Source organism: Streptomyces odontomachi (assembly GCF_024435355.1).
Taxonomy (GTDB): Bacteria; Actinomycetota; Actinomycetes; order Streptomycetales; family Streptomycetaceae; genus Streptomyces; species Streptomyces odontomachi.
In genome coordinates this window covers 1-114506 of the sequence record NZ_JAMJWG010000009.1, presented here as the reverse complement: position 1 = coordinate 114506, position 114506 = coordinate 1, and the positions used below count along the sequence as shown (strand labels likewise).

Annotated in this window: 106 protein-coding genes (1 of these 106 running past the window's edge); 57 read left to right on the top strand and 49 right to left on the bottom strand. The window is 71.0% G+C overall.

Annotated features, from left to right (window positions below):
* The 7 genes from NQO67_RS19895 to NQO67_RS19865 form a co-directional block, all read left to right on the top strand.
* A protein-coding gene (locus NQO67_RS19895; protein ID WP_255951418.1) for a M4 family metallopeptidase crosses the window boundary here: on the top strand, positions 1–865 show its 3' portion. The gene continues 788 nt to the left of window position 1, outside the view; only the last 865 of its 1653 coding nucleotides appear in the window; its start codon lies beyond the left edge, outside the window; it ends in the stop codon at positions 863–865.
* Between the two features lie 116 nt (positions 866–981).
* Complete coding sequence (soxR, locus tag NQO67_RS19890) at positions 982–1437, top strand: redox-sensitive transcriptional activator SoxR (RefSeq protein ID WP_255951417.1); 456 nt, start codon at positions 982–984, stop codon at positions 1435–1437.
* Between the two features lie 243 nt (positions 1438–1680).
* Positions 1681–2217 (top strand): hypothetical protein, encoded by a 537-nt coding sequence (locus NQO67_RS19885; RefSeq protein WP_255951416.1) that lies wholly within the window; start codon positions 1681–1683, stop codon positions 2215–2217.
* A gap of 157 nt (positions 2218–2374) precedes the next feature.
* Positions 2375–3784 (top strand): NAD(P)/FAD-dependent oxidoreductase, encoded by a 1410-nt coding sequence (locus tag NQO67_RS19880; RefSeq protein ID WP_255951415.1) that lies wholly within the window; start codon positions 2375–2377, stop codon positions 3782–3784.
* A 125-nt stretch (positions 3785–3909) separates the two neighbouring features.
* A complete protein-coding gene (gene nirB, locus NQO67_RS19875; protein ID WP_255951649.1) occupies positions 3910–6534 on the top strand; it encodes a nitrite reductase large subunit NirB in 2625 nt (874 codons plus the stop codon).
* On the top strand, positions 6531–6914 hold the full coding sequence (nirD, locus tag NQO67_RS19870; RefSeq protein WP_255951414.1) for a nitrite reductase small subunit NirD: 384 nt from the start codon (positions 6531–6533) through the stop codon (positions 6912–6914). Before nirB ends, nirD begins: the two co-directional genes overlap by 4 nt.
* A 141-nt stretch (positions 6915–7055) precedes the next feature.
* On the top strand, positions 7056–8003 hold the full coding sequence (locus NQO67_RS19865) for a fructosamine kinase family protein (RefSeq protein ID WP_255951413.1): 948 nt from the start codon (positions 7056–7058) through the stop codon (positions 8001–8003).
* A gap of 40 nt (positions 8004–8043) precedes the next feature.
* Here NQO67_RS19865 and NQO67_RS19860 read toward each other — a convergent pair whose 3' ends face one another.
* Positions 8044–8883, bottom strand: coding sequence for an alpha/beta fold hydrolase (locus NQO67_RS19860; protein WP_255951412.1), 840 nt, complete (start codon positions 8881–8883; stop codon positions 8044–8046).
* A 108-nt stretch (positions 8884–8991) separates the two neighbouring features.
* Positions 8992–9531 (bottom strand): MarR family winged helix-turn-helix transcriptional regulator, encoded by a 540-nt coding sequence (locus NQO67_RS19855; protein WP_255951411.1) that lies wholly within the window; start codon positions 9529–9531, stop codon positions 8992–8994.
* A gap of 155 nt (positions 9532–9686) precedes the next feature.
* Here NQO67_RS19855 and NQO67_RS19850 point away from each other — a divergent pair, with 155 nt between their 5' ends.
* The 3 genes from NQO67_RS19850 (at position 9687) to NQO67_RS19840 (ending at position 13078) form a co-directional block, all read left to right on the top strand.
* Positions 9687–10505 carry an SDR family NAD(P)-dependent oxidoreductase gene (locus NQO67_RS19850; RefSeq protein ID WP_255951410.1) on the top strand — a complete coding sequence of 273 codons (819 nt, stop codon included), beginning with the start codon at positions 9687–9689 and terminating at the stop codon, positions 10503–10505.
* Between the two features lie 225 nt (positions 10506–10730).
* Complete coding sequence (locus NQO67_RS19845; RefSeq protein ID WP_255951409.1) at positions 10731–11717, top strand: phosphotransferase family protein; 987 nt, start codon at positions 10731–10733, stop codon at positions 11715–11717.
* Positions 11714–13078 carry an MATE family efflux transporter gene (locus tag NQO67_RS19840; RefSeq protein ID WP_255951408.1) on the top strand — a complete coding sequence of 455 codons (1365 nt, stop codon included), beginning with the start codon at positions 11714–11716 and terminating at the stop codon, positions 13076–13078. Before NQO67_RS19845 ends, NQO67_RS19840 begins: the two co-directional genes overlap by 4 nt.
* On the opposite strand, the gene NQO67_RS19835 is transcribed toward NQO67_RS19840, so the two are convergent.
* The 5 genes from NQO67_RS19835 to ppdK all read right to left on the bottom strand — a co-directional run bounded on the left by NQO67_RS19835 (position 13059) and on the right by ppdK (position 20013).
* Complete coding sequence (locus NQO67_RS19835; protein ID WP_255951407.1) at positions 13059–13676, bottom strand: TetR family transcriptional regulator; 618 nt, start codon at positions 13674–13676, stop codon at positions 13059–13061. The two genes, NQO67_RS19840 and NQO67_RS19835, sit on opposite strands and share 20 nt — an antisense overlap.
* 57 nt (positions 13677–13733) lie before the next feature.
* Positions 13734–14732 carry a carbohydrate ABC transporter permease gene (locus NQO67_RS19830; protein WP_255951406.1) on the bottom strand — a complete coding sequence of 333 codons (999 nt, stop codon included), beginning with the start codon at positions 14730–14732 and terminating at the stop codon, positions 13734–13736.
* A gap of 5 nt (positions 14733–14737) precedes the next feature.
* On the bottom strand, positions 14738–15649 hold the full coding sequence (locus NQO67_RS19825; protein WP_255951405.1) for a carbohydrate ABC transporter permease: 912 nt from the start codon (positions 15647–15649) through the stop codon (positions 14738–14740).
* On the bottom strand, positions 15646–16908 hold the full coding sequence (locus NQO67_RS19820; RefSeq protein ID WP_255951404.1) for an ABC transporter substrate-binding protein: 1263 nt from the start codon (positions 16906–16908) through the stop codon (positions 15646–15648). The genes NQO67_RS19825 and NQO67_RS19820 overlap by 4 nt, the downstream gene beginning before the upstream one ends.
* Positions 16909–17286: 378 nt before the next feature.
* Positions 17287–20013: a pyruvate, phosphate dikinase gene (gene ppdK, locus NQO67_RS19815; protein ID WP_255951403.1), complete on the bottom strand. Its 2727-nt coding sequence runs from the start codon at positions 20011–20013 to the stop codon at positions 17287–17289.
* A gap of 599 nt (positions 20014–20612) precedes the next feature.
* On the opposite strand from ppdK, the gene NQO67_RS19810 reads away from it, so the two are divergent.
* Positions 20613–22016, top strand: coding sequence for a glycoside hydrolase family 6 protein (locus tag NQO67_RS19810; RefSeq protein ID WP_308295681.1), 1404 nt, complete (start codon positions 20613–20615; stop codon positions 22014–22016).
* A gap of 258 nt (positions 22017–22274) precedes the next feature.
* On the opposite strand, the gene dusB is transcribed toward NQO67_RS19810, so the two are convergent.
* A complete protein-coding gene (gene dusB / locus NQO67_RS19805; RefSeq protein ID WP_255951402.1) occupies positions 22275–23483 on the bottom strand; it encodes a tRNA dihydrouridine synthase DusB in 1209 nt (402 codons plus the stop codon).
* A 474-nt stretch (positions 23484–23957) separates the two neighbouring features.
* Between dusB and NQO67_RS19800 the strand changes: the two genes are divergently transcribed.
* Positions 23958–25412, top strand: coding sequence for an MFS transporter (locus NQO67_RS19800; protein ID WP_255951401.1), 1455 nt, complete (start codon positions 23958–23960; stop codon positions 25410–25412).
* A gap of 29 nt (positions 25413–25441) precedes the next feature.
* Entirely contained in the window at positions 25442–25960 is a 519-nt protein-coding gene (locus NQO67_RS19795) for a hypothetical protein (RefSeq protein WP_255951400.1), read from the top strand.
* A gap of 45 nt (positions 25961–26005) precedes the next feature.
* Here the strand turns inward: NQO67_RS19795 and NQO67_RS19790 are convergent, their stop codons facing one another.
* Positions 26006–26983 carry a helix-turn-helix transcriptional regulator gene (locus NQO67_RS19790; RefSeq protein WP_255951399.1) on the bottom strand — a complete coding sequence of 326 codons (978 nt, stop codon included), beginning with the start codon at positions 26981–26983 and terminating at the stop codon, positions 26006–26008.
* A 102-nt stretch (positions 26984–27085) separates the two neighbouring features.
* Here NQO67_RS19790 and NQO67_RS19785 point away from each other — a divergent pair, with 102 nt between their 5' ends.
* Positions 27086–28534, top strand: coding sequence for an MFS transporter (locus NQO67_RS19785; RefSeq protein WP_255951398.1), 1449 nt, complete (start codon positions 27086–27088; stop codon positions 28532–28534).
* Between the two features lie 154 nt (positions 28535–28688).
* Complete coding sequence (locus NQO67_RS19780) at positions 28689–28910, top strand: hypothetical protein (protein WP_255951397.1); 222 nt, start codon at positions 28689–28691, stop codon at positions 28908–28910.
* Positions 28911–29097: 187 nt separating this feature from the next.
* Here the strand turns inward: NQO67_RS19780 and NQO67_RS19775 are convergent, their stop codons facing one another.
* Together NQO67_RS19775 and NQO67_RS19770 are read right to left on the bottom strand one after the other, a co-directional pair.
* On the bottom strand, positions 29098–29703 hold the full coding sequence (locus NQO67_RS19775) for a TetR/AcrR family transcriptional regulator (RefSeq protein ID WP_374119039.1): 606 nt from the start codon (positions 29701–29703) through the stop codon (positions 29098–29100).
* Positions 29704–29721: 18 nt separating this feature from the next.
* Entirely contained in the window at positions 29722–30726 is a 1005-nt protein-coding gene (locus NQO67_RS19770; RefSeq protein WP_255951395.1) for an aldo/keto reductase, read from the bottom strand.
* Between the two features lie 199 nt (positions 30727–30925).
* Here NQO67_RS19770 and NQO67_RS19765 point away from each other — a divergent pair, with 199 nt between their 5' ends.
* Complete coding sequence (locus NQO67_RS19765) at positions 30926–32053, top strand: chitinase (RefSeq protein ID WP_255951394.1); 1128 nt, start codon at positions 30926–30928, stop codon at positions 32051–32053.
* Between the two features lie 78 nt (positions 32054–32131).
* Here NQO67_RS19765 and NQO67_RS19760 read toward each other — a convergent pair whose 3' ends face one another.
* From NQO67_RS19760 to NQO67_RS19750, 3 genes are all read right to left on the bottom strand, one after another.
* Complete coding sequence (locus NQO67_RS19760) at positions 32132–32737, bottom strand: hypothetical protein (RefSeq protein ID WP_255951393.1); 606 nt, start codon at positions 32735–32737, stop codon at positions 32132–32134.
* On the bottom strand, positions 32734–33327 hold the full coding sequence (locus NQO67_RS19755; protein WP_255951647.1) for an RNA polymerase sigma factor: 594 nt from the start codon (positions 33325–33327) through the stop codon (positions 32734–32736). The genes NQO67_RS19760 and NQO67_RS19755 overlap by 4 nt, the downstream gene beginning before the upstream one ends.
* 208 nt (positions 33328–33535) lie before the next feature.
* Entirely contained in the window at positions 33536–34918 is a 1383-nt protein-coding gene (locus NQO67_RS19750) for a glycine--tRNA ligase (protein ID WP_255951392.1), read from the bottom strand.
* A gap of 254 nt (positions 34919–35172) precedes the next feature.
* Here NQO67_RS19750 and NQO67_RS19745 point away from each other — a divergent pair, with 254 nt between their 5' ends.
* The 5 genes from NQO67_RS19745 (at position 35173) to NQO67_RS19725 (ending at position 39510) form a co-directional block, all read left to right on the top strand.
* Positions 35173–36219 (top strand): metal ABC transporter substrate-binding protein, encoded by a 1047-nt coding sequence (locus tag NQO67_RS19745; protein WP_255951391.1) that lies wholly within the window; start codon positions 35173–35175, stop codon positions 36217–36219.
* The gene (locus tag NQO67_RS19740; RefSeq protein WP_255951390.1) at positions 36216–37082 is read left to right on the top strand and encodes a metal ABC transporter ATP-binding protein; all 867 of its coding nucleotides are present in this window, start codon (positions 36216–36218) and stop codon (positions 37080–37082) included. The genes NQO67_RS19745 and NQO67_RS19740 overlap by 4 nt, the downstream gene beginning before the upstream one ends.
* Positions 37083–37087: 5 nt before the next feature.
* Positions 37088–38002, top strand: coding sequence for a metal ABC transporter permease (locus NQO67_RS19735; protein WP_255951389.1), 915 nt, complete (start codon positions 37088–37090; stop codon positions 38000–38002).
* A 63-nt stretch (positions 38003–38065) separates the two neighbouring features.
* Complete coding sequence (locus NQO67_RS19730; protein WP_308295680.1) at positions 38066–38467, top strand: Fur family transcriptional regulator; 402 nt, start codon at positions 38066–38068, stop codon at positions 38465–38467.
* 452 nt (positions 38468–38919) lie between these two features.
* Positions 38920–39510: an acetate uptake transporter gene (locus tag NQO67_RS19725; RefSeq protein WP_255951388.1), complete on the top strand. Its 591-nt coding sequence runs from the start codon at positions 38920–38922 to the stop codon at positions 39508–39510.
* A gap of 100 nt (positions 39511–39610) precedes the next feature.
* Here NQO67_RS19725 and NQO67_RS19720 read toward each other — a convergent pair whose 3' ends face one another.
* Together NQO67_RS19720 and recO are read right to left on the bottom strand one after the other, a co-directional pair.
* On the bottom strand, positions 39611–40447 hold the full coding sequence (locus tag NQO67_RS19720; RefSeq protein WP_255951387.1) for an isoprenyl transferase: 837 nt from the start codon (positions 40445–40447) through the stop codon (positions 39611–39613).
* A 53-nt stretch (positions 40448–40500) separates the two neighbouring features.
* The gene (gene recO / locus NQO67_RS19715; protein ID WP_255951386.1) at positions 40501–41250 is read right to left on the bottom strand and encodes a DNA repair protein RecO; all 750 of its coding nucleotides are present in this window, start codon (positions 41248–41250) and stop codon (positions 40501–40503) included.
* A gap of 311 nt (positions 41251–41561) precedes the next feature.
* Between recO and NQO67_RS19710 the strand changes: the two genes are divergently transcribed.
* The 5 genes from NQO67_RS19710 (at position 41562) to NQO67_RS19690 (ending at position 48353) form a co-directional block, all read left to right on the top strand.
* Positions 41562–43550, top strand: coding sequence for a B12-binding domain-containing radical SAM protein (locus NQO67_RS19710; protein WP_255951385.1), 1989 nt, complete (start codon positions 41562–41564; stop codon positions 43548–43550).
* Positions 43550–45172: a B12-binding domain-containing radical SAM protein gene (locus NQO67_RS19705; RefSeq protein ID WP_255951384.1), complete on the top strand. Its 1623-nt coding sequence runs from the start codon at positions 43550–43552 to the stop codon at positions 45170–45172. Before NQO67_RS19710 ends, NQO67_RS19705 begins: the two co-directional genes overlap by 1 nt.
* The gene (locus NQO67_RS19700) at positions 45165–45293 is read left to right on the top strand and encodes a hypothetical protein (RefSeq protein WP_255951383.1); all 129 of its coding nucleotides are present in this window, start codon (positions 45165–45167) and stop codon (positions 45291–45293) included. Before NQO67_RS19705 ends, NQO67_RS19700 begins: the two co-directional genes overlap by 8 nt.
* A gap of 117 nt (positions 45294–45410) precedes the next feature.
* Positions 45411–46655 carry an MFS transporter gene (locus NQO67_RS19695; protein ID WP_255951382.1) on the top strand — a complete coding sequence of 415 codons (1245 nt, stop codon included), beginning with the start codon at positions 45411–45413 and terminating at the stop codon, positions 46653–46655.
* A gap of 381 nt (positions 46656–47036) precedes the next feature.
* A complete protein-coding gene (locus NQO67_RS19690) occupies positions 47037–48353 on the top strand; it encodes a cation:proton antiporter domain-containing protein (RefSeq protein ID WP_255951381.1) in 1317 nt (438 codons plus the stop codon).
* Between the two features lie 101 nt (positions 48354–48454).
* Here NQO67_RS19690 and NQO67_RS19685 read toward each other — a convergent pair whose 3' ends face one another.
* On the bottom strand, positions 48455–48667 hold the full coding sequence (locus NQO67_RS19685; RefSeq protein WP_255951380.1) for a (4Fe-4S)-binding protein: 213 nt from the start codon (positions 48665–48667) through the stop codon (positions 48455–48457).
* An 18-nt stretch (positions 48668–48685) separates the two neighbouring features.
* Positions 48686–49912: a cytochrome P450 gene (locus NQO67_RS19680; protein WP_255951379.1), complete on the bottom strand. Its 1227-nt coding sequence runs from the start codon at positions 49910–49912 to the stop codon at positions 48686–48688.
* A 307-nt stretch (positions 49913–50219) separates the two neighbouring features.
* Between NQO67_RS19680 and NQO67_RS19675 the strand changes: the two genes are divergently transcribed.
* The gene (locus NQO67_RS19675) at positions 50220–50867 is read left to right on the top strand and encodes a TetR/AcrR family transcriptional regulator (RefSeq protein ID WP_255951378.1); all 648 of its coding nucleotides are present in this window, start codon (positions 50220–50222) and stop codon (positions 50865–50867) included.
* A 40-nt stretch (positions 50868–50907) separates the two neighbouring features.
* On the opposite strand, the gene NQO67_RS19670 is transcribed toward NQO67_RS19675, so the two are convergent.
* Entirely contained in the window at positions 50908–51669 is a 762-nt protein-coding gene (locus NQO67_RS19670; protein WP_255951377.1) for a sulfite exporter TauE/SafE family protein, read from the bottom strand.
* Between the two features lie 83 nt (positions 51670–51752).
* Between NQO67_RS19670 and NQO67_RS19665 the strand changes: the two genes are divergently transcribed.
* Positions 51753–52715: a LysR family transcriptional regulator gene (locus NQO67_RS19665; protein ID WP_255951376.1), complete on the top strand. Its 963-nt coding sequence runs from the start codon at positions 51753–51755 to the stop codon at positions 52713–52715.
* A gap of 112 nt (positions 52716–52827) precedes the next feature.
* Here NQO67_RS19665 and NQO67_RS19660 read toward each other — a convergent pair whose 3' ends face one another.
* Complete coding sequence (locus NQO67_RS19660; protein ID WP_255951375.1) at positions 52828–53571, bottom strand: SDR family oxidoreductase; 744 nt, start codon at positions 53569–53571, stop codon at positions 52828–52830.
* 206 nt (positions 53572–53777) lie between these two features.
* Between NQO67_RS19660 and NQO67_RS19655 the strand changes: the two genes are divergently transcribed.
* A complete protein-coding gene (locus NQO67_RS19655; protein ID WP_255951374.1) occupies positions 53778–54698 on the top strand; it encodes a LysR family transcriptional regulator in 921 nt (306 codons plus the stop codon).
* 45 nt (positions 54699–54743) lie between these two features.
* On the opposite strand, the gene NQO67_RS19650 is transcribed toward NQO67_RS19655, so the two are convergent.
* Entirely contained in the window at positions 54744–55091 is a 348-nt protein-coding gene (locus NQO67_RS19650; RefSeq protein ID WP_308295679.1) for a gluzincin family metallopeptidase, read from the bottom strand.
* Between the two features lie 165 nt (positions 55092–55256).
* Between NQO67_RS19650 and NQO67_RS19645 the strand changes: the two genes are divergently transcribed.
* On the top strand, positions 55257–55880 hold the full coding sequence (locus NQO67_RS19645; RefSeq protein ID WP_255951373.1) for a GNAT family N-acetyltransferase: 624 nt from the start codon (positions 55257–55259) through the stop codon (positions 55878–55880).
* A 46-nt stretch (positions 55881–55926) separates the two neighbouring features.
* On the opposite strand, the gene NQO67_RS19640 is transcribed toward NQO67_RS19645, so the two are convergent.
* From NQO67_RS19640 to NQO67_RS19630, 3 genes are all read right to left on the bottom strand, one after another.
* Positions 55927–56427 (bottom strand): GNAT family N-acetyltransferase, encoded by a 501-nt coding sequence (locus tag NQO67_RS19640; RefSeq protein ID WP_255951372.1) that lies wholly within the window; start codon positions 56425–56427, stop codon positions 55927–55929.
* A 116-nt stretch (positions 56428–56543) separates the two neighbouring features.
* The gene (locus tag NQO67_RS19635; RefSeq protein ID WP_255951371.1) at positions 56544–58127 is read right to left on the bottom strand and encodes a multicopper oxidase family protein; all 1584 of its coding nucleotides are present in this window, start codon (positions 58125–58127) and stop codon (positions 56544–56546) included.
* Positions 58124–58549, bottom strand: a complete 426-nt coding sequence (locus NQO67_RS19630) for a hypothetical protein (RefSeq protein WP_255951370.1) — start codon at positions 58547–58549, stop codon at positions 58124–58126. The genes NQO67_RS19635 and NQO67_RS19630 overlap by 4 nt, the downstream gene beginning before the upstream one ends.
* A gap of 68 nt (positions 58550–58617) precedes the next feature.
* Between NQO67_RS19630 and NQO67_RS19625 the strand changes: the two genes are divergently transcribed.
* Positions 58618–59064 carry a MarR family winged helix-turn-helix transcriptional regulator gene (locus NQO67_RS19625; RefSeq protein WP_255951369.1) on the top strand — a complete coding sequence of 149 codons (447 nt, stop codon included), beginning with the start codon at positions 58618–58620 and terminating at the stop codon, positions 59062–59064.
* Positions 59065–59079: 15 nt separating this feature from the next.
* On the opposite strand, the gene NQO67_RS19620 is transcribed toward NQO67_RS19625, so the two are convergent.
* On the bottom strand, positions 59080–59301 hold the full coding sequence (locus NQO67_RS19620; protein WP_255951368.1) for a hypothetical protein: 222 nt from the start codon (positions 59299–59301) through the stop codon (positions 59080–59082).
* Entirely contained in the window at positions 59298–59540 is a 243-nt protein-coding gene (locus NQO67_RS19615; protein ID WP_255951367.1) for a hypothetical protein, read from the bottom strand. Before NQO67_RS19615 ends, NQO67_RS19620 begins: the two co-directional genes overlap by 4 nt.
* Before the next feature lie 159 nt (positions 59541–59699).
* Between NQO67_RS19615 and NQO67_RS19610 the strand changes: the two genes are divergently transcribed.
* From NQO67_RS19610 to NQO67_RS19595, 4 genes are all read left to right on the top strand, one after another.
* On the top strand, positions 59700–60554 hold the full coding sequence (locus NQO67_RS19610) for a helix-turn-helix domain-containing protein (protein ID WP_255951366.1): 855 nt from the start codon (positions 59700–59702) through the stop codon (positions 60552–60554).
* Positions 60536–60898: a DUF397 domain-containing protein gene (locus NQO67_RS19605; RefSeq protein WP_255951365.1), complete on the top strand. Its 363-nt coding sequence runs from the start codon at positions 60536–60538 to the stop codon at positions 60896–60898. Before NQO67_RS19610 ends, NQO67_RS19605 begins: the two co-directional genes overlap by 19 nt.
* Before the next feature lie 94 nt (positions 60899–60992).
* On the top strand, positions 60993–61457 hold the full coding sequence (locus tag NQO67_RS19600) for an SRPBCC family protein (protein WP_255951364.1): 465 nt from the start codon (positions 60993–60995) through the stop codon (positions 61455–61457).
* 131 nt (positions 61458–61588) lie between these two features.
* A complete protein-coding gene (locus tag NQO67_RS19595) occupies positions 61589–62887 on the top strand; it encodes a hypothetical protein (protein WP_255951363.1) in 1299 nt (432 codons plus the stop codon).
* Positions 62888–62893: 6 nt separating this feature from the next.
* Here the strand turns inward: NQO67_RS19595 and NQO67_RS19590 are convergent, their stop codons facing one another.
* Positions 62894–63580 carry a maltokinase N-terminal cap-like domain-containing protein gene (locus NQO67_RS19590; RefSeq protein WP_255951362.1) on the bottom strand — a complete coding sequence of 229 codons (687 nt, stop codon included), beginning with the start codon at positions 63578–63580 and terminating at the stop codon, positions 62894–62896.
* A 94-nt stretch (positions 63581–63674) separates the two neighbouring features.
* Complete coding sequence (locus tag NQO67_RS19585; protein WP_255951361.1) at positions 63675–64817, bottom strand: epoxide hydrolase family protein; 1143 nt, start codon at positions 64815–64817, stop codon at positions 63675–63677.
* A gap of 233 nt (positions 64818–65050) precedes the next feature.
* Between NQO67_RS19585 and NQO67_RS19580 the strand changes: the two genes are divergently transcribed.
* Entirely contained in the window at positions 65051–65365 is a 315-nt protein-coding gene (locus tag NQO67_RS19580) for a hypothetical protein (RefSeq protein WP_255951360.1), read from the top strand.
* A gap of 51 nt (positions 65366–65416) precedes the next feature.
* On the opposite strand, the gene NQO67_RS19575 is transcribed toward NQO67_RS19580, so the two are convergent.
* Entirely contained in the window at positions 65417–67564 is a 2148-nt protein-coding gene (locus tag NQO67_RS19575; protein WP_255951359.1) for a hypothetical protein, read from the bottom strand.
* Between the two features lie 89 nt (positions 67565–67653).
* The gene (locus NQO67_RS19570) at positions 67654–69558 is read right to left on the bottom strand and encodes a beta-galactosidase (protein ID WP_255951358.1); all 1905 of its coding nucleotides are present in this window, start codon (positions 69556–69558) and stop codon (positions 67654–67656) included.
* 231 nt (positions 69559–69789) lie between these two features.
* Between NQO67_RS19570 and NQO67_RS19565 the strand changes: the two genes are divergently transcribed.
* Positions 69790–71703, top strand: coding sequence for a protein kinase domain-containing protein (locus tag NQO67_RS19565; RefSeq protein ID WP_255951357.1), 1914 nt, complete (start codon positions 69790–69792; stop codon positions 71701–71703).
* Between the two features lie 133 nt (positions 71704–71836).
* Here the strand turns inward: NQO67_RS19565 and NQO67_RS19560 are convergent, their stop codons facing one another.
* From NQO67_RS19560 to NQO67_RS19550, 3 genes are all read right to left on the bottom strand, one after another.
* Entirely contained in the window at positions 71837–72691 is an 855-nt protein-coding gene (locus NQO67_RS19560) for a CPBP family intramembrane glutamic endopeptidase (protein ID WP_255951356.1), read from the bottom strand.
* A gap of 159 nt (positions 72692–72850) precedes the next feature.
* A complete protein-coding gene (locus NQO67_RS19555; RefSeq protein WP_255951355.1) occupies positions 72851–72976 on the bottom strand; it encodes a hypothetical protein in 126 nt (41 codons plus the stop codon).
* Positions 72973–73698, bottom strand: coding sequence for a FadR/GntR family transcriptional regulator (locus NQO67_RS19550; RefSeq protein ID WP_255951645.1), 726 nt, complete (start codon positions 73696–73698; stop codon positions 72973–72975). Before NQO67_RS19550 ends, NQO67_RS19555 begins: the two co-directional genes overlap by 4 nt.
* A gap of 409 nt (positions 73699–74107) precedes the next feature.
* On the opposite strand from NQO67_RS19550, the gene NQO67_RS19545 reads away from it, so the two are divergent.
* From NQO67_RS19545 to NQO67_RS19530, 4 genes are all read left to right on the top strand, one after another.
* A complete protein-coding gene (locus NQO67_RS19545) occupies positions 74108–75739 on the top strand; it encodes an ABC transporter substrate-binding protein (RefSeq protein WP_255951354.1) in 1632 nt (543 codons plus the stop codon).
* 113 nt (positions 75740–75852) lie between these two features.
* A complete protein-coding gene (locus tag NQO67_RS19540) occupies positions 75853–76812 on the top strand; it encodes an ABC transporter permease (RefSeq protein WP_255951353.1) in 960 nt (319 codons plus the stop codon).
* Positions 76812–79112, top strand: coding sequence for a dipeptide/oligopeptide/nickel ABC transporter permease/ATP-binding protein (locus NQO67_RS19535; protein WP_255951352.1), 2301 nt, complete (start codon positions 76812–76814; stop codon positions 79110–79112). Before NQO67_RS19540 ends, NQO67_RS19535 begins: the two co-directional genes overlap by 1 nt.
* Before the next feature lie 101 nt (positions 79113–79213).
* Positions 79214–80221: an oligopeptide/dipeptide ABC transporter ATP-binding protein gene (locus NQO67_RS19530; protein ID WP_255951644.1), complete on the top strand. Its 1008-nt coding sequence runs from the start codon at positions 79214–79216 to the stop codon at positions 80219–80221.
* An 88-nt stretch (positions 80222–80309) separates the two neighbouring features.
* On the opposite strand, the gene NQO67_RS19525 is transcribed toward NQO67_RS19530, so the two are convergent.
* From NQO67_RS19525 to leuA, 6 genes are all read right to left on the bottom strand, one after another.
* Positions 80310–81806: an FAD-dependent monooxygenase gene (locus tag NQO67_RS19525; protein ID WP_255951351.1), complete on the bottom strand. Its 1497-nt coding sequence runs from the start codon at positions 81804–81806 to the stop codon at positions 80310–80312.
* Positions 81807–81815: 9 nt separating this feature from the next.
* A complete protein-coding gene (locus NQO67_RS19520; RefSeq protein WP_255951350.1) occupies positions 81816–82592 on the bottom strand; it encodes a VC0807 family protein in 777 nt (258 codons plus the stop codon).
* Positions 82589–83233, bottom strand: coding sequence for a TetR/AcrR family transcriptional regulator (locus NQO67_RS19515; protein WP_255951349.1), 645 nt, complete (start codon positions 83231–83233; stop codon positions 82589–82591). The genes NQO67_RS19520 and NQO67_RS19515 overlap by 4 nt, the downstream gene beginning before the upstream one ends.
* A 123-nt stretch (positions 83234–83356) precedes the next feature.
* Positions 83357–84571: a sialidase family protein gene (locus NQO67_RS19510; protein ID WP_255951348.1), complete on the bottom strand. Its 1215-nt coding sequence runs from the start codon at positions 84569–84571 to the stop codon at positions 83357–83359.
* Between the two features lie 417 nt (positions 84572–84988).
* Positions 84989–85711, bottom strand: a complete 723-nt coding sequence (locus tag NQO67_RS19505; RefSeq protein WP_255951347.1) for a TerB family tellurite resistance protein — start codon at positions 85709–85711, stop codon at positions 84989–84991.
* A 213-nt stretch (positions 85712–85924) separates the two neighbouring features.
* Positions 85925–87682: a 2-isopropylmalate synthase gene (gene leuA / locus NQO67_RS19500; protein ID WP_255951346.1), complete on the bottom strand. Its 1758-nt coding sequence runs from the start codon at positions 87680–87682 to the stop codon at positions 85925–85927.
* A gap of 428 nt (positions 87683–88110) precedes the next feature.
* Between leuA and NQO67_RS19495 the strand changes: the two genes are divergently transcribed.
* Both NQO67_RS19495 and NQO67_RS19490 read left to right on the top strand, forming a co-directional pair.
* On the top strand, positions 88111–89196 hold the full coding sequence (locus tag NQO67_RS19495; protein WP_255951345.1) for a M4 family metallopeptidase: 1086 nt from the start codon (positions 88111–88113) through the stop codon (positions 89194–89196).
* A 30-nt stretch (positions 89197–89226) separates the two neighbouring features.
* Positions 89227–89493: a protealysin inhibitor emfourin gene (locus tag NQO67_RS19490; RefSeq protein ID WP_255951344.1), complete on the top strand. Its 267-nt coding sequence runs from the start codon at positions 89227–89229 to the stop codon at positions 89491–89493.
* 54 nt (positions 89494–89547) lie between these two features.
* Here the strand turns inward: NQO67_RS19490 and NQO67_RS19485 are convergent, their stop codons facing one another.
* From NQO67_RS19485 to NQO67_RS19475, 3 genes are all read right to left on the bottom strand, one after another.
* Positions 89548–90618 carry a DUF4185 domain-containing protein gene (locus tag NQO67_RS19485; RefSeq protein WP_255951343.1) on the bottom strand — a complete coding sequence of 357 codons (1071 nt, stop codon included), beginning with the start codon at positions 90616–90618 and terminating at the stop codon, positions 89548–89550.
* A 250-nt stretch (positions 90619–90868) separates the two neighbouring features.
* Positions 90869–92527, bottom strand: a complete 1659-nt coding sequence (locus NQO67_RS19480; protein WP_255951342.1) for a fucose isomerase — start codon at positions 92525–92527, stop codon at positions 90869–90871.
* Between the two features lie 85 nt (positions 92528–92612).
* Positions 92613–94244 (bottom strand): FGGY-family carbohydrate kinase, encoded by a 1632-nt coding sequence (locus NQO67_RS19475; protein WP_255951341.1) that lies wholly within the window; start codon positions 94242–94244, stop codon positions 92613–92615.
* Positions 94245–94603: 359 nt separating this feature from the next.
* Between NQO67_RS19475 and NQO67_RS19470 the strand changes: the two genes are divergently transcribed.
* From NQO67_RS19470 to NQO67_RS19450, 5 genes are all read left to right on the top strand, one after another.
* Entirely contained in the window at positions 94604–95695 is a 1092-nt protein-coding gene (locus NQO67_RS19470; RefSeq protein ID WP_255951340.1) for a glycoside hydrolase family 172 protein, read from the top strand.
* A 150-nt stretch (positions 95696–95845) separates the two neighbouring features.
* The gene (locus tag NQO67_RS19465) at positions 95846–97255 is read left to right on the top strand and encodes an ABC transporter substrate-binding protein (protein WP_255951339.1); all 1410 of its coding nucleotides are present in this window, start codon (positions 95846–95848) and stop codon (positions 97253–97255) included.
* Complete coding sequence (locus tag NQO67_RS19460; protein WP_255951338.1) at positions 97252–98247, top strand: carbohydrate ABC transporter permease; 996 nt, start codon at positions 97252–97254, stop codon at positions 98245–98247. The genes NQO67_RS19465 and NQO67_RS19460 overlap by 4 nt, the downstream gene beginning before the upstream one ends.
* A complete protein-coding gene (locus NQO67_RS19455) occupies positions 98237–99136 on the top strand; it encodes a carbohydrate ABC transporter permease (RefSeq protein ID WP_255951337.1) in 900 nt (299 codons plus the stop codon). The genes NQO67_RS19460 and NQO67_RS19455 overlap by 11 nt, the downstream gene beginning before the upstream one ends.
* Positions 99137–99280: 144 nt before the next feature.
* Complete coding sequence (locus tag NQO67_RS19450; RefSeq protein WP_255951336.1) at positions 99281–99976, top strand: hypothetical protein; 696 nt, start codon at positions 99281–99283, stop codon at positions 99974–99976.
* A 48-nt stretch (positions 99977–100024) separates the two neighbouring features.
* Here the strand turns inward: NQO67_RS19450 and NQO67_RS19445 are convergent, their stop codons facing one another.
* The 3 genes from NQO67_RS19445 to NQO67_RS19435 all read right to left on the bottom strand — a co-directional run bounded on the left by NQO67_RS19445 (position 100025) and on the right by NQO67_RS19435 (position 102635).
* Positions 100025–101053 (bottom strand): LacI family DNA-binding transcriptional regulator, encoded by a 1029-nt coding sequence (locus tag NQO67_RS19445; protein ID WP_255951335.1) that lies wholly within the window; start codon positions 101051–101053, stop codon positions 100025–100027.
* A gap of 109 nt (positions 101054–101162) precedes the next feature.
* Positions 101163–101357 carry a hypothetical protein gene (locus NQO67_RS19440; RefSeq protein WP_255951334.1) on the bottom strand — a complete coding sequence of 65 codons (195 nt, stop codon included), beginning with the start codon at positions 101355–101357 and terminating at the stop codon, positions 101163–101165.
* A gap of 33 nt (positions 101358–101390) precedes the next feature.
* A complete protein-coding gene (locus NQO67_RS19435; protein WP_255951333.1) occupies positions 101391–102635 on the bottom strand; it encodes an RNA-guided endonuclease InsQ/TnpB family protein in 1245 nt (414 codons plus the stop codon).
* 70 nt (positions 102636–102705) lie between these two features.
* Between NQO67_RS19435 and NQO67_RS19430 the strand changes: the two genes are divergently transcribed.
* Positions 102706–102987 carry an Arc family DNA-binding protein gene (locus NQO67_RS19430; protein ID WP_255951332.1) on the top strand — a complete coding sequence of 94 codons (282 nt, stop codon included), beginning with the start codon at positions 102706–102708 and terminating at the stop codon, positions 102985–102987.
* A 40-nt stretch (positions 102988–103027) separates the two neighbouring features.
* On the top strand, positions 103028–103606 hold the full coding sequence (locus NQO67_RS19425) for a CYTH domain-containing protein (RefSeq protein WP_255951331.1): 579 nt from the start codon (positions 103028–103030) through the stop codon (positions 103604–103606).
* Between the two features lie 78 nt (positions 103607–103684).
* Here NQO67_RS19425 and NQO67_RS19420 read toward each other — a convergent pair whose 3' ends face one another.
* Positions 103685–104449, bottom strand: a complete 765-nt coding sequence (locus NQO67_RS19420) for a GntR family transcriptional regulator (protein ID WP_255951330.1) — start codon at positions 104447–104449, stop codon at positions 103685–103687.
* Positions 104450–104572: 123 nt separating this feature from the next.
* Between NQO67_RS19420 and NQO67_RS19415 the strand changes: the two genes are divergently transcribed.
* From NQO67_RS19415 to NQO67_RS19405, 3 genes are all read left to right on the top strand, one after another.
* On the top strand, positions 104573–105988 hold the full coding sequence (locus NQO67_RS19415) for an MFS transporter (RefSeq protein WP_255951329.1): 1416 nt from the start codon (positions 104573–104575) through the stop codon (positions 105986–105988).
* Positions 105989–106067: 79 nt separating this feature from the next.
* On the top strand, positions 106068–107276 hold the full coding sequence (gene manD, locus NQO67_RS19410) for a D-mannonate dehydratase ManD (protein ID WP_255951328.1): 1209 nt from the start codon (positions 106068–106070) through the stop codon (positions 107274–107276).
* Positions 107273–108673, top strand: coding sequence for a mannitol dehydrogenase family protein (locus NQO67_RS19405; protein WP_255951327.1), 1401 nt, complete (start codon positions 107273–107275; stop codon positions 108671–108673). Before manD ends, NQO67_RS19405 begins: the two co-directional genes overlap by 4 nt.
* A 211-nt stretch (positions 108674–108884) precedes the next feature.
* On the opposite strand, the gene NQO67_RS19400 is transcribed toward NQO67_RS19405, so the two are convergent.
* The gene (locus NQO67_RS19400; RefSeq protein WP_255951326.1) at positions 108885–109925 is read right to left on the bottom strand and encodes a GTPase Era; all 1041 of its coding nucleotides are present in this window, start codon (positions 109923–109925) and stop codon (positions 108885–108887) included.
* 327 nt (positions 109926–110252) lie between these two features.
* Between NQO67_RS19400 and NQO67_RS19395 the strand changes: the two genes are divergently transcribed.
* Positions 110253–111599, top strand: coding sequence for an ammonium transporter (locus tag NQO67_RS19395; protein WP_255951325.1), 1347 nt, complete (start codon positions 110253–110255; stop codon positions 111597–111599).
* Positions 111596–111934, top strand: a complete 339-nt coding sequence (locus tag NQO67_RS19390; RefSeq protein WP_255951324.1) for a P-II family nitrogen regulator — start codon at positions 111596–111598, stop codon at positions 111932–111934. Before NQO67_RS19395 ends, NQO67_RS19390 begins: the two co-directional genes overlap by 4 nt.
* Before the next feature lie 183 nt (positions 111935–112117).
* On the opposite strand, the gene NQO67_RS19385 is transcribed toward NQO67_RS19390, so the two are convergent.
* Together NQO67_RS19385 and NQO67_RS19380 are read right to left on the bottom strand one after the other, a co-directional pair.
* Entirely contained in the window at positions 112118–112636 is a 519-nt protein-coding gene (locus NQO67_RS19385) for a hypothetical protein (protein ID WP_255951323.1), read from the bottom strand.
* Positions 112637–112774: 138 nt separating this feature from the next.
* Complete coding sequence (locus tag NQO67_RS19380; protein ID WP_255951322.1) at positions 112775–113128, bottom strand: cytidine deaminase-like protein; 354 nt, start codon at positions 113126–113128, stop codon at positions 112775–112777.
* A 211-nt stretch (positions 113129–113339) separates the two neighbouring features.
* On the opposite strand from NQO67_RS19380, the gene NQO67_RS19375 reads away from it, so the two are divergent.
* Positions 113340–114035 (top strand): eCIS core domain-containing protein, encoded by a 696-nt coding sequence (locus tag NQO67_RS19375; protein ID WP_374119035.1) that lies wholly within the window; start codon positions 113340–113342, stop codon positions 114033–114035.
* Positions 114036–114044: 9 nt separating this feature from the next.
* Positions 114045–114506, top strand: a complete 462-nt coding sequence (locus NQO67_RS19370) for a hypothetical protein (protein ID WP_255951321.1) — start codon at positions 114045–114047, stop codon at positions 114504–114506.

The window sequence follows — 114506 nt, the reverse complement described above, 5'->3', positions numbered from 1 at the left end:
CGTCCGCGCCCCGGCCGACCTGTACACCGACGCCGACAACCACTGGGGCAGCGGCGACGAGTCCGATCGCGCGACCGCTGCCGTCGACGCCCAGTACGGCACCGACATGACGTGGGACTACTACAAGAACGTGCACGGCAGGAACGGCATAGCCGGCGACGGCAAGGGCTCGTTCAACCGGGTGCACTACGGCAACAAGTACAACAACGCCTTCTGGGACGACAACTGCTTCTGCATGACGTACGGGGACGGTGACGGCACCACGCTCGGCCCGCTGGTCGCGGTGGACGTCACCGGGCACGAGATGTCGCACGGCGTGACGGCGGCCACCGCCGGCCTCACGTACTCCGGCGAGTCCGGCGGGCTGAACGAGGCGACGTCCGACATCTTCGGCACCCTCGTCGAGTTCTACGCGAACAACTCCTCGGACCCGGGCGACTGGCTGATCGGCGAGAACATCGTCCGGGCCGGCCTCGGCTCCAAGGCGCTGCGGTTCATGGACCAGCCCTCCAAGGACGGCCAGTCGGCGGACTGCTGGAGCTCCGGCGTCGGCGACCTCGACGTGCACTACTCGTCCGGCGTCGCCAACCACTTCGCTTACCTGCTGGCCGAGGGCAGCGGCTCGAAGGTGGTGGGCGGCGTGCAGATGAACGGCACCACCTGCAACGACTCTTCGGTGACCGGCATCGGCCGGGACAAGCTGGGCGCGATCTGGTACCGCGCGCTGACGGTCTACATGACCTCGTCCACCGACTACGCCGGCGCCCGCAAGGCGACGCTGTCCGCGGCGAACGACCTCTACGGCGCGAACAGCACGGAGTCGAAGGCGGTCGCCGCTGCATGGTCGGCGGTCTCCGTCGACTAGCGTTCCTCTGATCGTCTTGGTGGCCGGGGCCCGCGGAGCAGGTCCCGGCCACCACCGCTCGGACCCTACTTGAACCATGGTTCAGGTCATGCGGTCGTCCGAGGTACCGTGCCCCCATGTCCTCGCACCTCGCCCCCCAGGCCAAAGAGCTCACCGTAGGAGAGCTGGCCGACCGCAGTGGTGTCGCCGCCTCGGCCCTGCGCTTCTACGAGCGCGAGGGCCTCATCAGCAGCCGCCGCACCTCGGGCAACCAGCGCCGCTACAGCCGCGACACGCTGCGCCGGGTCGCCTTCATCCGCACGTCGCAGCGGCTCGGCATTCCGCTGGCCGCCATCCGCGAGGCACTGGGACTGCTGCCGGAGGATCGCACGCCCACCCGCCAGGACTGGGCCCGGATCTCCGAGCGCTGGCGCGCCGACCTCGACGAACGCATCCGTACGCTGCAACGCCTGCGGGACGACCTGTCCGAGTGCATCGGCTGCGGCTGCCTCTCCCTGGACCGCTGTGCGCTGTCGAACCCGTACGACCGGCTGTCCACGCACGGCCCCGGACCGCGCCGGCTGATCGAATAGTCGCTGCCGGGGCCCCGCACCGCCCTTCCTCTCCCCCGCCCCGTCCGCTCCTCTCGACACTGACCTGCGACGACGCGGCTGTCACGGCATCAGGAACCGTTCGGCTGCGGTCCTTTTGGCCGTCTTGGACAGGCGTCGTGCGATGACCGGCAGTTATCTCGGTAGGGCAGGGACGTGACCGACCGTCACAGCGGTGCTTCAAGGGTGCCGCCGGCCTCGTCCTCGCAGGGAGGAGCGAGCTTCATGCGCACGGCTCACCTGGTGTCCGCTTCCGTCCTCGCCGCCGTCGCGAGCCTGGCCGCGGCACCGGCGCCCGCGTACGCCAGCGGGGGTGCCCGCAACCCGGACGCCCTGAAGGTCTCCCCGCTCACCGCCGCGCCCGGCGCCACCGTCACCGTGCACACCGCCGCATGCGGCTCGGGCAGCCTGGTCACCGGGGACGCGAGTGCGATCGGAGCCGGCGCGTTCCTGCTGGCCCCGGGGTCCGAGCGGGAGACCGCGGTCGGCAGCTTCCGGGTGCCCACGACCGTGCTCCCCGGCACCTACGAGATCGTCGCCACCTGCTCCCACGACCACCGGCGGGTGACCGCCGACCTCGCCGTGACCCCGGCCGCCGTCGAACGGCACGCGTACGCCGAAGTGGACCATGGTGCAACGGCGGACGGCGGCCTGCCCGGCCCCGTCTCCGCATCGACCGTGGGCGGTATCGCCGCCCTCGGTGCCGCCGCGGCCGGCGTCACCTGGCTGCTACAGCGCCGCGTACGGGGCACCGCGTACTAGAGCCCCGAAAGCCCTGTGTCCGCACCCCGTCTCCGCACCCCGTCGCCCCCGGGCCGCCCTCCCCTCACACCCCCACCGGCACCCCGCTGAGGGCAGCTTTCGACGGGGGTAACAAACGGGATCCGCTCGGGTAACACCCAGGACGCACGCTCAGGGCATGTCCTTGGAACCGTGTCCGCCCGCGTCGCACCCGCAGGCCGCCCCGAGCGCCGGCGGGGCCACCGGTGCCCTGGTGCCCGGCGTGCCACCGGGCCCCGTCGTGGTCGTCGGCGCCGGGCTCGCCGGTGCCCGGGTGGCCCAGCGGCTGGTGGACCGTGACGTCGTGCTCATCGGCGACGAGCCGCACGACCCGTACAACCGGGTGCTGCTCGCCGAGGTGCTCGCGGACCGTTACGGGCCCGAGGTGATCGCGCTGCCGCGGCCCGCCGGCGCGTTCCTGCGCACCCGCGCCACCCGTATCGACCGGGTCCGGCGTGCCGTGCACTGCGCGGACGGGACGGTGGTGCCGTACGGCACGCTGGTGCTCGCGACCGGTTCCAATCCGGTGCTGCCCCCGCTGCGCGGCCTGCTCGTGCCGGGTGCGGCGGAGCTGCCCGGCGGGGTGCACGCGTTCCGCACCATGGACGACTGCCTCGCGCTGTCGGCGGCGGTGCGGCCCGGTGTCCGTGCCGTCGTGGTGGGCGGTGGCCTGCTCGGCGTCTCCGCGGCCCGGGCGCTGGCCCAGCGGGGCGCCCAGGTGGTCCTCGCGCAGCAGGCCGAGCGACTGATGGAACGCCAGCTCGACCCGGCCGCCTCCCAGCTGGTGCACCGCCACCTGACCGCGCTCGGCGTGGAGGTGCACACCGCCTGCCGGGTGCGCGGCGTGGGCGTCACCGACGGCATCGTGCGCAGCGTCGAACTGGCCGACGGATACGTCCTCGGGACCGATCTGCTGGTGCTGGCCTGCGGGGTGCACCCGCGCACCGGGCTCGCCGCCGAAGCGGGGCTCGACGTGCAGCGCGGCATCGTCGTCGACGGCGAACTGCGCACCAGCGACCCCTGCATCCGGGCCATCGGGGACTGCGCGGAGCACGAAGGGCACCTCTACGGTCTGGCGACGCCCGCGCTCGACCAGGCCGACCTGCTCGCCCGCGCGCTCACCCCGCCGTACCCGCCGGTGGGTTACCGGGGCACCCGGGCGCTCACCCGGCTCACCCTGACCGGCGCTACCGGCCCTGCCGTGCGCCCGATGGTGCGCGCGGCGCACGGTGTGCCGGAAGCGTCCGGTGCGCCGGAGCCGCCCGGGCACGCGCTGCTCGAACTCGCCGCCTTCGGTGACCCCGACCCACGGCCCGGTGACGACGTCATACAGCTCGCCGACGCGACCCGCGGCACCTACCGCAAGGTGGTCGTCCGGGGTGACCGGCTGGTCGGCGGGGTGCTGCTGGGCGATCTCGGCACCGTGGGCGCGCTGGCCCGGGCGTGGGAGGTCGACGAGGAACTGCCGGACGACGACGGAGACGGCACCGAAGGCAGCGGCAACGGCGCCCCCCTGCTCCATCTGCTCACCCATGACGGAGGCTCCTGACCATGCCCACGGACACCCGCACCGACCTGGGCACCGGCCCGCACACCGCACCCGGCGCACCCGGCTCACCCGGCGCCCCCGAGCCGTCCGACGACCGGCCCCGTCTGGTCCTCGTCGGTCACGGCATGGTCGGGCAACGGTTCCTGGAGGCGCTGGCCGAGCGTGGGCTCACCGCCTCGCACCGCGTGACCGTGTTGTGCGAGGAACCGCGCCCGGCCTACGACCGCGTCCAGCTCACCTCGTACTTCTCCGGGCGTACCCCTGAGGACCTGTCCCTCACCGACCCCGGCTTCCTCGCGGAGCACGGCATCGAGTTGCTGCTCGGCGAACCGGCCGAGCACGTCGACCGCGCGGCGCGCACCGTCACCGCACGCTCCGGCCGGCTCGTGCCGTACGACACGCTGGTGCTGGCCACCGGCTCCTACCCGTTCGTGCCGCCGGTGCCGGGCAAGGACACCACCGGCTGCTTCGTCTACCGGACGATCGAGGACCTGCTCGCCATCGAGGAGTACGCGCGGCGGCACGCGACGACCGGCGCGGTGGTCGGCGGCGGGCTGCTCGGTCTCGAGGCGGCGGGGGCGCTCAAGGGTCTCGGGCTCGCCACGCACATCGTGGAGTTCGCGCCCCGGCTGATGCCCGTGCAGGTCGACGAGGCGGGCGGCGCCGAGCTGCGCCGCACCATCGAGGGCATGGGCCTGGTGGTGCACACCGGCACCGGCACGCAGGAGATCATCGCGGACGAGGCCGGCCGGGTGACGGGCATGGCGCTGTCGGACGGCAGCACGCTCGCCACCGACCTCGTGGTCTTCTCCGCCGGCGTGCGCCCCCAGGACGCGCTCGCCCGTGCCTGCGGCCTCGACGTCGGCGAGCGCGGCGGCATCACGGTCGACGGGCACTGTCGCACCGCCGGTGATCCGCGGATCTTCGCGATCGGCGAGTGCGCGCAGGCCGCCGACGGGCGGGTGTACGGCCTGGTGGCACCCGGCTACGAGATGGCCGAGGCGGCGGCCGCCGCGATCGCCGCCGACGCGGCCGATGCGCTGGGCGGCCTGATCGAGGCGACGGACGCCGCCGAGGAGGCCGACCGGCGGGAGTTCACCGGCGCGGACACCTCGACGAAGCTGAAGCTGCTGGGCGTGGACGTGGCGTCGTTCGGCGATGCGCACGGCGCCACCGACGGCGCGCTCGACGTCGTCTACGCCAACTCGCGCTCCGGCACCTACAAGAAGCTCGTCATCGCCTCCGACGGGACCCTGCTCGGCGGTGTGCTGGTCGGGGACGCGGACGCGTACGGGACGCTGCGCGCGATGACCGGCTCGGTGCCGCCGGTGCCCGCCGAGCGGCTGGTGCTGCCGGCCGGCCCGGACGGCGCCGGCGGGCCGGTGGCGATCGGGCCGACGTCGCTGCCCGACTCGGCGGTGATCTGCTCCTGCCACAACGTCTCCAAGGGCACCATCCGGGCTGCCGTCGCCGAACACGACTGCACCACCGTGCCCGAGGTGAAGAAGTGCACCAAGGCGGGCACCGGCTGCGGTAGCTGCGTGAAGGTGCTGGGCCAGCTGGTCACCGCCGAGTTGGAGGCGAGCGGCGTCGCGGTCGACAAGGGCCTGTGCGGCTGCTTCGGGCAGACCCGTGAGGAGCTGTACGAGACGGTACGGGCGGTGCGGGTCACCTCCTTCCAGGAGCTGCTGGACCGGTTCGGGCGGGACGCGGCGCGCGGCGGCGACGGCTGCGAGGTATGCAAGCCGGCGGTCGCCTCGATCATCGCCTCGCTCGCGCCGGTGCTGGGCGCCAGCGGCTACGTCCTGGACGGCGAGCAGGCCGCGTTGCAGGACACCAACGACCACTTCCTCGCCAACCTCCAGAAGAACGGCTCGTACTCGGTCGTGCCGCGCATCCCCGGTGGTGAGATCACTCCGGAGAAGCTGATCGTGATCGGCGAGGTGGCACGCGACTTCGGCCTCTACACCAAGATCACCGGCGGTCAGCGCATCGACCTGTTCGGTGCCCGCGTCGACCAGTTGCCGCTGATCTGGGCCCGGCTGGTCGACGCGGGTTTCGAGTCGGGGCACGCCTACGGCAAGGCGCTGCGGACCGTGAAGTCCTGCGTGGGCGAGACCTGGTGCCGGTACGGCGTGCAGGACTCGGTGCGGATGGCGATCGACCTGGAGCTGCGCTACCGCGGCCTGCGCTCCCCGCACAAGCTGAAGTCCGCGGTCTCGGGCTGCCAGCGGGAGTGCGCGGAGGCCCAGTCGAAGGACTTCGGCGTGATCGCCACGGCGAACGGCTGGAATCTCTACGTCGGTGGCAACGGCGGCGCGACCCCGCGCCACGCCGACCTGCTCGCCCAGGACCTGTCCGACGCGGAACTGGTGCGGCTGATCGACCGGTTCCTGATGTTCTACATCCGCACCGCCGACCGTCTGGAGCGCACCGCGACCTGGCTGGAGCGGATCGAAGGCGGTCTCGACCACGTGCGCGACGTGGTGGTGCACGACTCGCTGGGCATCTGCGACGAGCTGGAGGCGCTGATGGCTGCGCACGTCGCCAACTACCGCGACGAGTGGGCCGAGACGGTGAACGACCCGGAGCGCCTGGCCCGCTTCGTCTCCTTCGTGAACGCCCCGGAGGTGCCCGACCCCACGGTCAGGTTCATCCCGGAACGTGACCAGATCAAGCCGGACCTGCCGCTGCTGACCATCGGCACCCGTCCCGGCACCCCGTCCCTGGAAGGAACCAGCACGCCATGACGACCGCCCCGACCGTCCACCCCGCGCCGGCGACCGCACCCGCGCACCTCACCGGCACCGTCGAACTCCGCCTCCCCGGCGGCTGGCTCGCCGTCTGCGACGCGGAACTGCTCACCCCCGGCCGCGGCGTGGCGGCCCTGCTCCCGGACGGCGGCCAGGCAGCCGTCTTCCTCGACCGTGCCGGGCACCTGTACGCCGTCGACAACCACGATCCGTTCACCGGTGCCGCGGTGCTCTCCCGCGGCCTGCTCGGCTCCGCCTCGGGTGTCCCGTTCGTCGCCTCCCCGCTGCTCAAGCAGCGTTTCACGCTGACGGACGGGCGGTGCCTGGACGACGACGGGGTGTCCGTGCCGACGTTCAAGGTCCGGGTACGCGGCTGAGTGCTCGTTCCCGATGTCGCCGGGCAGAGGTCACTGAGCAGACGTCAGCGAGCCCGTCACGGGGGACGGGAGCCGGAGGAGTGAGCCGCCGCACCCGGCCCTGACTACCATGGTGCGTGACCGGCAGGGAGGGGCACGCCCGTGACAGACGCGACGTCCCTCCTGCTCGAACGGCTGCACACGGCCGGCCTGACCGACGTCGTCACGGTCGAGCCGGCCACCGGAGGCCTCGCCGCGACCGCGGGGCTCGCGCGCCGCGGTGACGGCAGCACGGTGTTCGTCAAGGCGTTCGACGAGCCGCCGTCGGACGACGCCTTCGCCGCGGAGGCCGAAGGGCTCACCGTGCTGCGCGAGACAGGCGCCGTCGCCACACCCGAGACCATCCTCGCGGACCGCGACCTGCTCGTGCTCTCCGTGCTACGGCCCCGCCCGGACACCGAGGCGTTCTGGGAGCGGCTCGCGCACGCGCTCGCCCACCTGCACACCACCACGCGGCACCCCCGGTTCGGGTGGCACCGGGACAACTGGCTGGGCCGTCGCCGGCAGGTCAACACCTGGGACGACGACGGGTTCGCGTTCTTCGCCCAGCACCGTCTGCTGCGCTGGCTGGGCGAACGTCGCGTCGAGGAGGCGCTGGACGCCGCGGACCGGGCGGCGCTGGAGCGGCTGTGCGACCGGCTGCCCGAGCTGCTGCCGGTCAGCCCCGCGTGCCTGACGCACGGCGACCTGTGGACGCAGAACGTCATGGCCACCCCCGGCGGGCGGCCCGCGCTGATCGACCCGGCCGTGTCGTACACGTGGGCCGAGGTCGACCTGGCCCATCTGTGGACGACGGCGCCGCCGCCCGAGGCGCACGTGTTCTTCGAGCGGTACGCCGAGCTGACCGGGCTCGACCGCGACTGGCGCGCACGGATGCCGATCCTCCAGCTGCGCCAGCACCTGGCCGTGATCGCCCAGTTCGACCCCGACTGGGGCGCCGCCGACCTCGTGCGCGCGACGCTCGCCCCGTTCCGGCAGCGGCCACCGGGACGCACCCGGTTCGAGTGCCCGACCGCCCAGGGAGCCCCGACCGGTAGCGGTCAGGTGTGAGGCAGGGAAGGAGCCGCACGCCGGGGCGGCGCCGACTGCCTCACTCCGCGTCGCTCAGGAACGCGAGCAGGGCCGTGGCGAGTTCGGCGGGCGCGTCCATCGGGGCCAGGTGGCCGGCGGCCGGCAGGGTGTGCAGCCGGGCGTCCGGGATACGGGCGGCGAGTTCGCGGCCCCGGTCCAGGGGAATCCAGTCGTCGCCCTCGCCCCAGCACACCAGCACGGGCAGGTCGATCGTGTCGTAGCGGTTCGCCATCTTGTCCGTGTACGCCTGGTCGCCGTTGCGTACCGCGATCTGGCGGTAGAACGCGGCCTGTCCGCCGGCGGCCAGCCAGGGCCGGGTCAGCGCTTCCAGGTCCGCCGGCCGCAGCCCGGGGCTGCTCGCCGAGCTGATGTACTCCCGTAGCAGGGCCGCGTGCATCCGCGGCGGCAGGGCTTCGAAGGCCTCGCCGTGCTCGCCCACCTGCCGGAAGAACGTGCTGCCCCACGGCGCCAGGGCCACCACGTCCACCAGGGCGAGCTGCCGGTAGGGCACCCCGTACAGCAGATGCGCGCCCAGTGCCACGGCCCCGCCGAAGTCATGGGCCACCACGAGCGGGCGGATCAGCCCCCAGTGGTCCAGCAGGCCGGTGAAGACGTCGACCTGCGCGGCCAGCGAGATGTCCTGCCGCTCCGACTTCTCCGACTGCCCGTAGCCGGGCATGTCCCAGACGTACACCGGGTGGCAGCCGGCCAGCGAGCGTGCCACCTCGCGCCAGACGTACGAGGAGAACGGCGTGCCGTGCAGCAGCACGACGGGGTCGCCGGGGCCGGAGCCGAAGCGGTCCCAGCGGACCGTGCCCGACGGGCTGTCGTAGGTGCGGGTCAACTGCCAGTTCGTCATGATGCGGTCCTTCGGTCCTCGTCTTCTGCCTGAGTGCCTGCGTCCCTGTGCCGCTGCGCCCCTGCGCACGCCGGTGACCGGGGCGGTCGTCCGTCGTCGGGTGCCCGGTCAGTCGGACGGTTCGGCGCCGCGGTCCTCGGCCGCGCCGACCGGACACGTCGAGCCCGCCGCACGGCAGCAGCCGCGGTCGCACAGCCGGCACATGTACTGGGCGTTGCCGACGTTCTCGTAGAGGCGTTCCAGCATCTTCGCGAGCAGCCGGGACAGTTCGCCCTGCTCGCCGTCGTCGAGGGCGGCGACGGCGTCGGCCAGCGGGCGGCTGCGCGCGGTGAGCAGCCGGCGCGCCGTGCGGCGGCCGGCAGCGGTCGGATGGACCGTCACCCAGTTCCGGCTGTACGGGTTGGGCTTGCGCTCCACCAGGCCGTCGGCCTGCAACGAGTCCACCATGCGGGCCGCCGCCGACTGGCTCAGGCCGACCCGGCGACCGAGCTCGGTCACGCTCACTCCCGGTTGGGCGGTCAGCGTCACCAGTGCCGCGGCGCCGCTGACGCTCAGTCCGGCCGCCTCGGTGGCTCCGCCGACCGTCAGGTCGGTGAGCACCAGCGCGGCGGCCCCCAGCAGGTTGGCCACTCGATCTGAATCATGCATGCTGCATACTAGCATGCACTGTACATGATTGGGCAAGGACGGTTTCCCCAACGGTTCACCGATGATTCGCCGATGAGGGATGATCTGCTCGTGCCGTCGCGCCAGCGGCCCGACCGCACCGGTCCCAGCCCCCACGAACCCCCTCCGGAGCCGAGATGCCCAACCCGCCAGCAGCCCCACAAGACCCATCCGGCGCCTTAGCTCCCGTCCCGACCGCCACCCGCTTCACCGGTAGGTCCGCCCTGGTCACCGGCGCGGGCGGGGGCCTCGGCCGCGTCGTGGCGCGCGGCCTGGCGGCCGAGGGGGCCCGGGTGGTGGTGGCCGGGCGGAACGAGGCCGCACTGGCCGAGACGGTGACGCTGATCGAGCAGGCCGGCGGCACGGCGCGCGCCGCGGTCACCGACGTGACCGTGGCCGCGGACGTCCGGGCCATGGTGGCGACCGCGGTGGCGCAGCACGGCCGGCTGGACGTGGCGGTGAACAGCGCCGGCGTGCTGGGCGGCCTGGGCCCCGTCGACCGCATCGACGAGCGCGAGTGGGAGCGGGTCCAGCGCACCAACGTCACCGGCGTGTGGCTGTGCATGAAGTACGAGATCGAGCGGATGCGCAGGGACGGCGGCGGTGCCGTGGTCAACCTCTCCTCCGCCTTCGGGGCACACGCCCGACGCCGCGGCCTCGCCGCCTACATCGCCTCCAAGGCCGCGGTCTCCGCACTGACCAGGACCGCAGCGCTCGATGTCATCGACGCCGGCATCCGCGTCAACGCGGTCAGCCCAGGGCCGGCCGAGACCCCCATGTCACTGGCGCCGGGCGAGAGCGAGGACGCTCGCACGGAGCGCATGAAGCACATGTCGCCGCTGGGCCGGCTCACCACGCCGGACGAGGTCGCCGCCGCGGTGCTGTACCTGGCGTCGGACGCCGCGGCGTCGGTCGTCGGGACCGACCTGGTGCTGGACGGGGGGATTTCGGCCTGAGGCACGGCCTGCGACGCGGCGAGCACCTCTCCGGGACCGGCCGGGTTCCCTGCCGGGCCGGTCCCGGGAGGCGTCCCGGCGTCTGGAGAGAATTTCGACCACGTGGTAAGTATTTGGTCGTGCACCCCAACCGAGCCCGGAGCACGGGCCCGTCGGCGTGACCGATGCCCGGCGGCGGCACACCGGCAGGCACCGGGAATCCCTCGATGACGTAAGGACAGGGCGTTGGAGAGCATCACCAAGAACAGGCAGTCGCCCACCACGCTCCAGGCCATGATCGAGCGCGCCTACGGAGCCGACCGCGTCCCCACCGGCGAGGGATGGGCGGACGAGCTGGGGCACGGCTGGTTCAACGTCGCCTACCGCATCCGGCTGCGCGACGGCGCCGAGGTCGTCCTGAAGGTCGCCCCACCGCCCGGTGTGGAGGTGATGACCTACGAACGCGGCGCCATGTCGATCGAGCTCACGACGCTGGACCTGATCCGCACGCAGACATCCGTGCCGGTCCCGGCCGTCGACTTCGCGGACCGCAGCCACGAGCTGTGCGACGCGGACTACTTCTTCATGCCGTACGTCGACGCCGACAACCTCGGCATCATCGCCGATCAGCTCCCCACCGCCGAGCGCGACGCCTACATGGCACAGCTCGGGGCGGCCAACCGGGAGCTGAACTCCATCCGCGGCAGCGGTTTCGGCCCCCTCGCCGGGCCGGGTGATCCGAGCTGGCGGCGGGTGTTCACCGGCATGGTCGAGGACGTCCTCGTCAACGGCGAACGGCGCAGCGTCGAGCTGGGCTGGGACTACGACGTCGTCCGCGCGGTCCTGGCCGAGCACGCCGCGTGCCTCGACGAGGTGACCGAACCGCGCCTGGTCGAGTGGGACCTGTGGGACGGCAACGTCATGGTCAGGGACGGCCGGATCGTCTGCATCATCGACCACGAGCGTGCCTTCTACGGCGACCCGCTGATCGAGGCCGGTTTCGCCGGCTCCCAGCTGGCCGCCTTCGGCGACGCCCGTGCCTTCATGCGCGGTTACGGACATCCCGAGCTGACCCCGACGCAAGTGGTGCGGCGCCGCCTGTACGGCCTCCACCTGGTCCTGATCATGGTGATCGAGACCGTCTACCGCGGGCACACCGACACCCGGCAGTACGACTGGGCCCGCAGCCGGCTCGACGAGGCCATGGCGCTGCTCGGACACCCCCGCCGGTGACGGCCGCCCGCACCACACGCACCACCGATCACACCGCCCGGCTGGGCGCCCAACCGGTCGGCCGGCTGCTGTGGCGGGCCTGTACCCAGACCACGGCAGCGGCCGGCGTGTACGGCTGCTACGCGCTGACCAACGCCTGGTTCGTGGGGCACGGCGTGGGCGACTCGGCGATGGCGGCGGTCAACCTGGCCGCCCCGCTGCTGCTGTTGCTCGGCGCGCTGTCGACCACGGTCGGCGCGGGCGGCGCGTCCCTGGTCTCCCGTGCCCTGGGCGCCTCAGACCGGCAGGCGGCGGCCCGGGCCGCGGGCAATGCCTTCACCCTGTTCTGGCTCTGCGCCGCCGCCACCACCGTCCTCGGCCTGACGTTCCTGGACCCGCTGCTGACGGTGCTCGGTGCCCGCGGCCCGCTGCACGCCAGCGCACGCCCCTACGCGGAGGTGCTGCTGTGCGGGGCACTCGTGTCGACCGGGTTCTCCAGCCTGGTGCGGGCCGAGGGCCGGATGGGCTTTTCGACGCTGCTGTGGCTGGTGCCGGTCAGCGTGCAGATCACCCTCGATCCGCTGCTGATCTTCGGGTTCGGCATGGGGATACGCGGCGCCGCGCTCGGCACCGTCGGCGGGCAGACGGTCTCCGCGGCGATGAGCCTGTGGTTCTTCTTCGGGCAACGGCAACGCCCGTACCGCATCGGGCTCGACGAGCTGCTGCCGCACGGTCCGACGGTGCGTGCCCTGCTCGGCGTCGGCCTGCCCTCGTTCCTGGCGGGAGCGGGCGTCACGCTGCTCGCCGTCCTCGTCAACGCCACCCTCGCGGCCACCGGCACCGCGACGGCCCTGGCCGCCTACGCCGTCTGCGCTCGCCTCCAGGTCTTCGTGATGATGCCGCACACCGGCATCAGCCAGGGCCTGCAACCCATCGTGGGCTACAACGCCGGCCGTAGCCTGACCGCCCGGGTGCTGCGCGCCCGCAACCTCGCCCTGCTCGGCTCCCTGCTGTACGGACTGCTCACGGCGGTGGCGCTCGCACTGCTGGCCGGCCCCCTGGTCGGGTTGTTCCTCAACGACCCCGACACCACCGCCACCGCACAACGCGCGCTGCGCGTCATCGCGCTCGGCCTGGGCGTGGCGGGACTCGCCCCGCTCGTGGCGGCCTACTTCCAGTCGCTGGGCCGCCCCGCACCCGCCTACCTGCTGTCCGTCGGCACGCTGCTGCTGATCAAGGTTCCCCTGATCGCGGGCCTCGGCCGGCTGGGCGCCGGCGGCGTCTGGGCGGGACTCGCCACCGGCGAACTGGCCACGGCCGCCGTCGCCCTCCTCCTGCTTTGGCGGCTGCGCCCGCCGTGGGCTACTCCAGGGGCTCCGTGAGGAGCTGCTGCACGAAGATCCGCAGTGCCGCGACCATGTCCACCTCGTCCGGGCTGGTCAGCCACTGCACCTGCAATCCGTCCATCAGCGCCACGAAGCCCACCGCAGCGGCCCGGGGGTCCACCCCGTCCCGCAGCCGCCCCTGCTCCGCCAACTCGAGCAGGGCACGGTGCACGTAGTCGCGCGTGTCGGCGTAGTGCCGGATGAAGTACCCGTGCGCCGGGTGCTCGTCGGCGCACGCCTCGGCCGCCAGGCGCACATACAGCTCGACCATCGCCGGATGACGCGCGTTGTGGTCGGCCAGGCCCAGCAGCAGCCGCAGCACCGCCATCGGCGAGGACGCCTCCGGCCCGATCCGTGCCGCGTCCTGCTCGTCACGCCGCTCCAGCACGGCGGCCAGCAGCGCCTCGCGGTCGGGGAAGTAGTAGAGCAGCCCGACATGGCTGAGCCCGGCCCGTTTCGCGATCTCCCGCAACGAGGCGCCGTCGTACCCGACGTCCGCGTACACCGCGGCCGCCGCCTCGACGATCTGCGCTCGGCGCGCACGCCCCTTCGCGTAACCCCGGGACGCGGACGCCTTGGCTCCACCAGCGGACATGCCCCCATCATCGCAGCGGCGGGCAACGCGCAGGCACCACCACCCGGCCCCGGCGGCTCAGTCGTCGATCCCGCTCCGCTCCACCCCCGCCACGATCCACCGTTGGAAGAACAGGAACACCACCAGCAGCGGCAGGATCGATACGGCAGCCGCGATGAACAGCTCGTGCAGCCGGATCACCTGGGCCGTGGTGAACGACGACAGCGCCACCTGCACCGTCCACGCGTCACGGCCCTGCCCGATGACCAGCGGCCACAGGAACGCGTTCCAGGCGCCGATGAACACGATGGTGCCGACGGCCGCGAAGACGGGCCGCGCGTTCGGCACCACGATCAGCCAGAACACCCGCCAGTAGTCGAGCCCGTCCACCTGCGCCGCGTCCTCCAGCTCGCGCGGGAACCCCAGGAAGTACTGGCGGAAGATGAAGCAGGCGAAGGCCGAGAACAGCGTCGGGATGATCAGACCGCGCAGGCTGGAGACCCATCCCAGCGTCGAGACCAGCACGAACGACGGCACGAAGGTGACCGCGGCCGGCACCATCATCGTGGCGATGATGGCGTAGAAGACCTTGTTCGCGTGCCGGTAGGGGATGCGGGCGAGACCGTAGCCCGCGAGTGAGGCCAGCAGCAGGGTGCCGACCGTGGTGAGGACGGCGATCAGCGCGGAGTTCAGCAGCGAGCGCGCGAACGGCACCGAGGTGTCCGAGAACAGCTCCGAGACGTTCGACCAGTGCAGGGTGCTCGGGAAGAACGTCCAGTTGGGCGAGGTGATGTCCGCCTCGCTGGCCAGGCCGTTGCGCACCAGCAGGTAGAACGGCACCAGGAAGACCACGGCCAGCGCGATCAGCAGCGCGAGACGCACCGCCCGGCCGGCCCGCACGAGCGCGTCGCCGGTGCCGAACGGGTCGGGGGGCGCCGCCCGGCCACCGCCGGACCGCGGCCGGGGCACCCGGCCGGCCGGCGTGCCTCGTCCGGTGCCCGCCCGGGTGGTGGGCGGCGCGGTGCCGCGGGCGCCGGCGTCCTCCCCTGCTCCCGGCTGGGCGTCGGAGGTCGTCATCGTCGTCAGTCCTCCTTCCTGCCGAGACCGAACCAGCGCGACTGCACGAGCGTCACCACCGCGATGATCAGTGCGAGGATGACCGCGCCCGCGCTGCCGTAGCCGAGGTTCTGCCCCTCCCCGAGAGCGGTGAAGTAGAGGTAGACCAGCGGCGGCCGGGCGTACGGCGGGTAACCGTGCGTCTGGGAGAGCAGGTTGTAGAACTCGTCGAACGCCTGGAACGCGTTGATGACCAGCAGCAGGACCACGGCGACCGACGTGGCCCGCAGCTGCGGGAAGGTGATGTTGCGGAAGACCTGCCACCCGGGGCGCGCCCCGTCCACCGCCGCGGCCTCGTACAGCACGGGGCTGATCCGTTGCAGCGCGGCGAGGAAGAGCACCATGTAGAAACCGGCCTGGAGCCAGAGCCGTACCGTGACGATGACCAGCCAGTACCACGGCGGGTCGGTCGTGGACAGCCAGGCGATCTGATCGCCGCCGAACCAGTCGAGCAGCGTGTTGGCGAGCCCGAACCGCACCCCGTTGAAGATCGACATCTTCCAGATCAACGCCGCGACCACATACGAGCAGGCCGCGGGCAGGAAGAACACCGACCGGAAGAACGCCTGGGCGCGCCTCAGCCGGTTGACCATCAGCGCAAGCCCGAGGGCGAGCGCGTACGTGGTGGGCACGATGAACGCCGAGAAGGCGATGAACGTCGTCAGACTGGAGGTGAAGGCGTCGTCGCTCAGCATCGACGTGTAGTTGTCGAACCCGACGAAGTGGTCGGGCGTGACGGTGTTGTGCGCGTCGAAGAAGCTGAGGTAGACGCTCCAGGCGAGCGGGACGTACGTGAAGAGGCCGAGGCCCAGCACGAACGGCCCGACGAAGATCCAGAACCAGAGGGTGGTGCGGCCCCGGGTGAGCAGGGCGGTCACTTGGTGACCCGCGCCAGTTCCGCGTTGACCTTCCGTACCACGCCCCTCAACTCGCTGTCCGGGTTCGCGCCGTCCTTGATGATGCGGCTGAGGGAGTCCTGGTAGGCGGAGCGGCTGGCGTCGGTCCACAGCAGCGGTGCATCGGGGAAGCCGTGGTCGGTGGCGTAGCGCACCGCGTCGGCCGCGGCGCCCTTCTTCAGCTTGTCGGCCTTCTTCGCCAGCGAGATGCGGGCCGGGATGTGGAAGCCGTAGGAGAGGGCGAAGTCGGTCTGGTCGGCGGTGTTGTCCACCCACAGCCACTTCACGAACGCCTTGGCGACGTCCTTGTGTTTGCTGCGGGCGCTGACGGCCGAACCGTAGGAGCCCACCGGCACGGCCGGGGCGCCGGACGTGCCGTCCTTCGGGAACGGCAGCACGCCGAAGTCGTCCCCGAGCTCCTTCTGCACCTGCGGGATCGCCCACAGGCCCGACCACTGCATGGCGGTCAGGCCCTGGATGAACGCGGACGGGTCCGACCAGTCGGCGGGCGCGCCCAGCAGCAGCGTGTCCTTCGCGTACAGCTGGCGGATCTTGCCGAGGGCGCGGGCGGCGGCCGGGTCGTCGAAGCCGACCTTGCCGTCCTTCGTGACGAACGTAAGGCCCGCGGCGTGCAGCGGGGTGCCGTTGAGCACGGCGGCGCCGCCGTCGTTGCCGAGGAAGAGCCCCTTGACCTTGTCCGAGGTCAGGGCCTGGGCGGCGTCGAGGAGTTCGTCGAGCGTCTCGGGCGGCCGGATGTTCTTGTCGGCCAGCATGCTCTTCCGGTAGAAGAGCAGCTGCATGTCGATGACCTGCGGAACGCCCCAGATCTTGTCCCGATAGATCTTGGGTTCGAGGACGCCGGGGTTGAAGTCGTCCTTGACGCCGTCGAGCAGCTCGGTGACGTCGACGACCTGGCCGCCCTGGATCATGTTGAGGTTCGGGCCGCCCTCGAAGACGTCGGGGCCCGAGTCGGTGAGCAGTGCGGCGGCGACCTGCTGGTCGTAGTTGCCGGGCCGCCACTGGACGCTGATGTTCGCCTTCTCGTACGAGGCCGCGTACCGCTTGACGGCGGCCTCGGTGCCCTGCTCCCCGTACTGGTGGTACCACTGCTGGAGCTTGACGCTGCTCTTGCCACCGGACGAGTCGTCCGAGCGTCCGGTGTCGGAACCGCAGGCGGCGAGCAGTCCGCTCCCTGCGGCGACCCCGGCCCCCGCGAGAAGCGTCCTCCTGCTGACGGTCATGCTGTTCCCCCTGCTGTGATCGGTAGTTGGGTTGTCCGTTTCCCCGTGGCCTGTTTTGGTGGTCGGTCAGTTGCCGGTCGCGGGGCTGGTGTTGCGTGAGCGCTACGATGATCCGTTCTGCACCGCACAACGATCAACCATGCCGCTCGATTACGACAGGGGTACTACAGCGAAATGTCACGATCATGACCTGCCGGGCCATGATCCGTCCGGTCGACGGGCCGGCAGAGCGCGATTCTTCTCGCACGGAGCCTGATGCGTTCTCGGTCACGGCCGGCGGGTGCACAGCACGGCGCCGCACGCACCGTTGAACGGCGCGTGCGGCGCACACGGGCTTACGGACTTCAGGGAGCCGTCAGGGTTGCCGCCCTCCGGCCCTCAGGCGGTCGCAGCGCAGGCCCTGGCCGCCTCCAGCCGGGCGACCGGGACGCGGAACGGCGAGCAGGAGACGTAGTCGAGACCCACTTCGTGGAAGAAGCGCACCGACTCGGGGTCGCCGCCGTGCTCGCCGCAGACGCCGAGCTTGAGGTCCGGCCGGGTGGCCCGGCCCGCGCTCGCCGCGTCGGCGACGAGCCGGCCGACGCCCTCGCGGTCGATGGTCTCGAAGGGCGACACCCCGAAGATGCCCTTCTCCAGGTAGGCGGTGAAGAAGCTCGCCTCGACGTCGTCCCGGCTGAAGCCCCACACGGTCTGCGTGAGGTCGTTCGTGCCGAACGAGAAGAACTCGGCGGCCTCGGCGATCTCCCCGGCGGTCAGCGCGGCACGCGGCAGCTCGATCATCGTGCCCAGCGCGAGCCCGAGGCTGGTCCCCGTCGCGCTCTCCACCTCGGCGATGACCCGGGACGCCTCGTCGCGGACGAGTTCCAGCTCCTGGACGGTGCCGACCAGCGGGATCATGATCTCGGCACGCGGATCGCCCTTGGCGGCGCTCCGCTCGGCCGCCGCCTCCGCGATCGCCCGTACCTGCATCGCGAACAGGCCGGGGATGACGAGCCCGAGCCGGACACCGCGCAGCCCGAGCATCGGGTTCTGCTCGTGCAGCCGGTGCACGGCCTGGAGCAGCCGCAGCTCGTTCTCGTGCGGGTCCTTGCGGGACTCGGCGAGCGCGACGCGTACCGAGAGCTCGGTGATGTCCGGCAGGAACTCGTGCAGCGGCGGGTCCAGCAGGCGCACGGTGACGGGCAGGCCGTCCATCGCCTCGAAGAGCTCCACGAAGTCCCGCTTCTGGAGCGGCAGCAGCTCCTTCAGGGCCTCGTCGCGCTCGGCGGGCGTGTCGGCGAGGATCAGCCGCTCGACGTACTGCCGCCGCTCGCCGAGGAACATGTGCTCGGTGCGGCACAGGCCGATGCCCTGGGCGCCGAACCGGCGGGCGCGCAGCGCGTCCTCGGCGTTGTCGGCGTTGGCCCGTACCCGCATGCGGCGTACCCGGTCGGCGTAGGCCATCATCCGGTGCACCGCGGTGACCAGCTCGTCCGCGTCGTCGGCGCCCGCGTGCATGCGGCCCTCGAAGTACTCCACGACCGGGGACGGCACGACCGGCACCTCGCCGACGTAGACCTTGCCGGTGGAGCCGTCGATGGAGACGACGTCGCCCTCCTCGACCACGACGGTGCCCTTGCCGTCCGCGCCCGGCGCGGTGAGCCGGCGCCGCTTGGTGTCGACCTCCAGGTCCTCGGCGCCGCACACGCACGTCTTGCCCATGCCGCGCGCGACGACGGCCGCGTGCGAGGTCTTGCCGCCGCGTGAGGTGAGGATGCCCTCGGCGGCGATCATGCCGTCCAGGTCGTCCGGGTTGGTCTCGCGGCGGATCAGGATCACCTTCTCGCCGGAGCGCGACCACTTGATCGCGGTGTACGAGTCGAAGACCGCCTTGCCCGAGGCGGCACCCGGTGACGCGGCGAGCCCACGGGCGATCCGCCGGACCCCTTCGGTGTGCTCGCCGTCCTTGAAGCGCGGGAACATCAGCTGCGCCAGCTGCCCGCCGGTGACCCGCTGCAACGCCTCGGCCTCGCTGATCAGGCCCTGGTCGACGAGCTGGGTGGCGATCCGGAAGGCGGCGGCAGCGGTGCGCTTGCCGACCCGGGTCTGGAGCATCCACAGCTTGCCGCGCTCGATGGTGAACTCGATGTCGCAGAGGTCCTTGTAGTGGTTCTCCAGGGTCTCCATGATCCGCAGCAGCTCGTCGTACGACGCCTTGTCGATCCGTTCCAGATCAGCGAGCGCCACGGTGTTGCGGATGCCGGCGACGACGTCCTCGCCCTGCGCGTTCGCCAGGTAGTCGCCGTAGACGCCCTGCTGGCCGCTGGCCGGGTCACGGGTGAAGGCGACGCCGGTGCCGGAGTCGTCGCCCATGTTGCCGAAGACCATGGAGCAGATGTTGACGGCGGTGCCGAGGTCGTGCGGGATGCGCTCCTGGCGCCGGTAGAGGCGGGCGCGGTCACCGTTCCAGGACGAGAAGACCGCCTTGACGGCGAGGTCCATCTGCTCGCGCGGGTCCTGCGGGAAGTCCTGGCCCGTCTCGCTTTTGACGATCTTCTTGTACCGCTTGACCAGGGTCTTCAGATGGGCGGCGGTCAGCTCGGTGTCGGTCTTGGCCTGCTGCTCGGCCCGCAGCTCGTCGAGCTCGTGCTCGAACAGCTCGCCGTCGATGCCCAGCACCGTCTTGCCGAACATCTGGATGAGCCGGCGGTAGGAGTCCCAGGCGAAGCGCTCGTCGCCGGCCTGTGCGGCCAGCCCGGCCACGGAGGTGTCGGAGAGGCCGATGTTCAGGACGGTGTCCATCATGCCGGGCATCGAGAACTTGGCGCCCGAGCGCACCGACACCAGCAGCGGGTCCGTGGGCGCGCCCAGCTTGCGGCCCATCGCCTGCTCCAGGTCGGCGAGGTGCGCACTCACCTCGTCGCGCAGCGGGTCCGGCACCTTCCCGCTCTCCAGGTAGACCTTGCACGCCTCGGTGGTGATGGTGAAGCCCGGTGGCACGGGGAGACCGAGGTTGGTCATCTCGGCGAGATTGGCGCCCTTGCCGCCGAGGAGGTCCTTGAGGTCCTTGTTGCCCTCCGTGAAGTCGTACACGTATTTCACGGCTCGGGTCCCATTTTTCGACACGGCTCTCGACTCCTGAAGTAAGCAGTGCGGACAGAGGTCCGCTCCGTTGAGGGCGGTGGTGGACGACAGGCGAGTGCGATGGCTGCCCTGACGGCGGGAACATACCCAGATCGAAGGCGCCTAGGTACGTCCACTTGTGCGTCGTACGGCCGTAACCACCCGTCCGCCACCGGATCGAAAGTCGCAGGGGCGGGTGGGCTCCGGGCCGGTCCGCGTTCACTTCTTGAAGGAGATAGGGATGTAGTGGCGGGTCAACCGCTCATGTGAGCGACTATAGCGGCATTTGTTTTCGCTTGCCGAAGATGAATGGGGTGGCACTCGGTGCCATCTTTTGGAGAGTTGCATGCGCGCAATGTGCCGCTCATGTGAGCGAAAACGGTCTACGAGTGGCGAGAATCACTCTCCCCGACGCCCCCATCCCGGACCCCGGTGTCACCATCCGGACAGCGGCACCGCTCGCTCGAGCCCACAGACGGCCGTCCGGCGTCTTCCCGGCACGACCGTACGCGCCTAGTCTGGGAGCGCTCCCACGTTCCGCGCTCCCACGTACTTCACGTCCGTACTCCGTTGCGTTCTCGCGCCGAAGGAGCCCACTTGCCATGTCGTCACTGTCGCCCCGTGCCGCCGAAGACCGACGCCTGAGACGCCCGGCTGGTCGCCGCGGCCGGATCGGGGCCGGTACCGCGGCCCTCGCCTGCGCCACCGCCCTGCTCACCGGCCTGACCGGACCGGCCGCCGCCGCACCGGCCACCTCCGACACGGCCGCAGCCCGCGTCGACAACCCGTACGTCGGCGCCGTCCCGTACGTGAACCCGGAGTGGTCCGCGCACGCTGCCGGGGAACCGGGCGGTGCGGCGGTGTCCGGCGAGCCCACCGCGGTCTGGCTGGACTCCATCGCCTCCATCAACGGCGAGGCCGGTGGCATGGGCCTGAAGGAGCACCTCGATACGGCGCTGGCACAGGGCGCCGGACTCGTCCAGCTGGTCCTGTACGACCTTCCGGGCCGGGACTGCGGGAGCCTCACGTCCGACGGCGAGCTGGGGCCCGATGAGATCGACCGCTACGAGGCCGAGTACATCGACCCGATCGCCGCCATCGTCAGCGATCCCGCCTACGCCGACCTGCGCATCGTCACCATCGTCGAGCCCGGGGCACTGGAGAGCCTGGTGCTCCACACCGGCTCTCGGGCAGCGGCCACACCCGAATGCGACACGATGAAGGCCAACGGCAACTACCTCAAGGGCATCGGCTACGCCCTCACGCACCTGGGCGCGCTGTCCCACGTCTACGCCTACCTGGACGCCGGGTACCACGGCTCGGTGGGCTGGGCCGACGACTCCGGACCGCTGGTCACCCTGCTCGGCCAGGCCGCTCAGGCGAACGGCGGCACCTTCGACGACGTGGCCGGGTTCATCGTGAACACCGCGGACTACGGCGTGCTGCACGAGGAGTACTTCACGGTCGACGACAAGGTGAACGGTGTATCGGTCATCCAGAGCCGGTGGGTGGACTGGAACCAGTTCGTCGACGAGCTGCCGTTCGCCCTGTCGCTGCGGCAGCGCGCCATCGCGGACGGTTTCAGCACCGGGACCGGCATCCTCGTCGACACCTCGCGCAACGGCTGGGGCGGCCCCAAGCGGCCGACCGGCCCCGGCCCGTCGACCGATGTGAACGCCTACGTCGACGGCGGCCGGCTGGACCGCAGGGTGTCCTACACGGCGTGGTGCAACCAGGACGGCGCGGGACTCGGCGAGCGCCCCACGGTCAGTCCGCAGTCCGGCATCGACGCGTACGTGTGGGCCAAGCCCCCGGGGGAGTCGGACGGGCCGGCGAACAACCCGGGCGCCGGATTGAGCAACGAGTGCGATCCGGACGGCAACCTCGGCCCCATCGGTGACACGAACCACCCCACGGGCGCGCTGCCCGGCGCACCGGGGTACGGCGAGTGGTTCCCGACGCAGTTCCGGCAGCTGCTGGCGAACGCGTGGCCGCCGGTCGATTGAGTGACCGGCGGCGCCGTAGGCGCCGTTCAGGGGCGCGGGGAACTGCGCGCGCAACCCACCACTGGGGGTACCTCCCACGCTCCCAAGGCAGTGGGGGACGGTGGTCCGGACACGACAGAAACAGCCCCACCCGGACGGTGACGACCCGACGGTCTCGTCGTGGCTGGTCGCGCAGTGCTCCGCGCCCCTGTCAGGCGCGCGGAGCGCGCCCCCTCGGAGCGGCGTCAGCGCCTCCGGAGACGTAGGCCCCCGGAGACGTCAGCCCCCGGAGACGTCCGACTCCGCGTCCGCGGCGAGGCCGGCGCAGTCGTAGGGGTCGGCGAGCCAGCCGTCCGGCAGCACCACGCGGTTCCGGCCTGAGCTACGGCCGCGCGGCCCGTCGGCGTCGCGCGGCCACGGCTGGTCCAGGTCGAGTGCGTCGAGGCCGGTGGCGAGGTCGGCGAGCGAGGCGACGGTCGCGAGCCGCCCCCGCATCTCGGAACCGACCGCGAACCCCTTCAGGTACCAGGCCACGTGCTTGCGGAAGTCGATGACACCCCGTGCCTCGTCGGCCAGCCACGCGCCGAGCAGCGTGGCGTGCCGCACCATCACCTCGGCGACCTCGCGCAACGTCGGTGTGGCGGGCGCCCCCGCCGCCGCCTCGGAACCGCTGGGCCCGCCGGAACCGCTGCCTTCGAAAGCGGTGACGAGGTCGCTGAACAGCCAGGGTCGGCCCAGGCAGCCGCGGCCCACCACGACGCCGTCGCAGCCCGTGGCGCGCATCATCCGCCGGGCGTCCGCCGCGCACCAGATGTCGCCGTTGCCGAGCACCGGGACCTCGGGGACGTGTTCCTTCAGGCGCGCGATGGCATCCCAGTCGGCGGTGCCGCCGTAGTGCTGTGCGGCGGTGCGGCCGTGCAGCGCGATGGCGGTCACGCCCTCCTCGACGGCGATACGGCCCGCGTCGAGGTAGGTGAGGTGGTCGTCGTCGATGCCCTTGCGCATCTTCATGGTGACCGGCAGGTCCCCGGCGCCGCGTACCGCCTCGCGCAGGATCGCGCGCAGCAGCGGCCGCTTGTAGGGCAGCGCGCTGCCGCCGCCCTTGCGGGTGACCTTCGGCACGGGACAGCCGAAGTTGAGGTCGATGTGGTCGGCGAGGTCCTCTTCCGCGATCATGCGGATGGCCTTGCCGACGGTGTCCGGGTCGACGCCGTACAGCTGGATCGAGCGGGGGCGCTCGGTGGCGTCGAAGTGGATCAGCCGCATGGTCTTGTCGTTCCGCTCGACCAGCGCGCGGGTGGTGATCATCTCGCTGACGAACAGCCCCTTGTGCACCCCGTCGGCGGCACCCTGCGGCCCGGCAGGCGCGGCGCCGCCCGGACCGCCACCGTTCGCGAACTCCCTGCACAGCGTGCGGAACGGGGCGTTGGTGATGCCCGCCATGGGGGCGAGCACGACGGGCGGCCAGACCGTGTGCGGGCCGATCATGAGGGCACCCGACGGTGCCGGGGACGCGGCTGCCGGGGCCCCCGGCGCCGGGGCTGCCGGAGGCGTTCCGGGCATGGCGGGGCTCCCGGACGTGACGGGCGTCGCGGGTGGTGTGGTCGTCATCGGGGGCGTCGTGGTCGACGTGGGCGTCGTGGACATCGTTCCCATTGTCGGTCATGGCGCACGGTCGTCTGCGCCGGCGGGTATCGGTCGGCTGCGGGGCGGGCACCGGTGGGGGCCTCGGAGCGACGAACGGGCGGCCCGAGCGGCGCGCGGACGGTCCCCCGTCGGCCCTGACAGGGCGTTCGCCGCCGCGGGGCCGGCCCAGGGGCGCCGGGGCGCCGGCCCAGGGACGAGCACGGGAACGAGCACGGGGACGGTCGTGGCGCAGCTGTCCAGTCACTTATCCGGTATCCAGTCGCTGGATGGCCGGACCGTGCATCCAAGGTCGTTAGTTAGGCGTACTATTGAAGGATGCCGGAGCTCAGCCATCGCCGACGTCTGCTGGTTCTTGCCATCTGCTGCATGAGCCTGCTGATCGTCAGCCTCGACAACACCGTACTCAATGTCGCCCTGCCCTCCCTCCAGCGTGATCTGCACGCCAGCGTGGCCGGGCTGCAATGGACGATCGACGCGTACACGCTGGTCATCGCGACGCTGCTGATGCTCGCCGGCTCGACCGCCGACCGGATCGGGCGGCGCCGGGTCTTCCAGACCGGCCTGGTCGTCTTCACCGTCGCCTCCCTGCTCTGCTCGCTCGCGGGCAGCCTGCCGCTGCTCGTCGCCTTCCGCATGCTCCAGGCCGTCGGGGGCTCGATGCTCAACCCGGTGGCGATGTCGATCATCACCAACACCTTCACCGACCCGCGCGAGCGGGCCCGCGCGATCGGCGTGTGGGGCGGCGTGGTGGGCATATCCATGGCGGCCGGACCGCTGATCGGCGGGCTGCTGGTGGACTCGGTCAGCTGGCGCGCCATCTTCTGGCTCAACCTCCCGGTGGGTCTGGCCGCGCTGCTGCTGACCATGCGCTACATCCCCGAGTCCCGCGCGCCGAAGGCCCGTCGCCCCGACCCGGTGGGACAGCTGCTGGTCATCGCGCTGTTCGGCTCGCTCACCTACGCGATCATCGCAGCGCCCGACGCGGGCCTCACCTCGCCGCGGATCATCACCTTCGCGCTGATCGCCGTCGCCGCGCTGGCCGGACTCATCGCGTACGAGCCGCGGCGCCCGGAGCCCCTGATCGATGTGCGGTTCTTCCGCAGTGCACCGTTCAGCGGAGCGACGGCGATAGCGGTCAGCGCCTTCGTCGCGCTCGGTGGCTTCCTCTTCCTGAGCACCCTCTACCTCCAGGGCGTACGGGGCATGAGCGCGCTGCACGCGGGCCTGTGGATGCTGCCGATGGCGGTGCTGACGCTCATCTGCGCGCCCCTGTCGGGCCGTCTGGTCAGCAGCCGCGGCCCGCGGTTCTCGCTGGTGTTCGCGGGCGTCACGTTGACCGTGGGCGGGGCGCTGTTCGCCGCCTTCGACATGGAGAAGTCCAACGTCACGCTCCTCGTCGGCTACGTGCTCTTCGGCCTCGGCTTCGGCTTCGTGAACGCGCCGATCACCAACACCGCGGTCTCCGGCATGCCACGCTCCCAGGCCGGAGTGGCCGCCGCCGTGGCCTCCACCAGCCGCCAGGTCGGCTCGACGCTCGGTGTCGCCGTGATCGGCGCGGTGCTGGCCTCCGGGGTGGACGGCGCCGCGTACCGCAGCACGTTCGTCGAGGCCAGCCGTCCCGCCTGGTGGATCATGACCGGCTGCGGCGCCCTCGTCCTCGTCGTCGGCGCGCTCACCAGCGGCCGTTGGGCCCAGGCCACCGCCCGGCGCACCGCCGAACGGCTGGAGGCTCCGGAGACGGTGCCGATGGAGGCGGCGACCCGGGGATGACGGTGCGCGGGGTGCCGGAGTCCACGGGCGTGCCTGCCCCGCGCGTGCCCGGCTTTCCCGCACTCCTCGGCGCCGCCCTGGCGGGCGACCGGGAGGCGGTCCTGACGCTCGCCCTGCTCTTCGAGCAGACCCGCCGCCCCGCGGCGGACCCGGACGAGTCCGTGCAGTCCCTGCTCGCCCCGGAGTACGCGGCCTGCCGGCTGACGGAGGACGAGTGGCACACCGCGGTCGACGCCCTGCTGCACCAGGTCGAGCAGGCCGGCGGCGCCACCGGGCCGTCGGTGGTGTGGGCGCTGAGCAAGACCTACGAGCCCCGGATCGTGCCCCCGCTCGCGACCCTGCTGGGCCGACTCCTCGCAGCCACCGATCCAGGGCCTCGGGAACTCGCCCACCAGACCCTGTTCGCCGTGCTCAACGTCGGCATGGGCTGCCACCGCGACCTGGCGCTGGACGCCGTCAGGGCGGCGGCGCGAAACGGTTCAGGCGCCGTCGCTGACACGGCACGCCGCTATCTGGCGCTGCACGGGCACCGGTTGCCCGGCGACTAGCCGAAACGGGAACCGGCCGCACGGGAAGCGACGGTGACCGTGCGCCTACTCCCCTGCCGCCGCCAGTTCTTGCAGCTTCTCCATCCGCTCCCGGGTCCGCTCGTCCACGGGCGTGTAGCTGACGAGGCGTGGGCCGTTGACCGGGCCGAGCCAGAGGTCGGTGTGGTCGACGTCGAGCAGGCCCACGTCGGCGTTGCGGAACTGCTTGCGCTTGCGGGCCCGCATGGCCACCACCTCGTGGCGCTCCCAGACCTCCCGGAACTCGGCCGACTCCCGCTTCAGCCGCCCCAGCAGCGTCTTCCAGGCGGGTTCGGCGAGGTGGTCGGCCATGGCGGTGCGGAACTTGGCGGCCATCCAGCGTGCCGTCTCGTCGAGCGAGACGAGCGACGCGCGCCACTGCGGGTGTGTGAAGCAGAGCAGCAGGCAGTTGCGGTCCTCGGGCGGCAGCGCGTCCAGGTCGCAGAAGAGCCGGCCGAACGTGCGGTTGTGGGCGAGGATGTCGTACCGCGCGTTCTGGATGGCGGCCGGGATCGGCTCCAGTTGGGCGAGGAGGAGGCGCACTGCGGGCGTGATGGGGGCACTGGAGGTGCCCGGTGCGGGGTCGACGGCGCCGGCCAGGGTGAACAGGTGGGCGCGCTCGGCGGCGTCCATCATCAGGGTGCGGGCGAGCGAGTCGAGCACCTGGGCGGAGACCTGGATGCCCCTGGCCTGTTCGAGCCACGTGTACCAGGTGACGCCGACCGCGGCGAGCTGGGCGACCTCCTCGCGGCGCAGGCCCGGGGTGCGGCGCCGGCTGCCGCGTGGCAGACCCACCTGCTCCGGGGCGATGCGTTCCCGCCGGCTGCGCAGGAAGCGGGCCAGTTCGGTGCGGCGGATCTCGGATTCGGCGGGTGGCGGGCGCCGAGCCGGGCCGAAGCCCTCCTTCGGGGTCCCGCCCCGGGCCGGGGCGCTCTCCTCCGTCGCCTCGGGGGACGGGACCGCCGTGGCTTCCCGAGCCGCCTGCTTCTCGGCCGTGCTGGACATACCCCCAGCGTGCCGCAGCGCCGAGGGTGTTTCCAGGTAGTGCTACTACCGGGATGAGAACGCTCTGGTACCAGGCTGCGCCCGGCTCAACCCTTACGTCACATGAGTGACACAGGAATCGACGAGACCGCTCGTGCGGCGGCCGGCACCACCGGTCCGCACGGCCCCTCGCCGGTGCTCGGCACCCCCGGCCTGGCGGCCGTGCTGCTCGGCGCCGCGTTGCCGCTGATCGACTTCTTCATCGTCAACGTCGCCCTGCCGACGATCGGCCACGACCTGGCTGCCGGCGAGGCCGTACTGGAGCTGGTGATCGCGGGGTACGGGGTCGCGTACGCGGTACTGCTGGTGCTCGGCGGCCGGCTCGGTGACCTGTTCGGGCGGCGGCGGCTCTTCCTCGGCGGCCTGACGGCCTTCGGCGTCACCTCGCTGGCCTGCGGACTCGCCCCCGACGCCGGGACGCTGGTGGCGGCCCGGGTCGCGCAGGGGGCCGCGGCGGCGCTGCTGTTGCCGCAGGTGCTGGCCACCATCCAGGCCGCGACGGCCGGACCACGGCGGGCTCGTGCCCTCGGCCTGTACGGCGCCGTGGGCGGGCTCTCCATGGTCGCCGGGCAGATACTCGGTGGTCTGCTGGTCGCCGTGGACTTCGCGGGCATCGGCTGGCGTGCGGTGTTCCTGGTGAACGTGCCCGTGGTGCTGGTCGGCCTGGGCGCGGCGGTGCGTTCGGTGCCGGAGACCCGTTCACCGCATCCGGAGCCGATCGACACGTCCGGGACGCTCCTGCTGGGCGCGGCCCTGCTGACCCTGCTGACCCCGCTGGCGGAGGGCCGTGCCGCGGGCTGGCCGCTGTGGACCTGGCTCTGCCTGGCCGTCTTCCCGTTCGCGGCCGTCGCCTTCTACCGCGTGGAGCTGCGTGCGGACCGGCGCGGGCGCACACCGCTGGTACCGCCGAGCCTGTTCGCGCTGGTCTCGCTCCGTCGCGGCCTGGCGCTGGTGCTGCCGTTCTCGATCGGCTTCAGCGGCTTCATGTTCGCCATCGCCATGGCACTCCAGCAGGGCGCACGACTCGGCCCGGTGGCTGCGGGTCTGACCCTGGCGCCGCTGGCGGTGGCCTACTTCCTGGTCTCCTTGGCAGGGCCGCGGCTGGTGACCCGGTACGGCACCCGGACGGTGACCGTGGGCACGCTGCTGCACGGTGCGGGGCTGGCGCTGCTGGCGCTCGCCACCTTTCGCGACTGGCCCGGCCTGGGCCCTGTCCCGCTGCTGCCCGGGATGCTGCTGGTCGGTGCAGGTCAGGCGCTCCAGTTCCCGCTCTTCTTCCGCATCGTCCTCTCCGAGGTGCCGCCGGCCCGGGGCGGCGTCGGCAGCGGCATCATGATCACCACGCACCAGTCGGCCCTCGCCCTCGGCGTCGCCACGCTGGGCTCCGGCTACCTCGGCCTCGTGCCGACCGTGGGGATGCGGGACGCGCTCGTCGCCGTCCTGCTCATGCAGCTGGCGCTGGTGGTGGTGACGGCCCTGCTGAGCCTGCGGCTGCCGCGGAGGGTCGATTGACGTCCTCGGGGTGCCGGGTGCTCCGCCGCGGAACGCCCCGGCCCGGGGACGTGAACGCACGGTGGAGAATCCACCGTCACCGCAGGGCGTGCGGCACACTCCTTGCCGCAGTGCGCCGGGCCCGGAATGCTGCGGCGCAGGGAGGAGAGCAGCGATGTCGGAGATGGATTCGAGCAGGGTCAGCCGTCAGGACGCGGACGGCCGCGAGCACACCGTGCGGGTACAGCACACGGGTGCCCGACGGGTCATCAGATGCGACACGTGCGGCTGGCACAAACCCGCGCAGTTCCTGCCGTGGCTGAAGGCGGAGGAACATCTCGCCGAGGCCCACCAGGCCACGGTGGATCCGACCCTCGCGTCGGGGGACGGGGCCTAGACCCATCCGGCACCCCGGCCGGAGCGAGCCGAACCCGAGCCGAACCCGAGTCGAACCGGCGTCGAACGGAGTCGAATCGGCATGAGCCGGGTCCGGGGCCGGCACGGGTCCGACCGGCACGAGCGGGCGGGGGCGGAGGCGGAGGGCGAGATGGGCTGCCGTGCCCCTCGTGCAGCTCGGGCGGGCCTCACCGTCCGCCCGGCACCAGCGCCCTGATCAGCAGTTCCGTCACCGCCGCGCACTCGTCGTCGATGTCCGGGTCGGTCCACTCGGGCGCATGGGCCGGGTTGTGGAAGCGGGCGCTCCCGTCGAGGATCGCTCGGGCGGTCACGGTGACGCCGCCCGGGAGCAGCGTGAACTCCCCCCGCGCGACACCCCGCTCGACGATCGTGGTGAGCTGGCCGACCAGTTCGGTGATATGGCCTGCGACGACCGTGCTGCTCTCCCCCAGCAGGACCAGGTACGTCTCGAACAGCTCGGGATCCGCGCCCGCCGCCCGCCGCTTCAGGTCGAACAGGGTGCCCAGCCAGTCCCGTAGCGTCTGGGTCGCCGATGGCTCCGTGCGGTCGACGATGCGTTGCATCTTGACCATGGTGCGGTCCAACCACCGCTTGGTGACCGCCTCCCGCAACTCCGCCTTGGTACCGAAGTGGCGGTAGACGCTGCCGTGGCTGACGCCGAGGGCGCGTGCCACGTCCACCACGGTCGCCTTGCTCGGGCCGTGCCGGCGCAGCACCTCCTCGGTGGCTTCGAGGATGCGCTCGGCGGTCAGCGGGGCGGAGGTCATGGGCAGACGGTACCCGGGCGTCGTTCAGCGCTCGCTGTCCAGGTGGGCCATCGCCGCGTCCGGGTACCGCTCGCCCCTGGCCGCCCCGGCGGGCACGGCGCTCTCGATGGCGGCGAGGTCCGCGTCGTCCAGCGTGACGTCGAGGGCGCCGAGCGACTCGGTCAGCCGCTCGCGGCGGCGGGCGCCGATGAGCGGCACGATGTCGTCACCGCGGGACATCACCCAGGCGATGGCGATCTGCGCGACAGTGACGCCCTTCTCCTCGGCGATCTTCTGCAAGGCGTCGACGAGGGTCAGGTTGTGCTCCAGGTTCTCCCCCTGGAAGCGCGGCGAGTGGGACCGGAAGTCATCAGCGGTGAGCTGCCTGTCGCGGGTGTAGTGGCCCGAGATCAGGCCGCGGGAGAGCACGCCGTAGGCGGTGATGCCGATACCGAGGTCGCGGGTGGTGGGCAGGATCGCCTGCTCGATGCCGCGCGAGATCAGCGAGTACTCGATCTGGAGATCGGCGACGGGAGCGGTGGCCGCCGCCCTGCGGATGGTCTCGACGCCGACCTCGGACAGGCCGATGTGCCGCACGTACCCGGCGTCGACCAGCTCGGAGATGGCTCCGACGGTCTCCTCGATCGGCACCTGGTCGTCGAGCCGGGCCGGGCGGTAGATGTCGATGTGGTCCACGCCGAGGCGCTGGAGGGTGTAGGCGGCGAAGTTCTTGACCGCGGCCGGCCTGGCGTCGTAGCCGACGAACTCGCCGTCGGGCTGCCGCATGCCACCGAACTTGACGCTGACCAGAGCCTGCTCCCGGCGGGCCGGCGGCGCGCTGCGCAGTGCCTCGCCTATCAGCATCTCGTTGTGGCCGGAGCCGTAGAAGTCGCCGGTGTCCAGCAGGGTGACGCCGGCTTCCAGCGCGGCGTGGATGGTCGCGATCGACTCGGCGCGGTCGGTCTCGCCGTACGCCCAGGACATTCCCATGCAGCCCAGTCCGAGGGCGGAGACCTGGGGTCCTGAGGTACCAAGTGACAAAGTGCGCATTCCGGATACTCCTCATGACAGGCGTGCGCTGACTCGCTACCTCTCCATGATGCCATACAGATGACAGATTTCAATATCTGTCATCTGACCGATGTCACCCCAAGACTCTTGCGATGGTCCAGACCTATTGACTAAAGGTCTGGACCACAGCACTGTCATGTCTAGGACATCCGCCCCTCTCCCCCGCCCGGAGGCCGACATGATCCGCCGCACCCCACGCCCGCTGACGAGAGCGACGAAGCCGACGGCACGGACGGCACCGACGGCACTGCGAGCGCGCCGGACGTCGCGCCTGTGGGGTGCGGTCGCGCTCGCGGCGGCCTGCCTCGCCCCGTTGTCGATCGGCAACGCACCCACCGCCTCCGCCGCCGACACCTGTGCCGTCAAGTCACGACCGGCCGGCAAGGTGCTCCAGGGCTACTGGGAGAACTGGGACGGCTCGTCCAACGGCGTGCACCCGCCCTTCGGTTGGACGCCGATCACCGACTCGGCCATCCCGGCACACGGCTACAACGTGCTGAACGCCGCCTTCCCCGTCATCAGGTCCGACGGCACCGCGCTGTGGGAGGACGGGATGGACTCGACGGTGAAGGTCGCGACTCCGGCCGAGATGTGCGCGGCCAAGGCCGCCGGGGAGACGATCCTGCTGTCCATCGGCGGCGCCGCGGCCGGCATCGACCTCAGCTCGGCCGCCGTGGCGGACCGGTTCGTGGCGACGATCGTGCCGATCCTTAAGCAGTACAACTTCGACGGCATCGACATCGACATCGAGACCGGCCTGACCGGCAGCGGCTCCATCACCTCGCTCTCGGCCTCCCAGGCGAACCTGATCCGCATCATCGACGGCGTCCTCGCCCAGATGCCGTCGAACTTCGGTCTGACGATGGCCCCGGAGACGGCCTACGTCACCGGCGGCAGCATCACGTACGGCTCGATCTGGGGCGCATACCTGCCGATCGTCAAGAAGTACGCGGACAACGGCCGGCTGTGGTGGCTGAACATGCAGTACTACAACGGCAGCATGTACGGCTGCTCCGCCGACTCGTACTCCGCGGGCACCGTCGAGGGCTTCGTCGCGCAGACCGACTGCCTGAACAAGGGCCTGGTGGTGCAGGGCACCACCGTCAAGGTGCCGTACGACAAGCAGGTGCCGGGCCTGCCCGCACAGTGGGGCGCCGGCGGCGGCTACATGGCGCCGAGCCTGGTCTCACAGGCCTGGCAGCACTACGGGAGCAGCCTGAAGGGCCTGATGACCTGGTCCCTCAACTGGGACGGGTCGAAGGGCTGGACCTTCGGGGACAACGTCAAGGGGTTGCAGGGACGTTGAGCGGGACGGGACAGCGAGCTTGAACGGGACAGGGGACCGGGTGCGGTGGCTGACGCCCCGTTCCCGGCCCCCGGCCCCTCAGTGCCCGCCGTGCGCGGGTACGCAGGTCATCGGCATGAATTCGATGAGTGCGATGTGCTTGCCGGTCACGTCCCTTTCGATCCATGTGGTGTCGCCCCGGTGGAGGACGATGACATCGGCGTGTTCACCGGAGTCGGTCCTGCGAACGGAATCGACCGCGCCCCCCACCATGGCCACACCGTTCCAGCGCCGGTGCTGCGGCTTCTGCGTCCAGGGCGTCCCGGAACCGTCCGTGGAGCGGCACGTGTAGGCGGTGGACGGGTCGTCGATGACGTCGATCCCGGCGTCGGTGAGCCTGGACTCCAGCGCCTTGAGCCTGTCGGGGGAGTCGATGGCCTTTCCCCCCTCCCTAAAGGTGATCTTCACGGCGCCGTCCTTCTGCACCTCGACCGCGTAGGCCGGGGCCGAGCCGCCACCGGGCAGGCCGACGGCCAGTACGGTGCCGATCGCCGCTGCCGCGGCCAGGCCGAGGCCGACCCGCACGGCGGTCCTGGGGCGGCGCACCGGACGGGCTCGGAATCGATCAGCGGGGAGTTCCCGTGCGGGACGCTCGGCCTCGTCCTTGAGCGCATCCCACAGACGGTCCTCAAAGGTCTCGTTCATGCCTTGCTCCCGATGAAGTCGAGGGGTGCGGCCGGGGATTCCCCGCCTGGTGCCGCAACGGCCTTGCGCAGCCTGGTGCGTGCGCGGTGCAGGGTGACGCGGGCCGCCACCGCGGTGATGCCGAGAGCGGTCGCCGCCTCGGTCACGGACAGCTCGTCGACCACGACGAGTTCCAGCACCGCCCGTTGCCGCTCGGAGAGTGCGGACATGGCGTCGAGCAGGACACGACCGTCGTTCTCGGCCACCAGCCGGTCCTCCAGCCGGGCGATGTCGTCCGAGCCCAGTAACCTGCGTCCGGCGACACGCGAGGTGAGCTCGTCGACCCGGTGCTTGCGCCGGTACTCGGCGGACACCACGTGGCGGGCGACTCCGAACAGCCAGGCCCGCTCGTTGCGCGCCGCCGAGCGATAGGCGTCGCCGGAGTCGACGACGGCGAGGAAGACATCGGCGACGACGTCGGCGACCGTGTGCGGATCGTCGAAACGGCGGGCCACGAAGCGGGTCACGTCGTCGACGTGCCGCCGGTAGAACCTCTCCAGGTCCTCGATATGTCGAGGGGACGCGGGATCACCTCGGTGACGTTTGGACATGCTCACGGATGCGGTCTCCAGACTTCTCACTGCCCTGCTGCCTACATCCCCTACGTGGGAATCGGGGCGCGAAGCGTTACAGGGCGGCGGAGCGGGAGGAAGCCGGGAACCACGCCCCTCGAGGGGCGCCTCGAACGCCGCGGGGGCGCGTCCGGTGCCGTGCGTCGTCCGCACGGTCACCGACGCGCCCCCACCGGGGCTCCACGGTTCAGCAGCCGAGCAGCCGCCCCGCCAGGTAACCCTCGATCTGGTCGAGCGAGATCCGCTCCTGCTTCATCGAGTCACGCTCGCGGACGGTGACCGCGTTGTCGTCGAGGGTGTCGAAGTCGACGGTGACGCAGTACGGCGTGCCGATCTCGTCCTGGCGGCGGTAGCGGCGGCCGATCGCGCCGGCGTCGTCGAACTCGATGTTCCAGTGCTGCCGCAGCGCCTGGGCGAGGCCCTTGGCCTTCGGGGACAGCTCCGGGTTGCGGGAGAGCGGGAGCACCGCGACCTTCACCGGGGCGAGCCGGTGGTCGAGCCGCAGCGAGACGCGCTTTTCCATCTTGCCCTTGGCGTTCGGCGCCTCGTCCTCCACGTAGGCGTCCAGCAGGAAGGCCAGCATGGTGCGGCCGACACCGGCGGCGGGCTCGATCACGTACGGGACCCAGCGCTCGCCGGCCTCCTGGTCGAAGTACGACAGGTCCTGGCCCGAGGCCTTGGAGTGCGCGCCCAGGTCGTAGTCGGTGCGGTTGGCGACGCCTTCCAGCTCGCCCCACTCACTGCCGCCGAACTGGAAGCGGTACTCGATGTCGGCGGTGCGCTTGGAGTAGTGGGAGAGCTTCTCCTGCGGGTGCTCGTACCACCGCATGTTCTCCTCGCGCAGGCCGAGGCCGGTGTACCAGGCCCAGCGCTGCTCCATCCAGTACTCGTGCCACTTCTCGTCCTCGCCCGGCTTGACGAAGAACTCCATCTCCATCTGCTCGAACTCGCGGGTGCGGAAGATGAAGTTGCCGGGCGTGATCTCGTTGCGGAACGACTTGCCCATCTGGGCGATGCCGAACGGGGGCTTGCGGCGCGAGGTCTGCTGCACCTGGGCGAAGTTGGTGAAGATGCCCTGTGCGGTCTCGGGGCGCAGATACGCGATCGAGCCGCTGTCCTGCGTCGGGCCGAGGTGGGTGGAGAGCAGCCCGGAGAACTGCTTGGGCTCGGTGAACTGGCCCTTGTTGCCGCAGTTCGGGCAGTTGACGTCGGCGAGGCCGTGCTCGGGGACGCGGCCGTGCTTGGCCTCGTACGCCTCCTCGAGGTGGTCCGCGCGGAACCGCTTGTGGCAGGCCGTGCACTCGGTGAGCGGGTCGGTGAAGGTGGCCACGTGGCCCGAGGCCTCCCAGACCTCGGTCGCCAGGATCACCGAGGAGTCGATGCCGACGACGTCCTCGCGTGAGGTGACCATGTAGCGCCACCACTGGCGCTTGATGTTCTCCTTGAACTCCGTGCCCAGCGGACCGTAGTCCCAGGCGGCGCGCTGACCACCGTAGATCTCACTGCACGGGTAGACGAAGCCACGGCGCTTGCTCAGGCTGACGATGGTGTCGATCTTGTCGGCGGCCACGGTGCTCTCTTCAGTACGACGGTGTTGGACGAAGGGGCGCGGAGCGCCTCGTTGTGGGGTGGAGGTCGGGCGGGTGTGAGGGGGCGGGCGCGGGTCCTCACGACTGGTCGAATGCTTCAGGTTACCGGCGCGCGGGGTGCCCGGATCAAATCGGTGGGGCCGAGTCCGCCACGGAGTCGGCGCCCGGGTCGCCCGCCCCGCCCGGAAGGGGAACCACCGGCTCTTATTGACAATGGTTTCCATCTTCATTGAAAATGAGTGTCATGAGCAGAAGACATTCCGGTCCGATATCCGCCGCCGCCTCCGCCCTCGCCGCCGCGACGGCCCTCGGCACGGTCGCCCTCACCGGTTGCTCCGTCTTCAGCACCACCACGAGCAGGGACGACGACGGCCCCAGCGGGCCCGGCGGGCGGCTGGCCGTGGTCGCGTCGTGCTATCCGATGGAGTTCCTGGCCGATCAGATCGGTGGGGACCGGGTGCGGGTCACGGAGCTGACCCGGCCCGGCCAGGAGCCGCACGACCTGGAGATCAGCGCCCGGCAGACCGCCCAGCTGGAGAAGTCCGACGTCGCCCTCTACCTCAAGGGCCTCCAGCCCTCCGTCGACGAGGCGATCCAGCAGTCCCCGATCCCGCGGAAGGTCGACGCCGCCACCCTGACCACCCTGGAGAAGCACGGCACCGAGGTCGGCGGGCACGCGGCCGCGCACGACCACGCACCGGGTGAGGAGAGTGGTGGCCTGGACCCGCACGTGTGGCTGGATCCGGTGCGCTACGCCCAGGTCGCCAGGGGCGTCGGCAAGGCCTTCGAGCAGGCCGACCCGGACCACGCCGCCACCTACCGCAAGAACACCGCCGCGCTGGTGAAGCGGCTCGACGCGCTGAACACCCGGTTCGCCGACGGGCTGCGCCACACCCGCGGCAAGGTCTTCCTCACCACCCACGCCGCCTTCGGCTACCTCGCCGAGCGCTACGGCCTCACCGAGGAGGCCATCAGCGGCCTGGACCCCGAGAGCGAGCCGAGCGCCGCCCGGGTCCGGGACCTGGAGCAACTGGCCGAGGCCGACGGGGTCACCACGGTCTTCTACGAAACCCTGGTCTCCGGCAGGACCGCGCGGACCATCGCCGACGACGCCCACCTCAGGACCGACGTCCTGGACCCCGTCGAGGGCATCACCGACCGTTCCCGCGGTCACGACTACGTCCAGGTCATGGACGCCAACCTCACGGCCCTGCGGAAGGCGCTCGGCGCACGGAGCACGGGCGCTGGTGCCGCAGCCGGGGCGGCGGGGGATGCCCGATGAACGCCGCCCCCGCGTCCGCCGCCTCTGCCTCCGCATCCGCACTCGCGCCACCCGTCGTCGCCCTGCGCCAGGTCACCGCCGACCTGGGCGGACGTCCCGTGCTGCGCGGCATCGACCTGACCGTCCGACGCGGCGAGGTCGTGGCGCTGCTCGGCGCGAACGGCTCCGGCAAGTCCACCACCGTCCGCACCCTCATCGGCCGGACGCCGGTGAGCGGCGGCACCGTCGAGTTGTTCGGTGTGCCGCAGCACCGCTTCGGCGCCTGGGGGCGGCTCGGCTACGTGCCGCAGCGCACCACAGCGGCAGGCGGGGTGCCGGCGACCGTCACCGAGGTGGTCACCGCCGGCCGGCTGGCCCGCGCCCGCTTCGGCGTGCTGCGCAGGGCGGACCGGGCGGCGGTGCACCGGGCCCTGGAGCTGGTCGGCCTGGCCGAGCGGGCGAAGGACCCGGTGGACGCGCTCTCCGGCGGCCAGCAGCAGCGGGTGCTGATCGCCCGGGCGCTGGCCGCCGAACCGGAGTTGCTGATCATGGACGAGCCGCTGGCCGGCGTCGACCTGGCCAGCCAGGAGCTGCTGGCCGGCACGCTGCGCCGGCTGATCGCGGACGGCACGTCCGTCCTGCTGGTGCTGCACGAGCTGGGCCCGCTGGAGCCCCTCATCGACCGCTGTGTCGTCCTGCGCGACGGCCGCGTGGTACTCGACGGTGCCGCCCCGCACCGCACGGACGGCCCGCACCCTGCCGACGGCTCACGCTCTGCCGACGCCACCGACACCGCCGACGGCCCGCCGCCCGAGCCCGGCACCGCACCGCCCTCCCCCGCAGCCGACCGCCCCGGCGGCGCCGACACCCCCGACAGGCCGTGATCACCATGGACATACTCGACTACGTCTTCATGCAGCGTGCCCTGCTCTGTGCCGTCCTGGTCGGTGTGACCGCGCCGGCCGTCGGCATCTACCTCGTGCAGCGCCGCCAGGCCCTGATGGGCGACGGCATCGGGCATGTCGCGATGACCGGCGTCGGGCTCGGCTTCCTGCTCTCCACCTCGCCGGTGTGGCTGGCCACCGCGGTGTCCGTGGTCGGCGCGATCGTCATGGAACTGATCCGCTGGTACGGCAGGACGCGCGGCGACATCGCGCTGGCGATGCTCTTCTACGGGGGCATGGCGGGCGGCGTGCTGCTCATCAACCTCGCGCCGGGCGGCTCCAGTGCCAACCTCGGTTCGTATCTGTTCGGCTCGCTCTCCACGGTCTCGCCGGGCGACGTGCGGGCGATCTGCCTGCTCTCCGCCTTCGTCGTCGCCGTGACGCTGGGGCTACGGCGGCAGCTGTTCGCCGTCTGCCACGACGAGGAGTTCGCGCGGGTCACCGGGCTGCCGGTGCGGGCGCTGAACCTGCTGATCGCCGTCACCGCTGCGGTGACCGTCACGGTCGCCATGCGGGTGGTCGGGCTGCTGCTGGTCAGCGCGCTGATGGTGGTACCGGTGGCGGCCGCCCAGCAACTCGGCCGCAGCTTCGCCGCGACCTTCGCGGTGGCGGTGGCGGTGGGCATCACGGTGACCCTCGGCGGCACCGTCACGTCGTTCTACGAGGACGTGCCGCCCGGTGCGACGATCGTGCTGCTGGCCATCGTCGTCTTCGCCGCCCTGACGGCGCTCGCCGCGCCGCTCGCCCGACGGCGGGCACGGGCGGCGGCCCGGTCCCTCGCTGCGGCGGCGGGCCCGGAGACGAAGCGTGTCCCCCGTGCACCGCGGGGCACCGTGACGCGTCCGGCACGGCGCGTGTGAGCGTCTGACGCCGGCGTGGTTCCGGCTGGCAGAATGGCGGCAGTGGCGTGTGAGGAGGACATCGTGGCAGCCCCGGTACGAGGCAGGTCGACCCGGCAGCGCACGGCCGTTGCGGCCGCCCTGGAGGACGTCGACGAGTTCCGCAGCGCCCAGGAGCTCCACGACATGCTCAAGCACAAGGGCGACTCGGTGGGCCTGACCACGGTCTACCGGACCCTTCAGTCACTGGCCGACGCGGGCGAGGTGGACGTGCTGCGCACCTCGGACGGTGAGGCGATGTACCGCCGGTGCTCCACCGGCACCCACCACCACCATCTGGTGTGCCGCACCTGCGGCAAGGCGGTCGAGATCGAGGGTCCAGCGGTGGAGACCTGGGCGGAGTCCGTCGCCGCCGAGCACGGGTACGTCGACGTGGCCCACACCCTGGAGATCATCGGCACCTGCGCGGAGTGCGCGCGGAAGTAGCCTGTGCCCGGCCCTGACGGGTGTGCCGGACGAGACACCTTCGTGGGTGTGTCCGGTTCACCGCCCACCACAGGTGTGTCGCTTTCGACGCCTTCGTGCGTGTGCCGGTCTCGACGTGCGCGGTGGACGCTTTCGATGGGTGCGCGGGCTTCTCGGTGGCTCCGCCCGGCCGGCCTTCACACGTGACACACGCAGCGCACTGCAGCGGTGCAACCCTCACGTGACCTGCGTACTCACGCCGGGACACACACCAAGCAAGTCCTGTTCAAGGCGGTATCAACTCGCCTCATGGTCACTATCCTGCTGAACGCGCAAGTGGACTGGACGGGTTCGCTTGACGGAACCGGCCGGCCCGCACCAACTGCACCGCCGCCCCCCTGCCCCGACGTGAGACCGACCAGGGCGCACCCCGGCACATGTCCCACGCGAGGCCCGCCGCGAGAGGACAGATCGTGCCCACAGCTCAATCGGACGCCCCCGCCCCCAGTGTCGCCGACCCGGGAGCGCTGGGACTCGCCGGCTTCGCCATGACCACCTTCGTGCTCAGCACCTTCAACGCCGGGTTGCTCAGCGAGTCGCTGGAGCAGGTGGTACTCCCGCTCGCCCTCTTCTACGGAGGACTGGCCCAGTTGCTGGCCGGTATGTGGGAGTTCCGGCGCGGCAACGCCTTCGCCGCCACCGCGTTCTCCTCTTTCGGCGCGTTCTGGCTGGCCTTCGCGTACTACGTCGCCAAGGTGGCGCCGCAGCTCGGCCCTGACGCGTACAAGGCCACCGGTCTTTTCCTGCTGGCCTGGACGATATTCACCGCCTACATGACGGTGGCCGCACTGCGCACCAACGGCGCGGTGCTCGGCGTCTTCGTGACGCTGACCATCACGTTCCTGCTGCTCACCATCGGTGCGTTCGCCGAGTCGACCGGCATTGACAAGGTCGGTGGCTGGTTCGGTCTGATCACCGCGGTGGTCGCCTGGTACGCCTCGTTCGCCACGGTCACCAACGCCACCTGGAAGCGGGAGGTCATCCCGACCTGGCCGCGGGCCTGAGTCACCCGACCCGGCCGGTCCGTGCCGCCTGTGCGGTACGGACCGGCGGCACGCGCGCGCAGGGGTTCCCCAGGCGGCCCGTTCCCGTCGGGAACCCGCGTCAGGAACGCTTCTCCCCTGCGGCGAGGTGGTCCTCGTTCGGGATCGCCCCGCCGAAACGACGGTCACGCGACGCGTACTCGAGGCATGCGCGCCACAGGTCGCGGCGGTCGAAGTCCGGCCACAGCACGTCCTGGAAGATCATCTCCGCGTAGCTGCTCTGCCAGATCAGATAGTTGGACGTGCGCTGCTCGCCGCTCGGACGCAGGAAGAGATCGACATCCGGCATGTCCGGATAGTACAGATATTTCTTCAGGGTCTTCTCATTGACCTTGGAAGGGTCGAGCCGGCCGGCCGCGACCTCCCGGGCGATGGCCTGGGCGGCGTCGGCGATCTCGGCGCGCCCGCCGTAGTTGACGCAGAAGTACAGCGTCATCGCGTCGTTCTGCTTCGTCTGCTCCTGCGCGACCTGGAGTTCCTGGACGACCGACTTCCACATCTTGGGCATCCGTCCCACCCAGCGGATGCGGATGCCCAGCTCGTCCATCTCGTCGCGGCGGCGGCGGATGACGTCGCGGTTGAAGTTCATCAGGAAGCGGACCTCGTCGGGGGACCGCTTCCAGTTCTCCGTGGAGAAGGCGTACAGGGAGAGGTTCTTGACGCCCATCTCCAGGCAGCCCTTGAGGACGTCGAGGACGACTCCCTCGCCGACCTTGTGCCCCTCGGTGCGCGGCAGGCCGCGCTCCTTCGCCCACCGGCCGTTGCCGTCCATGACGATCGCGACATGGCCGGGGACCAGCTCGCCCGGAATCTTCGGCGGACGTGCCCCCGACGGATGCGGCTCGGGGATCTTGTACTCGCGGCGGGACCGCCCAAGGATTCCGCGTCGAACTGCCATGGGGCCACTCTCCCGCTTCTCCGTGCTCTCCGACTGCCGAACGAATCGGCCGCTCAGGTCTTCTCCACATAGCGTAGTGACCTCAGGCCGCGCTCCAGGTGCCAGTGCAGATAGGCCGAGACCAGGCCGCTGCCCTCCCTGACGTGTCGCGCTTCGGCCGCGTCCGCCGTCTCCCAGTCGCCGGTGAGCAGCGCACCGAGCAGGTCGAGGGCCTGCGTCGAGGGCACGACGCTGCCGGGTACGCGGCAGTCGCCGCAGATGGAGCCGCCGGCGGCGACGGAGAAGAACCGGTGGGGGCCCGGCAGCCCGCATTTCGCACAGTCGCCGAAGCTGGGCGCGTATCCGTTCACGGCGAGGGAGCGCAGCAGGAACGCGTCGAGGACGAGGTGCGGGGCGTGCTCGCCGCGGGCGAGGGTGCGCAGCCCGCCGATGAGCAGCAGGTACTGCTGCACGGCCGGCTCCCCCTCGTGGTCGGTGAACCGCTCGGCGGTCTCCAGCATGGCGGTGCCGGCGGTGTAGCGGGCGTAGTCGGCGACGATGCCGCCACCGTACGGAGCGATGGTCTCACTCTGCGTGCACAGCGGCAGGCCGCGGCCGAGCAGGTCGCTGCCGCGGGCGAAGAACTGCACGTCGACGTGCGAGAACGGTTCGAGCCGGGCGCCGAACTTCGACTTGGTGCGGCGCACCCCGCGGGCGACGGCGCGCACCCGTCCGTGCCCGCGGGTCAGAAGCGTGATGATCCGGTCGGCCTCACCGAGCTTCTGCGTCCGCAGCACCACGCCGTCGTCGCGGAACAGACTCATACGGCCATTCTTCCTCACGGGTACGCGGGGGCACCCCGCGGCCCGGGTGCCCCGGCTCACCGAGGGCCCCTGGAGCGGTCACCGCCGGTGTCACGCACCTGCGCGAGTCGCCCCCGGGAGAGATCGCTTCCGTAATCTGGCTGAATATCGCTGATTCGATCGTGCTTGACGGCCGGGAATCGCGTTGCCGGGCCAGGCGTCGTGGCGCACACTGCGCAAAATGCGATCCCGCCAAGAGCAGAGCAAGCGTAGCCGCGTGCAGAACTGAAGATCGGCACTGTGTGCGAACAGGCCAGGGATGGAGAGCCATCGTGAAATGGTCATTGGTCTATCCACCGTTCGACGACAAGCGCGACCGATCGGCAAGCTACGTGGCTCCCCCTCTGGGCCTCCTCTCGATCGCCTCCTATCTCGAGGCGGAAGGCGACGAGGTGGTCATCGAGGATTTCGTGCTGAAGCTCAAGAGCGGAGAAATCCCGTCCGACTCGCGCATCTATGACGCGTGTACCGAGCGGATTCTGAGCACGAATCCCGACGTGGTCGGCTTCGGGACCCAGTGTTCCACCGGACCCACCTCGATCAACATCGCCCGGCGCATCAAGAAGATCAGGCCGGATGTGGCGGTCGTACTGGGTGGGCACGACGTCAGCTTCCTGGGCCCTCGGTACCTCAACGCGTTCCCGTTCGTCGACGCGGTCCTGGGCGGCGAGGCCGAGCTGACGGCGCCCAAACTCTCCCGAGCCCTGGGGGGATCCGGCGAGTGGAACGCGGTGCCGGGTCTCAGCTGGCGGGAAAGGGGGCAGGTCAGATGGCGAGGCGGCGAGGAGCGCGTTGGCGACCTGGACACATTGCTGCCGTTCGCCTACCACCTGGTTGATGGTCTGGAGACCTATTTCCGGTACAGCCAGGTTCCCACGATTCTGATCGACAGCGGTCGCGGGTGTGCGTTCAACTGCGAGTTCTGCCAGACCACCCTGTTGAACGGGCGGAAGGTGCGGTACCGAAACGTTGCCTCGATCATCCACGAGCTTCGTGGGTACCGCGAGCGATTCGGCACGTTCGAAGCGTATTTCGTGCATGATCTCTTCACGGCTCGGCGCGCGTTCGTCGAAGAGTTGTGTGAAGCGATGATCGACGCCGAACTCGACCTGCCGTGGCAGTGCCGGTGCCGGATCGACGAGGTCGACGAGAAGTTGCTTTCCCTCATGAACCGAGCCAGATGCCACAGGCTGCTCTACGGCATCGAATCCGGTTCGGAGGAAACGCTGGCGCGGATGAACAAGCGGCTACGCAGAGGCGTGGCCGAAGAGACCACCGAGCGCGTCCGCTGGACCGTGGAGAACGGCATTTTCCCGTCCCTGTCCATGGTCGTCGGTACGCCGGAGGAGACTCTCGCCGACCTGGAAGCAACGATGAACCTGGCGGCGCGGTTCCTCCAGATCGGCAGCGTCAACTCGTTCATCCAGTTGATGTCTCCGCTTCCGGGGACGGCTCTCGCCGAACGTCTGGCGGGTCGGTTCGAGTACCGCGGTGACGACGCTCCGACCGCTTTCTCCCAGGGCATCGAGTTCGAGGACGGGCGGCGGCTGGCAGAGGACGAGGAACTGGTCGCATCCCTTCCGGACATCTTCCAGTCGTTCCAGGTCGTCACGCCGGACCACGGGGACCTCGGGCTGTGCGTGGACGTCTCTCTCGGATACTGCAAGTTGCTCGAGGTGTACGGCTGGAGTTACGCCGGCCTGGTCGAGCGGCTCGGAACAGGCTATCTCGACCTGTTCATCCGGTTTCGCGATCACCTCGTGGAGCAGCGCCGTACCGGACGTCCCGGCCTGGTGGGGATCCGTGATGCGGAGATCTGGGATGGCTTCGTGGGCTTCGCCGACGAGATCCTGCGCGAGTGTGACGCACCGACACAGCTGTGGGACACCTTCCATTTCGAGCGGTTGGTGCACGAGATCTCGGTCGCTCCGCCGGTGGCCCCACCTGCCGAGGCACAGCCCCCCGGGCCCTTCCGACTTCACGACGCCGCCCGGCTGTTCCGGTCCACGAGTGGCCTTCCCTGGGAAGCAGGGCGCGCAGACGCCGGTCCCCAGGCCTTTCTCCTCTTCATGAGCCGGGACCGGCTGAAGATAGTGCGCCTCGACGAGAACCTGGCGAAGGCCTTTGAACTGCTCGGCCGGCTCGATGGCTGGTCGGGTGCTCGGGAACACCACTTCCAGCGCCTGGCACAGGTCCTCGCGCCCCTGTGGAACCTTGGAGTACTACAGCCGGTCACGCAACTCGCCACCGTGGGCGCGTAGTGTTCCGCGGCAGGATCGCCCTGGTCCAGCCTCCCCTCGCGGTCGGGGAGTCCTATCACCTCGCGGAGCCCGTCGGTCTGCTCATCGTCGGGGCGGCACTGCGTGCGGCCGGATTCGGGGATGTCCGCCTCCTGGATCTGGCACTGGAGTTCGCCGAAGGGTCACTTCCTCCCGGCGCTGACCTCATCGAGACCTCCGCTCGTCGGCTTGCCCATGTCGAAGCCGATTCCTACGGGTTCTCGGTGCAGTGCGTGGACCTTCCCCTCGTACTGCCGATCGCGCGTCGGCTGAAGGCGCTCCTTCCTGACACCCGGGTGATCCTGGGCGGGCACCAGGCATCGCTTCTCGGGAGCGAACTGGTCAAGCGGTTCGACTTCATCGACGAGGTGGTTCAGGGCTCAGGCGAGTCGTATGTGGGAGTTCCCCAGGATCACTGGATCGAGCCCGCCTATGACCTCGCACCGGATTTCAGCCGGTATGCCCGCGTGAGTCGCCTGCCGACCGGACTGGTCGAAGTTGGTCGCGGCTGCCCTTACAACTGCTCCTACTGCTCCATCCCCGCGGCCCTCGGCCGGAGGATGCGGCACAAGCCCGTCGAGCACATCGTCCGCGAGGTACGCCTGTTGCGTGAGCGCGGCTGCACCCACGTGCACTTCGTGCATGACACGCTCACGCTGAACCGTGACTTCGTCTCGTCCCTGCTGACCGCACTCGAGGCCCACTGCGGTGGGATCACCTGGTCGGGCATGACACGCGCCGACCTGGTGGACGCGGATCTGCTGAAGGCCATGGCACGTTCCGGCTGCCAGGGCATTCTCATCGGTCTCGATTCCGTGGACGACCTCTCGCTGTCGCTCATCGACAAGCGAGCCCACCGCTACCCCAGCCTGATCGACCTGGTGACCTGGCACGACGACGCGGACATCGCACCCACGTTCTACTTCCTGGTGGATCTCCCCGGTGACACCAGAGAATCGACGGAGAGATCACTGCGGCACGCAGCGCTGGCGTCGGTCATCGACCCGGGCTGTTGTCGCATACAGGGACTCCGTGTCGTACCCGGTACCCGCATGGCCGCACGCCGGGAACTCGATCTGACCATGGACACGGCGAGCCCCTACGCACAGTGGCTGGTGGCCACGGTGGGGACCAGCGGGGAGCCGTGGGATCTGATCGCCCGGCATCCAGACCTGTTCTCCACCTACTACAAGGCTGCCGGGCCGCTGGACCACCCGACGGCTTCGGCTTTGACCTGGCAGGGCACGAAGCTCTTCGAGTCCTTTCCGATGACCCTCGCCGCGCTGGCCGAACGCCGCGGCATTCTCGAACTTTTCGAGGCCCTCGGCAGGCGCGCCCCCGGCCGGACCCTCGCACGCCGGGTCGAGTCGGAGACGGCGGATTTCCTGGAGAGCCATTTCGCCGAACATGCGCCCGATCTAGTAGACGTCGTCAGATTCGAGTACTGGCTCCGCGCCGGCAAGGGCACCTTGCGTTCACGTGTTTCGCCCACCGCCGTCCGTGACGCGGTCTTGAATCGGCGGCCGCTGACCCCGGCGCTTTTCGGGGCACAGCGACTGTATCGGCACCGGACGCAGGAGGGAGGTGACAACGGGAATGGGTGAAGAGTCGACTCCGGAGAGCTTCGACAAGCAGTTGGACGCCCTGTTCGACGACCAGCAGGAGCTGGAGGTCGAGGAGATCGCAGTTGCCCCGCGCTCCAAGATGCGTGTCAACTGCGAGTAAGCAGCATGCCGCACCTGTGGGTAGTGGCATCGGCCAGGAGCCCCGAGGCATTCGGCAGGCGCCTCGGGGCTCCTCGGCTTTCCCCACTGCTGACATCGGCGGCGAACCTGGGAGTCCATGATGCTTTCCTGGCTGGTGCGTCGCGGCGTCGTGCCCGCAGCAGGCGCCCAACAGCTCCTCGCGGGCGTCACGCTCATCAATCGCCTGGGTAGTGGTCTGTTCATGACCAGCAGCGCGTTGTTCTTCACGCGCGCCATGGGCATGAGTGTGAGCCGTGTCGGCGTCGGACTGGGAACGGCAGCACTGGTAGGGCTGCTGGCCAGTGTTCCGGTGGGGCATATCGCCGATCGCCGGGGGGCACGCGAGACGTACGCGATCACGCTGGCCGCCGAAGGTTTGGCCATGGCCTCGCTGATCTTCGTTCACACATTCGTGGCGTTCGTCTTGGTGGTGTGCTGTGTCGAGCTGGCGGCGGCGGCCAGCGAGGCCACCCGAGGCCCTCTGGTGCGCGGCGTGGCCGGAGCTGAACCGGCAAGGTTCCGAGCTTATCTGCGGGCCGTCGTCAATTTCGCGGTCATGCTCGGGGCCGGCCTGGCGGCAGTGGCCATCCAGATGGACACCAGAGCAGCGTTCGTCGTGTTGATCATCGCCAATGCGGCAAGCTTCTTCGTTGCGGCTGCGCTGGTGCTGAAGTTGCCGCACCTGCCGCCCTGGCCGGCGCCTTTGCAGGGCGGGAGGTGGGTCGCCCTGGAGGATCGGCCTTATATCGCGGTCGTCGTGCTGAACACGGTCATGTCGATCCAGTACGGGATTCTGCTGTTCGCCCTGCCCCTGTGGATCGTGGGCCACACGGACGCACCACGATGGATGGTCGGAGCGTCCGTCGTGATGAACACCGTCATGGTGGTCTCACTCCAGGTGCGCGCCAGCCGGCACATTGCCAGCCCGCGTGCGGCGGGTGCGGCCATGCGACGGGCCGGCGGCGCCTTTCTGTGTGGTGCGCTGTTGATGGGGTTGGCCTCCCATGCGTCATGGCTTGCAGCGGTGTCGCTCGTCGTCGCCGGTGTCATCGTTCACTCGCTGGGTGAGATCTGGCACGGCTCGGCCGGTTACGAGCTGAGTTACGCCCTCGCCGCGCCTCATGCCCAGGGGCAGTACTCAGGCTTTTTCAACATGGGAAACGGCATTGCCAACGCCGTTGCGCCGCCCGTACTCGGCGCCCTGTGCATCAGTTGGGGGCTGCTCGGGTGGACCGTCGTCGGCCTGGTCCTGGCGTTGGTGGGACTGCTGTGTCCGGCCGTCGTGCTGTGGAGCGAGCGCGCCGGGGGCGAAGGGAAGATCGTGCTGGGCGAAACGCCGTAGCGCAGCCTGCCCCACCGGCGACGACGAGCCCGAACGAGCCCAGCTCATTCGCGACGCACTCAGAGAGTGACGGAACCGGACCGATCAACACGCATGCCACAGCGCGTTGTTGGGGCATCGTCCGCCACAACTTCACTTCTCCCGCGAATGGTTGCTCTATACACTGCGCTTGATCCGGCCATGCCGGATCTTCTCGTATCCCTGTCATCTACCGATACGAACAGCGAACGACGCACAGATCTGCGCCAGATACGGCGAGATGCCGTAGCGCCGGGGATGGCTCCGGGACTCGTCCTTGCGCCAGGCCGTCACTCGGGCGTTGTGCGCGCGCCGGCACCACGCACATGTTGATGCACCACCGGACCCGTTCCAGGAGCTCACTTGCCAAGTACTCAGCCCTTCGCGCTGCACAGCCTCGCTCCTCACACCGACCTGCAAACGGCCACGATGGCGGCCGGTGTCGCGATCGTCCTGCTGACCGGTCTGCTGCTCGGCTCTGCGGGGAGAAGATTTCGTCAGCCCGCGGTCATAGGCGAGATCCTCGCCGGAATCGTGCTCGGCCCCAGCGTCCTCGGCCAGCTGCCCGGGGACCTGACCCACAAACTGTTCCCGGACGATGTACGGCCGCTGCTGTCCGCGGTCTCCCAGATCGGCCTGCTGCTGTTCATGTTCATGATCGGCTGGGAGTTCGAGAAGCGGATCATACGCCCGCACCGCGGGATGGCCGCCGCCGTCTCGATCAGCTCCGTCGCGCTCGCCTTCGGGCTCGGCGTCCTGGTGGCCGTACTGCTCTACTCGCACCACAACGAGGTGGGCGGGAAGCACATCTCCTTCATCGCGTTCTCCACCTTCATGGGTGCGGCGATGTCGGTGACCGCCTTCCCGGTGCTGGCCCGGATCCTCTCCGACAACCGGATCACCCACACCCGGGTCGGCACCCTGGCGCTGGCCAGTGCCGCCGTGGACGACATCCTCGCCTGGTGCATGCTGGCCTACGTCTCCGCGCTGGTCACCTCCGGCGGTCCGGCGGACCTGATCCAGGTGCTGAGCCTGAGCGTGGTGTACGTGCTCGGCATGTTCTTCGTCGCCAAGCCCCTGCTGGGCCGGATGGTCGGCTGGTTCGCCGAGCGGCAGCAGTGGCGCAACCTGCTGGTGGTGCTGGCGGCCGGCACGTTCCTGTCCGCCTACCTGACCACCTGGATCGGCATCCACAGCATCTTCGGCGCGTTCATGTTCGGTCTCGTCATGCCGCGTGAGCCCGCCGCGCAGCTCACCGAGCAGATGCGCAAGCCGCTGAACCACGTCAGCATCGTGCTGTTGCCCGTGTTCTTCATCATCACGGGCCTCGGGGTCGACATCAGCGGTCTCGGCGGACGGCAGTGGCTGGAGCTGGCGGCCATCCTGGCGGTCGCCATCGCGGGCAAGATACTCGGGGCCATGGTGCCGGCCCGGCTGTTCGGCCTGAAGGGGCGCGAGTCCACCACGCTCGGCCTGCTGATGAACACCCGCGGCCTGACCGAGTTGATCATCCTCAACACCGCGGTACAACTCGGCGTCCTCGACGGTCAGATGTTCACCATGATGGTGATCATGGCGTTGGTCACCACCGCCCTGGCCGGCCCGCTGCTGCCGAAGGCGAGCGAGCTGATGGCGAGCACCACCGTCGACGTGCCGCTGCCCGAGCGCACGGCCAAGTAGGCCACCCGACGGTGATCGCACGGTGGACCATCGCCCTGGCGGTGGTCCACCGTCGCTCTGCGGCGGCCGCGATCGGTCGGGTGGGCGGGCAGAACGCCGTACTACTCCGCGGTGTCCGCGGTGTCCGCGATGATGGACAGGGCCCGGGACGGGCAGATGCCGACAGCCGTGCGGGCGTGGTCGGCGGCCCTGCCGTCGGGGTGCTCGGTCAGCAGCGTGACGATGCCGTCGTCGTCCTGGTCGAACACGTCGGGGTCGGTCAGGACGCACTGCCCGGAGCCGACGCAGACGTCCCTGTTCGCCGTGATCCGCATGGGGTGCTCCTTCGCTCCTCACCAGGTGACGGGCAGCCGGTAGACGCCGTAAAGGCCGGCGTCGGTCTTGAACGGCACGTCGTCGACGGGCACCGCGAGGCGCAGGGTGGGGATGCGGCGGAACAGCGTGTCGTACACGATCTGGAGTTCCATCCGGGCCAGGTTCTGGCCGAGGCACTGGTGCGGGCCGAAGCCGAACGCGACATGGTGACGGGCCCCGCGCTCGACGTCGAGGTCACCGGGGTTGGCGAACACCTCCGGGTCCCGGTCGGCCGACAGGCCGGAGACGACGACCCCGTCGCCCGCGTGGATGGTCACCCCGCCGATCCGCACGTCCTCGGTGGCCACGCGGGAGGTGACCAGGTCGGCGATGGAGAAGTAGCGCAGCAGTTCCTCCACGGCCATCGGCGTCTTGCCGGGGTCGTTCCTGATCAGGGCCAGCTGGTCCGGCCGGTCCAGCAGCCCGACCACGCCGAGGGAGATCATGTTCGCGGTGGTCTCGTGCCCGGCGATCAGCAGCAGGAAGGCCATGCTGACCAGGCTCTCGTGGTCCAGCGTGCCCTCCGCCTGCTGCCTGGCGATCTGCCGGCTGAACAGGTCGTCGCCGGGTTCGGACTCCTTGCGGGTCATCAGGTCGTCCATGTAGGCGCGCAGCTCGTCGAACGCCTGCTGGCGGACCTTCGACGGCAGGCTCCGGCGGATCGCCTTGGCGGTGCGGCTCTGGAAGAAGTCGTGGTCGGCGTACGGGGCGCCGAGCAGCTCGCAGATCACCAGCGACGGCACCGGCAACGACAGCGCCTGCACCAGGTCGACCGGGTGCTCCTCGGCGGCCAGCATCTCGTCGATGAAGCCGTCGACGATCTGCTGGATACGGGGCCGCATGGCGTTCAGCCGTTTCATGGTGAACTCGCCGATCACCGCGCGCCGCGCCGCGGAGTGCTCCGCACCGTCCATGCTGAGCATCGTCGGGGGTTGCGTACGGAACCGCTTCCGCGTCGCCGGATCAGGGTCGAAGACCGGGAAGCCGTCCCTACGCCGGTCGGAGGAGAACCGCCGGTCCGCCAGGATCGCCCGGCCCTCCTCGTGCCCGGACACCCACCACACCTCGTCACCGGCCGCCAGGCGGACCTTGGTGACCGGTGCCTGCTCACGCAGTCGCGCATACTCGTCCGGCGCCGCGAACGGGCACCCACGCTCTACCGGAAGCTCCGCTTCCACGAGCCCACCGGTGACGCTCTCCGCCATGAACGGCCTCCCAACACAGGGGATCTGAATGCGATTCGGCCTGAAAGCGAACATGAACTTGCGTTCATCATTTATCTGCCCTGCCATGCCACCAGCGAGAGCCGGCCGTGTCAAGGACGCCTCTGCTCAACTCCCAGTACATCCGGGGAGTTGACGTGCTTACGGTGGCCGATTCTCCGCTGTACCGAAATGCGTATTCACATTTTCGGACGTCAGGGGTGCGGGACCGCCGGCACGACTGGCACGAACAGGGCGAAGCGCCGCACGCCGCTACCAGGATCAGGCCACCCCCGGTAACGTCAGGTCCGTGACTTCGGGAAACGCATCGCTGGGTTTTCGTCCGCCGCAGCAGGCGCGGAGCCGGGCGGCGTTGCAGCGCATCCTGGTGGCGGCCGAGCAGGTGCTGGCCGCCACCGGGTTCGACGAGCTCACCATGGCCGCCGTCGCGGACCGCGCCGGCCTGTCGGTCGGCGCGATCTACCGCCGGTTCGAGGGCAAGGAACAACTGCTCAACGCGGTCAAGGACCGGCTGCTCACCCGCATGGAAGACGACATCACCACCGCGCTCGAAACCGTCGAGGGGGGCCTGCCGGAGGTCGTCGACGCGTTCACCCGGGCCCTGGCCGACGGCATGTCCGCCGGTGCCCATGTCATCCCCCACGTGGTCGGCAAGGCCCGCACCACCGAGTCGTCCGAGCGGTCCCGGCGGGCGCTGGAGCACATCGAGCGACTGTTCCTCGACGCGACCACCGCCCACCTCGGCGAGATCCGCCGTGCCGAACCGATGACCGCCCTGCTCGTCGCGTTCCGCACGATCATCGCCGGCTGCATCCACCGGACGGTCACGCTGCACGCCTGGCCCGACGGCATCTCCTGGAACCGCTGGGCCGAACAGGTCGCCGACATGGCCACGATGTATCTGACCAGCCCGGACCGCGGCGACCGTGCCGCGTAGCGGGGTCCCGGGTAGCGGCGGTCCGCGGGCCGGGGACCCGTCAGCCACGCAGGAAGTACAGCGCCGTCATGGTCGCCGCAGTGGTCAGGATGCCGCCCCGCAGCAGCCAGGAGGGGAGCCGGCGGGCGAGGTGGGCACCGGCGAAGCCCCCGGCCAGCGCGCCGACCAGCGTGCCGGTCAGGAGAAGCGGGGCGCTCAGGGCGTCCGAGGCGATGAGGAACAGCGCGGTCGCGCTGAGGTACATGGCCACGAGCTGCGCGATCCGCATCGGGTTGCTGGCCGCGATGTCGAGGCCGAGGCCGATGCTCCACACGGCCATCATCAGGATGCCTACGGCACCGCCGAAGTATCCGCCGTACACGCCGAGGACGAACTGGCCGATCAGGACGGCTCGGGAACTCATCCCGACCGAGCGGCCCAGCCGGGCGTTCAGCGCCTGGGAGATGCGCCGCCCCAGGGCGAGGATCAGCGTGGCGAAGGCGAGCAGCCACGGAGCCACGGCATCGAACGAGGCCGCCGGCAGCGCCAGCAGCAGGCCGGCGCCGACGCCACCGCCCAGCACGCTGGTCGTCGTCAGCGCCTTCGTGGAGGTCGGCCCGACCGGGGTGACGTCACGTCGGTACACCCACGCGCTGACCACGGCGCCGGGCACGAGCGCGATCCGCGACAGCGCGTTCGCGGTCACCGGTGGCAGGCCGAGCCCGATGAGGGCGGGCAGCGCCACGAACGAGCCACCGCCACCGATCGCGTTCAGCGCCCCGGCGCCGACACCGGCCAGGAGGGCAAAGATGAGCTGGTACACACGCCGAGCATCGCTCCGTGACCAGGGTGTTCACAATGCGTAAGGAATGTACCCAGCCTAAGGCTGGCACATAGGCTGAGGGAGTGCGCTATGACCTGGACGACCTGCGGCTCTTCCTCCACATCGTGACGGAGGGGTCGATCACGGCGGGCGCTCACCGGATGCATCTGAGCCTGCCTTCGGCCAGTGCGAGGGTGCGTTCCCTGGAGCGTCACGCCGGCGTGGCGCTGCTGATCCGCGGCCGGCGGGGCGTGCGGCCCACTCCGGCGGGGACGACGCTGGCCCGGCACGCACGGGACGTGCTCGCCCAGACCGCGCGGCTGGAGAGCGCCGTCGCGAGCTACACCCGGCCCCCGACGGCTCCGCTGACCCTGCTGGGCGGCAGTTCCGTGATGCACTGGCTGGTACCGCAGGCCCTGGTCTCGTTTCTCCGTGCGCACCCGGAAGTCGACGTCGCGGTGTCCGAGAGCCGCACCCCTCGGACCGTGCGGCTGCTCGCCGACGGCGCGGCGGACCTCGGTGTCGTCGTCGACGACGAGGTCGGCGACAGCGGGCTGCGCATGGAGCCGCTCGGCGACGACTCCCTCGTCGTGATCGGCCAGGCCGGCGGAATCCTCTCCGGACGGACCGCCCTGACGTACCGCGAGGTCGCCGAGCACCCTCTCGTCGGCCTGGACGCCGGCACCGCGTTGCGGCGCTGGATCGAGAAGCGCCTCGGACCGCACGCCCCGGTGGCGCGCCACCGCACCACCGTCGCCGACCTCAACCTCCTCATCGCGCTGGCCGCGGCCGGCGTCGGCCTTGCCGTGGTCCCGCGCCGCGCCATCGACCTCCACCACCCGCTCGACGTGTGCGAGCTGGCGGAACCCTGGGCACGCCGCCACCAGATGCTGGCCTGGGGCACCAAGGCCCGGACCTCGTCGACCGCCGTCGCGGCGCTCGCCGAACAGCTGCGGCACACGGCGCTGTCCGAGCCGCCCCCGCCCGGCGGACGCGGAGGTTCCGGCCGTCCGGGGCATTTCGCCGACGGCCGACCGAACGGCTGACCAGGGCGACCACGGGCGGCGTGCGTGCGTGCCCACGCCCGCCGCTGGAGCGCACCGCACGCCACGCCGGAGGTCGCGCCGGGCGCCCGGTCTCCCGACCGCCCGGCGCCGTTCACGCTCCGATTCCGCTGCCCCCGCCCACCGCGATGTCCTGCCCGGTGACGTAGCCGGCGGCGTCGGAGGCGAGGAAGGCGACGACCTCGGCGACTTCGCGTGCGGTGCCGAACCGCCCGAAGGGGACGCGGGTGGCGACGGACTCGGCGAACTGTTCGAGCATCTCGGGTGGCATGCCCGACTTGGCCCAGATCGGGGTCTCGATGGCGCCCGGGCTCACGGCGTTCACACGGATCCGGCGCGGTGCCAGTTCGACGGCCAGCGAGGGCACCATCGCCAGCAGGGCCCCTCTGCTGGCGGCCGTGACGCTGTTCCCTGCCAGGCCGCGGGTCACGCCGATGCCCACGGTGAAGATGACCGAGGCGCCCTCGGCGAGCAGCGGCAGGGTCTTCTGGAGGGTGAAGAACTGTCCCTTCGCGTTGATGTTGAACAGCTCGTCGAAGGTGGCTTCGTCGACCGCCTCGACGGGTGCCGGGCGGGTGATCCCGGCGTTCAGGAAGAGCGTGTCGAGCGACCCGAAGCGGGTGCGCACCTCGTCGGCGACGCGCTCGGCATCGGGCACGGAGCGTGCGTCCGCCTGGAAGACGACGACGTCGCCGGGGAGTTCTTTCCTGGCGATCTCAAGGGTCTCGGGGTTCTGGCCCGTGACCATCACCCGGTAGCCGCGCTCGTGCAGCAACTCGGCCGTTGCCTTGCCGATTCCGCTGGTTCCACCGGTGATCAGGGCGGCAGGTGCAGGCACGGGGGTACTCCGTTCAGTGGGTGAGGGAGCGGCGTCGAGCCGCTGACGCGATTGTGTGTCCCGGTCCCGTCGCTGATCCAATGAATGTTCCGCATCGGGTATGACGCTTCGCGTATGACCGCAGGCCGGCGGCCTTGCTCTCGCCGGCACCGGCGCACGGCGGCGGGGCAGGCGGGACTTCGGACTCACTCGTCTAGGCTCGGGGCATGCCCGACTCGCCGCTGACTCCGGTGGACCTCGATCTGCGACTGGTGCACGGTTTCACCGTCGTCGCCGAGTACCGCCATTTCGGCCGTGCGGCCGAAGTCCTCCGTACCACGCAGCCCTCCCTGAGCCGGCAGATCCGCAGCCTCGAAAAGCAGGTCGGCGCCCGGCTGCTCGACCGCTCGCCGCGCGGCACCGACCTCACCGAGGCGGGTGAGGTCTTCCTCCCGTTCGCCAGGGCCCTCCTGCGCTCCGCCGACCAGGCGATGGCGCGCACCCGTGCCGCCGCCGAACCCGGCCGGATCACGGTCGGGTACAGCACGAACCTCATCGTCACCCCGGCCGTGAGCGAGCTGCGCCGTCGTCACCCCGAAGCGGACGTGCGCACCCTGCACCTGGCGTTCGACCGGCCGCGTCCCGCCCTGCTCGACCGTCGGGTGGACGCGATGCTGACGCGGATGCCCCTGAACGCCGCCGGCCTGCACGTGATCGACCTGTACCGCGAGCCGCGAGCGCTCATGATGTCGGTCGGCCACCGCCTGGCCGACCGGGAGTTCGTCACCCTCGACGACTTCGTCGACGAGCCCCTGCCGCAGGGGCCCGATCCGCACTGCAACGCCTTCTGGCGCATCGACCCCCGGCCCGACGGAAGCCCGGCACCCGAAGGGCCGTTCGTCGAGGACATCGAGGACAAGATCGAACTCATCGCCTCCGGGCAGGCCGTGGCGATCATCCCGGCCGGCGAGCACGTCAACCGGCTGCGCCCCGGGTTGAAGGCCGTCGCCCTGCACGGCGTCGAGCCCACCAGGGTGGTACTCGCCACCCGCGCCGACGACCGCAACACCCTGGTGGCCGCCTTCCGAAGGCTCGCCGAAACCCATCTCGCGGCCCCGCCGCCCGAACGCCAGCCGGCTCCGGCCTAGACGAGTAAGTCCGAACGGCGGCAGCCGGTCCGCCGAATGGCAGGTTCAGCGAATGCGGTGTCGCTCCCAGAACGGGGTCAGGTCCACGTCCGTCACGGACTGGGCGGCCGCCTTGAACCCGGCGGTGGTGGAGACGCCGTACCAGTGGTCGCGTGCGTACGTCTTGAGCAGGTGGGCCATGGTGCCGGTCCCGAGAGTGGACTCCAGGTCCGCCAGGGCACAGGGACCGGCCGTGTAGATGAGGTGGTACTCGTTGCCGTGCTCGGCCCAGTAGGACATGGAGTCGGTGAGCGCGGCGTCGTCGCTCGGCCAGTAGACGTCCGACCAGCAGTCCGTCATGTCCCAGCCGTAGAAGCGTGGTGCATTGGCGTACTGCGCGAAGCAACGCGGCATCGAGCGACCGCACGGTCTCCGACGTGTGCCGGTACCTGCTGCACCTGTACGAGATCCCGGCAGGTCCCGACCCCGCCCGCCGCACCGGCCGGCTGCTGCCGCAGACTGAGTCCCCCCGCGGGGAGGGACACGTGCGAGCGACACGGAAAGCGACATGGAGGGGTCATGGACGGCGGCACTCTGCACCCGATCGGTGAACCGGCTCAGACCCGGCTCACCGTGGCCGCCACACCGTCGGCCCCCGCTCTCCGCCTCCGCCCGTGGCGACTGGCAGACACCGCCGTGCTGGTCGAGTCGTACCGGGACGACGCTCTGCGCCGCTGGACGGACGCCGTCATCGACGACGAGGCGAGTGCCGCACGGTGGGTCCAGGGCCAGCAACGGGGCTGGGAAACGGGTGACCGCTTCGGATTCGCCATCGTGCAGCCCCAGAGCCCGGACCGCGACGAGCGCATCCTGGGGCATGTGGTCCTCAAACGCCGCGTCCCTGGCGCTCCTTCCGCTTCCGCCGAGGTCGGCTACTGGACCGCGGCCCACGCGCGCGGCCGGGGAGTGGCCGCGCGCGCCTTGCAGACGGTGACGGACTGGGCCTTCGCCTCCTTCGCCGATGACGGGCTGACGCGACTGGAACTGGTGCACCAGGAGGACAATGTGGCGTCGTGCCGTGTCGCCCAGAAGTGCGGTTACGAGATGATGGGGATCCTGCCTGCGGCACCACCCGCCTATCCCCTCGACGGTCACGTGCATGTGCGGGAACACGGACACGGAAGCCGAGGAGGTCGTCCATGAGACTGGCCGAATCCGCCTCTTCGGCCCTCCGGGTGCCGTCGCCCGTCTACGGCTGGGGCACCAGGTCGTGCTCGTACCAGGTGCCGGCCTTACCACCGACGTCGACCGGGTCGGCCGGGCCCACCGCAACGAACCCGGCCTTGGTCAGCACCCGTTGCGACGCGACGTTGTCGCGGGAGGTGGCCGCCCGCAGCGTGCGCAGCCCGTACCGCACGGCCGCCAGCCGGCACAGCTCCCGGACGGTCGCGGTCGCCACACCACGACCGGCGACGTGCTGCGCCACCCGGTAGCCGAGCCGAGCGGTGCCGTCCTCGAGGTCGTACAGGTTGAACCGGCCCAGAACCGAGCCGTCCTTGGCAACGAGCACGTGGAAGGCGCAGACACCGGCCTCCTGCTCGGCCAGCGAGGCGCTGTACCGGTCGGCGAACTCCTCGAAGAACCCGTCACCACGATCCGAGATCGAGGCGGCGAAGTACGCGCGGTTCGCCCGCTCGAAGGCCAGCACCGCAGGGGCATCGTCAGCACGCAACCGCTTCAGCTCGGGCACGGCACCGACTCTATACAGCCGGCGCGCCGAGGCCATCTGCGTTTTCGCCCCCGCCGGAGAGCCCCCACCGGAGAGCCCCCGACGGACCGCTCCGGGCGGCAGTCGGGTACGCACGTTCACTCCGCCACGAAGTCGGCCATCATGGCCATGTCCTCGTGTTCGAGGTTGTGGCAGTGCAGCATGAACCGGCCCGGGTAGTCGGTGAAGCGGGTGACGATCTCCATCGACTCGGCGGGGCGCAGGTCCACGGTGTCCTTCCAGCCCGCGTCGTGGGGGCCGGGTGAGCGGCCGTTGCGTGCGGCTACCTGGAAGTGGTCGAGGTGCAGGTGGACGGGGTGGTGGAAGTCGGTGACGAACCGCCATCGCTCGGTGGTGCCGAGCCGGACGGTGGCCAGGGGCCTGCCGGGCTCGTAGGGGCTCCCGTTGATGGTCCAACCGGTGGACGCCCGCCGCTGGAAGTGGAACGTGCGGGTCACCGAGGCCCGCTGCGGCGCCGGAGCGGGTATCGCGGAGAGCCGGTCGGGTATGCGTGAGTCGTCGGCCGGCGGCCGGGCGGCGGCGAGGTCGAAGCGCATGACGTGCGCCGTGCTGCCGCTGCCCAGCCCGTTGACCAGGTGAACGCGGGTGCCGGGCCGGTAGCGGGAGAAGTCGACGACCACGTCGAAGCGTTCGGCCGGGGCGATGTCGAGGGTGTCGTGGGCGAGTGGCCTTTCCAGCAGGCCACCGTCGCTTCCGATCTGCACAAGTCCGCCGCCACCCGGCGGTGGCGGGTCGAGTGCCAGCCGGTAGCGGCGGGCGTTGGACGCGTTGAGCAGGCGGAGCCGGTACCGCAGGCGCTGGGTCGTCAGCGTGGGCCAGGGTGCCCCGTTGACGAGGATGACGTCGCCGAGGACGCCGTCCATGTAGGGGGCGGTGACACCGGGTGTGTGTTGGGCCGCGTCCAGGGCGGGGTAGCGGAAGGACCCGTCTGCGGCGAAGGCCCGGTCGGTGATCATCAAGGGGATGTCCTGTTCGCCGCGGGGCAGCGGCAGTGCCTGTTCCTCGTCGTCGTGGACGAGGTGGAAGCCGGCGAGGCCGTGCCAGACGTTCGCCCCGGTGAAGCCCATGCGGTGGTCGTGGTACCAGAGGGTGGCGGCCCGCTGGTGCATCGGATACGTGTAGGTCCGCTCGGCCGTGGCGTCGCCTCGCGGGTCGGCCGCCTCGGACATGCCCGGCATGTTCGGCATGCCGTCGGCGGCGGAGGCCGTGCCGCCGCGCGGCAGGATCAGCGCGGTGGGGTAGCCGTCGCTGCCGTGCGGGGTGTGGCCGCCGTGCAGGTGGACGACGGTCGGGTGCGGCAGTTCGTTGCGGTGCCGTACCACCGTCCTGCGGCCGGAACGGGAGACCAGGGTGGGCCCGGGGAAGGTGCCGCCGTACGTCCAGGCGGTGGTCTCGAGCCCGGGAAGGATCCGCAGGCGGGCCGTCTGCTGGGTGATCTCGTACACGTCCGCCGTACTGCCGGAGTGCGTGGGCGCGAGCACCTGCGGAACGGGCAGCGGCACCGCGTAGGGCTGCGGCAGGGCGGTCCGGCTGCCGAGCAGCAGTCCGGGCTGGCCCGGCGTCAGCGACCTTCCGGCCATGGCCCATCCGCCCACGGTGAGCGCACCGCCGCCCACGGCGGCAGCGGCGAGCAGGCGGCGTCTGGCGATGCGCCCGGTCATACCCGCTCCCCGGGAGCATTGTCCAGGTCTGCTGCCGGGCGCCAGGCCCAGACGAGCATGAGGAACGTGCACGCGATGATCGTCACGCCCAGCGGGATGTGCACGGCGAGCACGCGCCCATAACCCATGGAGATCTGTCCCGCCTCGGCGCCGAAGAGCGCGACACCGGCCAGGATCGGCCAGCTCGGCCCGCCGCCGGGTCGCCACAGCAGCAGTGCGGCGACGACCTGGGCCACCGCGGTCAGCCCGGTGGCCGTGGCGTTGAGGGCGTGCAGGTCGAGGGCTTGGTAGTGACCGGACAGGAAACTGCCGGCCAGCACCGCCTGCCCGAGTGCGAGAGCGGCCTCGCAGGTCACCACGGTCCGAAAGAGCACCAAGGTCCAGGGCCGCGCCATCACGTGCGGCATGAGCAAGTTAGGCATGAGCAAGATAGTGCCATACGAGATTAACTCAGAAGAACCTATCTCGGCTTGCCCTATGATGGCGCCCGATGAAGCCGCCCGACTCCCCCTCCCCCACCCTCGGCACCGGTCCCGCACGCATCGGCCCGCTGCTGCGCCTCGCCCAACGCCGTGCCGCGCGCACGTTCACCGAGGCCCTGCGCCCCCTGGGCATCGAGGGCAGGCACTACGGCGTCCTGCTCAACCTCGGCACACACGGGCCGCTCAGCCAGCGAGAACTCATCGATCTCACCGGCAGCGACAAGTCCGCCATGGTGCGCACGATCGACGACCTGGAGACTCGCGGTCTGGCCGTACGGCGCCCTTCCCCCGTCGACCGGCGCGCCCACGCGGTGGAGATGACCGACAAGGGCAGGGCGGTGTTCACCGACGCCGCACGCATCAGCGACGAGGTGGCCGCCCGGCTCTTCGACCGCATGGAAGAGGACGACCAGGAGCTGCTGTGCGCACTCCTGGAACGCTTCGTCACCGACTGACCCGGCGACCGAGGTTCACGGAACCTCTCCGCGGCTGCGGGCGTTGACGTGCGCGTTGGTGGCACGCAGCCGTTCGGCCTGCGTCGCCTCGCGAACGGTCTCCGGGACGCAGTCCCATTCCCGGCCGCCGCCGATGGGACGCAGCTGGACGTATCCGCCGTCCAGACCCACGACCTGGCCGACACGACCCGACGACGTGTCGAACCCGTAGCTGCCCATGGGGAGGCTCGGTTTCATGCGGTGCCGCCCGCCGTCCGGTCCTCTTCCGCACCGTTCTCCTCCGCCTGCGGCGACAGGGCCCGCACGAGGCGCTGGGCCGTCTCCGGTGTGCAGCGGCCCAGCTCCACCAGCGGGGTCGGCCGCTCCCGCACGAGCGTCACCGGGTCCAGGCCCAGTGACGGCAAGGTAATTCCCGCTTGCGCCAGCGCGGTGCGCAATTCCTGAACCGTGTTTTCCGCTTCCGCCACGGCATCCATGAATGGTTGCCCCGGTCGCCTATTCGATGCTGAAACCGACCTCACCGCACGCCCTTTCGTATTACTTATTCGTTCGGCTTATCCATGATGACGTGGCGTGCTTACACTCGGGAAGCGTTCTCGTCATGCAACGGGCATGCTGAGAGAAGGAGTTGAGCCATGGCCAACAATTCCCACCCCAACTTCACCGGTTCCCGACAGGCCGCCTGGGAGTTCTTCGGCGCGGAACTCAAGCGGCAGCGGGAGGAGGCGGGGTTCACGCAGGTGGAGTTAGGGGCGCGCGTCTTCGTGTCCGGCGCGTACATCGGCCAGTTCGAACAGGCGATCCGGAAGCCGCAGGTGGACATCGCCGATCGGATCGACGAGGTGCTGCAAACCGATGGTTTTTTCGGGAGGCTGTGCCGGAAGCTGATCGACGGCTCACGGTACGCAAAATACTTTGCTGCTGCGGCCGAGCTTGAGGCCATCGCCACGAAGATCTGCGACTTCGCCCCGGCTGTCGTTCCTGGGCTGCTTCAGACGCCCACCTATGCGCGTGCACTTGTCCGCGCGGAGAATCCGTTCGCGACGGAAGAGTTCGTCGAAGAGACGGTTCGGGCTCGCATCGACCGCAGTCATATTCTGAAGAGCACCACAAGGCCCTCGTACTGGGTGATCATGCACGAATGTGTACTGCGCATCCCTGTTGGAGGTCCCCTTGTCATGGCCGAGCAATTGCAGCACGTCATAGCCCTTATTCGTTCGCAGGCCGCGCTGGTGCAGGTGCTGCCGTTCGCAGCGGGTGCGCATGCCGCCATGGGCAAGATGATGTGGCTCATGGAATTCGAGGAAGCGCCACCAACTGCCTATACCGAGGCGGTGTATTCAGGGAACCTGTTGGATGATCCGGCCGTGGTGAGGCGGGTCCAGGAGTTCTACGATCTCCTCAGGGCCGCTGCGTTGTCACCCGAGGCGTCCCTGGCACTGATCGAGTCGGCAGCAGAGGACCACAAACGATGCGCGAGTACGGACTGAGCACCGCACAGTGGCGCAAGAGCACCTACAGTGACGGTAGCGGCGGGGCCTGCCTGGAGGTCGCCCACGACTTCCCCGGCGCCGCCCGCTGGCGCAAGAGCACCTACAGCAACGGCGAAGGCGGTAGCTGCGTAGAAGTCGGCCACGACTTCCCCGGCGCCGCCCGCTGGCGCAAAAGCACCTACAGCGACGGCAACGGCGGCAGTTGCCTAGAAGTAGCCGACAACTACCCCGGCATAGTCCCCGTCCGGGACAGCAAGGTCCCGGACGGCCCGGTGATCGTCGTCCACGGCGCGGCCTGGGCCGCGTTCATCGCGGACGTGGTCGCGGACACCCGCGGCTGAGGCGAGCGGTGCGTCGTAGAGGCGGCGTCACATCGCTCCTTCCTGACTCGTCATGGCGCTGAGGACGCAGACAAGCAGGAAGGAGTGGGCACCCATGGCGACGCCGCTCGTGTCCGAGATAGAGGTCGCACGCCCGCCGGAGGAGGTGTACGCCTACGCCACCGACCCCACCCGGTTCCCGGAGTGGCAGGACGACGTGGTGGAGGTACGGCTGGCGGGCGACGGTCCGCCGGCCGTCGGATCGCGGTTCGTCACCTCCCGGCGGATGGGGCGCGGGCCGCGCACCATGACGCAGGAAGTGACGGAGCTGGACGCGCCGCGGCGCTGGGCGGCACGCGGCGTGGACGGGGCGTTCCGGCCGCACGCGACGGTCACCGTGGAGCCGATCGACGGCGGGTCACGGTCACGCGTCACCTTCACGCTGGACTTCGAGGGGCGGGGATTCGGTGATCTACTCGTCCCCGTCATCCGCAAGATGGCGGCGAAGACGGCGCCCACCAGCTACCGGCACCTGAAGGAGCGGCTGGAGGGGCGGGACGACGCGAAGCGGGCCCCGTAAAGGGACCGGGCTCCGTAAGCGAGCCGTGTCGCCGTCGCCGTGAGCAGGCCGAGGGGGGGCTCTGGGTGGGGGTGCGGCTGCGGCGGCGTGTCGGGGTGCTGTGTCTGGCCTTGGGGCTGGTGGGGGGCGGTGTGGCGTGCGACGCCGGCATCGGAGCGTCGGGCGGGGTGCGGCTGACCGTGCCCGAGGTGTTCTACCTGCGCCCGCCGGGTGACCGGGCCGGCCGACCGGGCCCGGTGACCCTCGACGTGCGGGTGGCCGGGGCCTCCGCCGCGACGGACGACGACCCGGCGCGGCACGGCAGCGTCACCGTGGACGCGCGTGGGCTCGAGAGCGTCGTGACGTTGCGGAAGAACGGGTCGCGGTGCACCGGTGGGCCGGCGAAGGTGACCTGCTCGACCGGCCCGGCAGGCATCTGGTCGAACGACAACCAGGTGAAGCCGGTCGCCGCCGAGGGCAGCAAGGTGGGCGACACCGGCACGATCCGCTACCGGCTCACCACCGCCGACGGCACGGTCCGCACCGCCCGCACCCGGGTCGTGGTCGGGGAGCCGGTGCTTGAGATGCGCAGGCCGGACCGGATCACGGGTGTCGCACCCGGCGGCACGGTCACGTTCCCGCTGGTGGTCCGCAACACCGGCGAGGTTGCCGCGGACGGGGTGGCCGTGGCGTTCGACACCTCCGGGATGCCGCACCGGCAGCGGTACCGCAACTGCCGCTATGCGGCCTCCCACCAGGGTCATACGGCGGTGTGCAGCTTCCCGGACCTGCGGATCCGGCCCGGCGAGATGGTGGCGTTCACTCCGGCGCCGCGGTTCGAGGCGCCTCAGAAGCAGCTGAGCAGCTCCGTGCGACAGTCGACGTGGCCTTTGGTGCTCGGGCCGCCGGCGGACGCCGGCTGGCCCCCCGACGGCGCCCCGGGCGACGGCGCCGCGCTCACGGCCCGCGACATCACCCGACCGCCGGCCGGGCCGGCCACGTTCTCCGCACGCGACGTGGTGTGGACCGACGTCGACATGGCCGTACACGCCGACTTCGCGGCCGTCGGCGCCACGGTGCACGGCAGCCGGGACAGCGAGCAGCGGATCAGCGTCGGCGCCCGCAACGGCGGCCCCGGGGAACTCGGCGCCGGCAGGACGGTGACGGTCGAGTTCACCGTGCCCCTGGGGTCGCTGGTCGTGAAGCAGCCGACCCACCGGACCGACGAGGACACCTACGGGCCGCTGTGCCGGCACGGGTTCGACGCGGACGACCGCGACGTGTACACCTGCGAGGTGGACGCGATGGGCGCGGGCCGGACGCACACGCTCGACTTCACCCTGCGCCTGCACGACTCCGGCACCGGACGCGTACGGGTACGCAGCGCCGCCGGCGTCGACGGCCGGTCGGCGAACGACACGGCACGCGTCACGGTCACCGTCGCCCCGTGACCTCGCTCAGGCGGCCCCCTCGCGGCGGGTCCCCTCGCGAAGCACGAAGTACCGGCCGCGTGCCGGCGCACCGTCCGGCAGCCGCCAGTCGGCCGTGACGTGCCCCACGGCGGCATCCGGCGCGCCGGACGGATCGTCCGGGCGCAGGGCACGGACCACGTGCACGGTCAGCCCGCCGCCGGCGGGGTCCGCGACGAGGACGTCGGTACCGTGCGGGCCGTTGTCGACGCGGGTGGCGCCGAGCGTGGGCGGGAGCGCGGCGCCGGCGAAGTGGCCGGTGACGGACGGGTCGAGGGCGTCGGAGGTGCTCTGGGCGTGCGCCGGCACGCGGCCCTGCACGAACGCGAGCAGCTGCGCGACGAGCACGGGGTCGAAGGTGCCGTCGTAGACCCACCGCCTGCCCAGCACGCCGTGCTCGGTGGTGCCGATGAGGGCCTGGTCGGGGGCGCCGTGGAGCGGGGCGCCGCGGTAGGTGAGCGGGACGTGGTAGGCGCGCGGCCGGTCTCCGGAGGTGTCCACGGTCACCATGAACTCGATGCCGACCGCGCCCTGCGGATCGTCGAGCCGGAAACCGCCGGCCTTGGTCAGCTCCGGCGCCCGGCCGGTGCTCGGGTACCAGGGCTGCGCCGGCAGCCAGCCGGCCAGCAGCTCCAGCTTGGTGGGCGTCAGGGTGGTGTGGTGGATCACGGACATCGGTCACCTGGCTCTGTGCGGACGGGCGGATGGCGCCAGCCTGTCACAGCGCCGGGCGCACGCCGACGGCTTTTCGGGCGGCCGGACGGCGACGTCACCGCACTGTCCGAAAGAACGCCCGCACGTCCCCCACCAGCAGCTCCGGCGCCTGGAGCGACGCGAAATGGCCGCCGGTGCCGAACTCCGACCAGCGGGTGACGACGTTGGACAACTCCGCCAGGCCGCGCAGCGCCCGGTCACCGGGGAACCTCGCCACCCCCGTCGGCACCCCGGACGAGGCGGGGCGCCCCCAGCCATCCGCCGCCATCTCGTGGTACAGGCGGGCCGCCGAGCCCGCGGTGCCGGTCAGCCAGAAGGCGGTCACGTCGGTCAGCACCGCGTCACGGTCGGCGAGCCGCTGCCGGGTGCGGGTCGGGTCGTGGTCGACGAACCACTCCAGGTTCCAGGCCAGCTGCCCCACCGGCGAGTCGTTGAGCGCGTACGCCACCGTCTGCGGGCGGGTGGACATCTGCGTGGCGTAGCCGGAGTGGGCGTACCACCAGGCCTGGTTCTCCTGCGCCTGGCGGCGCTCGGCCTCGGAGAGCAGATCGAGTTCGGCCGGGTCCGCGGAGGTCGACGCGCCGACGTAGGCGTTGAGATGGACGCCGAGGACGTGTTCGGGAGCGACGCGGCCCAGCTCGGCCGAGACGAGCGACCCGAAGTCGCCGCCCTGGGCGCCGTACCGGTCGTAGCCGAGGCGGCACATCAGCTCCGCCCAGGCGCGCGCGACCCGCCGGCAGCCCCAGCCGGCCTCGTGCGTGGGCCCGGAGAAGGGGAAGCCCGGCAGGGACGGGGCGACGACGTGGAACGCGTCCGCCGGGTCGGCGCCGTGCGCGCGCGGGTCGGTGAGCGGGCCGATCACGTCCAGGAAGTCGTGCACCGTGCTGGGCCAGCCGTGCGTGATCACCAACGGGACGGCGTCCGGCTCCGGGGAGCGCACGTGCAGGAAGTGCACGTTCTGCCCGTCGATCACCGTCGTGAACTGCGGCACCTCGTTCAGCCGGGCCTCGTGCACCCGCCAGTCGTAGCCGTCGGCCCAGTACCCGGCCAGCTCCTTCAGATACGACAGGGAGACGCCCAGGTCCCAGCCGGCACCGGGCAGTTCGTCCGGCCAGCGGGTACGGGCCAGCCGGGCACGCAGGTCGTCGAGGTCCGCCTGGGGGATGTCGATCCGGAACGGGGTGATGTCGTCGTCCATGCCTGCCTCGCTGTACCTCGGTGGGCCCCGGTGGGCCTCGACGTGCTGGGTGCACCGCTCGTTCCGTGCACCGCTCGGACGGCACGTTAGGTGGCGTTGCGGTCAGCTTCTGTCCGCCACGACGGGCTGCGGCCCGGCTACCGGATGGCTGGCGACCGCCAGAATGCGGACGTAGCGTGGGGAACAGGGTGAATTTGGCGAATTGGGTGAATTGCCAGACGTGGAGGTCGGAGATGCACTACGTTCTGTATGCGACCCACAACCCCGAGCAGTGCCCGATGAGCAACGCCACGATCAAGCAGCTGCTGCTCGACATCGCTCCGGAGATGCCGAACATCGCGCAGCAGGCGGGTGTCTCCATCGCGGCCGGCCCCTACGTGAACCGGGAGCACTCCATCCTGACGGTGCTGGACTCGGACAGCGCGGAGAACGTGGACCGCTTCCTGGTGGACAGCCGGCTCACGCAGTGGAACAGCGTGCGCGTCATCCCGTCGCTGACGATGGAGGAAGGCCTCCAGCAGCTACGGGGGCAGGAGACCATCTTCTGACGATCACGGCCCCGCGTTCCCCCGCCGCCGATGCGTCCCGCCCCGGCCGGCTCACTTCCCGGCGGCGTCGAGCATCTCCCGCACCCGTGTGACCTGCCACGGGGCGTCGTCCGTCACGGGCCAGCTCGCGCAGAGCTCCGCAAGCAGGGGACGGTGATCCTCGATCACCTCATCCCACATCAGCCCCCAGGCCGCGGCGGCCTGAACCTCCACCTCGGGGCAGCGGGTCGCCTGGACGAGCGCCGCCACGGAGTTGGTGCCGGGGGACTCGTCCAGCACTTCGACCGCCCTGACACGGGCGTCCAACGGCACGCTCCCGTCGCAGGCGACGTTGCCCAACGCCTCCACGAGCCGCGGGTCAGCGTCCTCCGCGTCCCTGAACACCGCCTCCACCGCATCGAGGGCCCCCTCGCGAACGAGATCGCTCGCGGCCGCCCCGACGACCTCGGCCAGCAGGGCCGGCTCCTGTGCCGCCACGACGTCCAGCGCCGACAACGCGGAGAGGTGCTTGGCCTCGGACCCGTGGACACGGCTGAGGTCGGCCGATGAGGGCGGCTGCCGCAGCGCCTCGCCGATGCGGTCCAGGACGAGTGCCCGCTCCGGTTCGCGTGCCTTCTCGCCGCCCCGTTTCACCGCGCCTTCGGGACTCGACCAGTGGTCGAGGGCGATGCCCACGGCCGCCTCGTCACCGCTTTCGAGCAGCGTGCGAAGTGCCTGGTGGTACGACGCGTCCACGGTGGGAGCCCGCAGCCTCTTGTGGGCGCGATACAGGTCCGGGTCCGCCAGCCGGTGACCTTCCCAGTGGACGCTGTGCGGCTTGCCGAAGATCAGCTCGATCGGGTCCTCGCCCCAGGGGCGCTGGGGAGGTCGGTCGCCCCAGCTCTCGGCGACCTCCTCCATGATGGCGCGGTGCCGATCCAGGCCTCCCGTCCTGACCAGGTAGTAGGACGCGTGGGCCTGCACCTTCGGCTCGCCCTCGCGCAGCGCCCGGACGAGGATGCCGTCCGCGTCCGCGCCGAGGCTGTCGGCCAGCACCCGGATCGCCGTCTCCTTGGTGAGGTAGAAGCCGACGGACGGGTCGAAGATCAGGTCGCCCAGGGCGGCGACGAGCCGCTCGTCCTTCACCTCGGCCTCGTCGAGTACGCCGTAGGCCGTCCAGATGGCCTTGTTGCGCACCTCGTCCGAGTCCGTGCGCGTGAACACGTCCAGGAGGAGGTCGGCGTCGCCGGGCTCGGTGTGTTGCGCCCCGATCATGTTCAGGGCGCTCACCTCGGCGGGAGACATCGGCCGCCGGAGCACCTCACGGGCGCGGGCCAGCACCTCGGGCAGGTAGGCCTCGGCGCGTTCCTCGTCCGCCAGGACACGCCGCAGCCCCTGCCAGGACTCGTAGTGGTCGAGCGCGATGCCCACGGCAACCGGGTTCTCGCTGCACAGCAGGGTGCTGAACGCGCGCAGGCATGCGTCGTCGCCGGGCGGGAACCGCAGCTCGTCATGGGCCGCCCGGAGCACCGGATCGTCCAACTCGGCGTCGTTCCAGTAGGTGCTGTGGAAGCCCTCGAGCGCCTCGCGAACGTGCTTGGCCTCCCAACCCGCGTCCTCTGGCCAGGACTCCACGAGTCGCCTGACCCGGTCGCGGTGGACACGGAGCCGCAGGGGCGTCGCGAGGAAAACCGCCGCGTACACCTGGAGTTCCGGTTCGGACGACGCACTGAGACGGACGATGAGGTCATCGGCCTCCGGCAGGTCCAGTTCGCCCAGGACGTGCATGGCGTCCTTGCGATCCTGCACGTCGAGGCCCTCGTCCAGCGCCCTGGCGGTGATCAGCGCCAGCAGGCGGCGGTTCGGCTCATCGCTCTCCGCGAGGGCGGTGCCGGCCGCGCGCAGCGCCACATCCCGCACCTCGGCGTCCGCGGCGCCTTCGAGGGCGTCGGCGATCAGGTCCGCGTCCTCCTCCTCGGCGAGATGCCACAGCACGGTGAGAGCGCTCGCGTGGCTTCGGTCGGACGAGGGTCGCGCGAGGAGGTCCCGGGCGGCGAAGCGCACCTCGTTGTCCAGCGGCCAGTAGGGATTGTCCACGCCCCACCTGGTGTCGGCCTGTGCCGACTGGTAGTCGTCCAGGGCCCCGCTGACGACGTCGGGGTCCTCACTCTCCAGCCGGGCGCTGAACTCGCCGAGGCGGGACTGCTCGTCGTCGCTCACGCGACTCCTTTCCGATCATCTTCCAGGTCGCCTGCCTGATCGTCTGTCAGGTCATCTTTCTGAACGTCACGCGGGAGCGCGAGGCCGCGTCAGTCGCGCCGCACCGTCACCCCCCGCTCCCCCTCGTCCAGCACGATATGGATCCGGCTGCCGTCCGCCGTCACGCGGGTGCGGGCGTAGGCGCCGGGCAGCAGGTCGGGCAGGACCGGGTGGACGCCGGACTCCTCGCACACCCGGTCCACCAGGCGGCGGAAGTCCTGCGGTCCCGGGCGGGTGGCGAGGTACCAGGCCACGCCGTCGCCGTAGGCGTGCCGGGTCACCGAGGGGGCGCCGGAGTCGAAGGTCTCGACCGCCTCCGCGCCCTCCAGGCGGATCTCCTCCGCCCACGTGCCGTTCGGGCGCGGGTCGAACTCGTCGACGGTCAGGCCCAGCAGATCGCGGAACGGGCCCGGGTAGCCGCCGAGGTGGACGCGGTCGTGCTCGTCGGTGATGCCGGAGAAGTACGACATCACCAGGGTGCCGCCGGCCCGTACGTAGTCCTTGACGCGCTGCGCGTCGGCCTCGCTCACCGCGTACAGGTGCGGCACAACAAGGATCTTGTAGGGGCTGAAGTCGCCGGTGACGGGGACGACGTCGGTCGCCACCGCGGCGTCGTGGAAGGGCCGGTGGTGGGCGTGGGCGGCGTCCAGGAAGGCGATGTCGGCGGGGTGGGCGTCGAGTTCCACGGCCCACCAGTTCGGCCAGTCCAGCAGGAGCGCCACGTCGGCGCGCTCGGGGACGGAACCGAGCAGGTCGGGATGGGCGGCCAGCTCCTCGCCGAGCGCGGCCACCTCCCGGTGCAGGGGGTGGTCGGGGCCGCCGTGCGGGACCATCGCCGAGTGGAACTTCTCGGCGCCGCCGCGGGAGGCACGCCACTGGAAGAACAGCACCGAGTCGGCGCCGTGCGCCACCGCCTGCCAGCTGTCCAGGCGCATCCGGCCGCGCGGCTTGCGACCGTTGCGGCGCCGCCAGTTGACGGCGCTCGGGGCCTGCTCCATGAGCAGCCAGGGCTGACCGCCGCGCAGGCCGCGCATCACGTCGAAGCCGAAGGCGGTGTGCTGGAACGACTGCGCGTCGTGCGGGTCGGGATACGAGTCGTAGGAGATGACGTCCAGGTGCTCGGCCCAGGCGAAGAGGTCCAGGGTCTTCGCCACCGGGACGAAGTTGGTGGTGACCGGGATGTGCGGGGTGATCCGGTCCAGCGCGTCGCGCTCGGCGCGGTAGCAGGCGAGCAGCTCGTCGGAGGAGAAACGCTGGTAGTCGAGCTGCTGGGTGGGGTTCCGGAACGACGGGGCGGTACGGGGCGTGAAGATCTGGTCGAAACCGGTGTAGCGCTGCGACCAGAAGTCGGTGGACCACGCGTCGTTCAGGGCGTCCACGGTGCCGTACCGTGCGCGCAGCCAGCCGCGGAACGCCTCGGTGGAGACGGCGCAGTGGCAGTGCCGGGACTCGTGGCAGCCGAACTCGTTGCCGATGTGCCACAGGGCGAGCGCCGGATGGTCGGCGTACCGCTCGGCCAGCCGCTCGACGAAGCGGACCGCGTGCTCGCGGTAGACGGGACTGGAGGGGCACCAGTGCTGGCGCGCGCCCGGGTACAGCACGGTGCCGTCGGCCATCACCGGCAGCGTCTCGGGGTGCTCGACGGCCATCCACGGCGGCGGTGAGGCGGTCATGGTCGCCAGGGTGACGCAGACGCCGGTGGCGGCCAGCCGGTCCATGTGCCCGTCCAGCCAGTCGAAGTCGTACGCGCCCGGGGCGGGTTCGCACTGGGCCCAGGCGAAGATGCCGAGGCTGACCAGGTTCACGCCGGCCTGCTTCATCAGCTGCGCGTCCTCGACGTGCACCTCGGGGCCCCACTGCTCGGGGTTGTAGTCGCCGCCGTAGCCCGGCGAGCGGAGCTTGTCGTAGAAGTGGCGCAGGCGGGGTGGGGTCGCGGGGTGGCGCGGCGTGGTCATGCGGCTCCTTCGCACGGTGTCGAACTCCGGGGCAGCCTCTCAGGCTCCCCGCGCTCTGGGGAGCCCCCTTCACCGGCGATTCGCGATCTGCGGTGCGCTTGGCGCGGTGCGCCCCGTCGGGGGCACACCCTCCGCACGGGAACCGTCCCACCCCCGGGCCCAGTCCTATCCTTCGCTGCGAGAACGCCACGCGCCCGAAGACCATGTGCACCCGAGGAGAGACCAGCGCCGATGAGACCGCTCGAGCCAGGCGATCCCGAGTCGATAGGCGCCTACCGGCTGCTGGGCCGGCTCGGTGAGGGCGGGATGGGCAGGGTCTACCTGGCCCGTTCCCCGCGTGGCCGGACCGTTGCCGTCAAGACCATCCAGCCGGGCCTCGCCCGCGATCCCGGCTTCCGGCTGCGCTTCGCCGAGGAGATCGCCGCGGCCCGCCGCGTCGGCGGGGCGTGGACGGCGTCGGTGCTGGACGCGGACACCGAGGCGACGACGCCGTGGGTGGCCACCGGCTACATCGCGGGCCCGTCGCTCCACCAGGTGGTGACCGAGGACTACGGGCCGCTGCCGGAACCCTCGTCGGCGGCCCTCGCGGCCGGACTGGTGCGGGCGCTGCGTGACATCCACGACACCGGCATCGTCCACCGGGACCTTAAGCCGTCCAACGTCCTGATCACCCTTGACGGCCCGCGGGTCATCGACTTCGGGATCGCCCGCGCCATCGATGCGGCGACCGCGGCCGGGCTGACCCGCACCGGCGCCGTCATCGGCTCCCCCGGCTTCATGTCGCCCGAGCAGATACGCGGCGAAAGACTGACGACCGCGAGCGACGTCTTCAGCCTCGGTTGCGTCCTGGCCTTCGCAGCCACCGGAAAGCTGCCGTTCGGCACCGAGGACAGCGGCGGGCATGCGCTGATGTTCCGGATCGTGGCGGAGGAGGCGAAGCTCGACGACATCGCGGACGGGCCGCTCGCCGGGCTGATCCGCGACTGCCTGGGCAAGCAGCCCGACCAGCGCCCCACCATCGCCGACCTGCTGGCACGGACCGCGGACGACGCCGAGCCGCGCGGTGAGTGGCTGCCGGCCGAAGTCCTCGGGCAGCTGGGGCGGCACGCCGTGGCACTGCTGGACAACGAGGATCCCGCGGGCCGGGGCGGCGGGCCGGAAGCGGCCACCGCGGGACTGGGCGGCGGGCCGGAAGCGGCCACCGCCGCCCTGCCCGGCTCCCCGAGCGCCGCCACCGCCATGGGCCATCCCGCTCCCGCGCCCACCCGCCACCTGCCGGGGTCCACGCCAGGCCAGGACGCTTCCGGCCGGGCAGCGGTGCCGTCGCCGCGCCCGCACGGCACACCACCGCACCCGCACGGCACACCACCGCGCCCGCATCGGCCACCGGCCGCACGCAGCTACGCCACGGGGAGCTCGCACGCCATCGCGGCCGGGCCCTGGACACCGCCACCGAACGGCCGCACGCCCGCCCCCGCACGGCGCGCCGACCGGTCGGCCGCTGTCCTGTACGGGCTTCTCGCCCTGTTCACCCTCAGCCTGCTGCCCGTGATCGACACCTACGCGAAGCTCTACAAGGACCTCGGCGCCGGAATCTCCGATGCCGGCTTGTACGGCGAGCTCACGGCAACGCGGAACCGGCTCGACGACCACCTGCTCGTCTTCCCGGACGTACTGACCTTCGCGATCCTGGTGGTCTGGCTCTACTGGTTCTGGCGGGTCAGGCACAACGCCGAGGCGTTCGCGCCCGGCCGGCACCGGCACGGCCCGGTGATGGCCATGTTCTGCTGGTTCATCCCGGCGGCCAACTTCTACCTCCCCCAGCAGATCACCACGGACATCTGGCTCGCCTCCCAGCCGGCCGCAGGCCTCTCGCTCGGGCGGTTCGTCCAGCGGGAGCAGCGGTCCGGCCTGCGGCTGATCCACACCTGGTGGCTGCTGCTCCTGCTCTACGCGCTGACCGGGTTCGCCGGAGTGAGCCAGTGGTGGCATCAGGACAGCCCCGTGAACATCAGGTTCCTGGTGATGCTCGCCCTCCTCCAGAAACTCGCGGGCGCCGCCGCGGCCGTCTCCGCGCTCGTCCTCGTCCACCGCATCACGTCGGCGCAGAGCGCGCGGGTGGCAGCCGCCGCCTCGCATCGGTGACGACACGGGTCTGCGGCAACGCCCTTCACCTTTCCCGCTGTGCCCGGCACCCTCGCCGGCGACTACGGCCATGTGCCATCGCTGGCCTTCGGCCCCGGCAGCAAGCTGCCGGTCGCCGGCGGCTCGGACGGCGCTATCGAGGTGTGGAAGGTTCCCTGACGGCGGTCCCCAGGCGCTTGGATTCCGGCTGGTCCCACGGCTCCGGAGCCGCGGTGGACGCGGGGTGGCGGTGCCACCAGCCGCCGAGGACCAGGGCGACGGCGACCAGTACCGCCAGTTGCAGCACGGTGCCGGCGTCCGAGGTCGGCGGCATCAGCGCGCCGGTCATGTTCCAGGCCGCGTGCAGCAGGATCGCGGCGAGGACGCCGCCGCGCAGCCGCTCCGTGAGGAACAGGGCGATGAAGCTCAGCGGGAAGAACGAGGCGAGCAGGCACAGACCGTCGTAGGTCAGGAGTCCGCTGTCGTGCTGCCCGGTGCCCGGTACGAAGAAGAGCGGCAGGTGCCAGCATGCCCAGGTCGCTCCGATGACCGCGGTGACCACCAGCGGACGGGGCGCACCGAGCCGCAGGCGTGGTTGCAGATAGCCCCGCCAGCCGAATTCCTCCGAGAGCGGCCCCGATATCAGGGTGTAGGCGACGGCACCCAGCCACCCTCCGACACTCGCGACGGTCGAGGACACATGCGCGGCGATGCCGTCCCTGTCGCAGATCACGGCCGCGGTGACCGGTGACGACGCGCCCGCCAGCAGCGCCAGGCACGCCCAGGAGAGCCGCGGCCGAGCGCGGGGCGCGATGCGCACGCGAGGGCGGCGGAGCCAGAGGGCGAAGGCGGCGAGCGACGGGCCGCTCGCGGCCAGGGCGAACACCAACGCGCCCGCACCGGACGAGACATCCGCATGGGTCGCGGCGAGAACGATCCACGGGATCCAGGCGATACCGAAGGTGAGGGCGACGAAGGACACGACGCCGGGTTTGAGGAGGGAACGCATGGGTCAACCCTCCCGACTTCGGCACACCGCCCACCAGACGACAACCCCCCGAACCCTTCCGGGGGTTTTCCCCAGTCGCCGGGACGCAGGGCGGCCCGGGGCCGGGTTCAGCCGGGCCCCGGAACCATGCTGGTCAGGCCGACAGAGCCGCACGCCCCTTCAACGGGCCATGCGGACCACGCGGTCCATGCGGGCCGTGCGGTCCACGCGGGCCATGCGGACCACGCGGACCGTGCGGTCCATGCGATCCACGCGGGCCGCCCAGACCACGCGGGTCCCGCTCACTGCACCCCGCGCATCTCCCGCGCAGCCCGCGCCTCGATCCCACGGAAGTGGTGGGACATCGCCCGCTGGGCGGCCGCGACATCGCGGGCGCGCAACGCGGTGAGGATGTCGCGATGGCGGCGGGCCGTGACTTCGAGGGACGGGTCCTCGGTCCAGCCGCGCGCACCGGCGACCCGGTGGAAGACGTTCCAGAACGCGCCGAGCAGCTGGGGCACGAGTTCGTTGCCGAGGACGCGGTAGAGGCGTTCGTGGAACTCCCGGTCGAGGGCGGGAAAGGCCTCGCCGGCCTGGCCGGCGTCCTCCATCCGGACCACGATCTCCTCCAGGGCGTCGAGGTCCGCCTCGGTGAGGGACGGGGTGATCCGCTGTATCAGGCCCTCCTCCAGCACCTCGCGCACTTCGAGGATCTCGTTCAGCGCGTGGGCGTCGTCGCCGAGCAGGACGAGGGTGCGGAAGGTGAGGCCGTCGACGAGCGGGGTCAGGGATGCCTGGCCGACGTAGGTGCCGTAGCCGTGCCGGATCTCCACGATGTCCAGGGCCTGGAGGGCCTTGAGCGCCTCGCGCACCGAGTTGCGGCTGACGCCGAGGTCCTCCATCAGCTCGGCCTCGGTGGGCAGCGGCGCCCCGGGCTTGAGGCCGCGGTCCAGGATCAGCTGGGTGACCTCGCGCTGGATCTGGCTGTTCACCCGCCATGTACGGGACGACCGCGGGGTGGAGCGCATGGAAGAGTTGCTCGGCTCCTCAGACATGCGCTCCATCGTAGACCGGGCAGAGGTCCCACGTCCCATGTCTTCCCGCACCGTCTTTCGTAAGTGTCCTGGTCGACGGCAGTTCGCCGTCCGTTCACTCATATCGCATGCGCGGGGCGGGCGCAGCGGAACGTCCTCGGCAACGCCGTCCACCCGGCACCAACGGGCCGGGCGGGCCGCCGGCGCACGGAAGTTGCGCGCCCGCCCGCCGCGCGCACATCCCCTGTGCGCACCCCCTTGACCTGCCACCGGGCCCGATTTATGGTCGCGCGGATAGACGTAGGACGTCCTATCTCCGGGTATGTGACCGGTGGGCGCATCGCGCGGGAAACGCGGGCGTATGGACGTATCACAGTCTTTTGGGGCACTCCATGGAGGCACAGTGAGCGACGACGCGACCCCTCGGACGGCGCTGCACCGCCGGTCCTTTCTCAAGTTCACCGGTGCGCTGGGCGCGGCGACCGCGATCACGACCAGCCTCTCGGCCTGCTCGTCCGGCCCTGAGTCCACCAACGACACGGGTGGCGAGGGGGGTTCGGACCACCTCACCGCGGTGATCGGCTACGGCAACGACCAGAGCTGGGACCCGACGAAGACGGCGTCGGCGTTCACCATGGCGGCCAACCACCACATCTACGAGGGGCTGCTGGACACCGACCCGATCACCCGGAAGCCGTACCCGGCGCTGGCCACCGAGGTCCCCAGGGACCTGTCCGCCACCACCTGGCGGTTCACCCTGCGCGACGGGGCGAAGTGGCACGACGGCAAGCCCGTCACCGCCGATGACGTCATCTTCACCTTCGACCGGATCCTGAAGACCGAAACGCCGCTGCTGGCCACCTCGTTCATCGGGCCCTGGCTGAAGGAGGCGCGGAAGGTCGACGACAGGACCGTCGAGCTGATCCTGAAGTTCCCCTTCCCGGAGGGCGCGCCGCGGCTGACGATCGCGAAGATCATGCCCGAGCACGTGTTCGGCAAGGCGGGCGGCTGGGAGGCCGCGGACGGCGGCAAAGCGATCGGCTCGGGACCGTACCGGCAGACCGCGCACCACCCGAAGTCCAACACCACGTTCGCCGCCTTCGCGGACTACAACGGCCCGCGCAGGCCCACCTTCAAGACGATGAACTGGCTGTCGATCGTGGACGCCGCACCCCGCGTCGCCAAGATCTCCGGCTCCAACGCGGGCGCCCAGATCGCCGAGAACATCCCGTACGCCAACGTCGACCAGCTTCAGAAGCAGGGGCTGACCGTCGAGGGCGGCGCGGGGATGAACCACATGTTCCTGCTGTTCAACACGGGCCACAAACCGTTCGACGACATCCGGGTGCGGCAGGCGCTGTTCTACGCCATCGACACCGAGAAGATGATCCAGGCGGGCCTGCGCGGCCACGGCAAGCCCGCGTCCTCGTTCCTGGACACCGGCAACCCCACCTACCGCAAGGCCAAGACGGTCTACGGCTACGACCCGAAGAAGGCCAGGCAACTGCTGGCCGAGGCCGGCGTGAAGGACCTGACGATCAACCTCCAGGCGGTCAACGTCAGCTGGATCGTGGACTGCATACCCACCATCAAGGCGTCCTGGGACGCGATCGGCGTCAAGACGACGCTGCAACCGCAGGAGACCTCGGCCGTCTTCAGCAAACTCGACCAGAAGAAGGACTTCCAGGTCGTCGCCGCCGCGTCCAATCCGAACCAGTTCGGCATCGACGCGGACCTGATCATGCATTACAACTACGGGCCCAACAACACCTGGATGGGCTACGCCCGCTGGCAGAACAACCCCACCGCCAAGCATCTGTTCACCCTCATGGACCGGGCCACCCGGGAGCCGGACGCGGCGAAGAAGAAGCAGATGACGCAGGACTACATCGACATCGTCGCGGAGAACGCGGTGATCTACCCCGTCGTCCACAACGAGCTGATCACCGCCTGGGACCCGAAGAAGATCACCGGCATCCGGCCGCAGCCGTACCCGGGCATCAACGTCCTCACGGCCAAGCCCGTCAAGAGCTGACGTCCGCGTGCACCTGCCCGTCGCCCGCCGGGAACCGACGTCCGCGTCACCGGTCGCCGGGTACGGGATCCGTCCCGTACCCGGCGCCCTTGCCTCACCCTTAGGAGCCACACGTGCTCGCGATCGCCAGGATCCTGGCCCGCCGCATCGCCCTGCTGGTGCCTCTCCTGCTCGGCATCGTGCTGTTCGTCTTCGTCATCATGCGGTTCTCGGACAGCGATCCGGCCTCCGCGTACTTCCAGGGGGCCAATCCCACACAGGAGCAGCTGCACCAGTTCCGCCAGGAGAACGGGCTGCTCGATCCGTTCCCGGTGCGCTACGCGCACTTCGTGGTCGATCTGCTCCACGGTGACATGGGCATCAGCGTCCTCAACCGCGGCAAGGTGAGCCAGCAGATCGCCACCGCGCTGCCGCTGACCCTCCAGCTCACGCTGATGGGCCTGGTCATCGCGGTGGTGCTGGCGCTGGTGCTGGGCGTGACCGCGGCGATCCACCGCGATCGCCTCGCCGACCAGCTCATCCGGATCGTCTCGCTGACCGGTGTCGCCGCGCCCGGCTTCTGGCTGGCGCTGCTGATGATCCAGTACCTGGCGGTGCAGGCCGGCTGGTTCCCGTCCAGCGGTTACATCAATCCGGCGGACTCCTTCACCGGCTGGCTGAAGACGATGACGCTGCCCGCCTTCTCGCTGTCGCTGCCGGTCGCCGCGCAGCTGACCCGGATCGTGCGCACCGCCGTCGTCGAGGAGCTGGACAAGGACTACGTGCGCACCGCGATCGGCAGCGGCCTGCCGCCGGTCGTCGTGGTCGGCCGCAACGTGCTGCGCAACGCCCTGATCAATCCGCTGACGGTGCTGGGGCTGCGGGTCGGCTATCTGCTCGGCGGTGCCGTCGTCACCGAGACGATCTTCGCGCTGCCGGGCATGGGCAAGCTGATGATCGACGCGGTGAAGAACGGCGATCCGGCGGTGGTGCAGGGCGTGGTGCTCACCACGGCCGTCGGCTTCGTGATCGTCAACCTGGTCATCGACCTGCTGTACCTCCTGGTCAACCCGCGTCTGAGGAGCGCCTCCTGATGCCCGAGCAGATGACCGGCAAGCAGACGTCCGGCGAGCAGACGTCCGGCGAGCAGACGTCCGGCAACGAGGCGCCGAAGCAGGCGGACGGGGCTCCCTCGGGGACGGACCGGGCCGCGGCTGGAGCCGAGACGCCGGCGGCGCGTACGAAGCCGTCGGTGACGGCGGCGACGGCGGCCTCGCGTTCCTGGGCGCCGCGGGCGCGCGCGGTGCTGCGGGCGGCGGCGCTGCGCCGGCTGCCGGTGCCGTCGCGCCTCGCCCTGGGGCTGATCGTGCTGGTGGTGCTGATGGCGCTGCTGGCGCCGGTGCTCGCCCCGCACGACCCGCTCGACCAGGCACCCCTGGGCAGCGGCGACGGCGCGCCGTCCGGCGTGCACTGGATGGGGCAGGACAGCCTCGGCCGGGACATCCTCAGCCGGCTGATGTACGGGGCGCGCTGGTCGCTGGCGATCGGCCTGGGCTCGACGCTGCTGGCGCTGCTGGCGGGCGCGGTGCTGGGGGCGCTCGCCGCCACCTCGCGCAAGGCCGTCGACGAGACCGTGATGCGCTGCCTGGACGTCGTCATGGCGTTCCCCGGCATCGCGCTCGCCGCGGTCCTCGTCACCGTCTTCGGCGGCGGCATCCCCATCCTGATCTGCGCGCTCGCCTTCCTCTTCACGCCGCCGATGGCACGCGTGGTACGGGCCAATGTGCTGGACCAGTACGAGGAGGACTACGTCGTCGCCGAGCGGGTGATCGGCGCGCGCACCCCGCACATCATCTGGCGGCACGTGGCCATCAACTGCGCCGCGCCGATCCTCGTGTACTGCACCGTGCAGGTCGCCGAGGCCATCGTCTTCGAGGCGTCGCTGTCCTTCATCGGCGCCGGGGTCCGCCCGCCCGACCCGTCCTGGGGCAGCGTCATCTCCGACGGCAAGAACATGGTGCTCACCGGCGGCTGGTGGGCGACCGTCTTCCCGGGCCTGCTGATGCTGCTCACCGTCCTCGCGCTGAACGTGCTCTCGGAGGGCGTGTCGGACGCGTGGGCGGCGCCCGCCCAGCGGCGCGGGTCCGACGGTGCCGAGGCCCGGGACGCCGGCACGGTGGCCGCAGCGGCGGTCGACGCCAAGGCGGTGGCGGTCGCGGCGGATGCGACGCGCCCCGCTGCCGGGGAGGCGGCGGACCGGGACGCGGCGGACGCGCTGGACGCGCTGGAGACCGCGCGGCCCGGCACCGGCGCCGTCACCGAGCTGCCCGCGCTCACCGAGGCCGCGGCGCGGCTGCGCGAGCGTGCCCGACCGCTGCCGCAGGGCGCGCCGATCCTCCGCGTGGAGCAGCTGGCCATCGGCTTCGACCAGCGGCACCGCGGGGTCGACATCGTGGCCGGCATCAGCTTCGAGGTGCGGCCCGGTGAAGTGCTCGGCCTGGTGGGCGAGTCGGGGTGCGGCAAGTCGCTGACCGCGCTCACGGTGATGGGGCTCGCGCCCGGCGGAGCCAGGGTCGGTGGCCGGGTCGTCTTCGACGGCCAGGAGCTGACCGGCATGCCGATGAAGGCCCGGCGGCGGCTGCTCGGCCACGACATGGCGATGATCTACCAGGACGCGCTGTCGTCGCTGAATCCGGCGATGACGGTACACGCCCAGCTCAAGCAGTTGATCCGGCGCGGCGGTACGCGCAGCGCCGGCGAACTGCTCAGGCTGGTCGGCCTCGACCCGGAGCGCACCCTGCGCAGCTATCCGCACGAGCTGTCCGGCGGGCAGCGCCAGCGGGTGCTGATCGCGATGGCGCTGTCCCGCAATCCGAAGCTGATCGTCGCCGACGAGCCCACCACGGCGCTCGACGTCACCGTGCAGGCGCAGATCATCGAACTGCTGCTGCGGCTGCGCGAGGAGCTGGGCTTCGCGCTGATCCTCGTCTCGCACGACCTCGCGCTGGTCGCCGACGTGACCGACCGGATCGCCGTGATGTACGGCGGGCAGCTCGTCGAGACGGCGGCGAGCGCGTCCCTCGTGGCGACGCCCGCCCACCACTACACGCGCGGCCTGCTCGGCTCGGTGCTCTCGCTGGAGTCGGCGGCCGAGCGGATGACGCAGATCCGCGGGGTGGTGCCGTCCCCGGCGGACTTCCCCGCGGGGTGCCGGTTCTCCGACCGGTGCCCGATGGCGAGCGACACCTGCCGGTCCACGGCGCCCGAACTGGTCGGCCCCGACACCGCCGTCCACGCGGTGGCCTGCCACCATCCGGCGGTCGAGCTGCCCGGCACGGCATCCGGCGACCACGAGGGCGGCCGGCGCGGCCGGGGAAGCGAGGCTGTGAAGTGAGCGAGACCCCTGAGGTGAGCAGGCCCCTGACCAAGGAGGAGCCAGCGGCGCACGGCAACGAGCCCGGGACCGGCGCCGAGGCCGGGGCCGGCGCCGGCCTGATGGCCCTGGCCGGCGCGAGCGTGGTGCACCGGGCGCGCACCGGCGGACTGTGGCATCGCGACCGGGTGTACGCGCTCACCGACGCCGATCTCACGATCGCGCCCGGGGAGACCGTCGGCATCGTCGGCGAGTCCGGCTGCGGCAAGTCGACGCTGGCGAAGGTGCTGGTGGGCGTGGAGCAGCCGACGTCGGGCACGGTCACGCTGCGGGGCCGCGACCTGTGGGCGATGCACCCCGCCGAACGGCGCCGGCTGATCGGCACCGGGACCGGCATGGTCTTCCAGGACCCGGCCACCGCGCTCAACCGCCGTCTGACGATCCGGCAGATCCTGCGCGACCCGCTCGACGTGCACCGGCACGGCACACCCGCGCGGCGCGAGGAGCGGGTGCGGGAGCTGATGGCGCTGGTCGGGCTGCCGAAGGCGCTGGCCGAAGCACTGCCGGGGCAGCTCTCCGGCGGCCAGCGGCAGCGCGTCGCCATCGCCCGTGCGCTCGCCCTCGAACCGGCGCTGGTCGTCGCGGACGAGCCGACGAGCGCGCTGGACGTGTCGGTGCGCGCCCAGATCCTGAACCTCCTGCTCGACCTGAAGGAACGCCTCGGCCTCGCCCTGGTGTTCGTCTCGCACGACATCCAGACGGTGCGGCGGATGAGCGACCGCGTCATCACGATGTACCTGGGCCGCATCGTCGAGGAGTCCCCGGCCGCCGAGGTCACCGCGCACGCACGGCACCCCTACACCCGGGCCCTGTTCTCGGCGACCCCCGGCCTCCTGGATCCGATCGACCCGATCCCCCTGGTGGGCCCCGTCCCGTCGGCCACCCACCCCCCGAGCGGCTGCCCCTTCCGCACCCGCTGCTGGCGCGCCGACCACTCCTGCCGAGCCACCATGCCGGCCATCACGGAGTCCCACACCTCCGGCCACCGCTTCCGTTGCCACCACCCGGTGGGCCCGGACGAGTCGATCCACGACCTGGTCATCCAGGCGACGGCGCCCACGGAGGGGTGACGGGGGCGGGCCTGGGCGGGCCCTGCCCCGGAGCAGGGCCCGCCCAGGCACGAACCCACGCGCCGAGAACGACCCGTCTCGGGCCCCGTCACCCCCGCACGGCCGCCGCGCCGGGCGCACCGAACCAAACCGCGAGCGCGGTGCGTAGGCCGGTCGTGTCGGCGGCTCGGCCGGCCCAGCAGACGTGTCCGTCCGGGCGGACCAGCAACGCCTCGCCGGTGTCGGTCGCGCCCCCGTGGCCCGGGCACTCGACCCGGTCAGCCCAGCCGTCCGCTGCTGCGGCGGCGAGGGGGGACGCGGCGCCGGCCAGCAGGGCGCCCCGTCCGGTCGTCAGGCGGACGCCGGGTGCGCGGGCGCCCAGCAGGGGGTGGTCCGGGGCGCCGGGCATCGGGTAGCGGATGTCCGTACCGGCGATCATGGCGGCGATACGGCGGTTGGCCTCCGGGGTGGTGAGCAGGTCGGCGAGCAACTCGCGTACCAGCACCGCGTCCGGGTCGGGGAGCGTCAGCACCATCTGGGCCCGGGTGTTGGCCAGCACCCGGGCGCCGACCGGGTGCCGTTCGGCGTGATAGGTGGCCAGCAGCCCGTCCGGTGCCCACCCCCGGACCGCGGCGGCCAGCTTCCAGCCCAGGTTGAACGCGTCCTGCATGCCGAGGTTGAGGCCCTGCCCGCCGGCGGGGGCGTGGATGTGGGCGGCGTCGCCGGCGAGCAGCACCCGGCCGTCGACGTACCGCTCGGCCTGCCGGGAGGCGTCGGTGAAACGGGACGCCCAGCGGACCGCCCGCAGTTCGCGCGGCGGGCCGGGGCAGCGGGCCAGTGCCGTGCGCACCTCGTCCGCCGTGACCGGAGCGTCGCGGTCGACGCCCTGCTGTTCGGGGCCGCCGAAGACCAGCCGGTGCACTCCGCCGTCCAGCGGGAGCAGGTAGGCGGCGCCCTCGACGGTCGGGCTCAGGTCGGGCAGCCGCCAGGGCTCGTCGGTGCCGTCGGATCCGGCCGCGGTGGGGGCGAGTTCGACGTCGGCGACGGCCATGCCGATCCGGCCGTCCCGTCCCGGAAAGGGCACGCCCAGGAGCCGGCGCACCGTGCTGCGCCCGCCGTCCGCGCCCACCAGGCACCCGGCACGTGCGGTGTACGCGGCGCCGTCCTGCCCCTGGAGGGTGACGGTGACGCCCTGCGCGTCCTGCCGAAACGACGTCAGCTCCCGGCCCCGCAGCACCGGGACGCCGTACTCGACGAGACGGTCCTCCAGGAACTCCTCGACCCGGGCCTGCGGGACGCCGACCTGGTTCGGGAACGCGGTGTCCAGCGCCCCGTAGTCGAGCGGGAGACCGGCGAAGTGGCCGGCGGGGAGGAGGGCGAGCGACCGGTCCAGGATCGGCTCCAGCCAGCCCCGGCAGTCCAGTACCTCGGCGGTGCGCGGCTGGAGGTTGAGCGCCTTGGACTGACCGGTCCTGCGGGGCAGCCGCTCCACGACGGCCGCCCGTACCCCGGCCAGACCCAGCTCGTTGGCGAGCAGCAGACCGGTCGGGCCGGCGCCCGCGATCAGCACCTCGATGCCGGTGGCATCGGTGACGGCGAGGTCCATGGCGCGCGCCTACAGCTTCAGGCCGTGCCGGGTGAGGTACCAGTTGTGCCAGGTGAGCAGCCCGCCGAGGAGCGCCAGCCAGAGCAGGGTGCTGGTGAGCGGGAAGGCGTCCACCGGGATCGTGTACGCCAGCGCCACCCGCAGCACCGCGTCGAGCAGGAAGACCGCGCCCCACACCGTCGTGATCAGCCGCATGTGGTGGCGGAACACCGGCTCCGCGTCCCACCGCGCCTCCCATTCGACCAGTCCCGCCTCGCCGACCTTGGCGATGACGATGCCGCGCGAGGCCGTCATGATGAACGGGCGCCGGGTCAGCAGCGTGCCGAGCACCCAGCACCCGATCGCGGCGGTCAGCCAGCTGTCCCGGACCATCACGACCCGCGGGCTGCCGGTGACCAGGGACAGCAGGGTCCCGATCACCACCAGGCTCAGCGTGAAGACCGCCATCGCCTCCACCCGCCGCTGCCGCACGATGCCGTAAGCGATCCACGGCAACAGCAGCACGCCGCCGGCCACCATCGAGAGCCACTGCCCGGCGCCGACCGCACGCAGCCCGTAGTAGGAGCCGAGCGGGAGGGCGAGCTCGAAGAACAGCTGCGCGGCAAGCCGCCGGCGCAGCGCCGTCGTACGGCGCCGTCGGGTGAGCGCCGCCGCTGCCTCGTCCGGCGCGCCCCTGCCGGTCCCGGCCCCGCCCGCCCCGGTCTCGTCCGTCCCGACCTCGTCCGTCTCGGGCTGCGGTTCCTGTCGCGCTGCCATGGTGGGTGCCCCCGTGTCGACTGTGGTCATGACGTCCTCCTGGTGGCGCGGTCGAACAGGTCCGCCAGCTCCCGGCCCGCGGCCCGTACGTCGAGTTGGGGATCCTGGGTGGCGCGGAGTACCACGTCGTCGATGGCGGCGCGGATCGCCCGCACCATCACCCAGGGGTCGAAGTCGCAGAACTCTCCCGCGCGTTGCCCCTTGCGGACCTGCTCCACCTGGAGGGCGAGGTTCGTCTCCGTGGTGTCGAGGAAGAAGTCCATGCCGGGGTCGCCGCCCCGCAGGTTGCCGAGGATCTCGACCAGGGCCGCCAGGTGCTTGGGGTAGTCCGCCAGCAGGTCGAAGTTGCCCTCAATGGCGGCGCGCAGCCGAGCCGTGTAGCTCTCGTGGGCCTCGATACGGGCGCGGGAGTACCCCTCAGCGAGCGTCATCACCTCGGTGACGACCTCGCGCATCAGGTCGTCCCGCCCGTCGAAGTGGTAGGAGATCATCCCCGTACTGCTCAGCCCGGCGTGCTGGGCGATCTTCGCGAACGAGGCCTTGTGGTAGCCGATCTCGGCGATGACCTCGATGGTCGCCGCGACGATCTGGGCGCGGCGCCCGGTCTCCGTGAAGGAGGGCTTGGTCTTGCCCGCCGACTTTTGCTTGCCCGCGCTGTTTCTTGCTTGCATGAGCAAGAACGGTAGAGCCATTTGCTCACCCGAGCAAGACGGTTTTGCTCACCCGAGCAAAAAAAGGGGGGCCGGGGCACAGCCCCGACCCCCGCCCCCTGGCGGCTCCCCCACTACGACGCGCTACGACCCGCCATGTCTCGCCAATCCGCTCAGCGCGATCCGACGGAACTCGATCCGCTCGTACGTGCCCTGATCCCCCGTCTCGTAGAGCAGGCCGACCGTGCCGGCGTCCGGCTGGACCAGGTCCGAGTAGGCCGCGGGCAGGTCCGAGAGCGTCACGGCACGCGAGAACGTGGCGCCCTCGTCGGCGCTGCGGAAGATCGCCATGGCGGCGCGCGCGGTCGGCACCGACGGCCCCGAGAACAGCAGCGGCGCCCCGCGACCGGTCGCCTGGAGCACGCTGCCCTGCACCACCGGCACATCGTCCAGCGTGGCCTGCACCGCGTACGGGCGGTCCAGGGTGCGGCCTCCGTCGCTGGAGTAGCTGTCGAGACGGTTGCCGACGCTGCCGCCGTTCTGGTCGCGTGCGCTGAAGTAGAGCCGTCCGTCGGGGAGCTGGGCGGCACTGGACTCGTTGGCGTTGACCACACCGTCGTACGACTCGTCGACGAAGCCGAGTTGCCAGGTCTGGCCGCCGTCGTCGCTGTAAAGGGCGTGAGCGCCGTAGTACTTGGCCTCCTGGCCGGTGTCCGGGGAGCCGGCGGGTGGCGCGGCCGAGTGGTTCGCCGGGACGACGAGACGGCCGGCGTGCGGGCCACGGGTGAGCGCGACGGCGTGCCCGGGCCCGGTGGCGTACCAGCGCCAGCCGGGGCGCTTGACGTCGGCGGTGATCTCGCGCGGCGGCGAGAAGGTGCGCCCGTCGTCGCCGGACGTCTGCACGAAGACCCGACGGCCCTGCTCGGGCGTGACCTCACCGCGCATGATCTGGGCCTCGGTCACATCCCCGCTGTTGTAGCAGGTGAGAAGCACGATATGGCCGGTGCGCGGATCGACGACGGGAGCCGGGTTGCCGCGGGTGTCCCCGTCACCGGCGGCCACCACGTCGAGCGGACCCCAGGTGCAGCCGCCGTCGCCGGACCGCTTGCGCACCACGTCGATGTTGCCGCTGTCCCCCGCTCCTCCGACCCGCCCCTCGGCAAAGGCCACCAGCGCACCGTCCGCGGTTCGCACCGCCGCCGGAATGCGGAACGTGTCGTACCCGTCCTGCCCGGCCGAGAACGGCACGGAGGTGGTGCACGGCGCGCGGTGCCTCCCCTCGCTTGCACTGCTTCCGCCGGCGGCGACGGCGGGCCCGGTGGTCGCCAGCAGCGCCGCCCCCGCGATGGCCAAACCCATGATCACCCGACTCTGAGCGCCCATCTTTCCCCTCGCGACCATCCACCACCGACCGGACATAGGACGTAGGACGTCCTTCGTTCCAGCAACCTAACGGGGTGGGGGTGACGGGGCAATACCGGAAGCGGCAATACGCCCGTCAGGGAAGCCGACGGAACGCACCCGGCCAGGGACGCCCCACAAGGGGCGCGGGGAACTGCGCGACCAACCGCAATGAAAACCGCACATCGCCACCGCCCCGAGGGGCACCCCAGTCCGCACCCACCACCGACAGGTGAAAGCGCACGCACCCGCGCGGGGACGGAGACCGGGGGACAGGGACAGGAGGGCACGGCGAAGCCGAACGGGCACCGCGCCGGCGGATGGCCAGGCCCCGCGCCAGCGGCACGGAAACCGCAAGGGGCGGACCCCTACGACTTACGACGAAGTCGTACGCGCCGCGGCGAGGAGCCGCGAGACATCATCCGCGCCCATGGTGAGCGCACTCCCCACCGTGCCGAGCACATCCCGCTCCGCAGGCGTGTAGGGCCCGTCCGCGAGGGCGATCCTGGCACCCTGCACCAGGATCGACTCGCGTCCGGCGGGGGCGAGGTGCGGGGTGAGCGGGTCGAGCGCCTCGTGCAGCTCTATGGCGAGCCCGGTGAGCCCGGACCCGCACTGCTCCGGCAGCCGCCCGGTGTCGGCGGCCAGCGCCTCGATGAGGGCGGCCAGCTGCTCCTCGGTGCACTGGTCGAACCCGGCGGCGCGCACCACGCCCACGGCGGCCTCCAGCGCGGCACGCTCGCAGGTGCCGTCCGCGGCGAGCACGGCGAGCGCGACGGTGTGCACGGCGTCGCGGAGCATGGCGGAGAAGCGGTGCGTGGTGGGGTGGTCCAGGGCGTCGGTGCCGAAGTGTTCGCAGCAGGCGGCGCACTCGACGACCGGTCCCGCGCTGCCACGCGGCACGAGCGGGATGCCGAGCACGGCGAACCTGCGGCGGCCGGTACGGCGCTGGTAGTTGCGGTCACCGCCGCAGCCCGGGCAGAAGAACTCGCCGTCACCGACGGTGGTCCAGGCGGTGCGGATGCCCACGACGCGCGATATCCGGGAGATACCGCCCTCCTGAGCGGCCCGTCCGTTTCGACCCCATCCTGGCAGCACGTGGCACCCTCCATCGCAACGCGGCAACGCTCCCTTGCGTCTCACTCCGCTGTGCCCCCGCGCTTTCACTGGGGCTCCGGATGCAGAGCTGTCGCGTTGGCGTGATGTTAGCCACATTGTCGATGTGACGTCAGTACCCCCTACCGGAGCTTGGCCGTAAGACGACCGGATCCCGTGTGCCCCCAGGGCCCACGGGATCCGTGAACGCGCCGGTCAGATGCCTTGGCGGGTCGCGCGGTTGACCGCGGACACCACGGCCTTCAGTGACGCACGTGTCGTATTCGCGTCGATGCCGATCCCCCACAGGACCTTGTTGTCGATCGCGCATTCGATGTACGAGGCGGCCTGTGCGGAGGCGCCCTCGCTCATCGTGTGCTCCTGGTAGTCCAGCAGCCGTACGTCCAGGCCCAGGGTGCCCAGGGCGTCGAAGAACGCCGAGATCGGGCCGTTGCCGGAGCCGGTCAGCTCGGTGCTCTCGCCGTCCACCTCGGCCTCGACGGTGAGCCGGTCGATGCCGTCGGGGGTGTCGGTGGTGGTGTGGCCGGCCTTGACCTGGATGCGGCCCCAGGGGTTCTCCGCGTTCGGCAGGTACTCGTCGCGGAAGATGTGCCAGATCTCGGCCGGCGTCATCTCGCCGCCTTCGGCGTCGGTCTTGGCCTGGATGATCTTCGAGAACTCGATCTGCATCCGGCGCGGCAGGTCCAGCTTGTGGTCGTTCTTCAGGACGTAGGCGATGCCACCCTTGCCGGACTGCGAGTTGACGCGGATCACGGCCTCGTAGGAGCGGCCCACGTCCTTGGGGTCGATGGGCAGGTAGGGCACGGCCCAGGTGATGTCGTCGACGCTGGTGCCGGCGGCCTCGGCGCGGGCCTCCATCGACTCGAAGCCCTTCTTGATGGCGTCCTGGTGGGAGCCGGAGAAGGCGGTGTAGACGAGGTCGCCCGCGTAGGGGTGGCGCGGGTGGACCTCCATCTGGTTGCAGTACTGGGCGGTGCGACGGATCTCGTCGATGTCGGAGAAGTCGATCTGCGGGTCGACGCCCTGGCTGAACAGGTTCATGCCCAGGGTGACCAGGTCGACGTTGCCGGTGCGCTCGCCCTGGCCGAACAGGCAGCCTTCGATGCGGTCGGCGCCCGCCATCAGGGCCAGTTCGGCGGCGGCGACGGCGGTGCCGCGGTCGTTGTGCGGGTGCACGGACAGGCAGACGTACTCCCGGCGGGACAGGTTCCGGGACATCCACTCGAAGCGGTCGGCGTGCGTGGAGGGGGTGGAGCGCTCCACGGTGGCCGGCAGGTTGAGGATGATCTCGCGGCCCTCGCCGGGCTGCCAGACGTCCATGACGCCCTCGCAGACGTCCAGGGCGAAGTCCAGCTCGGTGTCGGTGAAGATCTCCGGCGAGTACTGGTAGCCGAAGGTGGTGCGGTCGTCGAGCAGCTTGTCGGCGTACTCCATGACCAGCCGGGTGCCGTCCACGGCGATCTGCTTGACCTGGTCCCGGGAGCCGCGGAAGACGACCTCGCGCCAGACCGGCGCGGTGGCGTTGTACAGGTGGACGGTGGCGCGGTGGGCGCCTTTCAGGGACTCCACGGTGCGCTCGATCAGCTCTTCGCGCGCCTGGGTCAGCACCGAGATGGTGACGTCCTCGGGGATCGCGTCGCCCTCGATGATGGAGCGTACGAAGTCGAAGTCGGTCTGCCCGGAGGACGGGAAGCCGACCTCGATCTCCTTGTACCCCATCCGTACCAGCAGGTCGAACATCTCGCGCTTGCGGGCCGGCGACATGGGGTCGATCAGCGCCTGGTTGCCGTCGCGCAGGTCGGTGGAGAGCCAGCGGGGGGCCTGCGTGATGCGCTGGTTCGGCCAGCTGCGGTCGGGGATGTCCACCTGCTCGTAGGGCCCGTACCGGTGGATCGGCAGGGTGCTGGGCCGCTGGAAGTGGGTGGTGTTCGTGATCGGCGTGGGCTGCGACATGATGCGGGGCTCCTCGGGATCCGCGGGGGACGGCCGACGGTCGTAGCGCAACCTCGAACTCCGCGGGGAGGGGGTCGGCCTTCGACTACAGGCCCTCGCCGCGGCAGCTAAGGAGAAGCAGCCCGAAACGCATGATGCGGAGCAGCCTAGCCGAGACCTGCGAGGTGCGGGGGCCCGTATCAGTATGCGGGACCGCGCATGATCCATGCAGACGGCGCCCCGGGGCCCCGACGCCACTTCGCGCGCCTGCGCACGCAGGGGGCCCGCCCAACACCCCTGCTCCGAGCACCCACCTGGGGAACCCAAACCATCTGGGCCGCCAGGTAGGCCCGACATCCGACACGAAAACGAGACGAATTTCACTCCATTTACGTAATGACGCTTGCGACCGGTGACAAGACGGTCACACACCGCCACCCTTGTGTTGTATGACCGTCAGCGACCCGACGGGCCATATGCCCGTCTTCTGCCCCATCGTCCCGCCGCATGTCCTTGACGCCCTCGCCCGGCACGAGGACCCGGTGCTCTCCGACCCGGCCCGCCGCACCCTGGAGATCGACGCCCACGAGCGCTCCCGCCGGCGCACGGCCGCGTTCGCCGGTGTGGCCACGGCACCCCGGCCCGAGGGCGCCGCCCCGCACCACCCGCACCGCACCGTCCACGACGCGGGCCACGAGACGGACCTGCCCGGCCGCACGGTGCGCGGCGAGGGTGCCCCGGCCTCCCGGGACGCCACCGTCAATCGTGCCTACTCCGGGCTCGGCGCCACCTTCGAGATGTACCTGAAGGCCTACGGCCGCGACTCCATCGACGGCAAGGGGGTGCCGCTGGTCGCCAGCGTGCACTACAGCCGGGACTACAACAACGCCTTCTGGAACGGCGAGCAGATGGTCTTCGGCGACGGTGACGGCGAGGTGTTCCTCGACTTCACCATCCCCGTCGACGTCATCGGCCACGAGCTGACCCACGGCGTCACCCAGCACACCGCCAACCTCGCCTACGAGGGCCAGTCCGGCGCGTTGAACGAATCGGTGTCCGACGTCTTCGGCTCGCTGATCAAGCAGTACGCGCTGGGCCAGACCGCGGCCGAGGCGGACTGGCTGATCGGCGCCGGGCTGCTGGCACCGCGCGTCACCGGCACCGCCCTGCGCTCGATGAAGGCCCCCGGCACCGCGTACGACGACGACGTGCTCGGCAAGGACCCCCAACCCGCCACCATGGACGGCTACGTCAAGACCACCGACGACAACGGCGGCGTCCACATCAACTCCGGCATCCCCAACCACGCGTTCTACCTGCTCGCCAAGGAGCTGGGCGGGCACGCCTGGGAGCGTGCAGGGCAGATCTGGTACGACGTCCTCACCGGTGGCGACCTCGCCCAGGACGCGTCCTTCGCCGACTTCGCCAGGCTGACCGTGCAGGCCGCGCACGGCCGCTACGGCAAGGGGGGCACCAGCCCCGAGGAGGACGCCGTGGTCAAGGCCTGGGCCGAGGTCGGCGTGGAGACCGCGTAGCCGGCGCCCCACCGGTGTAAGACAGAAGGTATGCGTATCCAGGTGAAGCGAACCGGAGGGTTCGCGGGCGTCGAGCGCCACGCCGAGGTGGACGTCTCCGGACGGGGCGACGCGGCCGAGTGGCAGTCCCTGGCCGACCAGGCACTCGCCGACGGCCGGACCACGCCCCCGATCGGGGTGCCGGACGGCTTCAGCTACCAGCTCACCGTCGACGGGCACACCGTCTACTGCGCCGACCCCCGCCTCACGGAAGCCCAGCGCACGTTGATCTCCCGGGTACTGAAGGAAGGAGCGTGACGCCCCCTGGGCCGAGCCAGGGGGCGCTGCGCCCGTCGCATGCGGCAGGAGGCGCTATGACGCCAACCCGCTGACCCGGTAGTGCATGACCCGGTAGTTCTGGTCGTCGTACCACTGGCTGACGTTGATGTGGAAGTCGGCGAACGTCGAGCCGGGGATGATGAACCCGCCGTACGGGCTGGCGACGGCGTTGCCGCCCTCGTTCCCCGGGGTGGTCGGGACGATCATCGTCTGCTCGGGCGTCGTGAACAGGTTGCTGGTGGGCAGCGGGAAGATCTGCGCCCGCATGTCGAGCGGTGCCATGTTGAGCCAGGTCAGGGCGTACTGGCCGCCCATCGCGCGGAAGCAGATCTCGCCCCACCTGCGGCGCGGCGAGATGGTGGTCGGGTAGTTGCCCCACCCCCAGGCACCGTTCGCGTACCCCCAGGGCTCGTAGGCGTTCGGATCGCCCAACGCGTCCTGCCGCACCCGGTGCAGCAGCAGATCGGAGTCGACGTCGCGGTTGAAGACGGTGGACAGCACGTAGCAGTAGCCGTCGTCGGCGACCGCGTACGTCTTCTGCTGGAACTGCCCGCCGTACTGGTCACCCGGCCACAGGCACAGGTACTCCCACGTCTCCCCGTTGTCCGTGGAGCGCCAGAAGTCGGAGTGGTCGGTCCGGTAGAGCACCCCCCGCATCAGGTGCATGTACATCGTGTCGCCGACCGTGAACACGTCCGACGGAATGGCGGTGGTGTTGTTCTGGTGCCCCTCCGGAACCAGCCCCACCGCGTGCGAGCCGCCGACGGCGCCGTCGATGACGAGATTGTTCAGGTCCGGATTGCTCGCCCGCAGCCCGACCGGGGCACGCCAGTCCGAGGCGCCCATGTGGTCACCGTCGAAGGTGTCCCCGCAGGCGAAGAACAGCGACCCGTTCGGGCACCGGGCCGGAATCCCGAGATCCGTCCAGGGCGCAGCGAACGCCCCCGTCTCCGCCGGCCCCGTCAGATTCCTGACCTTGCTTCCACTGGCGGCAACGCCCGCCCGCGCCTGCGGCGCCCCCACGGCAAGCCCCGTGGCGGCCGCGGCGACCCCGAGCCCCGCGGTCAGCAGGGTCCGACGCGCCGGTCTGGGTGTGGTGGTCATACGCGCTCCTTTTCGTGGTGGGGGAAGAGCATGCGCTGGAGCCGGACAAACGGGCACCGGGATCGTCCGGTGATCGGGGACGGGTTCACCCGATCAAGCCCGTCCGGCGATCGAGAACCAGAGCACCCGATCAAGCCCGTCCGGCGATTGAGGACGAGCCCGAAGGGCGATGAAGGGGGTCCGGGGCACAGCCCCGTGGCGGCCACCACCGTGGCGGCCCCATCCGCGGCGGCCACCCCGGACCCGGGACTCACAGAGCCACGTCACCGCACAGGTGAACCGCAACCCCCAACTCCGCAAACACCGCGGCCTTGGCCGCCAACGCCTTGTCGGCCATGGCGCCGTCCGGCGCATACGCCACGTTGAGGTGGTTGGCCCGATGCCGGGCCATGAACTGGTCGCGGCTCACCCCGTGCAGCTCGGCGTGCATGATCGGCCACTGCGGAGTGGTCGCGTCGAGCCTGCGCCGGGTCTCCTCCTCGGGCAGCTCCCGCACCGTCGCCCGGCCCAGGTCGGCGTGGAGTACGCCGTCCATCAGGAACACCCGTGACCAGACGATCTCACCGGGCTTGGAGACACCGCTGAGGGTGCCGCCGCCGAGCGGGAAGTACATGGGGGGTTGGCGCATGCTGTACGACTTGTCGTAGCCGCCGTGGTGGGAGGCGGGCACCGATCCGGAGATCTCGAAGACCCAGACGAACGCCCCGTCGTACTCCTCGCCCCACCGGATGTCGTGCAGCGTGGTGGCCGGGTCGAGCCCCATCGCCGTCCAGATCCGGTTGGTGACGAGGGAGTCGACGGCGACGCCCTCGTCGACCTCGTTGAAGTGCGGCAGCGGGGCGCCCGCGTACAGCTCGCGGGAGCCGTCGCGGCTGCGCACCGGCGGCCGTTGCACGTTGTTGAGCAGCCCCTCGGCGAGGTCGCTGGCCGGGACGGTGTCCTTCAGGCCCTGCTGGTACTGGATGCCGACCGCGTCCAGGCCGAAGTCGTCGGCGATCCGCAGCGCGGCGATGTACATCTTGAACTGGCTGTGCAGCTGCGCGTCGGTGAGTTCGCCGGCCTCGTCGGTGCCGGTGTGGAAGGTCAGGCCGGCCTCGTCCAGCCAGGCCCGCACCGCGCTGGCCTCCGCGTCGGGGACCCGGTTCATCTCGGCGACCAGGGCGCTCTGCGACAGGCGTTCCTTGTAGATGCCGAGCGGGTTCAGCAGCTCGTCGTCGAAGATCGCGTTGTACATGCCCATGCAGCCCTCGTCGAAGACGCCGATGATCGCCTTCTCGGTGCGCAGCTGGCGGGCCAGGGCGACGCCCAGGTCCGTCTCGGGGCTGCTCGGCAGCGCGTCCAGGTCGCGGACGTGGCTGGTGTCGTGGGTGAGGGTGCCGGTCTCCAGCCAGGTGCGCAGGCCGTCCCGCGCCCAGTCGTCGGTGAAGTCGGCGCTCCAGAGCACGGAGTAGTCCCGGCCGGCCTTGGTGAGGCTGCCGGCGAGGTTCAGCAGGCCCACCAGGCCCGGGTACTCGCCGCTCCAGTTGGCCACCACCAGGATCGGACCGCGGTGGCTGCGCAGTCCGGCGAGGACGTGATGGCTGTACTGCCAGACGCCTTCGACGACGATCAGCGGGGCGTCGACCGGCAGCGTCTTGAAGACCTCTATGCCGGCCCGCTGGCTGTCGATGAACCCGTGTCCCTTGGCCGTGTCGACCTGGTGTCCGCGCTGCACCCGCCACCCGAGCGCGGTCACCGCCGCGTCGAGGTCCTTCTCCAGTTTCTCCTGCGTGGGCCAGCAGGTGACGTTGGCGCTGGGCCGGAGGTCGCCACTGGCCACGGTGTACACGGTGCGGGGTGCGGCGGCGGGCGGCTCGCTCAGGACCGGAAGGACGTAGGGGGCGGGGGGAGAGGTCACGTCAGAGGTCATTCGGGCTCCAGGTGTGTTCTTGTGTTTCTGCGGGCGGACGGCGCCGTGCAGGGCGGCGGGGCACGGCTCGCCGGGGGCTGCGGCCTCACCGCTCCTGGCGGGCCGCGAGGGCGTGCACGGTCGCCGAGGTGTCCGCGTAAAGTCGCCGGTACAGCCCGTACAGCTCGTCGTACCGCTCATGGGTCGACGGCCGGGGGGTGACGATCTCGCGTACCGGGTTCCAGGCGTCGACGGACGGCTCGCCCACCAGTTGGGCGGCGAGCAGCGCGCCTCCGTAGCTCGCGCCGATGGACGTGGTGCGCACCTCCTGCTCGCGCCCCGTCACATCGGAGACGATCCGGGTCCACAGCTCGCCCTGGGTGCCGCCGCCGACGGCCACGACGCGGCGGATGTCGCCGCCCGCCTCCTCGATGACCTCGATGTTGTGCCGCACGCCGTAGGCGGTGGCCTCCAGCGCCGCGCGGTAGAGGTCGCCGCGGGTGTGCGAGAGGGTGAGTCCGGCGATGACGCCGCGGGCGTCGGGGTCCATGATCGGGGTGCGTTCACCGGAGAAGTACGGGAGCATCAACAGCCCGTTGGCACCCGGCCCTGCCTGCTCGGCGAGCCGGATGAGGTCGCCGTGGTCGCCGCCGTCGAAGAGGTCGCGCAGCCAGTTCGTCACCGCGCCCGAGGTGGCCATGCCGCCCGCCAGGTTGCGGGTGCCGGGCAGCGCACCGACCGTGCCCCACAGGGAGGGGCTGGTGAGCGGCTTCGGCACGGTGTGGATGAGGAACATCGTGGTGCCGTACATCAGCATCAGGTCGCCGGTGCCCTGGGCCCCGACGCTCAGGGCCTCCGCCCAGGCGTCGATGGTGCCGGTGGTGACGGGGATGCCGGCGGGCAGCCGGGTCTCGGCCGCCGCTTCGGCGGTGACGGTGCCGGCGGCCTCGCCCGACCAGGCCAGCGGGGGCAGTTCGATGCCGGGCGCCACCTCGGCGGCCCAGGGGGTGTGCCAGTCGAGCGCGTCGGTGTCGTAGAGCGGGGTGCACTGGCTGGCGGAGTGGTGGTCCAGGACGTAGCCGCCGGTGAGCTTGCGGGCCAGCCAGGAGCTGGGCATGTAGAGGCGGCGGGCGCGTGCGTAGGTGTCGGGTTCCCGTTCGGCGACCCAGGCGATCTTCGGTCCCGCGGCCTGGGTGGTCAGCGCGGAGCCGCAGCGGGCGATGACCTCCGCGGCGCCGAGTTCCCGTTCGATGCGCTCGATCTGCCGCACCGAGCGGGTGTCGACGCCGTAGAGGATCGCGGGCCGCAGCGGGCGGTCCCGCTCGTCGGTGAGCAGGACGCACGGGCCCATGCCGCTGACGCCGACCGCGGTGACGGTGACCGCGAGGGTGCCGGCGGCGGCGGTCAGCTCCCGGGCCAGTTCGCAGAACTCCCGCCACCAGACGTCCGCGTCCATCTCGAACATGCCGGGGCCCGGCCGGTCGGGGGTGTGCTGGCGCACCGCCGAGCTCAGCAGCGTTCCGTCGAGGCCGACCAGGACGCCCTTGCTGCTCGACGTGCCGATGTCCACGCCGATCACGGCACCACCGGCAGCACCGGCACCGCCCGTCGAGGCACCGCCGGCCCGTGCATCAGTGGTCCGGGCATCGGCGCTCCGGGTGTCGGCGGCCACGGCGTCACCGGCCGCGGGACCGCCGACGCCGGTGGCCGCGCCGGTTGTTGCTGCGTTGCGAGGCATGAGCGCACGGTGGCAGAAATCGATTTCACGGTCAAGGGCTCGCACCGCGCCGGCTTTGTTCACGGCCGGAACACAAGCGGATCAGCGGATCAGCCGGTTTTCGGGCATGGCCACCTCTTGACACTCCTGGGGCCCGACTCTACGTTGCGATGAAATGGATTTCAGTAGGTCGTCGTGCTGGTGACCGCACCCGCGCACACCCGTGCGGCGCCCTTCTGCTCCTGCGCCCCGGCGCCCGGATCCGGCCAGGATCCGTGTCCGGCCGAGCCGGCCCACCGCCGCATCGGCCCGGCACGGACACGGCCCAGGGCCGCACGGGGGCACGCGCACCCACCTCCCCCGTAAGGGCACACACAACGATGACCACCTTTGGACTCGACGGACTGGCCCGTAAGACGGGCGCCGTCAGCCGTTCCATCAGCGCCGAGAACCCGACCGGGGAGAAGTCCGCCGGCGGGCGGGCCACCGAGGGCACCGGCGCGGTCGCCGCGAGCCGGCTCGGGCTCGGCTGGAAGATCTCGCCGAGTATCGACATCCCGGCCGGCGAGACGGCCGAACTCGCCCGCATCGCGGGGCCCGGCACGATCCGCCACCTGTGGTGCACCACCGCGCCCCACCAGGCCTGGCGCGGCACGCTGCTGCGCATCTACTGGGAGGACGAGGCGGAGCCGGCCGTGGAGGTGCCGCTCGGCGACTTCTTCTGCAACGGCTGGAACGTCTTCAGCCAGGTCTCGTCGGTGCCCGTCGCGGTCAATCCGAACGGCGGCTTCAACGCGTACTGGCCGATGCCGTTCCGCCGCGCGGCCCGGATCACCCTGGAGAACCTCTCCGCCGAGCAGATGACCCTCTACTACCAGGTGGACTACGAGCTGGGTGACGTCCCCGAGGACGCCACCTACTTCCACGCCCAGTGGCGGCGCAGCCACCCGGTGCCGTTCGGCGAGGTGCACACCCTGCTCGACGGCGTCGAGGGCGCCGGCAGTTACGTCGGCACCTATCTGGCCTGGCAGGTGAACAGTCCGGGGTGGTGGGGCGAGGGCGAGTTCAAGTTCTTCCTGGACGGCGACGACGAGTTCCCCACGATCTGCGGCACCGGCACCGAGGACTACTTCGGCGGCGCCTGGAACTTCGACGTGCCGGGGCAGGGCTACACCGCGTACACCACCCCGTACCTGGGCCTGAACCAGATCCTGCGCCCCGACGGCCTCTACCTGAGCCAGCAGCGGTTCGGGATGTACCGCTGGCACGTCCTGGACCCGATCCACTTCTCCGCCGACCTGCGGGTGACCGTGCAGAGCCTCGGCATCGGCCCGGGACAGGGCAACGGCCTGCCCCACCGCTACCGCCCCACCAGCGACGACATCGCCAGCACGGCGCTGTTCTACCTGGACGCGCCCAGCTCGTCGTCCCGCCCGGTGACCCCGGACCTGCTCACCCTCGAAGTCGACTGACTCCTCCACACCACAGGACCCGGAGACCGCACCAGGGCCGTACGGATCCCCCTGCCGTACGGCCCGCTCCGCACCGCCCCTCCCCCGCAGGCCCCGCCACCCCCCGCAACCCGTCCCCGTCCCCGTTCTCCCTCCGACAGGAGCGCACACATGCTCCAGCACGGCAACGACACCGGAACCGCGGTCCGCGGTGCCCCGGCCGCCCCGCCGGCCGGCCGCCCGGCACCCGGCGCGTCCCGCCGCCGCTTCCTCACCGCACTGGCGGGAGCCGGGGCGGCGGCGGCCTCGCCCGCCCTGCTCACCGGCTGCGGCACGGCCCAGGCCAAGGGCGGCACCTTGCAGTTCTGGAACCAGTACGGGCCGCAGCGCTCGCCCGACCCGGCGATCCAGGCGCAGTCCGACTGGTTCGTCGACCTGGTCAAACAGTGGAACGCCAGCCACCCGGTCAAGATCGAACTGGTCTACATCCCCAACAAGACCTATCTCAACGGCTTCAAGCTGCCCTCCGCCTTCGCCAGCGGCGCGGGCCCCGACATCTTCCTGCTCAGCCCCGGCGACTTCCTGCGCTACTCCAACGGCGGCATGCTCGCCGACCTCACCCCGCACCTGGACAAGGGCGTCGTGGCGGACTACGGCTCCGCGCTGGACAGCCGGCAGGTGGACGGCAAGGTGTACGCCCTGCCGATGGAGGTCGAGCCGATGGCCATGTACTACTCGGTGGGCGCCTGGGAGAAGGCCGGCCTGTCCGAGGGCGACATCCCCACCACCTGGGACCGGATGCTCGACATCGGCGACAAGCTGCGCACCAGGACCCGCGCCGGCCTGGTCTTCGAGACCAACCCCGGCTACTACCAGAACTTCACCTGGTACCCGTGGATGTGGCAGGGCGGCGGCGAGGTGCTGGACAAGCACGGCAACGTCGCCTTCGACTCGCCGGCCACCCGGCAGGCCCTCGCGCTGTGGCGGGACGCGGTGCGCGAGGGCATGGCGCCGCGCACCCTGCCCGCCGCCGGTGACGTGGTCAGTGCCTTCAAGGCCGACAACGTGGCCATGTGGCAGCAGGGCATCTGGAACGTCTCCAGCTTCAAGGCGTTCGCACCGAAGTACCGCTACGGCGTCTTCAAGCTGCCGACGCCGCCGCGCGGGAAGTACGTCACCGTGCTGGGCGGCTGGTCGTTCTGCGCCAACGCGCAGGGCCGCAACGCCGAGGCCGCCGCCGAGTTCTGCGCGTGGGCGCTCGGCTCGATGAAGGACGAGTGCATCGACCGGATGGTGGACTGGTGCATCCGCGCCAAGTCGGACGTGGCGCCGCGGACCACCGCGCTGGAGCGCGGGGCGGCCAGGGGCGGCTACGACTCGGCCGCGATGAAGAAGTTCAAGGACGAGATCTTCCCCGGTGGCCGCGCCGAGCCGCGCTATCCCCCGATCGTCTACAAGGCGATATCCGACGCCATCCAGGGCACCATGCTCGCCGGCCGCGACGTGGCCGCCGAGACCCAGCGGGCCGCCGAGTCGATCAAGGCCTTCACCAAGAGCTACCAGGGGGCGAGTCTGGTATGAGCAGTGTCGCCGCACACGACACCCCGGGCGCGCCGGACGCTCCCGACGCCGCCGCCCGCGCCACGACCGCGTCCACCCCGGCGGCGCCGGCCCCACGGCGCCGCGGGCTCAGCCGCAGGCACCGTGAGTGGATCGCCGCCGGCCTCTTCCTCGCCCCGGACGTCATCGGTCTTGCACTCTTCGTCGGCATCCCGATGGTGCTCTCCATCGTGCTGAGCTTCTTCCAGGTCAGCGGCTTCGGCAGCTACCAGTGGGTGGGACTCGGCAACTACGACCGGATGATGCACGACCCGCTGTTCTGGGACTCGATGAAGATCACCGGGATCTACGTGGTGGTCCTGGTGCCGGTGATCTTCTGCGTGAGCCTCGCCCTCGGGCTGCTGGTCAAGCAGAAGCTGCCGGGCATGAGCGCCTACCGCACCGCGCTCTTCCTGCCGTACGTCATCAGCCTCGTGGTGGTGGGCGTGCTCTGGAAGTTCCTCCTCGACGACCAGGTCGGGGTGGTCAACCGCGCCATGCGGGCGGCCGGCTTCGGCGGCGAGTCCTGGCTGGGCTCCCCGGGTCTCGCGCTCGGCTGCCTGATCGCCGTCATGGTCTGGGTGATGATGGGCTACTACATGATCATCTTCCTGGCCGGGCTCCAGGAGATCCCGCAGGAGTACTACGAGGCCGCCCGGATCGACGGTGCGGGCCCCTGGACCTCGTTCCGTACGATCACCTGGCCGCTGCTGCGTCCCACCAGCTTCTTCGTGCTGCTGATGTCGACCGTCGCCGCCATCACCGGCGGCCTCGACCTGGTCTTCGTGCTGACGAACGGCGGCCCCGCCAACGGCACCTCGCTGGCGATCTTCTACATCTACGAGCAGGCCTTCGGCTACGGGGAGTTCGGCTACGCCGCCGCCATGGGCACCTTCCTGGTGCTGATCATGGTCGTCTGCGCAGGCGTGGTCTTCAAGGCGACGAAGGGCGGGAGGTTCGACGATGACGAGTGACGTGTCGACGGGCGGCGCGCGTCGTGCGTGGCGCCCTGGGCGTGCCGGCGGCGCCGGTGTCCGGGACGGTCAGGGTCGGATCGGCCGCTCCGGGCGGATCGGGCTGACCCTGCTGGCCGTCGCGGTGTCCGTGGTGAGCGTCCTGCCGGTGCTGTGGATGGTCTCGGCCGCCTTCAAGACCCGCTCCACGGTCACGGACGGCAGCCTCATCCCCAAGGAGTTCACGTTCCAGAACTTCGTCTACGTCTTCACCGAGGTGCCGTTCGCGCGCTACCTGTGGAACAGCTTCTTCACCGCCGCGGTGATCACGATCGCGGCACTGTTCTTCCACTCGATGGCCGCGTACGCGCTGGCGCGACTGCGGTTCCCGGGCCGTGAACCGATCTTCATGGCGATCTTCTCGACGCTGCTGGTCACCGCGCCGGTGGTGCTGATCCCGCTGTTCATCGTGGCCCGTGAGCTGCACCTGCTGAACAGCTACGCAGGACTGATCATCCCGGCGATCTTCAACGCGTTCGGCATCTTCCTGCTGCGCCAGTTCTACCTGGGCCTGCCCAGGGAACTGGAGGAGGCGGCGATCGTCGACGGCTGCGGGCACTGGCGGGTCTACTGGAACATCGTCCTGCCGATGTCCCGCCCGATCCTCTCCGCGCTCGCGGTCTTCTTCTTCCTCGCCAACTGGAACGCCTTCGTCTGGCCGCTGGTCTCCACCAACGACGAGAGCCTGACGGTGGTCCAGCTCGGCATCACCTCGTTCATGACGCAGTACACCTCGAACTGGAACTACATCCTGGCCGCGGCGACGGTGGCCGCGCTGCCGATGCTGGCGCTGTTCTTCGTCTTCCAGCGGCAGATCGTGGAGTCGATCAAGACGAGCGGGTTGAAGTAACGGCTACCTGCCCCTTCCCACGTGCGCGCGGGAAGGGGCGGCATGCTGCCGGACCGACACCCTCGTGAGTGCCCGGACACCTCAGTAAAGTGGCTGTGGGAATCCTTAGGTTGATGGCACGTCAGACGGGGGATCGGAGAGACAGTGGACAACCCCTATGCGCCTCCCTCCGGCATGGCGCAACAGCCGGCGTGGTCCCAGCTCGACGAGTATCTGTGGTACTCGTGCGACATCCTCGCCGACCTGGCCGAAGGGCGGCTGGAACAGCGCCCGCTGATCGCCACCGCCGCCCGGCTCGAGCCCGGCGACCGCGCGCTCGCCGTCGGTCCCGCGCAGCGTCTGACCTGGCGGGCGCTCGGCGACGGCAGCTACATGCACCACAGCGTCGTGGCCTTCGGCAGCCCCGCCCTGGTGATCGGCAGCATCGCCGGCTCGGCCCTAGGCAACTCCGCCCGTCGCCGTGCCGCCGCGAACGACGCGCAACCGCGCTGGATGGTGGACGGCCCCGGCGAGGTCACCGTCACCGCGCGGAAGGCCTACTTCGGGCACCCGCAGTACTGGCTCGACCTGGCCTGGACCGGCCTGGACACGATCGACCTCGTCGCACCCGACGTCTTCCAGACCAGCTTCCGGGACATCAACACCGGAGAGCAGACGACCGTCCAGCTCCACACCCCCTGGGCGTCCCTGCTGTTCGTCCTGGCCGCCATCACCGCGTTCCCCGCCCACCCTCGGCTGCTGGGACGCGGCTGGCTTCCGCCGGACTTCGAGAAGCGGTGCACCGACATCGGCCGGCCGTGCCGCCCGGCTGCCCGCCTCCTGCTGAAACGCGGCGACTAGAGGGCGACCCGCTCGCCGGGAGCGTGGCGGCGGGCCCGACCCCGGGGTTCAGGCCCCGGGCTCCGGGCCCGCCGTGCTCTCGCGGGCGTGCAGGGTGGTGCGCAACACCACCGTCTGGAGCGCGGCCGAACTGCCCGACATGCGCTGGAGCAGCAGATCGGCGGCGGTGCGCCCGAGTTCGTAAGAGGGCAGTTCGACCGTGGTCAGCGAGGGGCGTACGAGGGACGCCCACGGGATGTCGCCGAAGGAGAGCACGCCGAAGCCCGGCGGCTCCTGCCCGGCCTCGCGCAGCGCCTCCAGGACACCGATGGTCATCAGGTTGTTCGCGACGAACACCGCGTCGGGCGGCTCCGGCAGCGCCAGCAGCTCGCGCATCGCCAGCCGCCCGCCCTCCACACGGAAGTCGGCGTGCCGCACGTAGGCACGGGCGGTCTCCGGGGACAGGGCCTGCCCCTCCAGGCCCGCGGCCGAACCGAGCGCGGATCGGTAGCCGGCGAGCCGGTCCTCCGAGGTCGAGGCGCCCTCCGGGCCGGTGATGCAGGCGACCCTGGAGTAGCCCGCCTTGAGCAGGTGCCGGGTGGCGACCTCGCCGCCGTGGCGGTTGTCCACCATGACGGCGTCCACGTCGGCCTCGTGGGGGCGGCGGTCGACGGCGACGACGGGGATGCCGCGCTCGATCAGCGGCCCCAGGTCCGTGCGGTCCCGGTCGGCCGCGGCGACGATCACGCCCGCCATCTGCTCGCCGAGCGCCACCTGGAGGTAGCGGCGCTCCTTCTCGGTGTCCTCGTCGGAGTTGCACAGCACGACCGAGAGGCTGGTGCGCTGTGCCGCGTCCTCGACGCCTCGGGCGAGCGAGGTGAAGAACGGGTTCCCGATGTCCGGGATGACCAGGCCGATCACGCTCGACTGCTGCTTGCGCAGGGACCGCGCCACCCGGTTGGGAGCGAAGCCCAGCGCAGCAGCGGCCTGCTGCACGGAGAGGGCGCGCGCGGGCGTGACATTGCCGCCGTTGAAGACGCGGGACACGGTCGCCGGCGAAACTCCGGCGGCACGCGCCACGTCATGGATCGTCACCACCTGTGTCCGAATCCTTTCGCGCGCAGATTTCTCCAGCTTACCTGGGCGTGAAAAGGATTTCATCCATGGGGGCCCTGCCTTCCGGGGCCTCACCACGGGTCACCACCGGTCACCGCTGGATCAGCGACCTGAAGGCGGCACGCACGTCGCCGTCGGACGCCTTGACCTGAACGTCCGAGGGCGGACCGATGTCGGTGAGGCCGTAGGGGGTGGTGTAGTGCAGCTTGCTGGGGCAGCTGGAGCCGCTGATCTGCACCTTGCGGTGGGCCACCAGCTTGCCGGTGCGCAGTTCGTACACCTTCACGGGGATCGCGATCTTTTGACATCCTCCCCCTCTTTAAACGAGGAGGATTCCAACCCGGACGGGTTGAGGTTCACGGGCGCTCGAACGGCTGGTGGCCGCTGTCACCCCTCCGGCACCGGCTGAGCGCCGGGGGCGGGGGATCCCGCCCTGTCCTGCCGCGACGTTGTGTGCTGCGTTCTCATCAGCGTTGCAGGTGAAGCCGCAGGACACGCAGACGAACTCGGCTTGGCTCTTGCGCGAGTTCTTCTCGATCCATCCACAGGCGGAGCAACGCAGACTGGTGTACGGGGCGGGGATGTCCTCGACCCGGCCGGGGGCCTTGTGCTCCGTACGCCGCCGGAGCAGGCCCCAGCCCTGGGCAAGGATCGCCCGGTTCAGACCGGCCTTTTGACGTACGTTCCTGCCGGGCTGCTCGACGGTCCCCTTGGCGGAGGCGGTCATGTTCTTGATGTTCAGCTTCTCGAACCGCACCAGGTCATAGGTGCGGGCGAGCATCGTGCTGGTCTTCTCGCACCAGTCCTTACGCCGGTCAGTTTCGCGTGCCTTGAGTCTGGCGACCCTGGCGTACGCGGCGGTCTTGGCCGCACTGGCCTTCGGTGCGCGGGCGGCCCGGCGCTGATGCTTGCGGATCTGCGCCCGTTCCTTCACGGTCAGCTGCGGGCAGTTCAGCTTCCGCCCGTCCGAGAGGGCGGCAGTGATCTTCACACCCCGGTCGATGCCGATGACCTCGCCCGTGCCAGGCGCGTCGATCGACCCGGGGATGATGGCGAAGGCGATGTGCCACCGGCCGTTACGGTAGGTGACGCGAAACGTCTTTGCCTTCGGTAACTCACGCCGGGTCAGACGGAACTTCACCCAACCGCAGCCGGGCACCTTCACCTGAGCCCATCGGCGGTTGAGCTTGTGCACCACAACCAAGCGGGCCATGACCTGTTTGCCGCTATGGGTGTTCCGTTTCGGCGACCCGTCCGCCTCGAACTCCGGCACCCGATCGGTGCCGATGACACGGAAGCCTTCGTGCACGTACTTCCTGCGCCAGGTCGGTTCGCCGAAGCCGGAGGTGAACTTGGCATTCTTGGCCCTGGAGAAGTCCCTCAGGGCCTGCTGCTGCACATCAGCGTTCCCGGCGGCCAGCCATGCGTTGGCACGCCGGGCCTCGGTGAGCTGGCGGCACTGCTCGGCGAACCCGGGCGCGGCCTTGCGGCCCTTGTACCAGTGCGCATGCTGCTCGACGGCCAGGTTCCACACATACCTCGCGTGCGCGCAGTGGTCGAGCATGACGCCCGCCTGCCCACTCGTCGGGCACTACCGAAACCATGACATGCCATCATCATAGCGGCATTACGGCATGATCAAGTTCACGCTTCGCCTCCCCGACGACCTTCACCAACGGCTGACAGACCAGGCGACCACCGCCCGGCGGTCCCTCAACTCCGAGATACTGCGCCTGCTTGAGAGCGACCTCAGCGCCACACCTTCCGCAACACCGAATCGCTGTGACGGCGATTCGACTTCCCCCCGCCACGCGGGAGCGGGCATTCGCCCTAGCCTTGAAGGACCGGGCACCCTACCCGAAAGCAAGGTGTGGACGATCGGAGAGACGGCACGTGCACGCGTGGGCAATCAGTAGAACCGCACGAGCGCGCACGTGGACGAGAGGGAGCACTGCCGTGAACGAGGGGAAATACGCCCGGGTCGAGCGGGAGCGAAGGTTCCTGCTGACCGGGCCGCCGCCGGCGGGGGTCGTGGTGCGGCGGCGGATCACCGACCGCTATCTGCGGGGCACCCGGCTGCGGTTGCGGCGCGAGGAGTTCCTGGACGGGGCGCAGAGCCCGGCGGACGCGGCGCACGACGCCGGCACGCTCCGGCTGAAGCTCACGCAGAAGATCCCGGCGCACGGCCAGCGCACCGACCGTGCGCACGTCCAAGGCCTGATCACCACCACGTACCTCTCTCCGGCCGAGTACGACCTGCTCGCCGCGCTGCCCGCCGAGGTACTGGCCAAGACCCGGGTGAGCGTGCCGCCGCTGGGGATCGACGTCTTCGAGCCACCCCTGCACGGGCTGGTGCTGGCGGAGGCCGAGTTCGACGACGACATGGCGGCCCGCGCCTTCCGGCCGCCCGAGTACTGCGTCGCCGAGGTCACGCACGACCCGCGCTTCACCGGTGGCCGCCTCGTCGTCACGCACCGCCGGGAACTGCTCGGCTGGCTGGCGGAGTTCGACATCGCAGCACCCGCGGAGACCTGACCGGGAAGGTGTGAGCCTCGGTCGTCGTGCGGCGCACGCGGTGACGCGCGCCGCGAGAGGCGCGCACGGCGGTCGGGATCAGCCGAGGCCGGGGGCGCCGGTGGGGCGCCGGGGCTCGCGGCGCGGGCGGACGGGGGCGTCCGTGTCGCTGAACAGCTCCGGATGCTGCGTCCTGATGGTCTCGACGTCCTTGAAGACCAGCCGCAGGTGCGCGCGGAGCGCCTCGTCGGCCCGGTCCAGATCACGCTGCTCCAGCAGGTCGACGACGGCGGTGTGCTGGCCGGTCAGCAGGGACAGCTGCTGGGTGAGCGGCAGGGAGAGCCGGCGCGCCCGGTCGAGCTGCGCCTTGGCCTGGCTCACCACCGGCCACGCCTGGGCATGCCCGCCGGCGGCCATGAGCCGGGCGTGGAACTCCTCGTCGAGCCGGAAGAAGCCCTCGGCGTCGTCGCGCTGCCCGGCCGCCGTCTGGGCCGCCAGCAGGTCCCGCAGCTCGCTCACGTCGTCGGCGGTCGCGCTCGTCACGCTGTCCCGCAGGGCCGCGCACTCCAGGGCCTCGCGCAGGAACTGCGCGGCGGCGATGTCCTTGACCCGGATGCGCGAGACGAAGGTCCCCATCTGCGGGTAGACGTCGACGAGCCCTTCCTCGCCGAGCAGGATCAGGCTCTCCCGTACCGGGGTCCTGCTGACGCCCAGCTCGGCCGCGAGGTCGTTCTCCGACAGGGCGGCGCCCGGGGCGAGGTCCAGGCTGATGATCCGCGAGCGCAGCAGTTCGTGCACCAGTTGCCGGGTGTTGCGGCCCCGGGCGCGTGCGGCATGCAGCCCCAGGCCCTCGGTGGATGTCATCCCGGTCTCCTTCGCTTGCCGCCACCCGACTGATGCACTTGTATGGTAGCTGTAATGCACTTGTATGGTAGCCGACCACGTGCATCAGGATGCGCTTAGTGTTGACTGCAAGGAGGCAGCCCCATGAGCGGACTCGACCGCGTCTCACCGGTGGTGGCGACACCACGCAAGGAGCTCCGGCGCATCGTCGGGGCGTCCGTCATCGGCACCGTTGCCGAGTACTACGACTTCTTCATCTACGGCACGGCGTCCGCTCTCGCCTTCAACAAGGTCTTCTTTCCCGAGGTGGACCCGGCGGTGGGCACCCTCGCCGCCTTCTCGACCTACGCCGTCGGCTTCTTCGCCCGGCCGCTGGGCGGCCTGGTCTGGGGTGTCGTCGGCGACCGGATCGGCCGTAAAAGAGCCCTGGTCTTCACGCTGCTGCTGACCGGCCTCGGCACGTTCGCCGTCGGCCTGCTGCCCACCTACGACGAGATCGGCATCTGGGCCGCGGTCATCCTGGTGCTGGTCCGCCTGGTCCAGGGCTTCGGCGTCGGCGGTGAGCAGGGCGGTGCCGCGCTGCTGACCGCCGAGGCCGCGCCACCGGGCAGAAGGGGCTTCTACGCCAGCTTCGTCCAGCTCGGCTCCCCCGCCGCCTACCTCATCCCCACGGGTCTGTTCGCGCTGCTCACCTCCCAGCTGTCCGACGATGCCTTCCTCGCCTGGGGCTGGCGCATCCCGTTCCTGCTCAGCGCGCTCGTGGTGATCTTCGGTCTGGTCATCCGGCTGCGGGTCAGCGAGTCCGCGACGTTCCAGGCCGCGAGGAAGACGCAGGCGGCCCGGACCTCCCCGCTGAAGCTGCTGATGCGCGACAACCGCCGCGAGATCGTCGGCGGCCTGTTCACCAAGTTCGTCGAGGCAGCGGTCTTCCCCTTCTACACCGTTTTCCTCGTCACCTACGCCAAGGACCAGGGCGTCGACACCGGGATGGTGCTCAACGCGGTCCTCATCGCGGTCGGCGCCGAGCTCGTCGCCATCCCGCTGCTGGGCCGGCTCACCGACCGGGTCGGCCGGCGCCCGGTCTACCTGGCGGCGGCCGTCCTCAACCTCATCCTGGTCGTCCCCGCGTTCAGGGCGATCCAGACCGGCAACATGGCCGTGATCGTGCTGCTGCTGATCGCGGGCCTGGCCCTGGGCCACGCCGGCAGCTACGCCCCGCAGGCCTCGTACTTCCCCGAGCTGTTCCCCTCCACCGCCCGGTACAGCGGCATCTCGATCGTCTGGCAGTTCGGCTCGATGATCGCCAGCGGCCCCTTCACCGTGGTCGCCGCCGCGCTGCTGCTGGCCGGCGACGGCTCGTACGGCTGGGTCGCGCTGTACGTGGCGGCGCTCATCGCGGTCAGCATCGTGGCGCTGTGCTTCATGCCGGAGACCGCGCCCGGCCGGCTCGGCGGACGGGAGTACGCGCACTGGCCGCACGACAGCGCCGCGCCGTACTCCGAAGACACACCGGACGCACCGGGCGCACCGGACGCACCCGTGGGCGTCGCGCGCGGCTGACCGTCCGACCAGAACCACACCGTGTCGTGCCGACGCCCACCGCCGGCCGCCGGCACGGCACGATTGAGGAGCACCGCACATGGCCACCATCACCGGGGCGAAGGTCATCATCACCTCGCCGGGCCGCAACTTCGTCACGTTGAAGATCACCACCTCGGACGGCGTGACCGGGCTCGGCGACGCGACCCTGAACGGCCGCGAACTCGCCGTCGCCGCCTATCTGCGCGACCACCTGGTCCCGCTGCTGATCGGCCGCGACCCGGACCGCATCGAGGACATGTGGCAGTACCTCTACAAGGGCGCCTACTGGCGCCGCGGGCCGGTGACGATGACCGCGATCGCGGCCGTGGACACCGCCTTGTGGGACATCAAGGGCAAGGTCGCCGGGATGCCGGTGTACGACCTGCTGGGCGGCCGGGCCCGGGACGGCGCCATGGTCTACGGGCACGCCAGCGGCGGCAGCGTGGCGGAGCTGCTGGACGACGTCGCGCGCTTCCGTGACCTCGGCTACCGGGCGATCCGCGCGCAGGCCGCCGTGCCCGGCTCGCCGGGCAGCTACGGGGTGCGGCACGGCGCGATCTACGAGCCGGCGGCCACCGCGCTCCCCGAGGAGCAGCTGTGGTCGACCGAGGACTACCTCGACTTCGCGCCGAGCTGCCTCGGTCAGGTGCGGGAGAAGTTCGGCTTCGACTTCCATCTGCTGCACGACGTGCACCACCGGCTCACCCCCACCGAGGCCGGCCGGCTCGGCCGCGCCTTCGAAGAGCTCCGGCTGTTCTGGATGGAGGACCCGACCCCCGCGGAGCTACAGGAATCCTTCCGCCAGATCCGCCGGGCGACCACCACGCCGATCGCGGTCGGCGAGGTCTTCAACTCCATCTGGGACTGCCAGCAGCTCATCACCGAGCGGTTGATCGACTACATCCGGGCCTCGGTGGTGCACGCCGGTGGCATCACCCATCTGCGGCGCATCTTCCACCTCGCCGAGCTCTACCAGGTGCGCACCGGCTCGCACGGCGCCACGGACCTGTCGCCGGTGAGCCTGTCGGCCGCCGTGCACCTCGATGTGACCGTGCCGAACTTCGGCGTCCAGGAGTACATGGCGCACTCCCCGCTCACCCATGAGGTGTTCAGGACCGGCTACGAGCTGCGGGACGGCGCCCTGTACCCGTCATCGGCGCCCGGGCTCGGTGTGGAGCTCGACGAGGAGGCGGCGGCCCGCTTCCCGTACGAGCCGAAGTACCTGCCGGTCGGCCGGAGGACGGACGGGTCGGTGCACGACTGGTGAGCGCTCCCGAACGACTGTCCCGCGCCACGTGGGGCGCCCTGCCACCCCGGTGCCGTCCGCTGGTCGACCCGCGGGAGCTGCGGCCACGGATCGTGCACCTGGGCATCGGCGCCTTCCACCGCGCCCACCAGGCCGTCTGCACCGAGACCGCCGAGGCCCGGCACTCCGCCGGGTGGGGCATCGCCGGGGTCTCGCAACGCAGCCGCGCCGTGGTGGACGCGCTGCGCCCGCAGGACGGCCTCTACTCGCTGACGGTGCGTCAACCCGAAGGCCCGCTGACCCGCGTGGTCGGCTCGGTCGTCGAGGTGCTGCACGCGGCCGACGACGGGGCGCGGCTCACCGAGCTCATCGCCGCGCCCGACGTCTCCGTCGTCACCACCACGGTCACCGAGAAGGGCTACCGGCGTGACCCGGCGGGCGGTGGGCTCGCCCTGGACGATCCCCAGGTGCGTAGCGATCTGGCCGGTGCCCCGGTGCCCGTGACCGTCATCGGCCAGCTGGCCACCGGACTGCGGGCACGCCGGCACACCGGTGCGCCGCTGTCCGTAGTCCCGTGCGACAACATGGCGGACAACGGCCGGGGGGTGCGCCGTCTGGTGCTCGACTTCGTCGCCGCGAGCGGATGGCGGGACCGCGACCGCCTGCTGGAGTGGATCGACGCTGCGGTCGCGTTCCCCGCCACCGTCGTGGACCGCATCGTGCCCGCGACCACCGCGGCGGACCGCGAGCGTGCCGCCGCGCAGCTCGGCCTGTGGGACGCGGGGGCGGTGACCGGGGAGCCGTTCCTCCAGTGGGTGCTCCAGGACACCTTCGCCGCCGACCGGCCGCGGTGGGAGAGCGCCGGGGCCCAGCTGGTCGACGACGTCACCCCGTACCAGGTGATGAAGCTGCGGCTGCTCAACGGCGCGCACTCGCTCCTCGCCTACCTGGGCCTGGCCGCGGGGTGCGAGACCGTGGCCGATGTGATGGCCACCGCGTGGGGCGAGCCGGTGGTACGGGCCTACGCTGCGGAGGTCGCCCCGAGCCTGACCCCGGCGGCGGGCCTCGACGTCGACACCTACGTCGAGAGCCTGCTGACCCGGTTCGCCAACCCGGCCGTCCAGCACCGCATCCGGCAGATCGCGACGGACGGCTCCCTCAAGATCCCCGAACGCTGGCTGGCACCCCTGCGAGAGCTGCGCGCCGCGGGTGCCGCCACCCCCGTCCTGACCCGGGCGCTGGCCGCCTGGGCGCGCCACACCCGAGACCAGGACGTCGACGACCCGGCGGCCGACCGCCTCCGCCAGGCCTGGCGGCTACCCCCCACCGACGCGGTGCGCGCCGTGCTGGGTGAGCTCGGTGCGCCTGATCTCGCGGACGACGGCGAGTTCGTCGCGGAAGTCGCCGGGAAGCTGTAGGCGCCTTCGGCGCCATGTTCAGGGGCGCGGGGCTGTGTCGATGTGCCGCTCCGCGGCGTGGGCGCGACCAGCCGCGACGAGACCGTCGGATCGCCACCGACCCGAGGGGGCTGTCCCTGTCGTGTCCGGACCACCGGGCCGGTGGGGGGTTGCTCGCGCAGTTCCTCACGCCCCCAGGGGGCAGGGGCACGCCGTGCCCACCCTGCGCCCCTCAGAACCCCAGGCGGCGCAGCTGCTTGGGGTCCCGTTGCCAATCCTTGGCGACCTTCACATGGAGGTCCAGGTAGACGGGCGTGCCGAGCAGGGCCTCGATCTGGTGGCGGGACTTGATGCCGACGTCCTTCAGGCGCTTGCCCTTGGGGCCGATGACGATGCCCTTCTGGCTGGGGCGCTCGATGTAGACGTTCGCGTGGATGTCGAGGAGGGGGCGGTCCGCGGGGCGGTCGGGGCGGGGCAGCATTTCCTCCACGACGACCGCGATGGAGTGCGGAAGCTCGTCCCGTACGCCTTCCAGGGCGGCCTCGCGGATCAGTTCGGCCACCATGACCTGCTCCGGCTCGTCGGTCAGGTCGCCCTCGGGGTAGAGCGCAGGGCTCTCCGGGAGCAGCGGGACGAGCAGGTCGGCGAGCAGGGCCACCTGGCCGGGCGGCGTCGGGCGGCCGGCGCCACCCGCGCTGTCGCCGCCGTCGCCGTCGTCCGAAACGGCGCCGCCGTCCGCCGTGCCGGCCGCGTCGTGTCGCACCGCAGACACCGGCACGATCTCCGCCCACTCCATGCCGAGCTCCTTGCCGAGCCGGTCGACGGCGATCAGCTGCTCGGCGAGGGTCCGCGGGTCGACCAGGTCGGTCTTGGTGAGGATGGCGACCTTGGGGGTCTTCCGGATCCCGGCCAGCTCCTTGGCGATGAAGCGGTCACCGGGGCCGATCTTCTGGTCGGCGGGCAGGCAGAAGCCGATCACGTCGACCTCCGCCCAGGTGGTGCGCACCACGTCGTTCAGCCGCTCGCCGAGCAGGGTGCGGGGCTTGTGCAGGCCAGGGGTGTCGACGAGCACCAGCTGGGCGTCGGGGCGGTGCACGATGCCGCGCACGGTGTGCCGGGTGGTCTGCGGACGGTTGGAGGTGATCGCCACCTTCTTGCCGACCAGCGCGTTCGTCAGGGTGGACTTGCCCGCGTTGGGGCGACCCACGAAGCAGGCGAAGCCTGCCCGGTGGGATTCTCGGGCCGGCTCGGTCGGCTGGGTGCGCGCACTCATGAGCACCATTCTCGCCGATCGGCGGGACTGCCCGGACACCCGCCGTTGCCGCGCCCGCGCGACCGCTCCCCCGACGCCGCGTGCGCGCCACCCCCCGCACCCCGGCGTGCATCACTCTCCGCACCGCACGCCCCTTCCCCCGGCGCCCCGACGACCGGCCTCCCGCACCGGCCGGTGAGGCCCCGGAAACGCTCCGGCAACACGAAACATCGCGGAAACACCGGCGTGCCCGGCGCGAAACGCACGCCAGCGACGCTCCTGGAGTCGCCCCGTGCTGCCCGCATCCGGGGAGGCGCTTGCCCGAGGGTCCACCCGGAGGAGAGAGCTGTGCAGACCGTGACGACCCCGATCCCGCTGGCCGGCGCCCACGCCGCCGGCATAGACAGCGGCGACACCGCCTGGCTGCTCGCGGCGAGCGCCCTCGTGCTGCTGATGACCCCGGGCCTGGCGCTCTTCTACGGCGGCATGGTGCGCACGAAGAGCGTGCTGAACATGCTGCTGATGAGCTTCGTCTCGATCGCGCTCGTCACCGTCGTCTGGCTCGTGGCGGGCTACTCGCTGGCCTTCGGAGACGACGCGTTCGCCGGGCTCATCGGTGCCGCCGACCACCTCGGCATGGCGGGCATCGGCCCGGACACCGTCACGGGCAGTGTTCCCACCCTGCTGTTCAGCACCTTCCAGCTCACCTTCGCGATGGTGACCGCGGCCCTCATCAGTGGTGCGATCGCGGACCGCACCCGATTCACGGCCTGGCTGGTCTTCGTGCCCGTGTGGACCCTGCTCGTATACGTTCCCGTGGCGCACTGGGTGTGGGGCCCGGGCGGCTGGATCGCCCACTCGCTGGGCGCGCTGGACTTCGCCGGCGGCCTGGTGGTGGAGATCGCCTCGGGTGCCTCGGGGCTCGCCGTCGCGCTGGTCATCGGGCCGCGCATCGGGTTCAAGAAGGACGCGATGCGCCCGCACAGCCTGCCGCTGGTGGTGCTGGGCGCCGGGCTGCTGTGGTTCGGCTGGCTCGGCTTCAACGGCGGCTCCTCGCTCGCCGCCGACGGTCTCGCCGCGGCCTCGCTGCTCAACACCGTGGTCGCCGGCAGCACCGGCCTGCTCGGCTGGCTCCTCGTGGAGCAGCGCCGCGACGGCCACCCCACCACCTTCGGCGCCGCCTCCGGCGCGGTCGCCGGTCTTGTCGCGATCACCCCGGCGTGCGGCACGGTCGCGCTGCCCGGTGCCGCGGTGGTCGGGCTCGCCGCGGGCGTCGTCTGCTCGTACGCGGTGGCCTGGAAACTCCGGCTGAACTACGACGACTCGCTGGACGTGGTGGGCGTCCACTTCGTCGGCGGCGTCATCGGCACGCTGCTCATCGGCCTCTTCGCGACGGCCACGATGACCGACGGCAAGGACGGCCTCTTCTACGGCGGTGGGGCCGCCCAACTCGGCAGGCAGGCCGTCGCCGTCGTCGCCGTGGCCGCGTACACCTTCGGGGTGACGTACGGCATCGGCCTGGTGATCCACAAGCTGATGGGCTTCCGGGCCACCGCCGAGGAGGAAATGACCGGCCTCGACCAGACGCTGCACGCGGAGAGCGCCTACGATCACGGGGTGCTCGGCCACGGCGCCCCCCAGACCCCGACCTACGCGCCCGGCCTCAAGACGAAGGAACGGAGCCCGGCCGAATGAAGTTGATCACGGCGGTCGTCAAACCGCACCGCCTCGACGAGGTCAAGAGCGCCCTCCAGTCCCACGGAGTGCACGGCCTGACCGTCACCGAGGCGAGCGGGTACGGCCGGCAGCGCGGGCACACCGAGGTGTACCGGGGCGCCGAGTACCGCGTCGACCTGGTGCCCAAGGTGCGCATAGAGGTCGTCGTCGAGGACGCGGAAGCCGACGCCGTGATCGACGCGATCGTGCGCGCGGCGTGGACCGGCAAGATCGGCGACGGGAAGGTGTGGGCGACACCCGTCGACTCCGTCGTCCGGGTCCGCACGGGAGAACGGGGTCCGGACGCCCTCTGACGAACAACCACGTCCCCCCACCGGCGCCTTGTGGGCTGGGGAGACGACAAGGGGCCCCTCCCGTGGCCTGCGACGGCGTCCGTTCCAGCCGATGCGGGACACCTCGTTCCGGCGGTCCCGCATCCCGGCACGCGCCGACGGTGCGGGCCGGCAGGTCCGGTGCCGCGCCCCGCTCACGCCGCACTATTCCCGGGGCGCGCCCTGGTGCTGGTGGCGCTCGGCGAGTCGCTTCAGGTTCAGCAGCTGCCGCCGAGCCATGATCAGGTCGCCGACGGACAGTCCGGGTGCCGCCCAGCGGCTGGTCCGCATGACGACCTTGAGCAGCAGTCGCGTCGTGTCGTGGTCCTGGGGCACGACGACGTAGGACATGAAGGCGCCCATGACCGTGCCCGTCAGCTGTTTCCCCGGGTCGACCGAGACGATCCGGCCCAGCTTGCGCCCGCCGGTGGCGGTGAACGTCTCTCCGACGCGCGGCTCGGGAAGGCCCACCAACTCGCGAGGTGAGCGGTGGCCGAGGTTGTCGACCCAGTCGTAGGAGTACGGCGCAAGTCTCACTTGCGCAACCCACGGCCATACCGCTTCTGCGGTCGCCGCCACGTGCACGCCCCGCCATGCCTCCAGCGTGGGCGAGGTGACGAAGTGGTCGCACGGATAGTCGCGCACGACCTCGCTGGCGCTCACGCCCCACCGGTCACCGATCATGGCGTACATCCTCTGTCGGAACTGACACGTCCTCACCAGCCGGCCGCCGGTGCCCAGGCCCCTCTCCCCCATGATGGCAGCGCCCGAGGGGGAGGCACGGCACGTCCGCGAGGCCCGGAACGCGGGCCGGCGAGCGCGTCAGCCCGCCGTGAGCGTCGTGTGCACCGCGCCGTCGGGCCCCGCGAGGAGGATGGGGGTGCCGGTGCCGCCGAGGTCCCGGACGGCGGCGCGGTCCGCTTCGGGTGCCGTGTCCGCCTCGGTGACGACCGCCGCGGCCTCCAGCGACGTCGCCCCGGACGCCACCGCCATCGCAACCGCGGTCTGGAGTGCGCTCAGCCGCAACGAGTCCAGCGCGACCGTCCCCGCCACGTACGTGCGCCCGGTCTCGTCCCGTACCGCCGCCCCTTCGGGCACGGAGTTACGGGCCCGCGCCGAACGGGCCAGGGTGACGATCTTGCGGTCCTCGGGGTCAAGCCCGCTGGTCTCGGTCATGCCCCTGAGCATACGGAAGCGTGGTGCGCTGGGGGTTGGACGGGGGCGGGTGCCGGGTCGGGACGGGCGGCCGGGACGGGCGGCCGGGTCGTTCGGTCGGGAGTGACAGGAGGGGCAACGGGTTCTGCCCCCGATGTCCTGGTGTGCTGCGTCCGGCTGTGCCTAGATGGCAGGACGGACACGACGGGACGAGTCCCCCACCGTGCGAGCCGTGAACGAGAAGGAGTGGGTCGCCGTGGCCGTCCAGCGACAGGAGTCGGAGCAGCAGCAACCGCACCGGGCGGCAGTGCGCCCCGCCGTGCACGGTTCGGGGCCGACGGCGGCTCAGGACACCGGCCCTGGCCCGCACCGACCCGGCGGACGGCTCTCGCCCGCGCAGGTCACCGCGCTCCAGCGGTCCGCGGGGAACACCGCGGTGGCCCGGGCGTTGCAGCAGGCGGACGAGGCCGAGCCGGCGGTGCAGCGGTCCACGGAGACCAGCGTGCACGAGGTGCTCCGCACGCCCGGTGCGCCGTTGGCCGAGCCGGTGCGCAGGGACATGGAGAGCCGGCTGGGTGCGGACTTCAGCGCCGTGCGGGTGCACGCGGACACCACGGCGCAGCGTTCGGCGGCGGAGATCGGCGCCCGCGCCTACACCTCGGGCAACCACATCGTGGTGGGCGCCGGCGGTGACGACCAGCACACTCTGGCCCACGAGTTGACCCATGTCATCCAGCAGCGCAGCGGCGCGGTGGCCGGCACGGACCACGGCGCCGGGCTGCGGATCAGCGACCCGTCCGACCGGTTCGAGCGGGAGGCGGAGGCGAACGCCACCCGGGCACTGGCCGGGCCGGCGGCGCCGGGCGCGCACGACAGCGCCCCTCCGGACGAGGCCGCCGCCGAGGGATCGTCGTCCGCCGTGCACTAGGCGCCGGCCGTGCAACGCGCGATCGGCAACGCCGAGACCCTGCTCGGTGGTCGCTCCGCCGGCGAGGCGGCGGCCATGGTCGGCATGGGCGAGACCCAGAAGGCCGTGGGCCAGATGGACGTGCTGTGGAGCGGCGGCGCGAGCGACTGCGTGATCGTCGCGGCGGTGGCCGACGGGAGGGGCTGGATCACCCACGTCGACGGCTCCGGGCCTTCGATGAACACCGTCGTCAGCGCGATCCGGCAGGTCGGATCCGGTCATGTCTACCTGGCCTCACAGGTGTTCACCCAGGGTGACTCCGCTGCCAACGGGAACCTGCGGTCGATCGTGCAGGCGCTGACGGAACAGGGCATCGCCATCAGCGGCATCTTCCCGTCGAGCAGCCTGGGCGTGACCGCCGGCACCGGAGCCGTGGTGGGCAACCTCAGCCGTACCGACATCGACACCCTCAAGGGCAACGAGGCGATCTAG

Bases quoted from the DNA above. Each gene is read 5' to 3' on its own strand.
- soxR (WP_255951417.1), top strand. From the start codon at position 982: ATGTCCTCGCACCTCGCCCCCCAGGCCAAAGAGCTCACCGTAGGAGAG.
- NQO67_RS19885 (WP_255951416.1), top strand. From the start codon at position 1,681: ATGCGCACGGCTCACCTGGTGTCCGCTTCCGTCCTCGCCGCCGTCGCG.
- NQO67_RS19880 (WP_255951415.1), top strand. From the start codon at position 2,375: ATGTCCTTGGAACCGTGTCCGCCCGCGTCGCACCCGCAGGCCGCCCCG.
- nirB (WP_255951649.1), top strand. From the start codon at position 3,910: ATGGTCGGGCAACGGTTCCTGGAGGCGCTGGCCGAGCGTGGGCTCACC.
- nirD (WP_255951414.1), top strand. From the start codon at position 6,531: ATGACGACCGCCCCGACCGTCCACCCCGCGCCGGCGACCGCACCCGCG.
- NQO67_RS19860 (WP_255951412.1), bottom strand. From the start codon at position 8,883: ATGACGAACTGGCAGTTGACCCGCACCTACGACAGCCCGTCGGGCACG.
- NQO67_RS19855 (WP_255951411.1), bottom strand. From the start codon at position 9,531: ATGCATGATTCAGATCGAGTGGCCAACCTGCTGGGGGCCGCCGCGCTG.
- NQO67_RS19850 (WP_255951410.1), top strand. From the start codon at position 9,687: ATGCCCAACCCGCCAGCAGCCCCACAAGACCCATCCGGCGCCTTAGCT.
- NQO67_RS19835 (WP_255951407.1), bottom strand. From the start codon at position 13,676: ATGTCCGCTGGTGGAGCCAAGGCGTCCGCGTCCCGGGGTTACGCGAAG.
- NQO67_RS19830 (WP_255951406.1), bottom strand. From the start codon at position 14,732: ATGACGACCTCCGACGCCCAGCCGGGAGCAGGGGAGGACGCCGGCGCC.
- NQO67_RS19820 (WP_255951404.1), bottom strand. From the start codon at position 16,908: ATGACCGTCAGCAGGAGGACGCTTCTCGCGGGGGCCGGGGTCGCCGCA.
- NQO67_RS19810 (WP_308295681.1), top strand. From the start codon at position 20,613: ATGTCGTCACTGTCGCCCCGTGCCGCCGAAGACCGACGCCTGAGACGC.
- dusB (WP_255951402.1), bottom strand. From the start codon at position 23,483: ATGATCGGCCCGCACACGGTCTGGCCGCCCGTCGTGCTCGCCCCCATG.
- NQO67_RS19800 (WP_255951401.1), top strand. From the start codon at position 23,958: ATGCCGGAGCTCAGCCATCGCCGACGTCTGCTGGTTCTTGCCATCTGC.
- NQO67_RS19790 (WP_255951399.1), bottom strand. From the start codon at position 26,983: ATGTCCAGCACGGCCGAGAAGCAGGCGGCTCGGGAAGCCACGGCGGTC.
- NQO67_RS19785 (WP_255951398.1), top strand. From the start codon at position 27,086: ATGAGTGACACAGGAATCGACGAGACCGCTCGTGCGGCGGCCGGCACC.
- NQO67_RS19780 (WP_255951397.1), top strand. From the start codon at position 28,689: ATGTCGGAGATGGATTCGAGCAGGGTCAGCCGTCAGGACGCGGACGGC.
- NQO67_RS19770 (WP_255951395.1), bottom strand. From the start codon at position 30,726: ATGCGCACTTTGTCACTTGGTACCTCAGGACCCCAGGTCTCCGCCCTC.
- NQO67_RS19765 (WP_255951394.1), top strand. From the start codon at position 30,926: ATGATCCGCCGCACCCCACGCCCGCTGACGAGAGCGACGAAGCCGACG.
- NQO67_RS19760 (WP_255951393.1), bottom strand. From the start codon at position 32,737: ATGAACGAGACCTTTGAGGACCGTCTGTGGGATGCGCTCAAGGACGAG.
- NQO67_RS19755 (WP_255951647.1), bottom strand. From the start codon at position 33,327: ATGTCCAAACGTCACCGAGGTGATCCCGCGTCCCCTCGACATATCGAG.
- NQO67_RS19745 (WP_255951391.1), top strand. From the start codon at position 35,173: ATGAGTGTCATGAGCAGAAGACATTCCGGTCCGATATCCGCCGCCGCC.
- NQO67_RS19740 (WP_255951390.1), top strand. From the start codon at position 36,216: ATGAACGCCGCCCCCGCGTCCGCCGCCTCTGCCTCCGCATCCGCACTC.
- NQO67_RS19735 (WP_255951389.1), top strand. From the start codon at position 37,088: ATGGACATACTCGACTACGTCTTCATGCAGCGTGCCCTGCTCTGTGCC.
- NQO67_RS19720 (WP_255951387.1), bottom strand. From the start codon at position 40,447: ATGGCAGTTCGACGCGGAATCCTTGGGCGGTCCCGCCGCGAGTACAAG.
- recO (WP_255951386.1), bottom strand. From the start codon at position 41,250: ATGAGTCTGTTCCGCGACGACGGCGTGGTGCTGCGGACGCAGAAGCTC.
- NQO67_RS19700 (WP_255951383.1), top strand. From the start codon at position 45,165: ATGGGTGAAGAGTCGACTCCGGAGAGCTTCGACAAGCAGTTGGACGCC.
- NQO67_RS19695 (WP_255951382.1), top strand. From the start codon at position 45,411: ATGATGCTTTCCTGGCTGGTGCGTCGCGGCGTCGTGCCCGCAGCAGGC.
- NQO67_RS19685 (WP_255951380.1), bottom strand. From the start codon at position 48,667: ATGCGGATCACGGCGAACAGGGACGTCTGCGTCGGCTCCGGGCAGTGC.
- NQO67_RS19680 (WP_255951379.1), bottom strand. From the start codon at position 49,912: ATGGCGGAGAGCGTCACCGGTGGGCTCGTGGAAGCGGAGCTTCCGGTA.
- NQO67_RS19655 (WP_255951374.1), top strand. From the start codon at position 53,778: ATGCCCGACTCGCCGCTGACTCCGGTGGACCTCGATCTGCGACTGGTG.
- NQO67_RS19650 (WP_308295679.1), bottom strand. From the start codon at position 55,091: ATGCCGCGTTGCTTCGCGCAGTACGCCAATGCACCACGCTTCTACGGC.
- NQO67_RS19645 (WP_255951373.1), top strand. From the start codon at position 55,257: ATGGACGGCGGCACTCTGCACCCGATCGGTGAACCGGCTCAGACCCGG.
- NQO67_RS19635 (WP_255951371.1), bottom strand. From the start codon at position 58,127: ATGACCGGGCGCATCGCCAGACGCCGCCTGCTCGCCGCTGCCGCCGTG.
- NQO67_RS19630 (WP_255951370.1), bottom strand. From the start codon at position 58,549: ATGCCTAACTTGCTCATGCCGCACGTGATGGCGCGGCCCTGGACCTTG.
- NQO67_RS19625 (WP_255951369.1), top strand. From the start codon at position 58,618: ATGAAGCCGCCCGACTCCCCCTCCCCCACCCTCGGCACCGGTCCCGCA.
- NQO67_RS19620 (WP_255951368.1), bottom strand. From the start codon at position 59,301: ATGAAACCGAGCCTCCCCATGGGCAGCTACGGGTTCGACACGTCGTCG.
- NQO67_RS19615 (WP_255951367.1), bottom strand. From the start codon at position 59,540: ATGGATGCCGTGGCGGAAGCGGAAAACACGGTTCAGGAATTGCGCACC.
- NQO67_RS19610 (WP_255951366.1), top strand. From the start codon at position 59,700: ATGGCCAACAATTCCCACCCCAACTTCACCGGTTCCCGACAGGCCGCC.
- NQO67_RS19605 (WP_255951365.1), top strand. From the start codon at position 60,536: ATGCGCGAGTACGGACTGAGCACCGCACAGTGGCGCAAGAGCACCTAC.
- NQO67_RS19600 (WP_255951364.1), top strand. From the start codon at position 60,993: ATGGCGACGCCGCTCGTGTCCGAGATAGAGGTCGCACGCCCGCCGGAG.
- NQO67_RS19590 (WP_255951362.1), bottom strand. From the start codon at position 63,580: ATGTCCGTGATCCACCACACCACCCTGACGCCCACCAAGCTGGAGCTG.
- NQO67_RS19585 (WP_255951361.1), bottom strand. From the start codon at position 64,817: ATGGACGACGACATCACCCCGTTCCGGATCGACATCCCCCAGGCGGAC.
- NQO67_RS19580 (WP_255951360.1), top strand. From the start codon at position 65,051: ATGCACTACGTTCTGTATGCGACCCACAACCCCGAGCAGTGCCCGATG.
- NQO67_RS19570 (WP_255951358.1), bottom strand. From the start codon at position 69,558: ATGACCACGCCGCGCCACCCCGCGACCCCACCCCGCCTGCGCCACTTC.
- NQO67_RS19565 (WP_255951357.1), top strand. From the start codon at position 69,790: ATGAGACCGCTCGAGCCAGGCGATCCCGAGTCGATAGGCGCCTACCGG.
- NQO67_RS19560 (WP_255951356.1), bottom strand. From the start codon at position 72,691: ATGCGTTCCCTCCTCAAACCCGGCGTCGTGTCCTTCGTCGCCCTCACC.
- NQO67_RS19550 (WP_255951645.1), bottom strand. From the start codon at position 73,698: ATGCGCTCCACCCCGCGGTCGTCCCGTACATGGCGGGTGAACAGCCAG.
- NQO67_RS19535 (WP_255951352.1), top strand. From the start codon at position 76,812: ATGCCCGAGCAGATGACCGGCAAGCAGACGTCCGGCGAGCAGACGTCC.
- NQO67_RS19530 (WP_255951644.1), top strand. From the start codon at position 79,214: ATGGCCCTGGCCGGCGCGAGCGTGGTGCACCGGGCGCGCACCGGCGGA.
- NQO67_RS19525 (WP_255951351.1), bottom strand. From the start codon at position 81,806: ATGGACCTCGCCGTCACCGATGCCACCGGCATCGAGGTGCTGATCGCG.
- NQO67_RS19520 (WP_255951350.1), bottom strand. From the start codon at position 82,592: ATGACCACAGTCGACACGGGGGCACCCACCATGGCAGCGCGACAGGAA.
- NQO67_RS19515 (WP_255951349.1), bottom strand. From the start codon at position 83,233: ATGCAAGCAAGAAACAGCGCGGGCAAGCAAAAGTCGGCGGGCAAGACC.
- NQO67_RS19510 (WP_255951348.1), bottom strand. From the start codon at position 84,571: ATGGGTTTGGCCATCGCGGGGGCGGCGCTGCTGGCGACCACCGGGCCC.
- leuA (WP_255951346.1), bottom strand. From the start codon at position 87,682: ATGTCGCAGCCCACGCCGATCACGAACACCACCCACTTCCAGCGGCCC.
- NQO67_RS19495 (WP_255951345.1), top strand. From the start codon at position 88,111: ATGACCGTCAGCGACCCGACGGGCCATATGCCCGTCTTCTGCCCCATC.
- NQO67_RS19490 (WP_255951344.1), top strand. From the start codon at position 89,227: ATGCGTATCCAGGTGAAGCGAACCGGAGGGTTCGCGGGCGTCGAGCGC.
- NQO67_RS19485 (WP_255951343.1), bottom strand. From the start codon at position 90,618: ATGACCACCACACCCAGACCGGCGCGTCGGACCCTGCTGACCGCGGGG.
- NQO67_RS19480 (WP_255951342.1), bottom strand. From the start codon at position 92,527: ATGACCTCTGACGTGACCTCTCCCCCCGCCCCCTACGTCCTTCCGGTC.
- NQO67_RS19475 (WP_255951341.1), bottom strand. From the start codon at position 94,244: ATGCCTCGCAACGCAGCAACAACCGGCGCGGCCACCGGCGTCGGCGGT.
- NQO67_RS19470 (WP_255951340.1), top strand. From the start codon at position 94,604: ATGACCACCTTTGGACTCGACGGACTGGCCCGTAAGACGGGCGCCGTC.
- NQO67_RS19465 (WP_255951339.1), top strand. From the start codon at position 95,846: ATGCTCCAGCACGGCAACGACACCGGAACCGCGGTCCGCGGTGCCCCG.
- NQO67_RS19460 (WP_255951338.1), top strand. From the start codon at position 97,252: ATGAGCAGTGTCGCCGCACACGACACCCCGGGCGCGCCGGACGCTCCC.
- NQO67_RS19455 (WP_255951337.1), top strand. From the start codon at position 98,237: ATGACGAGTGACGTGTCGACGGGCGGCGCGCGTCGTGCGTGGCGCCCT.
- NQO67_RS19435 (WP_255951333.1), bottom strand. From the start codon at position 102,635: ATGCTCGACCACTGCGCGCACGCGAGGTATGTGTGGAACCTGGCCGTC.
- NQO67_RS19430 (WP_255951332.1), top strand. From the start codon at position 102,706: ATGATCAAGTTCACGCTTCGCCTCCCCGACGACCTTCACCAACGGCTG.
- NQO67_RS19420 (WP_255951330.1), bottom strand. From the start codon at position 104,449: ATGACATCCACCGAGGGCCTGGGGCTGCATGCCGCACGCGCCCGGGGC.
- NQO67_RS19415 (WP_255951329.1), top strand. From the start codon at position 104,573: ATGAGCGGACTCGACCGCGTCTCACCGGTGGTGGCGACACCACGCAAG.
- manD (WP_255951328.1), top strand. From the start codon at position 106,068: ATGGCCACCATCACCGGGGCGAAGGTCATCATCACCTCGCCGGGCCGC.
- NQO67_RS19400 (WP_255951326.1), bottom strand. From the start codon at position 109,925: ATGAGTGCGCGCACCCAGCCGACCGAGCCGGCCCGAGAATCCCACCGG.
- NQO67_RS19390 (WP_255951324.1), top strand. From the start codon at position 111,596: ATGAAGTTGATCACGGCGGTCGTCAAACCGCACCGCCTCGACGAGGTC.
- NQO67_RS19385 (WP_255951323.1), bottom strand. From the start codon at position 112,636: ATGATCGGTGACCGGTGGGGCGTGAGCGCCAGCGAGGTCGTGCGCGAC.
- NQO67_RS19380 (WP_255951322.1), bottom strand. From the start codon at position 113,128: ATGACCGAGACCAGCGGGCTTGACCCCGAGGACCGCAAGATCGTCACC.